This window comes from Bacillus salitolerans (genome assembly GCF_042680805.1).
In the GTDB taxonomy this organism is placed as follows: Bacteria; Bacillota; Bacilli; order Bacillales; family SA4; genus Bacillus_CJ; species Bacillus_CJ salitolerans.
In genome coordinates, this window is record NZ_JBHUEM010000003.1 from 115,343 (window position 1) to 230,685 (window position 115,343).

Genomic DNA, 115,343 nt, shown 5'->3' on the forward strand with positions numbered 1-115,343 from the left:
AGGTACAATATGTTGAACGGAAAAATAATGATCAGGAAGAAAAGAAGGAAAAATCAAGAGATATTGTATTTGAAAGATTATTTAATAAAGGTACAGAACAGGAAGAACAGCATGGTGAACAAGTAGAGGAACAATTGCAAGAAGTAGAGGAGTATCAAGGTCGTAAATCCTTTAAGCAAATGAACGTAGTAGAAAAACTGGATTTCCTGTTAAATAGACCTCATTATATTCCTGAAGTGGTATGTGCTATTTATGCAAACGATACTGAATATGTAGGATATGTTAAAAGCTTTGAAGATGGCGTCGTCACAGTAAAGCAGCTCAATCAACTTGTGACTTTATCAATTGATGTTAAAGACATAGAACAAATTCGATTAAATCCATATTGATAAACGAGAAAAATCGGTAAGGTCCTTGCTTACCGACTTTTCTTCAAAGTATGCTTACTAAACTCCTGGAATGAAAGTATCATCTAAACATTGGATAGCACAGAAGCATCTTAAGTCTACTGTAATACAAGAGCAAGTTCTTCTTAGGTTATCAGTATCGGCAATTTGTGGACAATTGCTGTGCAGGCAATCTGGCTCTAGAACACGAAGTACTGCGCAGCATCCATCTACACTTTCTACTCTAAAGAAGATAGACTTACAGTAGAAGTCAAGCTTCTTACCATGATGCTCTTCACCACATGGACATTCATCAGTTTCCGGCTTGAAGAATGCTTCAAATGGCTTACCATCCTCCGTGTAAAGGATGAAAGGACGAGTGTTGGCTTTGTGCTTATTCTCGAATGCACCCAATACTGGTCTTAAACAATTAGTAGGGCAATCAAGATCATCTTCAACTGCATCTTGAAGGTCAGCGATAAAGTTTACTACATCACATACACAATCAGTCGCACCTAAGATGTCATCTCTTTTTTTATTGCATCCCATTGATAGTTCCTCCTTATATTTTGTAATATTCATTACACTTATAGAATATTGATGAGGGCTTATATTTGTTACGGATGTCCGATAATTTTTTGAAAAATAGGCCCTAGCTTATGATGGGGTTTATGTAAAAAAGGAGACCGTTACAATTGGTCTCCACATTTGTGATTAGATTAAAACCACCGAAATCTAGGACGTTCCTCATTTCCGGCTTCTGAAAGAGATTCAACATCTACTTTTTCTTCAGCTACAGACTCCACATCCATATTTCTTTTATCATCGTCTACATCCACTTCTCTCACTCTACCAATCCATGGGTCTCGATGATAGCGACGCTTATTTTCATCGATGATAATCACTTCATCTGCTTTAATAATTAGTTTATCTACGTGGATTTCTTTCCGTTTTGACATTTGTTGTCCCTCCTTGATTTAATTTCACTAGGTATAAAACCATTTTTACTTTCCGTCTATTCTATGAGATAACCGGAGTTTTCGGGATAGGATATTGACCCATTTTTTTGCTGAAATTATTTTTCACTTCAAGAAATAAGTGAAAAGCGAACAAATATCGATATGTGCGTTTGAATATTCGGTTTTTCTGTGATAAAATAATTGATAATAATAAAGACCGTTCACAGTAACTGACGACATTGTGGAAGAGACCACAAGGGAGCTGTGAAATTATATGAGCCGGTCGTCTGGGCAAGGATACTGAAGACAGGATCCTCAAAGTTCAAGGAGGGCATGGTGTTGGAAAAGTTAATTTTGGATGGTATTGCAGTGGCCAATACAGTAAAGGAACATGTAAAAGAGCGAGTTGAGTATTTAAAGAGCAAAGACATTCGACCTTGTTTAGCCACAATACTTGTTGGAAATGATCCATCTTCAGCGACATACGTAAAAATGAAGGGGAATGAGTGCGAGAGGCTTGGTATTCTTTCTAAACGAATCCATCTACCAGAAGAAACAACAACAGAGGAATTAGTTGCTTGTATAATCGAATTAAATCATTCAACAGACATTGATGGCATCTTATTGCAACATCCAGTACCTAGCCACATTGATGAGCGTGCTGCTTTCGAAGCCATCTCCATTGAAAAAGATGTAGATGGTGTAACAAGTCAAGGATTTGGACAATTAGCCTTCGGTTTTAGTGATTATCCTTGTTGTACGCCAGCAGCAATTATGCAAATCATTGAACACTACAAAATCCCAGTAGAAGGTAAGCATGCTGTTGTAATTGGGAGAAGTCCAATTTTAGGTAAACCTGTTTCGTTAATGCTTTTAAACAAAAATGCTACCGTAACGACTTGTCATTCTAAGACCGTGGATTTGCCAAGTATCGTAAAACAAGCGGATATCGTTGTAGCTGCAGTTGGTAAGCCAAACTTTGTCAAGGGTGATTGGATTAAAGACGGTGCTGTTATTTTAGACGCAGGTTATAATAAAGGAAATATTGGTGATGTTGACTATGAAGAATGCTTCAATAAGGCAAGAGCCATAACTCCTGTACCTGGTGGAGTAGGACCGGTAACGATTTCCATGCTACTAAAACATACAGTTGATTCAGCTGAAAAACGAGAAAAATAAGAGTTTTTCCTTTTCAAATACTATGTAACACTAGTCTAAGGGCTGGAGCTGCATAGTTTTTCTTTATTTCATGCGTAAAATAGAGACTTTTTTTACCGAAAAATCATACAGTAGAAGGGTAGGATGAATAGTAAAGGAACCTCAGACGTTCTCTAAAAAGGAGATAAAACCGTGACTTGGCTAGAATTAATAATGTTATCGCTCGGAAGCTTTCGTTTAACTCGCCTAGTGGTTTTCGATGAAATTACAAGCTTTATTCGAAGCCCATTTCATGAAGAGATTGAAGAGATGGATGAAGATGGGACGACTTCAACTTACATTAAAATAAAGGGATCTGGTATAAGAGGCTGGTTTGGTGAGTTATTAAGTTGTCATTGGTGTACTGGTGTATGGTCCGCTCTACTCCTTTATACATTATGGATGTACTGGCCGTTAGTTGGTCAGCCACTTGTTCTCGTACTTGCGATTGCGGGATGTGCTGCCATTATAGAGACAATCATTTCAAAACTAACCACATAAGGTGATTAGTAAAAGCCTGTTTTCTTCATCTTTCGTAACTCCTTCTCTTTGTAAGCATATGATGTAACAAGGTTGTATTATTAGGATAGGGGGAATACACAAATGAAACTGAAGAAGCAGTTACCCTCCGTTAATGAAGAGGTAAAGGAACATACTCCTAAAAAAAAGAAAAAAAGTGGCTGTGGATGTGGGCAAAAAACTAAAAAAGCAAAATAAATATATTCAGACAGAACAGTCTATAAAAGCCTGTTTTTTATATATATGTTAAGAAAGTTTCTGGTGTTTCGTAACGGCTAAATCCAGCTTCAGCGCTCAGCCAAGATGAAATGGAGACGATCTTTGCCATTTCATCGTGCTCGAGGTCAAATAACCCTAAATGCGAAAAAGGGGAAAAGCACCCTTTTCTCATTTAGGAACATTTGCTCTGCCTTAGGCTAAACGGGGCGTATGCGCCTTTTGTCCTACCTAGTATACACAAGTGTGAGTTACAGTATGAATCGATCTTATAAAAACCCTAATAATGGAAATAATATGCACTCATATTCCTTTTGAAACAACACATTCTATTTAATGCCAAGTATATAAGGAATAGGATGATTATTTATGAAAATAATGTGGCTGTTGACTATTGTTTGTTTAATGCTTACTGGATGTAATGGAACAAACAATGAATCAAAAGATACGGCAAATAAAGGTCCCACGAATGTTTCCACTAAAACTGGTGATCAAATCAGCATAACTGATAATGCAGTTGCGAAAAATGCTAAAGAAAAAGTTCTTAAGTATGATGAAGTAACAGAGGTAATTGCTGTTCACCACGATTTAGAACTTATTTTAGCTTTTAATATAAAAAAGATGCAAGAATTTAATGTAAAAAAAATAGAGAAGCGAGTAAAGAAAGAGTTAGAAAAAGAATTTCCAAATGAATTAATTACGGTCTCTCATGACAAAAAAATAATGATGGAATTAAGTAAGTTAAAAAAGGAACAGGAGAAGCTTTCTCCAATGGAAATAAAAAAGCGTATGTCCAAAATTAAAAAGCTATCACAAGAGAAGACCTAATTGAAAAGGGGAGCGTCCTTATGTCAAATGAGAATCGGAAAAATTTAACAAAGTCTCAGCAAGATTATCAACAATTTCAAAAAGAGAGAGAGCTGAAACGACCAGTTGTAAAAAACTGTTTAAAGGCTTTCTTAGTTGGTGGCATCATTTGTAGTATTGGACAAGCTGTTTCCCTTTTTTATATTACCTTTTTCGATTTTACCGAAATGACTGTGGGGAATCCAACCGTTGCCACGATGATCTTTTTCTCGATGTTATTGACTGGCTTTGGTGTATACGATCGAATCGCTCAATTTGGAGGTGCTGGTAGCGCGGTACCTGTAACTGGTTTTGGAAATGCTGTAATCTCAGCTTGTATTGAGCACCGTACAGAAGGCTTTGTTCTTGGTGTTGGTGGAAACATGTTTAAGCTTGCAGGATCGGTCATTCTCTTCGGTACGTTCTCCGCATTTATTGTTGCACTGATTAAAACGATATTAAAAACTTGGGGTGGATTTTAATGACACAAATGCATCGAACGTGGATATTTGAAAATCAGCCTGTTATCGTTGGATCATCTGCTGTTGGAGGTCCGTTTGAGGGAAATGGAAATTTAGCAGAGGATTTTGATATATTACATGATGACTTATGGTTAGGTGAAGATTCCTATGAAAAAGCACACAAAGTGTTACTTGAGGAATCTATTTTTAAGTCTATCGAGAAAGCAAATTTAGCAAAAGAAGATATTCAGTTTCTGTTAGCTGGAGACTTAATCAATCAAATTACTCCGTCTAGCTTTGCTGCTCGTACATTTGCGACCCCTTACCTAGGATTGTTTGGTGCTTGTTCAACCTCGATGGAGGGCTTGGCATTAGGTGCTTTTATCGTCAATCATGGAGGGGCTAACTATGTTGTGACAGCAGCCTCAAGTCATAATTCCGCAGTTGAGAAGCAATTCCGTTATCCAACGGAATATGGTGGACAAAAACCACCAACTGCTCAGTGGACTGTTACTGGTTCTGGAGCTTGTGTACTTGGATCAGAAGGAAAGGGTCCGAAGGTTACTTCTGCAACGATTGGTAAGGTAATTGATATGGGATTGTCTGATCCATTTAATATGGGAGGAGCCATGGCCCCAGCTGCTGTTGATACCATTGAGGCACACCTTAAGGAACGAAAGGTGGACCCATCATACTATGATTTAATTATTACAGGCGACCTAGGGAAAATTGGACATGAAGTAGCGTTAGATTTAATGACAAAGCATGAAATAGGAATCTCTCCTGAGCAATTCAAAGACTGCGGAATGCTCATTTATCGTGATGGTCAACCCGTATTAGCTGGGGCAAGTGGTCCTGGTTGTTCGGCTACCGTTTTATATGGTCACCTATTAAATCGCATGAGAAAAGGTGAGTTAAAACGAATTTTAGTTGTGGCAACAGGTGCTCTCTTATCACCGTTAACATTTCAACAAAACGAGTCCATACCTTGTATTGCCCATGCTGTTTCCATTGAATACGGAGGTGATAACTAATGTTTGCTACATTCTTTTGGGCCTTTGTAATAGGCGGGTTCATATGTGTCATTGGACAAATTATGTTTGACGTTTTCAAGCTCACTCCGGCCCACACATTAAGTACATTAGTGGTGATTGGTGCTATATTGGATGGTTTTGGTTTATATGAACCATTGATTGCATTTGCTGGCGCAGGAGCAACTATTCCAATTACCAGCTTTGGTAATTCGTTAGTGCACGGAGCGATGGAGGAAGCTGCTCAGCACGGGTTAGTTGGAGTATTAACAGGGATGTTTGAGGTCACAAGCTCAGGTATTTCTGCTGCGATCATTTTTGGTTTTATTGGTGCTATTTTCTTTAAACCGAAAGGATAAGGAGGGTCTACTATGACCGTTGCTTCACAGGTAAAACAAAGTCTTGCAACACTGGAGAGTATGCATGCAGGATTTCAAACATTTGCTCTAAAGTCGCAAGATGACGTAGCAAAACGTGATTTTCATGAGGCTATGCTTTTGACGGAAGAAATGATACAGGATTTGAAAAAGCGTGTTGGAGAATTGGAGCGGGAAGAGCCTCAATATCAAGGATTTTAATTAAAGGAGTCTTTAAAATGCCTGAATGGTTACTTGTCATCATTAGATCCGTTTCGATTTTAATCGGATTATTTTTTATATTAAAGTTATTAGGAAAAAAGCAGCTTTCGGAGTTGTCATTTTTTGAAACAATCGTAGGTATTACAATTGGTGATATTGCGGGTACATTGTCAATGGACTTAGCTGTATCCCTACCACAAGGGCTCACAGCTATTGCTATCTGGGCACTAGCCCCCTTCATACTTGATGTTTTCTCAGTAAATAATAAAAAGTTTCGAGATTTCGTCCAAGGAAAATCCGCTGTTTTCATAAAAAATGGAAAAATCATGGAAGATAATTTAAAGAAAGAAAAAATAACAAGTGATGAATTACTAGAAATGCTTAGAAATAAAAACGTTTTTCGAGTGGCAGACGTAGAATTTGCAACCTATGAGCCGACAGGTGACTTAAGTGTATTATTAAAAAAGGAAAACAGGCCTATTACTCTAGGTGATTTAAATCCAAATCAACCGAGTGAGAGAGAAGCTCAAACCGTGATTATGGATGGGAAAATATTAAATGAATCGTTAGGAACAATGGGACTCGGAAGAGGATGGCTGAAAAACGAATTGGACAAATTAGGCGTTACCATTGAAAATGTTTACCTTGGTCAAGTGGATTCATACGGTCAGTTAACGGTTGACTTATATGATGATAAAATTCAAGTGCCAGAGCCAGTTGAAACGAAGCTATTATTTGCATCCATGAAAAAATGTGTAGCTGATTTTGAATTATTTAGCCTACAAACAGAAAATAGTAGTGCTAAGTCAATGTATGAAAAAAATGCAACAAAAATGGAACATTTAATCGAAAAGGTAGGCAAGTACTTACATTGATCAGGAGCTTCGTACGAAAATCCACATTTGTCCCTGTACACTTGTCCATACAAAGTAGTAGGAAGTTGAATATAGTGATAAGGAGTGGGTAGCTCTGGCCAAAACAAAGGGCCATTTTAGGTGAATGTTGGGTCTACTTAATGGCTGTTAACAACATGCTAATTTTGAAGGGGTCATGCATAAAAGTGATCCCCTTTTTTTATTATATTATCGATGAACCAGCCCTTTAGGATTGGAAATTATTGACGATAGTAATAGTAAGATCGTTATGATCTGTTCTCCATTGAAGTGGTACGACATACAATACTGTAAGTCATTTGGTTTATTGATGGAATGAAAAGGGTATTTAAATATGAAAGGAGGCATTCTTATGGGGTATATCTTGCCTATCGATCATCATCAATATGCACAATACGCTAATCGTACAGTAAAGGACATCACATCTCCATTTGAACTACTACCTGTATTTGAAGCCAGCCTAGAAAAGCGATTAAAAAAAGAGAAAAAAGGAAGCAATCAAGATTTTACGGAAAATAAAGAAAGAGATGACATAAGTAGAAAAGAGAGAAGCGCCTATGACGACAAGAAGATTCCTGAAGCTTTAATCTCTGAAATTACAGGAAAAGGCCAGCTTTTTAATCAGTCGATATGAATATTGAAAGGAAACTTGAAACATGCTGAAACGATATGAATGAATGAGCTTTTTACTTTAATTAAAGTGAAAAGCTCATTTTTTGTATTCACTTGAAAAGAGAAACGTTATCGCTACCGTGATGGAATTTGAAGTGTCTTCCAATAATTGATAAAATAAATGAAATGTAAATCGACAAGGAGAGAATTAAATGGCTACAATTGAAGATCTTCATAAGCTTGATATTAGAGTAGGTACCGTCATCACCGCAGAGCCTTTTCCAGAGGCAAAGGTTCCAGCCATAAAAATGGTCATTGATTTTGGTGAGGAGATTGGCATCAAGCAGTCTAGTGCTCAGATTACGAAACGGTATACCCCAAGTCAAATGCTGAATAAACAAGTTATTGCCATTGTGAATTTTCCGCCAAGAAGAGTAGCGGGATTTAAATCAGAGGTACTAGTCATCGGAGGGGTTCCAGAAGAGGGGGATGTCGTGCTTTTAAACATTGATGAGAAGGTCCCAAATGGAACACCAATCGCATAGAAAAAAGAGAAGCGCTAGTATTTGACTACATGAAGTGCTTCTCCTTCTGTCCATTCTGCATATAAACAGTCTTTTATACGATTGCAGCCGTGTACTTGAAGTTGTCCCCTTAACCATTTCTCGTCAAAACCTGATTCGTTTAGATTATCCCAAACAATTTCTCCGTCTGTCACAATAGCTAAAGGTAGGTTCACTTGTATCTCATTTAAATTTAAATCATTTCTTGTCGGTGGAGCAAAGTAGGATTTTTTTAATACACTGATCGTTCCATCTGTTTCCAAAATGGCATATTCAACTTCCTTTAATGAGAAGACATCCTTTTTTCTAATTAAATTTTGAAGCTGATTAATATCTAGCTTATTTTTCTTAAGACCCTCATAATTGATTTTTCCTTTGTGAATGACAATTGATGGCTTTCCTTCCAGGAATGCCCTTGTATTTTTGAACTTTTGTGTAATCAATTCGGTTACATATATAAGAACGGCCCAAATAAACACGACATATATGATCTTGATAGCGCCAACGTCTTTGTCATGTATGGCACTTCCCACTAACTCTCCAAGAACTAAAGCAGAGATAAAATCAAAAGGGGTAAGCTGGGTGATTTGTGTTTTACCAAGTAATTTAGTCGTAATCAACAATACGAAAAAGCCAATTATTACCTCGGTACCACTAATGAGAAAATCCATACATTACACCTCGCAATTCATTCTATAGTAGTGTGTACGAAATGAAGGTCATTTATGAAAAGTTTGAACAGAAAAAGCTACAACGATAATCGTTGTAGCCTTGTACTTAAATATGTTTTACCATCGTAACATGTGGTATCCCCGCATCCATAAAAATGTCAGATATTGTCTCATACCCTATCTTCGAATAAAAACCTTCTGCATGTGTTTGAGCATTTAATTTTAACGTCGAATAGCCTCTTTCTTTTGAAAGTTCCTCTAGCTTATTCATAACAAGAACGCCAAGATTTTGACCACGGTAGGAGGATAATACACATATTCGTTCCATTTTTCCGACGTTATGATCGTACTCACGAAGTCTTCCAGCTGCGACTGGTTTATCTCCATCATAGACGACAACGTGTGTGCAAATATCTTCAAACTGATCGATTTCTTCTTCCTCAGGAACTTGCTGTTCTTCGATAAATACTTCTCTTCTCACAGTTAAAGCATCCTTGAATTGTTCATCATTATTAACAACGACTATCTTCAACACTTAACATTCCTTTCCTAAATGGAATGTTTCGTAAACTGTCCAGGAACCATTCTCTAGTTGGTATAATAACTGAAAGCGATCAACTGTTTCTTGATGATTGATATTCAACATTTTTAGAGAGCTAAGGACATCCGAATGTTCATCATCAGATAACTGCTGTCCAATTGTAATATGAGGAACAAACGCATACTCTTTTTCACTTGGGAAAGCACCAGTATGCATTTTATTATGAAGGTTCTCTAATGCAGGAGTTGATTCAACCGCTAGATAAATAACGTTGTTCACTGGATGAAAAGAGCTTACTTTGTAAACATTTAAGGTGAATGGTTTTACTTCAGAAGCAACTTTATGTAATTCTTGTACTAAGTCCTTAATGTCATCATCAGATGTATCGAAGGAATTTTTCAATGTCACATGAGGCGGGATTAAAGCATAGTTTGGATCATATCTTTTTCGATATGAGTTCGCTAAATCTTGAAGTTTTTTTGACGGAAACAAAGCAATACCGTATTTCATAGTTTGTTACCTCCCAAGAATATCTTATATAAGAACATGTATGCTATAAACTATTATACCAAATTTTCAAATTTTACAGAACTAATCTTTTAGAATGATTTGTAACGCTTGCTTTAGATCTGGCTGCCAGTACGTCCAAGTGTGATCTCCATCAAATTCATGAAATGAGGAGTCAAATTTTTTACTTTTCATGAGTGTGGCTAACTCACGATTAGGATTTACAAAATCCTTTGTTTCCCCTTTAGTTGTTTCAACAGCTGTTTCTTTTGTACCGACTGAATGATACAGCTGTAGTAAATGCGGTGAAGGAAAATGTTGGATTTGTTTTTTTACAAAGGAATTAACGAATGGCGACTGCAAAACAATTTTCCCAAATGTATTTGGATATTTTAATCCAGCTAGCAAAGAGACTGTTCCACCTAGTGAATCACCTACAAGTACTCGACCTCTACCCATTTGATACGTGGGATATTTTTCATCCAAATAGGGTACTAGCTCGTGAGCTAAGAACCGTATGTAGCTTTCATGATTTTGACCATTTGGATGATATTTACTATATCGATCATTTACATCCATATAAGGGATACCAATAATCAGGATATTAGGAATCGCTCCATCTTCTAATAATTCCTCTGTGACACGAGCAATTCTTCCGAGGTTAAAATAATCCTGTCCATCTTGTGCAATAACAAGATGATATTTGTAAAGAGGCGTAAAATTAGCCGGCTTATAGAGCATAAGAGTTAATTCTTCTCCTAGAGCTTTACTCATAAAACTGATTTCTTCAATTGTTCCTTTCTTTTGTACCATGTTTATGTATACCTCCAATGATAGTAGCTTTTGCAGTTGGAAAAAAAATACGCAAGTGATATCACAATAATAATATTGTAGCATAAAGTTCTAAAATACTTCTTAATTTGCGCCCTGAATAAGCTCTTACTTTGAAAAAATAAGGAATATGAATGAGGGAGAGATTTTGTATATCCAACCTAACGAAAATCTCCACAACCAAGAGGTATTACTTTACTCATTTGAGGTAAAGAATCGATGATGTATGGAAAAATTGTGATGGCTGATGTTTAATATGCCATAAGAGAAATGAGATTGACGCCTTTTATCAGTTGGTGAACCTGGATTAAAGAGTGTAATACCATTAGCCGTTTCGTTTATTGGAATGTGAGAGTGACCGAATAAGATGATGTTAACATTTTGGTATTTGAAGGTATTCAAAGCCCGAATTGGTGTAGACCTTCCCTTACCTAAATGTCCATGTGTTAAGCCTATGTTAATCCCGTTCAAAGAAATGATTTTTTCAAACCCTAGAATTCTAACGATTTCATCGTTATCAACATTCCCAGCTACTCCTTCAACAGGAGCATATCTATTGAGTTCATAATATAACTCAGCTGTTTGCCAGTCGCCAAGATGAATAATTAAGTCAGCATGTTCAAGTTCAAAATTAAGTTTTCCAGGTAGTTTTTTCGATTTGTTGGGCATATGGGTATCGGATAAGATAATGACTTTTTGTTCATCCACTTTTATTTATAATCTCCTTAAGACTAGATTTTTCAGCTTGCTCTATTAATGTTATACCTTCCTGTGACAGAGGAGTTAATATAAGCTGGTAATGCTCGTCATCTTGTTCCTCAAGAAACATTTTTATATGCTGGTCCCCACCTAAAAACCAACAATCACCATTTAAGGAGGACTTATCATATAAAACATCAAGATGTAAATCAGCACCGACATCATGAACAAAACGATCAAATAGTAAACCTTCTGCCGCACTATCTAATTCACTACTTAGTTTATCCGCATAAAGACTATGTTGAAAATAGCTTTTTGGAATTACATATTGTTTTTGATTCAAATTCATAACCTCCAAGTATTGTACCTGAATGTAGTGTGACAGAAAATAAGGGAAGTTATGTACGAGGTTATTACGGATCTGCAGGGATTGTCGATTTCCTAGATAAGTAATGTTCTTCCGTTCCAAGCTCTCTGTTTATTAGTAACTCCATTAATGCCAAATGTTCTCTTGTGACAATGGGATCCTTCTCTGACCAGTTGATTATATAGACGAAGTAATATTCATTAATGGGTCTAAAAATAACTGATGAGAATGGACAGTAATCATACCGTGCCTTAATGTTATATCTTTTTGTATAGCTCCAATTTAGTAATTTCATTTATATCACCCATACCAACTATAAAATGAAAATTGTTTTCTTTGAAGATATTTTTCTATGGAAAGAATTCACAACACAAATCCAAAAGTTGTTATACATACAAGGTAAACAAATAGAATCAGTACCTTGATTGAAAGATAAAATTATAGAAGAAACATAGTACTAAAAGGCTAATCATAAAAAAGACGCTTGCTTTCTTTTTGTTTTGTTGATATAGAAAGAATATTTTGAAGGGAAAAGGTCCTAGTCGTTTTTCGAAGTAAGCAATACCCTTGTATAAAGGTAGGCGTCATTTTACGAATCATAATAGTACGATGTGTCATTTCTCCTGATATGGATTGATAGATGAGTTCAACAGGTTGTTGATCAAGAAAACAACGGTTTAACGCAGAGTAAAATGGATTCAAGAAGATCACCTCTAAAAACATTATAAACGAACATTTGTTCCGTTTTCGAGTGGGAACATGGACCAAATGTTATAGTTTTTTGGGATATTGACAATGACCAAAATATTCGCTATATTATTGTAAACTACTATATGATTATGACTTGTTAGCTCAGTGGGAGAGCACTTCCTTGACAGGGAAGGGGTCGGGGGTTCAAGTCCCTCACAGGTCATCTTACTCAGAAAGCTGAAAATCCTTTAGTATCAAGGATTTTCAGCTTTTTAATTTTACGATTAAATTGTTGTTTCTTCGCCATAGTCATTATTTGCTAACATTTTGCTAACATTATCTTTTTTTAGACTGTTGTATTGCATTATGGAAAATATCCGCTACTTCATTAAAATCGTTTGGGATTAGATGTGCATATGTTTCTAATGTGATTTTTGGATTTGCATGTCCTAAACGAGCTGAAACTTTTACTAGATCAACTCCTGATGAAATAAGAATCGATGCATGGGTATGTCTGATGTCGTGGAATCTAATAGGTTTTAAATTGGCCGCTTTACAAATACGTTTCATAACACGCAAAACATTACGAGGGTCAAGAAATGAACCTGTTTCTGTGCATATAACTAAGTCGTTATCAAAATATTGGTTATTTAATTTGTATTTCCATTTATTTTGATTCTTTTTATGAATTAGTAATTCATCGATGATAATTTCTGGAATAGGTACTTTTCTTTTTGAATTTAAAGTTTTTAAAGTTGTTAACAAATACCCTTTCTTAGGAATATAAGAAAGGGAACGTTCCACTTGAATGAATCTTTTATCAATATTTATATCCCTCCATTTTAGACCTAATAACTCTCCTCGTCTCATACCTGTATAGAAAGCAAGGAGGAATAATAGATAATATTGTTCCTTTTTACAAACGTTTAGGAAAGAATGTATCTCTTCAAAAGACCATATCTTTATTTCGTCTTTTTTAGCAGATGGTGGATCAGAATCTATAACTGGATTAAAAGCTAGGAGTTGCCATTTAACAGCCTGACTTAAAGATTGATTTAAAATTTGATGCATTTTACGTATATAATTAGTACTAAAATTTTCTGCAATTTTTTTGTTGTAAAAATCATCAATATCTTTGGTCGTTATACTTGAGAGTTTTTTTTCAGAAAAAGGATTTTCATTGATTAGATGTTTCTCTATCATATACCACCTGGCTGATACTGTTGAATCTTTAATTCTTTTTTGATAATGCTCAAAGAACCATCTGCTGATATATGAAGCGAAAGACTCTTTACTTGGTTCGTGATAACGATTTTCATCTAGTTCAATGATTACTTTTCTAAGAGCAGCTTCTGCATCTTTTTTTCGTTGGAATCCACCTTTAGTTTTTTGCTTGCGTTTGCCTGTTTGTGGATCTTTTCCAATATCTACAATATATGAATAGGTGTTACCTCTTTTTAAAATTGTTCCTTTCATTATTACGCCTCCATTTTAGATTTGTTATTAGATAATTAGAATTTCTCCTTTTATAAGTTTTGACAATAAAATATTATTTTATAATCTATTATTCTAATAATTATTAAAATAGAGAGTGATATAATAGGTTTAAGAAAAAGGATAATTTTGTAAATAGGAGGATGCAATAGATGAAAGCAATAGAGATATTGGAGCTGAGTAAATTAAACCTGTGTTGTTCATTGGAAGGAAGTTTTTGTAACCAAAGGAATTCAACTTTAAATTATGAAGAAGTAGATGATCCATTTTTTTCAATTATGGAAAAAGATACTATGTATCAGGAAAGTCGTATAATAATTAAGGAATTGGCAAAGAAACATAATATTAAACTTCCTGAATTTATTAAAGGAAGTAGGGCAATTAGCGAAGCTGTGGATTATTTAACTTCAGATATGGGGATGAATGAAAATCAATTTACTCTACAAAGTTATGTTAGAACTGTTTTCAATAGATTTATAGATTATCTAGAGGATGAGCAAATTGACGTTCAAATAGTCCATGTGAATAGTCGAATTCCTGATCGATTAACATTTTCACATATTAAAGAAGACCTGGTTAAATGTGAAAAGAGGTTTAATGAAGAGGATTATTCTGGAGCAATTACTAGTGCTCGATCATTAGTAGAAGGAGTATGTAACGAGAAATTAGTAAATTTAAATGGTGAACAATTAAAAGATCAGCCTGATTTACCTGCCTTATTTAAACAAGTTAGAATGCACTTAAACTTAGATACAAAAAATCCAAAATTGGAGCAACCATTGAAACAAGTTCTTAACGGTTTAGTGAATATTGTTAATGGGATAGCACAAATTCGTAACGAAAATGGAGATGCACATCACCGAAGATATGAAGTAAACAAGCATCATGCACTAGTAGTTATAAATTCAGCCAAAACAGTTGTAACGTTTCTTTTTAATACTTATGAATATCAGCTTGATAAAGGAATTTTAATTAAAGCTAAATAACGAAGTGATATTAATAAAACTTAAGTATTTAAGTTTTATTTTAAGCATCTTATTGCTTGCCTAATCTTGGATTAGATAAGTACTTCTACAATAAATCTTTAAATTGTCTATAAACTAAATCATTCTCAGGAATCTTAATATAATAATTCCTAATGTAGTATGGCTGTACATAATGTTCTGTAGAAGAAATACTCTTATGGTTTAGCAATTGCATTATTGTTGTAATTGCAGCTCCATTTTCATACATAAGGGTAGCAAAACTATGTCTAAGTGAATGTAGCTTTACCATGGGTAATTTTGCATTTAGTAGATAATATTTCATTAAATAATATACTTTTTCATTAGTGAGTGGTTTGCCACTATCTTGAAATATTTTATCCTTTGATTGTATTGAATTCTCAAGGCAAAATTTATTGATTGATTGTGCTAATCCATTTCTTAAAGGGATTACATGGGAAGTTTTGTTTTTTGTTTTTTGTATATAAATCATCTCATGTTCAATATTAATGTCTTCTATAGTAATAGAAAGTAATTCAGATATTCTACAACCTGTAGAGCAAAGTAAGCTAAATAGTAACAAGTCACGATCTAGGTGGTTACTATTAATAGTTATACTTTGAAAGAATTTAATTAACTCATGGCGGTTTAAAATTCTTGGAAATTTCTTTTGTGGCTTATAGTTAACTAATTTAAAAGTAAGTTGTTGGGTTAATAAAGGAAAATCATAATTTCTATAAAGGTATTTAAAAAAAGATCCCAACGCATTTCTGCAGGTTGAAAGCCAACTAAAATTACTTTGGGCATTTTTAAAGAGGAACTCGTCAATTAGACCAGAATCAAGAGGTTTATAACTTATTGCTATTCCATTATAGTCGAGTTGGTATACTCTTAAAAGGTGTACCTCATTTAAAATAACGTCCATCTTTTCTGCCAAAAATTCTCCAAATTGTATGAGTGGCTTAGAGTAAATTGCTTTAGATTTATCTGAAAGATTAGCAACTGCTAAGAATTTTTCTAATTCTTTTACAAAATAATCCATAATTAATCAATTAACTCCTTTATCAATTTTTCAAATTGTAGGGGGTATTTATTTAATACTTCATCTCTTAAGTCTAAGGGTAATAACTGTACATAAATTCTAGTTGTTTCAGGATTCGTATGACCAAGGATTTGTGTTAGATAAGCAAGATTCATCCCCGATCTTAAACAATTAACTGCAAAAGTATGCCTAAAAGAATGTGGGGAGAATCCCTGGTCTATTAATCCGGAATCGGATAAAATATTTTTCACTTGATATCTAATGGTTCTGGTTAATATAGGTTTCTTACGCAACTCTCCTTCGTCATGGCAAAATAGCAAACCTTCATGATTTCTTGTCCATTCCGTACCTGACATTTCAAGATATTTTAGAATAACACGTTTCACTTCCGGGAACAAAGGAACGATTCTTTCTTTTTTTCCTTTACCCATTATTCTAATAATATTATTTTCAATATCGAAATCTTTCACCTTAACTGTTACAATCTCTTCGGATCTACATCCAGTCGACAAAAGAAAACATACCATCGCTCTCCACCTATATCCATAGGTCCTGTTTAAAGAGACTTTCAGAATATTTTTTGCTTGTTTACTAGTAAAATATCTAGGGAATATTTCTGTTTTATGATTTTCAAATTTGTAAGTTAAATCCTTTTCTATATAATCAGTGTAGTATGCATACTTAAGCAATGCTTTAATTATCCCAGTATATTTATTAAGGGTATAGGGGGATAATGAACTGTTTTTTCTAGGTTCAAGCGTAGAGATAAATGAATATAATAACTGTTCATTGAGTGTATAAATTGATGACATAGTTTCTATGGATGTATCTTTCTGTGATAAGTATTTCTTAAATCTAATAAGAAAATTGCTATATGTCTCAAAAGTAGATTCACTTCTCTTCCCTATGTTTACTAATTGATTTAAATGAATTAGGAAATTGTCAATAATTTCATCAATTTTTGGTTCTTTTATTTTAGGGACTTTGGCTGTACTTAAAGAAAATAATTGCTCTTTTGTAATACCTAATTCACTACATACTAAATCATAATCAACAGTTGATTGAATTTTTATTGCCACCTTTACTCCTCCTTAAATAAGTATTCATACGGATCGTGGGGTAAGGAATTGGAAAGCAAGCGTTTAGTGCTTCTTTCAAGGTAAATTAATGTTGAAACAAAGTGTTTATGTCCAACAGCTTTTGAAACTTGTTCGAAACTATTATTGTTGTCCAGGGCATTAGTGATATAACTATGTCTTAGAGCCTTAGGGGAATATTTTGAGGCTTTATATAGTCTAAGATTAGCTTTATAAAAAATGGAATTTATTGCATTAATATTCAAAGGTTTATTATATTTATTTAAGAAAAGTGCACTATGTTGACCTATAATTCTAGAACGTTGTTTAAAATATTCATATAAATAACTAAATGCAAAAGGATTAATTTTAAGTTTTCTTTGACCAGACTTTTTACTTTTTAATAAAACGCATCTCTCTGAAATTAGTACACTTTCCATTTCCATGTTGATTATTTCTATAGGGCGACATCCAGTATCTATAACCAACAATGCAATTGAAATATCCCTTAATGGATACTTTGAGTGATTTGAAATATTTTGGAGAATTCTAACTATTTCTTGAGAAGGGACATATTCATTACTTCTATTTGCTTTAACTCTAAATCGTTCTGGTATAGTATAAGATTCTTTGTACACCTTACCTCGATTTACATATTCAATGTATAACTTAATAGCTCTTAAGTATAAAAGAGCGGAACTTCTTTCAAGATTCTCCAGATTTACTTTATGATCAAGGTAGTAATGGAACCTTTCTAGATTCTCTGAAGCTATATAGTCAGTATTAAAATCAGAAAGATAGTTATTTTGTAACAAAAATTTATAATAATAAAGTAATCTCTTTTGATAATAATTAACATTGCTATAGTTTCTATTTTCAAGGTCTTTAAGAAATTCTATTATTTTTGAAGGTACATTCTTATTTTCAAATCTCCTCATATTTTTATCTTTAGCGTTAATTGGTATATTGTGTTGGTATATAAAACTGATTTTGTTTTGAGTAGATAAAAACTTCAAAAAGCTCTGGACCCTCCTAATTCTACTTATACCTATTCTTCTAGTAATTTTATTTGTATCTATAGCTTGTTTAATAACTTGCTCAAAGCTCGTGATAAATTCCAACTTGAAATCATTAATTTCTGTAATATTAAATTGTTCTTTAATAAAGCTAAAAAGTTTTTTTAATTCATAGAAATATAACCGATAGGTCCCTACTTTTAAATTTGAGATTGAATCAAGAAAATCCAAATATTCAACTGGAAATTCATGAAAATTATTTAATTTAATTTCTGGTTGAGAAAAATCATCATAATAACCTTGTTTATTAATTAAGTTTGTTTCCATGAAACACCTCAATTGTTATTGTTTAAATACTAGAAATATGATATTGTTTAATCATTAAGTTTTTGTTTTGCTCATGTTAGAGCCTGATTTTGAAGTTTATAAACCCTAAGGGTGGCATGTATTCATTTGAGGAATACGTCTACTTTTAGGGTTTTTTGTTTTTTCTTATTACCATTATGGGTAAGGAATCGCAATTCCATTCCTTATTTTTCCAAAAATTTTCCTGGAATTTTTGTTCTAGGTGAAAATCCTTTATTTAATTAAAGGATACATTGGTCAATTTTTAAATAAAATTAATTCTTATAAGTAGGAATACATTAATAAGCCTAATGATCTTTATAAAAAATTGTTAAAAAATATGAATAGGGGGTGTTTGCCTGTATGATTCTTGGATTAATTAAACTTTATATTAGTAATATTCAAACTCGTAGGGCTTCTTAAATGAACATTCTTAATTTGTCTATAAAACATTTTGTAAAGAATCTACTTTTTTCATTAGGCTGTACTTTTAAAAGTACAAAGCTGATATAAATCAAATATAAGGTTATCTTTTTCTTAGGTGATTAAATTGACCAAAGCAAAAAGAGAAAAGATCTTATTTGATTATTTAAAAAACTATAGGGAAGTAATAGCCTTTTTGCAGAATAGAATTACAGAGGAAGAGTACATAAAAATTCATTTAGATTCTAATGGAAAAAATATTTATCCTTGGGATGAATTGTACATTTTATATAATAAAATTGAAGTCTATAGAAAGTTATTATTAAAACTTTCATTAAAGTCCAGAAGAAGGTTATTACTAAATAAGGAAGTAATGGGTTTTGCAATTAGGGAATTTTTTATAAGGTACAATGTTTCATCTGATATGATTTCAAGGTTTATTGGAATCAAGAAAGAGAAACGGAGTACCAGAATTATGGAAGAAAAACAGAAAATTTCTAACCCACAGTTAGTAAGAACACTTATACAAAAAGAAACTTTTCCTAAGGAACTAGTATGTTTTCTAGCAATTCTTACAAGAGTACCAGTTGATTGGCTTGAAGAAGAAAAACCAGGTGGGAGGTGGACTACGCATCATTTTAACTTTGAAGGAGTATTTAAAGTTAAAGAGGATCAGTTTATTGATTTTATAAATTCTCATAATGTAGAAGAACATGATGTGAAGGGTGTAATTATTGAATTTCCTGATGAAATTACTCTTTTTTTACGCTTTGAATGGATAAAAGGAGCTTTTATTATTGATTTATTTAATGAGAAAGCTACCTTAATTGAATTCACTAAATTAAAAAACCTACTTCAAGGTTTTTATATGGAGATTGGTTACACCAAAACTGTGATTCCATCTCAGTATAATTTTATCTTTGTTTGTAAAAATAAGTCTAGCAAACTAGTTTGCTTACCTTTTCCTTTATTAAACTTTTAAAAGTACAGTGATATATAAATTTCATAAATAGAACAATCTTCTTTTATAAGGAGGTTGTTTTTTTATGAATAGTATTTACTCTGATGATAGTAGGAATGACCAAAAAAGGAACATAGTTCTGAAAATTTTAGATGAATGGATAATAGAGTATGAAAAAAGTAATAAAGAAATGTTAGAACAAAATATGGGTGATAAAAATGACAGATAAAACTGAAATTGGTTATCCTTTAGTACTAACTGCTAATGAGATAAGTGAACTACTGCAGATCTCTAAACCAACAGCATATGAAATCATGAATAGAAGCGATTTTCCACTAATAAAATTCGGAAGAACAAAACGAGTAATGAGACAAGACTTTTTATTATGGTTGGAACATAAAAAAAACAAAGAAAAAGCACAAAACTAAACTGTGCTTTTCTTTGTTTTTTTATGTTAAAGTAATTAAAATCTCCCTAAATTCTTAATTGCATAAGACAATTTCTCAAAAAAAGTGGGGGATTTTAAATCTTTAAGCTGATTTTCCATAAGAAAAAATTCCGAAATATGTTCTGGAACAGGTTTTCCTTGATTCTGATATTTCCAAAGCCTTGTCCTTTCCAAAGCTAAATGAACACTCATCCTTACCCATCTAGGGTTATAAAATCGACTATAATCTTCTTCTCTCCAATACTCTTGACCTTCATGATTGTTTCTAATAAGAAAGCTATTATAGAATATTTCTTCATTATGGTTAATATTTCTAACCCAAATTTTTGCATCCTTATGTAGATAAGCAATATTTATTTTATGATTTTTTTTCATTGCCATTGAACCAATATCAGTAAACAATTGCTTATCGTATTCCTCAAGATGACAAAAACAACCTGACCAATTCCAATCATTTTCAGCAGGTTTATGCAATTTTGACTTTTCGAATGTCTTACTTATATCTAATAGATCAGTGATCTCATTATTAATAAATTCAAATGAATGATGAAAACCTCTTAATTTTGGATTATTAATGAAGGAATTTGATGTATATGGTTTACAGTTGAAACCGTAATCATCTATTCGAATTATCTTCACATATTCCTTTAGCATTAAATCACTCCTTCTAAAGTAATACAAACCATTTAAACCAAACATACATATACCAGCATAGACTAAGTTTTCAGAAGCGTCTAGAATCCATTGTGCTATTGGAATTTTGTATATTTTTAGTTTTGTAGAAGAACTAATTGAAAGCTATATAAACGCTATGACCGTTTTGAAGGTGAATCTAAGGGTAAAGAAGTACGAATCCTACAGGTAGGCAGGGGCTATTATTTTGTAAATTTTCCAATCGAATTTGATGGAGAAAGAACCTTTTAGGACGGAACGTTAACCATTACTAGGGATGGTAACAAGCAAGAGTATTCAGCAGTAAAACTAACAGGCAAAGACTTGCTAGGATTTTACTCACCTGAAATTGATAACTTATTATGGCTGATGGGATTATACTTTGGTTTAGTCATCGTCTCGTCCTTTTTTCAATATTGGCAAAGAGTGTATTTACAAATATCCTCAAACCGTATTATCCAACGAATGAGGAAGGACGTGTTTAGACACATTCAACGATTATCCATGAACTATTTCGATAACCTTCCAGCTGATAAGGTTGTTTCGAGAGTTACGAATGATACGGAAGCAATTAGAGATTTATTCGTTACCGTTTTGTCAACATTCTTTACGGGTGTCATCTATATAACAGGAATCTATATCGCACTCTTTTTACTAGACTTAAGACTTGCGGCAATTTGTTTAATTCTAGTGCCAATCTTAATTGTTTGGATGATCATTTATCGTAAATATGCTTCAAAATATAATCATGTTATTCGTTCAACGCTAAGTGATATTAACGGAATGATTAATGAAAGTATTCAAGGTATGACGATTATTCAAGCGTTCAAACGTCAAAAGGAAACAACAAAAGGGTTTGAAGTGATGAATGAAAAGTATTTTACTTATCAAAATAAGCTTCTAAACTTAAACTCAATGACTTCACATAACTTAGTTTTCGTTCTTAGAAACTTAGCATTCGTTGCACTCATTTGGTATTTTGGAGGAGCATCTCTACAAATTGGAACCGTGATTTCAATTGGAGTTCTTTATGCCTTTGTTGACTATCTGAATCGTTTGTTCCAACCGATAACAGAAATTGTGAATCAGCTAGCTTTACTAGAACAAGCATTAGTTGCTTCAGAGCGTGTTTTTGAACTGTTGGATGAAGAGGGCATAGAAGTTTCAGATGAAGGTACACCTAGATATAAAGGTAACGTTACATTTGATAATGTCTCTTTTGGTTATAAAGAAGGCGAATACGTGTTAAAAGATATTAATATAGAAGCAAAGCAAGGCGAAACTGTTGCCCTTGTCGGTCATACAGGATCAAGGAAAAGTTCGATCATGAACCTATTATTCCGTTTCTATGATACGGTAGAAGGAAAAATTTTAATTGATGGAAAGGATATCCAGGACCTAACGAAGCAGCAGGTTCGAAAGCATATGGGAATTGTGCTGCAGGATCCATTCTTATTCACAGGTACGATTGCTTCCAACGTAAGCTTAGATGACCCTCAGAAACTTTAGTAAGAAAAAGATTTCCCTACAAGGTTTTTAATAAAGAACTAAAAGAGGTCATAGATGAAATCTTAGATGAGTTATCAAATAAGAATCTAACTATTCGAAAATAAATGTATTTTTGAGATTTTGTCATAATGCAAGATTTATATTTACTTTGATTAGTAGAAGGAGAAATTACAAGAATTGAATGATGGAGTCCAAAGAGAAAAAACAATTAATTTTGAAGTTATGTAAGAAATACAAATGAGAGATGTCAACTGAACTTAAACTGGTTTATGATGTTCGTAATAATAAATTAAGTCCTGATTATAAATATGATTTGATACACACAAATGACCCTGTAAAAACACCATACTATAATGCAAAAGAGTGGTTTAAACAAATTAAGAAGATAGCTAGATAGTAATTAGTGTTAATTTAGAGGATAACGCTATTTTGGTGGAACTTATTGTAAAAAACGGGGAAGGTTAGTTTAATAAGAGAGTATCAGTTTACTGCATTAATTAGAATAAGCAGGATAAGTTTTTTAATATGGAGAAAATATTAATACCTTTGCTTCTTAGAGGAAGTAAAGCTATTAATTTTTTTATTACTATAGAGGTAGGTATACATGAATAACAAATTTCTAGATTTATTCGGTGAGATATTAATGCACAAAGTCCGGGATGAAGCTATTGAACAATGGGAAATGACTATTGAACGGAAAATGAGGAGTGAGGATTGCCAAAGAATATTTAATCTTGTAGCTGAAAGTGGTCAAACAGAATTAATTAATGAATTAATTCCTCAAATTGTAGATACAACCTTACATCATCAACTTTTGACGTTAGAACAAGAAAATTCTATAGATATTTCAGTTAGTAATGACGATAAAAAGGTAAGTCTTAAAGCTTTGAGTGACGGTCTACCAGGTGAACTTTATACAGAAGATGGTTGGATCTTGCGCTTTAGTAATAAATAAAAGCTTATTAAGGTTAAAGGGAAGCATTCCTGTAATGAATAAAAATGGAATTTGAACAAAAAAATAACCTCTTGGTATGATATGAGTGTCCGTGCTTGGCGGCAAAAAGGACAAATCATATATTCCAGGAGGTTTTCAAAATGAATTATAACCAAAATAATAAGATTGCTCAAATTACTTCTCAAACACTAATTATAGGTGTTGATATTGCGAAATTCAAACACGTAGCTCGTGCGCAGGACTTCAGAGGTTTGGAGTTTGGTAAACCTCTACACTTCGAAAATACTAGATATAGTTTTGATATATTTGTTGAATGGATTAAAGAGATTCAGGACCAACAAAACATGAATATGGTAATCATCGGTGTTGAACCTACGGGACACTACTGGCTTAATTTAGCCCATTATCTTAAGGAAACTGATCTTAAGTTAGTGGTTGTTAATCCAGCTCATGTTAAGAAGACAAAGGAATTAGATGATAATTCCCCTACGAAAAATGATGTGAAAGATGCAAAGGTCATTGCCCAATTAGTGAAAGACGGAAGATACTCTGAACCTAATATTCCAGAAGGAATATATGCTGATCTCAGAATCGCTGGAAAAATACGCGATCAATTATCCATTGATCTTCAAGCTGTACAAGGACAAATTCACAATTGGATTGATCGTTATTTTCCAGAATTCCTTACGGTATTCAAGGATTGGGAAGGGCTGTCAGCTCTGCAAATATTAAAACTGAATCTACTTCCACATGAGTTAGTTGAACTCCCTGATCAAGAGTTATTAGCTCATATTAGAAAAGCAGCAAAACGTGCAGTAGGTATAGGTAGAATAGAAGAATTAAAGAAGGCGGCCAGTGTTTCTATTGGAATCAGTGAGGGTTCAGATTTCGCCAAGTTAGAGTTAAGCACATTGTTAGATAAGTATGAACTCATTACAAAAAAGTTTGAACAACTAGAGGTTAAAAGGGACGAGTTATTAGCACAAATACCAGGAGTACACCAAATGCTAGCGATAACTGGTATAGGAAAAGACACGATAGCTGGGTTCTTTGCGGAGGTTGGAGATCTACGTTATTACTCACATCCTCGTCAAATTATTAAACTTGCAGGATTAAGTTTGATGGAGCACACGTCAGGCAAACATAAGGGGCAAACTAGAACTACAAAGAGAGGCAGGAAGAACTTACGAGCCCTCTTGTTTAGAGTTGTCATGCCCCTTGTAGCTAAGAATTCTGCTTTTAAAGCTTTACATGAATACTATACCAAACGTCCTGACAATCCATTGAAAAAGATGCAGTCACTGATTGCTTTATGTAATAAATTGATTCGAGTTTTATTTGCGATAGGTAAGAAGCATTTTGTGTTTAGTGAAGAAAGAATGTTGAAGGATATTCCTCATATGGCTGTAGTGCAAAAGGTAGCTTAGTAATCTCGATAGAACGTATAGAACATGATTATATAGTAGTTTATCTCATTAATTGATAGACATTTGAAGCACGGATTAGTCAGTAAAACAACTAAAATACGGACATAGATCCTGTCGGGAAGCATAACTGACATCTACCTCATGGAAAGGTTGGACGAAGGAATTTTGGAGCATAGACTCTGCGAGATATGGGAGGGTTGACCCCCATGAGAAATGTAGACATCCACCAGTGCGACCATACTTTAACTGAGTTTCCACCTTTTGGATAGAGGTGGTTTGGATACCTACAGTCGTTTTTGCTTCTCAACTCCAAAATATGCCTATATTACAACTTTACACCATGTTATCAATGTCGACTAAAAATGGATCGATATAAAATCATGAGAAAACACGAGAAATCGAGAGATTTACCTTTCTATATAGGGGGGAGTTTAGTTGAAAAAGAGGAACGGCAATTGACTAATGAAGTCTAACGCGGGAACAAAATTTGAGAATTCTAATATTAGGGGCAACTGGGTTTCTAGGCTCCACTTTATTTGGTTTAGCTGAAGATTTAAATTACACCGTATTGGGCACTTCAAGATATGTACATGAAAAATCAAATATAATAAAATTGGACGTAACTGATAAAAATGAAGTAGGACAAATTATACAAGAGTATCTACCAGATGTGGTTATATGGACAGTATTAAACATGAATGAAGAGGATTTACTTATAAACGCTGGCCTGACAAACCTAATGTCAGCAATAAGTGAAGAAATGAAACTTATATTTCTCTCTACAGATGGCGTTTTTTCAGAAGGAATAGGAGGGTATACAGAATCTGATAAAACGATACCAATAGCTGAAGAAGCACCTTTAGCTACTTATTTTAATTCAAAAATAATAGGTGAAAAGAAGGTTCGAGATAATCACCCAAACCACATAATTCTTCGTACAGGTCCACTTTATGGAAAGGATCTAAATCAGAATATTGAACAGAGAACCCAAAAGATGATTAGTGAAGTTGAGGAAAAAGGTTTCTTTCATGCGGCTTCAAATATGTATCGTACATTTGTACATATTGATGATTTATCAAAAGCCATCTTAGAGCTTTCAAATATGGACTTTAATGGGACGTTACATGTAGGGCCATTACAAAAAGAAAGTTATTTTACATTTTACCAAAAGCGACTTCGAAATTTGGGTTATGATGAAATTGTAATAAAACCTTCCTTGTTAGATCCAAATGAGAATCCGTTTATACCACTAGATACATCATTAAATACACAAAGAGTAAATGGTTTATTTAAATCACTATTTAGAAGTTTAAAATGAATCATAACTTTAGATATTGAATTTCCGGTGTACGATGATTCATGAAGGTATTGACGGTTTTTTTAGGGGATTATTGAGCTAAAGGGTAAGGATAGGTTGAACAAAACAACAAAAAAAGCTCGGATGTTCTACCGAGCTTACTCTATTTATTCACTTAATACAAGAAAAAATCAATACAACTGGTATTCTTTGTCTTCTTTCAAACTCTTCTTGACTACTAAAATGCTCACGTTTCGGAGCACCTTCTCGTAAGTCAACTATCGTAAAGCCTGATAAAGTAAGAGACTTAAAGTATTGTTCTATGGAACGATGATATTTAACCACTGTTTGTTCAATCCAAGGCTCTCTTCTTTCACCTTCAATAAAATAATCATCTACTATCCAATTTCCACGTTTATCTCCTGTATCTTTACTTATGAAGGAAGATGTAGTAAGAGGATGTTGAACACTGAATATAAATTTCCCTTTATGTTTTAGTGTTTTATATACATTATCAAACAGTTCATTGATATTAGACACATAATGAAATGCAAAACGAGAAGTTACTATATCAAATTCATTATTAGGATAACTATAAGACTCCATAGTACCGTGTTGAATTCTTCCGTTTTCTCCAATAATATTTCTATTGGCGGAATCCGCCATTTGCTTAGACCCTTCAATTCCTGTATAAGAACCCACTCCTTGATCTAAAAGTTCTTTACCAAAGGAGGCATCCTCACAACCTAGGTCTAAGATGATTTTATCCTGATAGTCTCCAATGAGTTCATAAATAATTGGTCCTTCAATAGCGTTAAAGTTCTATTGATTTTATATCCTCTTCCTTCGGCACCTCAACTTCATTTACTTTGTTTAAATGTGGTTCTCTATCCATCAAAATAGCCCCCTCACAAGAACCTTTTTAAACTATTTTTAGGTATTAATCGTATTTTAGGTATTTCTAGCTTTTTAGCTATCTCCTGTAAACTCATATCATGATAGTAGAATAAGAAAATGCTGTTCTGATACTTATCTGGCAATTTTCCAATTGCTGCTAGAGATCTAGATTTTCCTCAGTTTTCACACCTGGGAAAACTGTTATATTATTTCTGAAGCAATTCCATTTTTCCTCTTTCTTTTGGACATGAATAGCACGGTTAATAAATATTTTCATTAACCAAGTTAGGAAATATTGCTCGTTTCTTAACTGGTTAATGGAGGAAAATGCTGTATAGGCAGTTCTTGTACCACATCCAAAGCATCCTCACGATTTCTGACATACAAATATGCCGTTCTGTATAGGCGATCACTATGCTCAATAAGCAATTTTTTAGAAACATCTGAATCACCCCGGATGGCTTTTCTAACTAAATTTATTTCACCCAACTCTTTTACCTACCTTTACTCATTAGAGCAGGATCGATAAGGAAAATATTTAAATTACACTATTAGAAAAACTAAGAAATATATTTCCTGAAAATAAAAAAATGTAAAAATATGTTGAACTTTGGATATATATGGTGTTTAATATTATTTGAATATAGAAAATAAGTTAATTATTAGAATTATTATGATTATTAGAAATGTATAGAAAAATGGATATAATAATCAACGCAGTTTACACAAAAAAGCAAAAATAGATGAAAACAGAGTTTTATCAAACTGAAAGGCGTGTATGTATGCATATTTGTTTAGTGAATGAAGAGTACCCTAAAGAAACAAGTTTTGGAGGAATAGCAACATATCAACATATATTGGCAAGAGAACTTGTTAAAAGGGGTAATAGAGTAACTGTTATATGTAAGTCGAATGTAAGAAGTCAAAGATATATTGAAGAAGGAGTAGAAGTAGTAAGAATATTTTCAAAAGATTTAAATAACATCGACTCCCTAATTAATTATAGAATGAAAGTAAAAGAAGAGTTGGAAAATCTTGAGAAACAAGGATTGGATATAATTGAAACACCAGAGTGGGGTGCTGATACAATATTTTATCTTTCAAAAGGCAAAGTACCCATTGTTACTAAACTACATACACCTTTAAAAGTATGGCTTAAGTATAATAAAAGTCATATGTCACTGGAAATAAAAGAACAGCTTTTAAAATGGGAAGAAGAACTAATTAATAGAAGCGAAAAAGTAATTTCATGCACAGAATCTTTAAAAAATATTGTGTTAAGAGAAATGGACATAACGAGAAACGATGATATAGAAATTATTCCTAACCCTGCTATTCTGAATGAATTAGGGATGAAGAAGATTAAATCTTATAATCAAATATTATTTTGTGGAAGCTTAGAAGAAAGAAAAGGAGTCTTAAACTTAGCAAGAGTTTTACCAAGTATTTTTAAGAAGCATTCCAATTATAAGGTTGTTTTTATCGGAAAAGATACGAATAGAAATAATCTAAATATATCAACCCAAGAGTTAATAAAATCATATGTTGGAGAGGAATACGTAGACTTTTTAGAATTTAAAGGACACATAAATAACAATATTATTCAAGAGGAGTATGCTAAATCAGCTGTATGTGTTTTCCCTTCTCTATATGAAAATTTCCCTTATGTTGTTTTAGAGGCAATGTCTAATGGGGCTGCCATTATTGGTAGTATAAATGGTGGAATGACTGAAATGATAAATGATGGGGTTTCTGGGTTACTGATTGATCCTTATAATTTACAGGCCTTAGAGAAAGCAATACTCAATGTAATTGAGGATAGTGAGTGTTCTGAGATTATGAGAAATAATGCAAGAAGAGAAGTAGAGCGTTTTAGTTCAAGTAAAATTGTTGAACAGAACTTAAGAGTATACCAAGAGGCCATTCAAGAAAGAAGGGGAAAAATTGAACAAAGAGTCTTGGCATAGACATATTGGAGTCTATGGAGTGTGTTTATCCGGCAAAAAACTAATGGTAGTAAAAAAAAATGGTGGGCCATACAGTTATAGATTCGATTTACCTGGTGGTTCTATTGAGGATAGAGAGAGTCTTTATGATGCATTAGTTAGAGAGATGAAAGAAGAAACAGGATTCAATGTAAGAGTGAATGAACAACTAGGAACATTTGATTTTTTAGTACGGGCACCATATGAAAAATCAAAATATACTCATCATATTGCAATTATATATTCAGTAACAGTAAATGGATCAGACGCTGAGTACATAGAAACGAATATAGATAAAGGTAATAGCAAAGAATTAAATGACTCTTTGGGAGTGGAATTCATCTCTTTAAATTATGATCTAGAGGAGTGTTCCCCACTAGTTATTAAAATAATAGAAATGTTGAAATTAAAAGAGAGTAGTTTATTCATAAAAGAATATAAAGATTGGGAAAGAAGAGAGTGTAACAAATGGTAGGATTAACAGATAAAGGATATGTATTTTCTGGAAGTAAAGTTTTTCTAAAAGGCTATGCTAGAGAAGTGTACTCTGAATTAGAGAAATTATTCTACAAACTTGCTGAAAATATGTATTCTGAACAAGTTCTAGTACCAGCATTGATTAGTACTGATTTTTTGGAAAAAACTGATTATATCGAAAAGTTCCCACATAATTATGGAGCTGTATCGGTAGTATCTTCTGACTCTAACACATTACACAATGTAGCCAATAAAAGTGTAGATATAACAAAGGTACTTGAGCTTGAGTCTCATTTATCTGAACCTCCAACAGTGTGTTGTCATATACTTGAACAACTTGAAAATAAAGTTATAGTAGACTCGAAGGTTTTTTATGCAAAAGGTTATTGTTTTAGAAATGAGAGCGAGCATAGTATAAGTAAATCTAGACCAAAAACTTTTTCTATGCAAGAAATCGTTTATTTTGGAACACAACAAGAAGTAAAAAGTCTTAGAGACCAAACAATTGCTGAAACCAAAAATATTGCCGAACAGCTTAAGTTAAATTGTGTGATAAAACCAGCAAATGACCTGTTTTATATTACACCGGCTATGCAAAAATTATTAAAACTTCAAAAAAATGAAGAGCAAAAGTTTGAATTGGTGTTTTATGGGGATTCTGATTCATTTTCTGTATCATCTTTTAATCTTCATAATCAATTTTACTCAAAAAAACTAAATATTAAATTACAGGATAATTCACCTATTTACTCAGGGTGTACTGGTTTTGGTTTAGAACGGTGGACTTTAGCTTTTATCCTTACTCATGGAAACAAAGGAAAGTTCCCACGAGATTTTATTAATTGTTAGCATATCAGATCATATCAGATATTTTAAACGAAATATGTTGCGAGGGAAATATGAATGAACACTCAGATTATTGAAAAGAAAATAAAAGAAATACTTAACAACAATGAAATTGGCATACATGAAAATTTAGAAGGTTATGGTTTGGATTCGTTGGCAATAGTTGAATTAATAATGTATTTAGAAGAAGAATTTAAAATAGAAATTTTAGATGAAGACATAAAAAAAGAGAATTTTAATAGTATAACGAAAATAAATTATTTTGTTTCTGAAAGAGTGATTTAATGTTATTTTATCAAAATGTAACTTTTCAAGTAATAGTTGAAATAATAAAAGATTATGAACACAATAACAATAAAAAAAATATTGAAAAGTTGTTAAAAGATAGTCTTTTCAATCCACCGTTATTTATTAAGTTATGTTCTGAACATAAATTGATGGGGCTAGTTTATGAAGTGCTAAACAGACATGATATTTTTTATTTGCTGCATGACAAATGGTCAGACATTTTTCTTCATTATTCAAATGGTAATCAAAAAAAAAATGAGATTTACCAGAGTGAGTTAAAGATTATCGTAGCAAAATTTAATGAGAATAATATAAAGTACGCTACTTTAAAAGGAGCAATTTTGTGCTCTGAGGTTTATAATATTGGATCAAGATTTTGTAAAGATATCGACATATTAATAGATGAAGACCAATTGACAAAAGCTTCAGTTATCTTAAATGAGTTAGGTTATGTACAAGGTGAGAAGTGGTCTAATAATATTAGAGAATATTCAAAGCAAGAAAAACTTTTTAAAAGATTAGGGCATCATGTACTCTCATCGTTCACAAAAAAGTTTGAAAATACTGAAATTTATGTAAATGTTGAGCTGGCATTTGATATTTTTAATAATAAAAACTCATCACCTGTAAAGAAACAATTGGTGAGAGAATCGTTAAATTCAAGTGAAGTTAATAAGGATATGATTAATAAACTGAATACCGAAATAATGTTGCTTCAACTTTGCTTTAGTATTTATAAGGATTCTACTAGTGTTCATTCAATTAGACACGGTAAGGATATTGAACTTATTAAATACGTTGATTTATATAGATTTATCTTAAAAAATTTCAGTCAAATAAACTGGGAATATTTTATTTTTAACATTAACATTCTATCACAAGATGGTAAAAAAGCTGTATTTTACACTTTTTACCATCTGGAATTAATTTTTGGGGATATAATTCCAGTTGAAATAATGAGCTGCTTGAGACCAGAGGATATAACATTCCTTAACGATTATGGGTTAGATGAAGAAAAAGTATTCCGTTGGGAAAAAAGTTTTGATGAAAGGATTTTTTGGAGTGATCGAAAATTCCAGATTATTAATAATATAGATGAATTGAAGAAATTTAAAGAATATGAAGAAAGAGTAAAAAAATTCCAGAATATAGGTGAGTGAAGATATATGAAAAAAGTACCAGAATTAATTTGGAGTCTCAAAGAAGAATCAAAGAAAATAGAGGGAAATACACCTGTCTTTATTAAAACTCAACAAATATACGATGATAATGAAAGAAATCATATTGTTTTTCAAGGAGATAATTTAGAGGTAATAAAAGGGATGGCAAATGATTATTCAGAGAAGATAAAGATTATATATTTAGATCCTCCTTATAATACAGGAAATGAATTTATTTATTCGGGTGGTAATTTAGAAGAAAAATATTCAAACTTCAAACAGAGTAGGGATGCAGGAAATGCTAAGGAAAATCGACATTTTGATTGGTTAAACATGATATACCCAAGATTATTATTGTCAAAAGAACTCTTGAATGAAAATGGAGTAATAATAGTTTCAATTGATGATAATGAATATGCTAATTTAAGATTAATACTTGATGAAATTTATGGTGAAGAAAAATATATTGGCACTTTTGTATGGCATCGGAGAAATTATGATGAAAGTAATGAAGGTATAATAAGTCATCAACATGAGTATATAGTAGTCTATGGCAACCCTAAATTTGATAGTGAAAAAACTAAGAGAATTTCTTCATGGATTTATAAGGAATATGAACAGAATGATACAACAACAGAAGCAATGAAATTAGATTATCAATATACTGGAAAACAGGATTTGGTCGATATATTAGAACAGGATATCGGAATGAATTATCCTAAGCCAGTAAAGATGCTTAAACAATTAGTTAACTATTTTAGTGAACCTAATGATGTAATATTGGATTTATTTGCTGGGTCTGGAACTACTGGTCAAGCGATCGTAGAGTTAAATAAAGAATCTAATTCTTTCAGAAAATGCATTTTGGTTCAAATACCCAAAAAAACGAAAAAGGGTGGGTATGATGATATATCAAAAATTACAATTGATAGAATAACAAGAGCTATTATGAAAAATGGAGAAAATGAAAGTATTAGTGTTTATCAAATTAGGAAGTAGAGAAATGAAATGATTGTTGAAAAGTTTGAATATGGTATTTCAAATGATACATATAAGATAAACTTAAACAATTCTAATATTGTTTTAAAGATTATAAACAGAGAAAACACACATATTACAAGACTCTATAAGCACTTAATTAGAAAAAATTTTATTAATAGTAAGTATAATTTTATTGAAGAAAAAAATTATACAATTCAGATAATGGAGGAAATTAAAGGGCAACATAAATTAGATATCAGTAAGAGAGAATTCAATGAAATTACAAAATATATAAAAAAACTCCATAAGTCGTTACCTAAAAATTTTAAAGGGATTCCCAAATTGGTTGAGTCAATAACTTTTTACAAGAATAATTCTAAGATAATTCCTTTTGAGCAGAGAAACATTGATCAGCATTTAACGAACTTATTTAATAAACATAAATATGTTTTATATGAATCTATTAATCAGGTAGTACATGGTGATATAAGTCCAACTAACATTTTCTGGAGTGACAATAAAATTGTATCCATAATAGATTTTGATGAAGCTGTTATTGCACCTCCTTTATTTGATATAGCTGTCACTTTAATTAAATTTTCTTTGGATTCTAACAATCAAATAAATTTAGAAAAAATTGAGTTTTTTCTAAATGAATTAAGTTTTGGAGAAAAAGAGAGAGTTTATAGTTTATGCATAATTTATATATTAAAAGTTATATATCAAAAAATCTATTTAGAAACAATCGGTGAAATCGACTTAAATGATCCAAAACAAATAAAAGATTCCTGGGAGTTATGGTATATGAATCTTAATAAATTTCTGAATAGAAAGGAAAGTAGATATGACAGGAATATTAATAGCTATAGAAGGGAACGATGGAGCAGGAAAAACAAGTCTTTGTTCTAAACTTGTAGATTATTTTAATAAAGGGGAAATTCAAGCACGAAATATTAAATTTAACATGTCTGAGGTTACTTTAGATGCAATAAAGAAAGGGAAGGAAAAAAAATATAGTCCTGCACTTAATCATTATCTCCATCTTTCCAGTCTAATAGATCAAGTGGATACTTACGCTAGTGAAGAATTGCAAAAGGGATCTATAGTAGTATGTGATAGATATGCTTATACATTAATAGCTAGAGGATTAGCAAGAGGGCTCAATCAAACTGTATTGGAGAAGAGCGTGTCGATTTTGCCCAAGCCTGACTTGACTTTTTTACTAGATATTAGCCCGGAAAGAGGGTTAGAAAGGCGGAAATTGAAAGAAAATGAACCTCTAACATATTGGGAAGCCGGTGTTGACATTACAAAAAATACTAAATATGAAGAAAGTTTTTTGACATTTCAAGGTGATGTACGGAGAAACTTCTTAAATTATAGAAACGATCCTAATTTTTTTGTAATAGATGCAGATGATTCATTTGAAACAGTATTTAACAATGTTATATCAAAAGTTAAGGACAAGTTAAAATGATTATTGTATTTGAAGGATTAAATAACTGTGGAAAGTCTACCCAAATAGATAGTTTAAAAAATGATATCTTACTTAATTCAAATTATAATTGCATTTTTACTAGTTGGAATTCATATCCAGATACACATGCTTTTATAGAAGATCAAAAACTAAAGGATAACTTTTCACCTCGAACTTATTCTTTAGCTCATGCTTTAGATTTCACCTATAGATATGAAGATATAATTAAAAATCTAAAAACAAAGTTAGATCTTGCATTTTTTGATAGATATTACTTTACATCTTTTGTGAGAGATAATCTGAGAGGTATTCCTTTAGAATCTTTATATAATTTATATTCATTTGCTAGGATACCAGATTTAATATTTTATTTTGATATAGAACCAGAAACGGTTTGGGAGCGTGCAAAAGGGAATGTTTATGACCGCTCAAAATATATTTTAGGTGAGGATATTAGTTATTCAAATGATAAATATATGAACTATTATAAATATCTTTCTGAACAACGAAGGTTATATCTAAAAGTCTTAAGTAAAGAGGAATATTCTAGTAAGACAATTCTTATTAATGCGAAAAACAGTAAAGAAAGTATTAATCAGGAAATAAAGTATCATATTCAAAATAAACTGCGTATGGGAGGAAAAAATGATTGAAATTTATGAAGATGAATTGAATCTTTTGATTTATAAACCGGACTTAATAGAAAGAAATCTTGTTCAAGAAATCACAAATACTATAATACAAAACTCTTTTTCTATTATTCAACTTGATATTCAAGTTGTTACGCATGAACGGATAGTCGAACATTATAGAAATAACATAACCAGTGAGAAAATAGAAGAGTGGATTACAAACTACTTTGTAAATAAAAATGTATTATTATTGGTCATTCAAGGTGAAAATGCTATTAAACGTAGTAGAGAATTAATAGGTGCTTCTGATCCTTCAAAGGCAAAGAAATATTCAATTAGAGGTAAATTTGGCCAAGATTCTTACCAATTAGCAGAATCACAAGACCGTAGTTGTGCAAATCTAATTCATGCCAGTGATTCCATTGGTGAGTTTATAAGAGAAGTTAATCTATGGATTCCTGACTTTTTTAAGAAATATAAACTAATAAAGAGGTAGAGAAATTGTGTGGTAAAAAGAAATTTATTATTGCAATAACTGGTGCTCCTGGTACTGGCAAAACAAGACTAACTAATTTTATCAATGATGAATATAGTATACCTAGTCCTAGACATATTACTACCAGAAAACCTAGAGAAGACGATAAAAATGGCTTCTATAAATATATCTCAAAAGCGGAATTTATGAGTAATTTGAAAAGATATTATATTTGTTCTGGAGATGGTATAAGGTATTATGGCATTGAAAAAAAAGAAATAATAAAACAGTTAGAATTTAATGACATAATAGTGATTAATTGTTCGTTAAAAGACTTAGAGCAATTAAGAAAGAAGAGTGAAAATATTTTTATTGTTTACCTAACATTCTCTAACCTAAGACATTATATTCAAAAGAATACATATAGCAGAAAATGGGATGCTACTGAACTGGATAGTAGAATAACAGAGGCAATTAAGGATAGTAATCAATACAATGACTTATTTAAAAATTTGACTATTAATGTGGATCAGAATAGTTTTTCTGAAATAAAGGATAAATTCAGTGAAACATTCTTTGCTTTTTTGAAAGAGCTTAATTTTACGACACCAATTCATAATTAACTCATTATTTTAAAATATTTGGAGGGAAATATGGATAATGTAGAATTAGTTGTTTTTGATTTGGATGGAACTCTAACCGAAGAAAAAGCACAGCCATCCCATAATACTATGAAATTATTAAAAAGACTTGCAGGGAAAAATATTCCATTTACTATTGCCAGTGGCAAACATTTTGATGATATGAAAATGATTATTAAAAGTTTAGATTTAAACATACCGGTTATTTCATCAAATGGGTGTGAGATTTGGAATAAAGATAATACTTTATTAAAGAGGAATACTCTTGATACAGAAGATGTGCAGACTGTTGTGTTAAGAGCAAAACTAATGGGGGTTCATTTTAGATTAAGTTCTGAAAAAAAGACATTTTTATGGGATGAAGAACCAATTTGTTACCACCATTATCATTGGTTGAGAATTGTTTGTAAATCTAAAACTAAAAGTATAAATAATTTTTTCGAGAGTTTCAACGACAATAGTAATTTCGAATTAGATTTTACTGAGTGGGATAGAGTTGATATACATCCTTTTAATACAGATAAAGGAACTGCAATTGAATATATTATTAATAAAAAAAATATTAATCCTGAAAAAGTGGTTGTAGTCGGAGATAATTATAATGACTTATCAATGTTTAATAGATTTCAATACAGTTTTGTAATGAACCATGCTCCAAATGACGTAAAAGCTAAAGCGAAAATAGTGTTAAGTAGTAAGAATAGAGAGGAGCAAATAGAAGAAGTAATTGATTTTATTATAAAAAGAGTTGAATAAATAAAAAAAATCTTAATTGGAGATGTATTAGATTGGAAAATATCATTTTGGACCAGAAAGAAATACATAGATTCGTGAGTCCTTTAATTTCTAGTTGTAAAACAGCATACATGGCAGGGTCAAAAATGGAAGGATTCGGTAATAAAACTTCAGATATTGATGTATTTGTTGTTTGTGAAAAAGTTCCAACAGCTGAACATTTAATTAAACTAATGGAACATAATAAAGAAGGTATTAATTTTGGGGTATCTTTCGAAGAAAACTCAGTTGTTTTAAATTTTATTGAAAAGAATCAACGATATGATATTTCTTATATTTCTTATGAGCTTTTAATGGTAACTATAAAGAAACTTAATGAAATACAATTTAGCAGTAATGATAGAATTACTGGAATAAGTAAATATGATGTTGATTTATTACATAGATTACGTTATGCAAAACCTATAGTAAATGATCACGATTTTTGGGAAATTAAATCACAAATTATTTTTTCTAACTTAGAATATTTCTTAGCAACTTATCATTCTAACAGATATTCAGCGGTTTTAGAAGATTTACAAGGTGCATACCAATCTAAAGATTACGGAACTGCATTTTTTCTAATTAGACAAATATGTGAGATTGCCATAACTGCTAACTTGGCACTAAATGGAGAAACAAATCCAGGGAACAAGTGGATTTATAGAAAAATTGAGAGATATCAAAGAAGCCATAAAAATGAAGACATATTAAACAGATATATGCAAATCCATAATCAACCTTTCAATGTAGAAAACTTTAGGAAGCATTTAGTTGAAAGTCTAAAATTTTGTCAGGAATTGAATGAGAAAACTCAGACTTTAATTAAAAGTAGACAAGAAAAGGAGTCAAAATAATGCTAGTATCAAAAAATATTTTTTCAGAAATAAGATCAATAAATGGAAGGATATACGTTAGTTTAAACAATGATGTATTTCTTCTAGATGAAACCGGATATGAAATTTGGAAGATAATTACTGATGATATAGATCTAAAAGATCTTATTTTGGAAGTATCAAAAATCTACAATGTAGATTATGATTTTATATCTGAAGATATAAAAGGGTTTATATCTAGTTTATCTGAATTAAATTTAGTAGAGATAAAGTAAATATAAAAAGGGGGTATCTAAATTAAAGGAGGTGAGTTCATGAAAAAGTATAAAAAGCCATCTGTTAAGCTAGTTGCTGTACCTGCAGCTGTGATTAAAGGGTAAATACTTTGAATTATAACAATACATAGATACTCCTTTTATTTTCGTGCTATTTCAGGGGTATAAATGAAAGAGGTGAGTTCATGAAAAAGTATAAAAAGCCATCTGTTAAACTAGTTGCTGTACCGGCAGCTGTGATTAAAGGGTAAATATATTATGCACATAATAAGCGCTAATTAATAAGTAAATAAGTAAATAAGTAAATAACTTATTTACTTATTTACATCCTTGGTACCCCCTTTTTATATACACTTTTTGAGTTCTTACTTTATTAGTAGGATAATAACTTATTTCGAGGTGTCCAAATGATAACTCAATTTCTAATTGTTCTTCTTATTTTCTTTACGGCATTTTACTTATCACAATTGATTAGGTCAAAAATCAGAGACTTTCGATTTGCATCATTAATTAGAAACTCTCTCTTTTTTATTCCTTTTCTTCTACCACTATTATTAACGGGAGCTCCTTCTATATCTTTTGAATTTGAAAAAACCTTTTTTTTGTCACTTTTATTAGTTATTTTAATTTCCCTTTTAGGATTTGGTATTCTTTTCAAAGAGTACGAAGTCTATTTAAATACCGATGTATATTATCTTATTAAACCTTTGCCTTTACATAAGCTAATAGTTATGGAGTTTTCACTAATAGGAAGCGCCATAGTAGAAGAAATATTTTATAGGTATGCACTTTTCGAAATGATGAACAAATGGAATGCTATTTTTAGTATTTTGGTTATTTCGTTATTATTTGCAGGGGTACATTACTTACAAAAAGACACTCGTAAAAGTTTTACACTAAAAACCTATTTAATTTTGTTCTTTATAAGTTTAGGATGGTCAATTTCATATATCATCACTGGAAATATTTTAATACCAATTATAGGGCACTTATTTTTTAATTTACCAAATATTGTGATTACGTTCTTACAATATTTTGTGCCTAAAAAAATTCAACAAAAGTTAGAGGTTTAGAATATGAACACAATAATTGCTACATATAAGAGAAATTATCGTTCTATGAAACAAGCTGTTCCCATTTCCTCTATATTAGGTAATATTTTAAGTGGATTATATATGGTTATTTTTTCATATTTAATCTTTAAGTTTATGTTTGGTGGGAAATTAGACGAGAGTTTCTACGAATATACACAATCATATGATTATATTACATATATAATCCTTGGTAATTCAGTATATGTATTGGCTGTATCATTACTAATGATTGTTAGCAGATCATTAGTAAGCGAATTAAGACAAGGCTCTTTAGAGGCAATTTTATTGACACCAAGTAATAGGATTAACTATTTTTTAGGATGTTTCCTTCATGGATTATTTATAGTTTTAATTGAGTTTGTTGGAATCTTATTGGGGGGGCTGTTTTTTGGGTTAGATTTAAGTAATATAAATATTTTTGGTTTAATTATAGTATTAGTCCTGATACTCTTCTCATTTTTTTCCCAAGCAATTTTATTAGGTGCAATAATGGTGTGGTTTAGGGAGACTTACATTATACAGAATACTCTTTTTGTATCAATGGCATTTTTATCTGGTGTATCATTTCCAATAGAATACCTTCCGTATCCTATACAAATTATTAGTAATATATTGCCTTTAACCCATAGTTTAAATGCCTTTAGAGATGTTGTAATACATGGGCATAGTATTTCTAGTAGTATTAGTAATTTGGGAAGTTTACTAATAATTGGTTTCCTATACTTATCATTAGGAATGCTTTTATTGAAAAAAGTAGAAAATAAAATTATAGAATTAATTGGAGAGTAGAAATCAATATGTTAAAAGCTACTAATTTACAAAAAAAATTTATAAATAAATCAAGAAAAGGCTTACTAGCTAAAAAAAACATTTCACATAAAATAGCAGTAGAAGATTTTAGTATAACAGTTTCACCTGGAGAAATAGTAGGATTACTTGGTTTGAATGGTGCCGGAAAAACTACAACTATAAAAATGTTATCAACATTATTAACTCCAACAAAAGGAGAAATTACAATAAATGGATTTAATCCTGTTACTGATCCACTTAAAGTAAAGTCTATAATTAATATGATAGCTGGTGGAGAAAGAATGTTGTACTATCGGTTAACTGGTTATCAGAATTTGGAGTATTTCGGTAATTTGTACGGGTTGAAAGGGGATGAATTACGGAATAGAATTAATATTTTGTTAAAAAAGGTTGAGTTAAATGATGTTAAAGACATGGTAGTAGAAAAATACTCTAAAGGTATGAAGCAACGTCTTTCAATTGCGAGAGGATTAATAAATGATCCAAAATATCTGTTCTTAGATGAACCTACACTTGGATTAGATGTTAAAGTGGCGAAAAAATTAAGAAATTACATTCAGGAATTAGCGCTAGAAGAAAAGAAAGGAATCATACTAACCAGTCATTATATATCAGAAATTGAAGAACTGTGTGACAGAGTTTACATAATGGAAAAGGGAAAGATATTATTAGAAGATACAATTGAAAATATTATATATAATTATGCAGATGGTATAAAAATTGAGATTATTATTAATAACCTTTCATCTACATTACACAGCAAATTGGAAAGATTAGCGCAAAAGTACCAAGGGTCACTAGAAATAACTGATTCTGAAGGGGATTTGAATACAAAAAAGCTGTTATTCGTAAGTAAAGTGGATATTTCTGCTGATATTATACAAAGTATTTTTGATTCAGGAGAAAAAATAAAAACCATTAATGTTGAAAGGCCGAATCTTGAGGAAGTAATAAGTAACCTGGAAGGTGTAAAATAATTATGAAATATCAATCTTTAAATATATTTTTTTATGAAATTAAAAAAAGTCATTTAATAAATTTTCATAATAAGATGATTTATTTTTCGTTATTAATATGGCCAGTTATAATGTTTTTTTCTGCGTATTTTTCCTATAAGCCTTTTGAAATTGAAGATAACGAATTATTATTAAATTTTTTAAGTAAGGAAGAACTTCCACTTTTTTTATTAATAGGGTATTTAGGATTTATGTTTTATTTTGTAATGGTACAGTCTGCTTTTCAGATGTCCCATGAGAGAACAAGAGGTACTCTTGAGATAATTTTCCTTTCTCCAGTATCACGTATGGCAATGATATACGGGAGAGCGTTAGGAAATTTAATTGAAGGAGTCTGGTTATTCTTGATTTTTACAGTACTTGGATTCTTTTATTATGGAAATACTATATCAATTAACCTGTGGGCAATTTTCCTCTCTTTATTACTACTATCATTATCTGCAGTTATTTGGGGCGGGTTACTAAATACAGTTTTATTATTTTCAAGAGATGCAGGAATTTTTTTCGAAATAGTGTTGGAACCTATGAATTTCTTTTCAGGTGTTAGACTACCAATATTAATGTTACCTTTATGGGGACAAATAATCAGTAGTATATTTCCTTTGTCATTTGTTCTAAAGATTTCTAGGGATACTGTAATTAGGGGGCAAAGTCTTACCACGGTGATAGACGATGTTGGATATTTGTTAATAAATTTAATAATTTATGTATTAATAACTAAATTTATAATGGCAAAAGCAGAACAAAACTCACAGGAGACAGGTTCTATGACCTTATTCTAGTATAACCAACACTTAGTTAACCCACTAAATGATGATATTAATAGTTAAATAAGTTTTGTCTAATTAATTTGTGTTATCTTTATCTAAAAACTCCCGTAAAATAGGAAGTAATCATTGGAATATCAACCCAAACTGAACAGTTTTATAAGGTCTGTTCTCTTAAATTCTTTTGGCGGTGAGCGTCCTAGTGTATTTGCAATATAATAAAGTTGCAACGATGTCACCACTTACTACTAAGCATTGATGAAGTATTAGAAAGTCTATAGTTACCACTGCTTTTATTTTTATTGAATTGATAGTTCTTATAGTCTTGGCTACTATTTCCTTGTACCATTGAAGTTCACATTGTGGACACTTCAGGAGACCGCTAAGTGGGTAGGATCCAGGATATACTTTCTCGGGAATAAAACTTCTTATACCCATGACCTTTATCTTTTCTTCCCACAGCGACGTTTCAATAATTGGGATATGTTTACCTTTACTTATCTTACCTCGCCATTTTGTGTTCCCAATGTACATCTCATTCTCAAAGATTGTTTTAACAGTGTTTAAGTCCATCCTTTTCCATTTTTTGTCTTAATACTTGTGTATTAAGGCTAGATGCTATTTTTCTATACACCCACAATTCATTAGCATATTTCTCAAAGATATATTTTACTACTTTGGCTTCTTCAGGGATCAATTTCAGTTTTTTATTCTTACTTTCATATTTAAGAAGACCAATAGAATACAAGGTGTAGACTTTTCTAAGAGATTAAAGAAGTTAGTCGATCATTACAATGAAAGAAAAGACTTCCAAGCCATGCAAAGTGATGAGTGAATGTCTGAACCTAACGTTAATCTCTATTCTGTAATTAAAAAATAGAGGACTTGACCAACGGGGCTAGAATTATCCTGCTGGGGTAGGCTGGATTTGTCAGTTGACAATCATAAAAATGGATTTTCAGCTAATAGTAGATAATAGTTAAGATAAGGTTAGGATATCTATAATATAAAGGGATGAAAAAAGTGAGTTTTATGACTCTTACAAATCAGGAATTAAATAAAAAAGCGAAAGAGATTGTGATAGAAAAATTTAAAGAGTTTGGTTGTCAAAGTATTGAGAAGGAAAGAAATCTTTATGTAAAAACAAAAGAAGGTAAAGCATTGAAGTCTTAGTGAAATCTATTAGAAGACCTACGGAGTATGTATTGATTTTAAAAAAGCATATGGATGCACAACAGAGAAACTTATTTGTTTCACTAGTAATATTTTCTGGAGATAGAGAACCTGAACTTTTCCTAATCCCTTCTAACGCATTCTTAAAACCAAATGATTTATTTAGAGATAGACCCAATTATAAAGAACCTGAATTCGGGATGAATGTATCGAATAAGAATATGCCATTGTTAAATATCTACAAATTTGACTCTTGCATAAACAACTTTTAATGATGGTTTTAACTAAATCGTCTAAAGCTTTACTTGGAGATATAGTTGCTCAACAACTTGATACGCTAACGCCCATTACCCTAACAATTCACAAAGGGTACATTTAACGTAGAGGGATGAAAATGAAATATGATTTTCAGGTAAACACTACTACATCTTTATGTCTGCGATCACCATCCAAGCCTTGTGGAGTGCGGAAACAAAAATCATATCAAAAAGCGATGCTTATTAGTTAGGCATCGCTTTTTAAATTTATTCCAAGAGTCTATGCAAACGCACTAAAGTAATTAACGTTAATAACCGTTAAAGTATTACACTTTCGTTTAGCCCCTGATTTTATGCGTTTTTGTAATAAAACTTTAAAGATATTATACCTTTTATCTTTATGGGAAGCATAAGTCCTAACTTCAACCACTTTTAAAAGACAGTAGTTCTCATCAGAATTGATGGCTTAATACTAAACCAACATCGGTTGGAAGGATTAGAAAAAAGTCAAAGGGCTTGATAAGATATACCTCGAATTTCTAGAAATAACAAAACGAATCATATTTTTGCCTAAAGTTTGTTATCGAACCATATCCTTGCCTAAAGTAGAGGAAGTTAGTGTTTAAACGGTGTCAAAAAGTTAATTTGAACAAGAAATGCAGGGGGAATTTTCAAAGAGGATTGATGAAAAGACTGTAATACCAAGGATTGGCGAAAATATGGTTCAATATTTGGCAAAAGTATGGTCCAAGTCACATTTTGTGACTTAAAGCATAAAAATGTCACCATTACATCATTATGCTTGAAAATGATTGTGACAATATTATGCTTGAATCAACAGGTTGAGTCATTTATATAATAAAAAATGTAGGTCCTCTGGGATCTACATTTTTTATTATTCTTAAGGAGAAGAAGCTGATTCGTTACTAGTTACACTTATACATACTCATAATCGACGCCGCTCTCGATTTCATATATTTGATATTTCTCTATTAATATACAAATTAATTTCTATTAAATCATATGGATTCTCAACTAAAACAAGACTGTTTCAATGCCAATTTTCATAAGAATCCAATAAATTTTTATACCGCTTCAGCTACAGAAGTTGTAACTAATCTATGTCCATAATTAGATGCAACATATCTTAAAAGAAAAAATTCAATAAAAATGATTAATATTTGATTTATACTTCCAGAAAATAAAATTACATTAATGATAGAAGCAATAAAAAATATTAAGCAAATTGCTGTTAAATCTCTTGTCATTAAGAAATTACGATGCGCATCTCTAATTTTTTCTTTATCTTGATTGATTTTATATATTTTTTGATACCAATATGCATTTTGCTTAATCGGATCAATTGGTATTTCACCGAACTTTTCTATAACTTGTTCTATTTCAAATCTTGAATCTTTTTTAATAACTTTTAATAATCTTGAAGCGGGAAGAGGGTTTTTCCACTTAAAGAATACAATTCTGAATTTCATTTCACTGGTGAGTAATCCATTAACTACATACGCAGATAATACAGCAATTGATGGCATAGATACTATCCTTACAATTGCCGGTTTATCTATATTCTTAATATCAATTGATAAAAAATTATCAATTCCAATTATTAATAAATTAATAATTATAAAAGCAAATATATGAGGTTGATAGTTCTTTAAATTTTCCATTTGTCCCCCTTAAATGTCTACTTGTAAATAGGATTTTCCGGTGTTTTGATTGTGTCCGGCATTAACTGTAATAACTCCATCGTTATATGTTGAAAGCGTAAATCGTCTCACTTCTACATTATCTTTATATACATCCCAGCCACGTGAATACTTTCTGTATCTATCAATATTACTATTCTCATGATATTTAGAATCAGAAACAATAGTAAGTCTTGGATTAATCAGTTTCATAACATCTTGATGGTATCCACTTTGTCTTCCATGATGTGACGCTAAATAAATATCAGCATCGGCTACTTTTTTTGTGAAATTACAATCCCTAAGAAGTTCATTCCAAGAAGGAGCTTCATTATCTCCTGGAATAACAATTTTTATTTTTGCGTATTCCAATACTGTAACAATACTTTGATTGTTTAAGTTTGATGTTGAACATTCTAGTGGATGAAAATGTGTAATTACTAAACCACCCCAAAACTCAGGATCAGCTGGATTGTCATAACTACCATTAATTATTTCACGGTTATATTTTTTATTTATTCTTAAATACTCCTTTATTTTAGGTAATTCAGATAATCTTACTCCATTTAACAAATCTCTTTCAGGTATGTGATTTGGCCTTGTTAATACTTTAGGAGACAACTTATTTAGATTAAGAATATCATCAATATGATCCAAGTGTGGATGGGTTATTATACAGTAATCTAACTGCTCTACCCCATAATGGTTTTTCAAATGTAATAAAGGACTAAACTTCTCATTCCCAAATAGTTCACCATTTCCTAGATCAATTACTATGTGTCGACCATTTGGGCTTCTTATATAAGTTGCGTGACCATGGTTCACATCCCAAAACTTCACTAATAAATTCCCCATTTAAACACTCCCTAATTTTTAAACAAATTCATTAGTTCTCCTATTCAATATTTTATATTTTGTTAAATTCTAATTCGCGAAAAGTCTGGATATAAAAATAATTAATACTTCTCTAAGTTGAATTATACAAGAGCTTTTTATTGATACTTTAAAAGTAATACTAATATCCTGTTCTTAAGTAAACAATCAGTATAGTTTAAAAAGAGAGTACATTTGGTACATTAATTTCCATGGATAAAAAAGAACCACCTTAAATAGATGGTTACCCTATGATGCTATGGAACATTTGAAGTAATTGAGTACCCAAAGTAATTACATTTGTTCCTGCTCCAGCAACTTCATTTATCGTTCTTATTTGATCCATTGCTGTTCTTACTATTACTTTTTTGGGCTTCTCACTCTCAACTTCTTGGACTGCAGCTTCAACTAGTTCCACTGTGTCCACTTTATCTTGGTCAGGAATAGAAGTATCTTCCATTAATGCTTGAGCAAACTTTTGAGCAATATCTTTTAATTCTTCAACTTTGTTCTCATTGTAAGTCTGGTTAGCACTTATTGAGGCTTGTCCTTCTGCATGGTTCAGTTGTCCTCTAAAATCACCTATGTTGAATTGAGTGGTTGATCTTTTATCTAATTCCATATCAATTGCCATCTCCCCTAAATAAGATACAATGTGATCGACAAGAGGTTTTACAGTTTGATTATGAAAGTTTTCACATGACTCTTGAAATTTTCTTCCATAACCAGCTACCAACCCATGATAATTAATATTATTTATAGATATATAGTTGAGCATCTGAAATATAAATGCAATTTCTTCAGAGGTTCGTATTGGTAACTTTATGTAGTCATTGTAATCTCGGTTTCTCAAAATTTCTTCAATATCAAAAGTCATATTATTATTGTTTAGGATAAATTTTTTAATAGTTGGACATTCCTCTATAAAAATCAAAAACCTATCCAAGTTATCTTTTGCTTCATTAATGTCAGAGTTTAAAAACCTACTTGCAACTTTTCTGAAGTTGAGTGAAAGTTTTTTATATTCTTTCTCTGAAAGTTGAATCTCTTGACTCATTAATTCACCCCACAAAATGGACAATAAACGTTAGAAACTATTTGATCCATATTGACTTTAATTATTTTATCGCAACAATGTAACTCAATTTGTTCTAATTTTTCATCTTCTGTTAATAACTTTGGTGTTTCTTCCCTTGGTCTTTTCACATCTAAGGACATTCCAGACCCCTTCATTTTCCTACTAGTTTTTTTTAGAGATTTATATATTTCTTGTTGCATGTAATTTAGAGCTAGTGTTTCAGCATGTTCAATAACTTCACTTGGAATAAAACTTGAACTTTTCCCTACCAACCCACAAGAAGGGCAGAATAACTCTAATGTATTATCTGCGTCAATATCGCCTGCAGATGCTTTAAATCGCCCCTTACAATGAGGACATCGTAGAGAGTAAAAACCATCACTATCTGTTGGTATATCAATTTTAAAATCCATAGCTACACCCCCATGTTCTACTACCAATATAACACATAATTGTAATAATTCGGAGTATTATGGCGGAAAGAATTAATATAGTAACTAAACTGTCCTGTATGATCATTAAACTGAGAAAGTAGCTTACATTTGACTAACGAGGAAGGTTAGCATTCCTGTAGATCGTTAAATATCAGGTTTGAAATAAAAAGAGTCCCTCAGTAAGATATGAGTATAGAAACCACTCTAACTCAGAGTCTTAAGGAGGAAGCCCTACTATGAATTTTAAAATGGAAGACAAACAAAATCAACTATTAGAAAGAATTTCCGATAAACATTTAATTATTGGAGTAGATATTGCCCAACAGTTTCATGTTGCACGAGCTATAAATTACCGTGGAATTATTGTCGGAGATCCTCTTACATTTGAAAATAGTGAAGTTGGTTTCAAAAGATTATTAAATTGGATTCGTAGTCTACAAGAAATGAAGAATTTAAATGCAGCCATTGTTGGGATGGAACCAACTGGTCACTATTGGAAGAATATATCGAAATGGCTAGCTGAACAAGCTATTGAAGTAGTAACTGTAAATCCACATCTAGTAAAAAGGAATAAAGAAAATCGCGATAATACCCAATCAAAGAGTGATAAGAAAGATGCACTCGTGATCGCTGACATGGTGAAAAACGGCTATTATTCATATATTAGTCCATCCTCAGAGTCCTTCGAAAAGCTCAGAGTTCTAATCTCCAATAGAGATGTGGTTGTAAAACGAATTGTAAGCTCAACCAATCAGATTCATTGATGGGTAGATATTGTCTTCCCAGAACTTAGACAAGTGTTTAAAGATATAACGTGTAAAGGGGCAATCGCAACACTTCGATTGTTTCCAACACCTTCTGAACTAGCTTTATTAGAACCTCTAGATGTCATGAGGGGATGGAAGTCACTAATGCAGCGACAACCTGGTCCAAAAAAAGCTCAACTACTCATTCAATTGGCAAAATCATCAATAGGAACAGCTCAAGCACTAGATGCTTATAAGTTTCATTTAGAACAATTACTAGAAGAATACGACCTAACTATTAAACAACTCGATAGAGTTGAACAACAAATTAGAGAAGTTCTCTACAAAATACCCTTCGCAAAGAAACTACTTATGATTAAAGGAATTAGTGAGATTTCATTAGGTGGAATTTTAGGAGAAGCTGGGGATCTAAGTGGTTTCTCACACGAGAACTCTCTTTTACGTCATGCAGGTTTACATTTAGCGGATGCAAGCTCAGGAAAATGGAAAGGACAGATTGTGATCTCCAAACGAGGGAGGTCTAGACTACTGCGTTTCCTCTTCCTAGCAACAGTTAGCCTTGTGATTAACAATCCAGAGTTTAAAGCCATTCATGCACATAATGTGAAGGTCAAAAAGATGAAGAAAATGAAATCTATTATGAAGTTGATTGGTAAATTAGCAAGAATTTTTGTAGGTATAGCTAAGCGCAATGAAGCTTACAACCCAAGTAAATTGCAAGAAACTATGCCTCTAGCAGCATAGAAGTATAATCAAAAAGTCTTTATAAAAGTAGTAATAAATATTGAATTTTGTCTTATTCGTAGGATTTCAAATATGTACGGAGTACCAGATTTATTCAACAAAAGGGCAATGTGACCCATCAGGTTAGCATAACTGGCCTCCACCCCTTGGATAGGCATGACGAAGGAATGAAAGGGCGATTGACCCGTTGAGACATGGGAGGGAAAGCCTCCAGGGGCGGCGTGGAGAAGTACATTATATGGTAGAATATGGAGGATTAAACGACTCCTTTATTTAACTATGCCTTCACGAAGCCAAAAGGATCTAAAATCATTCCGTACAATCGTTGACGTAATTTCAAAGGGGATGAAATCCTGCGAATAAGTGAGCATTTAAGAGATAATTGTATCAAACTGAGGGAGTTGAATAATGTATCATATCCAAAGTCAGAGTTTTCTATTGGCTTTTTAATTTTTGCCTTATAGGGGTTTATTGTAGAAGTAGGATCATAATTATTTTTTATATAGCTGTAAAAGGTATATATCCTTTCTTGTCGAATATTAGGTAAAAAAACCGACAAAAGGAGAGGCAAATGAGTTACTTAATCTTTATAGATACTAATGTTGTACATAACGATTATTTCTTTAAAAGTAGCGCTATAAAAAAATTACTGAAGTTCACTAATCATGAACCAGTTAAACTTTGTATTACTGAATTTAACTATAACGAAATCATAAAAAAATATAGAGATAACGTCAGACCAGCAATAAAAGAAGTGCGACAGGTTAGAAATAGTGTAAGTAAAAAAATTGAGGAATTAGGAATTGTCGATTTGTTTGATATGGAGAAACTAAAGGCAGAAAAGTATGTTGAGAATTATAAACAATTTCTAGATGAGACGATTGAAAATAATAATATACAAATAGTTGGTTATCCAACTGGAGAACATGTTACTACTCAAATATCAGAGAGATACTTTAAAGGAATTAAACCTTTCGGAGAAAGTAAATCCTCCTTTCAAGATGCCATCATTTGGCAAAGTATTGTTGAATATTGTGAAAATGAAAATCCGGAGACTGTAGTGTTCATTTCAAACAATACTTCAGATTTTGCCGATAAGAGTAAAAATAAAATACACAATGATATAGTAGATGATATTTGCGGCCTGCTTTTTTACAATTCAGTGGGTGCATTTCTTGAACATGAAGAAGATAACTTACATGATTACTTCATTGATAATTACGAGTATGATAACGAACTATTGGAAAGCGAATTAAGGATCTTTTTCGATGGAAATTCTTTTTTAGATTATACAATCCAAGATCTCTTAATGAATTCAGAGTTTGAAGGAGAATATTTTAGTGGATGGGGTACCGACGGTTACATTGAAGATATGGACTTCGAGATACTTGAAGTTACTTTTGATATCGAAGAGAATGAATTATTAATCTCATTTGGGGTAGAGTTAAGTGTTAGTTTTAGTATAGAAACGATAGACCCATCTTTCGAAAGAGGTGATTCTGGAGACGGGATGATGTCGGAAAGCAGCAGTACAAATATATATCTACAGGGTGATATAACATATTCTCTTAATGAAGAAAAAATGTCTGACTATGTAGAGAAAGAAATAGAATTTCTATAAGTATCTTTATGAAGTACGACAATTACAGTTTAGTAAAAGTTCTTTCCAATGAAACCTAATTAAAATAGAAAACGTATCAATGTAAATAAGAAAGTACAATTAAAGGTATGTGATTGTTGTTTGATTACGTACTAAAAAAATATTAAGGGGAACAAAATGGAAGATAAAAAATTTGCAAAAGAGAGATTTATAGATGGATTCCTAGGCGGAGTGGAAGATTGGGATAACCATTTGGCAGAAGCAATAAACAAGGACGAAAATCCTTATCTTAAAGATAAATTGCTTAAAATACTAAAAGAACAAGAGGATTTTGGAAATGCAATAAATTCAGGTTTAGGACGAGAAATGTGGTACAGTAATGACTTTTTTATTAATAGTCTAATTCTAGATTTTATTACAGGTGCAGAAGACGACCTCGTTAATGAGCTAAAACAAATTTGGGTTGGAATGCTTGGCAAACCGGGAGTCAATGTAGAAGCAATAAACATGAATGATGAATTTGAAGGTTATTTAATTAAAATGCATTTTGAAATGGAATTAAATATTCATCTAATTTCTGATCTGGTTGCATACTATGTTTATGGTATGCAAATTAGTTCTGAGAGAGAAAGAGTTAAGTTGTTTCCAGAAATGGCTGAATTATTATTGTATTTGATAGACAAGAAAGCACTATTGAAAAAAGCTACAGAAGTTGCACAGAATGATCAGGAGAATCAGGAGGATCATAATTCTCCTAGATTAAATATAGCATCAGAATTGTATGAAGCAGGTATGAAATTTGTATTAGGTCATGAAATTGGTCATCATTTCTTAAAACATACAGAGTCGACTGGAAGAAACATTGTATCAAAATTCGTACCTGCAGATGTTACTTCTAATCAATTGCATTTAGATGAATTTGCTGCAGATAATTTTGCCCTTGATCTATTAATTAGTGGGATGAAAGAAAGAAACGACAATAATTTATTAGCTCCCTTAATAGTATTATTAATGCTGGCTATATATGATAAAACTCCTGAAGAGCCTAATCAAAGTCATCCTTCATTTAGGGATAGGTATCTAAACCTATTAAGTAGGGTTTCTGAACACGATGAAAAAGTAGCATCTGGACTTCAACAAATCTTTAATAATGTAGCTACTTGGATTAATTATTCCTTGAGTGAGAGTGGATACTGGAAAACAGAATGGTGGAAATAGAAAAAGAAGGGGAATATCCCACTTCAAACTACCAATTGCTTTCACTAAAAAGTATGTTATAGCCGGCCGAGGACTTTAATTCAAAAAGTAATAATCCAAAAGTAATCCATCTTTTTAATCAATCTCATTTCAAAAAGATGTTACTTAATTGTTATTGTAAATGGAGAGAAGAGAGTATATATATCAATCTATATTCTAAAGGAGCACAACGGATAATTAGAATGGATTAAAGAAGATCAATAATTCGATTCTATTGTGAAGAAATGTACTTAAGCTAAATCTCCTCCTATATTTGCGTATTTGCCGGTAACCCCTAAATCCTTCTTATAGTGTCATAGCTTCGCTTGTTATACGAGATCATTGTCCCAACCAGCCTCAAACATGTTTCTATAAGTAGGGGGCGAACTGTTTAGTTGACGGGATCGAATCCCACGGGGGCTTACGTTCTACCCCGGCTACCGTAATCATATCTCGATATAAAAAATGGTCAACCAGAAATATTTTCTGGCTGACCTTATAATACGAACGGGGGCTTTAGTTAAAGAAGAAGTATTAGATATAAGGGTGTACAATATTACTCAAAAATGAAAATAGAGGCTAGTTGGAGTAATTCAACCAGCCTCTCAAGAACTCCAAAAATTAGACCACTTGCAAACATATTTGCTAACATAATTAATTTATTGAATTTTACTTATTTAACAGAGTTGAATCAAAAACCTTCCAAAACCTTATTAAATCAGACTTGATTAAACATATTTAACTCAGCTAAATTCAGATTATTACTAGTAACTAAATTGACAGGGTAGAGGTCATGTTATTACGAGTGATTAGCTCAGTGGGAGAGCACTTGCTTGACAGGCAAGGGGTCGTGGGTTCGAATCCCTCATCGCTCATAGGTTTGAACCACTTTCCAATATTTTGGAAGGTGGTTCTTTTCATTTTTTTGAACATTACTTTCTTGTTAAAATTACCTCACTGGTACCATTTTGGTACCAAAGCATTTTAATTTGTTTTGGAAAGTAAAGAGTCAATCTTATTGGCTGCCTCTTCTTGCATATTTGGAAGAACATGAGAATATATGTCTAGTGTTGTTTTAAAATTGCTATGCCCTAGACGTTCAGAAATTACTTTTACCTGTATTCCTCCTGCTAGAAGCATTGTTGCATGAGTATGACGTAAATCATGGAAACGAATCATAGGAACATTTGCTTCTTTAATCAATCTTTGAAATGTTCTCTTTAAATTAGCGGGATTAACAGGTGTTCCTTTTGATGTACAAATGACTAGATCATAATCAACATATTCAGGTCCACAACTTAGTTTCTCTCTCGCAATGTTTGTCTTATGCTTTTTTAGAACTGAAATTGTTTCATTTGAAAGCTTTATACTTCGTACACTCGACTCCGTTTTAGCTCCGCTAAGAAACTGTTTTCCATCCTTAGTCAATGTCTGACGAACATATAACATTCCATTCTCAAGGTCAATATCTTTCCACCTTGCTCCTAAGATTTCGCCTCTTCTCATTCCAGTACTGATTGCCAAGTGAAAAGCAGGATAAAGCCTCTCTTTACTAGCAATTTTAAGAAAAGCATTTATTTCACTGACTTCCCACACAGTCATTTCTTTCTTCATATCCTTTGGTAGTTGAAGCTTTTTAATAGGATTAGAGGGTAATAGCTCCATGTTTACTGCATAATCAAGCGAGCCTTTGATTATGTTGTATATTTTCTTAATGGTGGCGCTTGCTAGACCTTCTTCTTTTAGTTCATTAACATAATTCTGTAGCATTACAGGAGTTAATGAAGAAAGCTTTATATGACCAATACAAGGAATAATTCTGTTCGTAATGTAAGTCTGATAGGTATCAGCTGTTTGGATATTGATACTGGTTTTCTTACTCTTAAACCAGTCTTGTAGATGGTCTTTAAATTGAATAGAAGAAGGCTCAAAATAACTTCCTTTGTGAACTTCTGCCTCTATCATTGCTAGAGCTCTTTCAGCTTCCTTCTTTGTTTTAAATCCCCGCTTTTTCTTTCTTCTTCGTTTACCTGTTATAGGATTGGGTTCTAATTCGGTCATGAAATACCAACTAGAACCATCTTTTTTTACAAAACCCATAAGTGACATCCCCTCTCGATTAGATGTCCTCTAAAGGTATGACAAGCTTCTATATACATAATGTAGCAAATAACATTATTTTTCACAATAATTTCCATAGTAAATACCCCCAGCATTTATAAAATCGAGCTCTTAAACTAGATACGCTTGTTTGGGGGGGAGAGTTAAGTGAATATGATAATAAAAATTTGTATCTATATAAACGAATGCTCCTAAACACCTAAACTACTTCTAATTTTATTCATTACCAAGATTTAGAGCTCATGTGGTGTTTGGTCAGTACAATGTTAATTTGACAGGAGTACATAATACTAAATCTTTTACTAATTGTAACAATTTTCCTATTTCGAGGTAAAAATTGTGATAGTTTCTCGTACGGAAGGTTCACTAAATAATTGTCAATGCTAAATAGAATCAAATTTTATTTTATTAAAGAAAAAATATGTCATATTTTATTGGAAATCCCCCCCAGTGCCTAGAAAAAAGGGTTTATATAACTTTTCAACGGGGGTGATGTTTTACCTATAAGGAATTTTTACTGAAGGGTGGTGCATTTTCTCTTAACTAATTAGATTGGTACCCGTATATAGAAATTAGGCCAGAGGAATACCCCTCTACGGTCAAAATTTATGTATATGGAGGAAAAACCTATGAATAACTTAACACTTAGTAACAAGAGTTGGAAAGCACAATCAATAACAGACAAATTAACAGATATAGCACTTGAACAAAATAAGATGCTAGCTGCAAATAAAGGATATGTCATTTCTCCGCAAAAAATAATAAGGTGTTCAAGGGTATCAGACTTGGAAATTAGATTGTTGCAAGAATTAATGTCGCTTATGGGTGGAATAAACTACGCTTTTCCTGGTCATAAACGACTTGCTTACAAGTTGCGAAAGAAAAGCACAACTTCAATAAAGAAGGCCTTAACAGCATTAAGGGACAAAGGGTTTATTGAATGGCAAATCGGTGGAGGAGATTTAGGAACAAACCATTATCGAGTAAAGAACCTGTTTTATAATCCTTATTTAATAATGAGTGAGGCTACTGATTACTGTGTAGAGATAATTCTAGAAAAGTATAGGGGGGTAATACAATATGAAGAGCTATATGGTGCTATTATGGATTTTATGGAACCTCGAAAAGATATAATAGATACAGAAGCTGACATATATGGATTATATATAAAACATTTATTTGATTTCCCTGAGGATAGAGATTGTCCCAATTTATATATCACATATTGTGACCGTCTATCTGATCATATTGAGAGTAGAACTGGTATCCCTATAGATATTTTATGGGATTCGCACTTTATCGAAATATTTAAAAGTAGGTTGAATCAAATGAATATTGAGGAAGACAAAGCATTTGATACCTTTTTTAGTGAAGCTACTTTAATTAGAACACAGGTAATTGAAGAGAAGTTCGGATATCCTTTATTTGATGAGATACCATTAACTTATAAAATGGAGGAACAAACAGATCTTCTAGGATACCAAAATACCCAAATATTTATAGATGCAGAATATCATGTTAATGAACTGGGTAATAGAGTTACTAATGATCAAAAATGTTTTGCTAGAGGGAAATATATAACCAGTAAGATATTTGAACTAATCGAGAAGCACAGTCTATAGATTATAATATTGCCAACTCTCCAATTATTAGGAGGGTTTTTTATTAGGCATTTTTGACACTGGTCTCCTATATTTTTTTGATATCCCCCTATACAAAAAATATACCTAGGGTGAGGTACTATCCAAATACGGTGGAGAGTTAAGAATGCCTACAAATAATATAAGTATAATAATATAAGTATCTTTAATAAAAGCCATATTCTAAGACTACGTGCTCCTAATGGAGCACGACATATTGGAATGATAAATACTAAGAAATTATTTTGATTTTAAAATATCTATTATCATATTAAAATTGAGGTTCTCCCTTAAGAGGATTTTGATATTTATAACAAATTACTTAGCTTCACTTTCTTTCCTTAAATTTTAGAGTGGTGCGTGGTGCAATTAAACCTCATACGCACTAATCCGCTACATAATACCCCCCTGGTGCACTTATAAGAAATAGTTGAAAAAGAAACCGCACATAATATCTATTATGTGCGGAATTGGCCACAGCACACAGCAAACATTATTGTATTTGGCAATTAAAAAATGCAAATAATGGCTGTATTTTTTATGACTGTAAAAGGAGCAAAATACGCAAGTAGTGCATAAAGACTTGCATATTTTAGGCTCTTTAATTTTAATACTTATTGTGTTAAAGCTCTAAGTGTAACAACAACAATTTCTATCTTTCTCAACAAATATACCGAAAATATCCAGTGGAAAATGGGACAGAAGAACACCGTGAGGGTTTTCCTCTTCATTTCCTTATATTAAGAAATATGGACATTTCTTATTGAATATTATAAAAAGAACTATTTAGATTCCAAAGGGGGCATAAAATGAAGAGGCGACTTGAATTTACTGTCTTTGAAAAAAAGGCAGAGGAGTTAATAAGAAAATACAAAGTGCCAGGGGTGGCAATAGCTCTATCACAAAATAGGGAACCTATATATGAAAAAGTATATGGATTCCGAAATGTAGAACATCAATTGCCAGTAACTATGGACACAGTTTTTGGGATAGCCTCAGTGACGAAATCATTTACATGTATTGCAATTTTACAGTTACAAGAAGAAGGAAAATTATCCATCCATGATCCCGTTATAAGATACCTTCCTGAATTTTCTTTACCTGAATGTGCAGCAAGCAAAATGACATTACACCATTTTATGACCCATTCAACTGGGCTTCCCCCTTTACCATCAATTTTACTTGCAAATAAAAAAACGATAGATTCTGATCCAACTGCTCATGAATTTTCGAGCAAACTTTCCAAGAAGGATTCAATAGATACTTACGAACATCTTATTGAATTTATCTCAAAACAGGATACTAAATTATTGGGTTCACCTGGTGAGGAATTTAGTTATTCAAACGATTGTTTTTCTCTATTAGGAGCAATTATAGAAAGAGTAAGCGGAAAACACTTTGAGAATTACATTGAAGAGAAGATATTTAAACCTGTTGGTATGGATAAATCTTGCTTTTTAGTGAGAGACCTAGAAAGTTATGATAATGTTACCTCACTATATGCTTCTAGAAAGACTGAAAAAGGAGAAGAAATCTTTGAATCTCCTGTATGGTGGGATGCTCCAGCAATGAGAGGAGCTGGTTACTTAAAATCTAATGTTACAGAGATGATAAAATATGGAGAGATTTTTTGGAATAATGGAAAAGTAGGTGAAAACCAGATATTATCACCAGAGAGTGTTCAGTTAATGGTTAAGCCGCATATTGAAGTTTTTCCAGGAAAGTATTATGGCTATGGCTTATTTGTAACACCTAATCATTATGGGGAAACTTTAATTGAGCATGATGGAAATCATAAAGGAATTTCTTCACATTTTTGTGTAATCCCAGAAAGACGATTAACAGGGGTAATTTTAACCAATCTAGCTGGTGTTCCTTCACCAACCATATTAAATGGAGCAATCAATGTAATAAAAAACCTAGAATTTGAGTATAGTCCTTTAAAAAACAGTACAAAATGGAATCCGAATGAATTAAAAGATTATGTTGGGATTTATACATCAATTGGGGGAGAACGTTTAAAAGTAACTCTAAATGACGAAAATCTTCAATTCGGGAACATTCCTGTTGATTGTATTGGGGAAGATACATTTCTAGCATTAATCAGAGACCAAAGTAAAGTAGTCAGATTTATCCGTAATGATGATAGACAAATTGTCCGACTGCAATTTCATTACAGGCAGTTTTTTAAGAAAATAAATGATTAAAAAAATATTAATTTACTTTATTATAGCCCCATCTTAAGCTCTAACAACCTTACTTTATTAATAAAATGGAGTTGTCACAAATCGACAACTCCATATTTTTACTCTTGCTCTCCTTTAATTCAACAAGGTTTTTTATTTAATTGATTGCCATACTCCTCCTGAACCAGTTGTAAATCCACATTTTTTATAAAAGTTAGTATTATTTTCCTCGAATGTCACCGTTACAATTTCTAATCCGAATCGTTCGGATTCTCGTAATAATCCTTTTACCAACTCTACTCCAATTCCCTGTCCTTGATATTGTGGATGAACGATTATATCTTCCATATAACCATGTTCTAAGCCCATTCCACAAACATACCCAAAGGCAATCAGTTTATTTTCTTCATCTCTAATCCCACCCCAAAAATTGCAACGTTCTAACAATAATGGGTAATCATCATCTCTTCTTCCCCAACCAACAAGTTCTCTTAATTGAGGAACTTCATTATGAGTTACTGGAATGTTTATTATTACTTTATAGTTCATTTTTTTCCCCCTTCCACTCCTTACTCATATAAATATGCTATTTTATTTATATGAAGTCTTGATCCTAATTCAACAATCCTGCCTCTGTTAAATCAATTTGCACTGCTGGATAATTATGTATAAATATAAGCGACTATACAGTTCTGTTTTGAGTATGATTGAAGAAATTGTAAACATACTGCCGAAACATATTTCTATTTATTTCCAGAAACACATATTTATGGAATTGACCTAAAGTTTAAAGTAAAAGGGCACCTCAATATCATTTTTTAATATTGAGACACCCTTCATTTTATAGTTTGTATTCATTAACGAAATTTCTGTATAAATTGGAAAAAGATAAGTTAACTGCAAGCTCATGACGTAATTTTTTCATAAATAGGTCTTCACTTTTTTTGCTTCGAATCCAGTTTCCTACATTTGCTGTTCCAGCAGATTCATTTTTAATAATTTCAATTGTTTTTGATAGGAAGAGCTGAGAGAAACTTTCAATCAAACTTTGTTTGAAATGAGTATTTCTATCATAGTATGCTGAGTAGTTAAATACTTTACTATTATCATCATCGAATTGAGTTTTAAACTCATAGTACAGTGCTATGCAATAAAAGAAACAAATGTTATTTATGGCTATTTGAGTTTTATAGTTAATAATAAAATCGTTAATGTTTTGTTGTTCATCTTCATCTGCATTCTTCAACATGGCATATTGCTTGTCCAACCTTTGTTCATATTCTTTTTTTAGATATTTCTTACTCTCTTTATAAAGATATGCAACAAATAACAATTCATCAATTTCTGATTTAGTTTTCTTAAAAAGAATACCACACTTATCGTTTTCATCATGAAAGTTAAAAATTTTATGATAGTCCTCATTTATAGTAAACTCTTCTTTTGAATAATCATTATTAAATAATGTTCGCTTCTTATCTTTAGCTGTATAAGGTTCTCTATAAAACGATGCAAAGGCTAATTGTGCTAACGTTTCATTTGTAGTTATTTGATGTTTGTGTAAATTTAAATGTGATGGTGGGTTAGAACCACGTCTGATCTCGACATGGATATTAGGTCTATCACCACTAATTAACCATTCATACAACTTTTTTTGTTCTGGACGATTTGAAACCATATCACGGCTGGTGATAGGATTTTGCATGTTATTATAGATCGATATATTGTTTTTTAACTCAGTTTTGTTAATTACCAATATACGTGTTAAGACATAAACATTTTTTAATTTGTTAATCTTGTCATCATCACGATTTATTTCTGCTTCTTTCAAATAAATCCCCAATGAACTTGTTGTTTGTGCACCATTAATTATAGAGAAATTTTCGAGAGTTACAGAATCAATTTTTTTGTTTGATTGTTCATTACCTTCTATACGAACTAAAGGAACTGCATCCGCATTAAAACCCTCTGCAATTATTGTTATTCCATTATTATAAAACCAAAATTTTTCAGGTTCAGTATCAATGGTTTGTTTCATTGAATCATATGTCTTAGATTTATTTTCTAATGAATCACGAAGGTTTTGACCAAATAATATATTCTTTCCTAATTCTGTACTTGTATATTTATTATTTAATTTTGCTAAATCATAGCCGTTTAAGTTACATAGATATGCTTGTTCTGTGTTTTCTATATTATTATGGTTATAGGAAATGAAATTGTTGAAACCATCTGATTTTAATATCTCTTCTGGCACAGAGTCAGTATCAAGACTTTGTTGTAATATTTTTAATTCATTTGAGGTAACAATCCTCTCAAATTTTTTTAATCCAGATGCGAAATTAAGCTCTCCATTATGAACAACATAATATGTACAGTTATTTTTGTATGTATTATCAAAGTTGGAACGACTTATTACTTCTCTTAGATTTTTATGAACAGACTGCGGATCTTTTAAGAAGTCTTTAATAGTACGTTGAATCATTGCAAAACATTGCTTGATATCTTGTTGACCTAATGTAGTGTATTTAACTTGAATTATGTCGTAGTAATAATCATCTCTTATCTTCATATTCAATGAAAATATCGATCCCACCATCTGGTGGAGCTACAATATATTTAGAAATACTTTCCACATTTGATGCATTGAAATCTAAATTGAGTATTTTTTTATACATAATTTCAAGAACAGCAATTGTAAATGCATCCTCTTTAATATTGTTCCTTACTATAGGTCTATAATTCGGTAAACCTTGATACATCTCATAATATTCTTGTATTAATCCATCCATATACTCAGCCTCCTTAAAACATTTTTTGGAAAATATGTTAATTAAGGTTAATTATATAATAATAATAAAATAATAGTAATAAATTATGGTTGATTTTTTGAGGAGTTTTAGGTGAATAAAAAGTATCAGAGGGGCTTTGGAAATTCAGTATAAAAATTCATAGTACTACCTAAATCTTTTTAAGATAAATTTTGAAGTTTATTTACTTTGTTATCTATAAAATTGGTGTTTTTTACCGCTCATAACAGCAGTTATGAGCGGTTTTCTTATAAATATTTTAAGAAGGGAATTTATGTTATACATAAAAAAAATATACCAAATGTGTATTTCTTAGGTGGGTTATATGAATATCAGAGAAATGAAAAAGATAGACTTACATGCACATCTAAACGGAACAGTATCAACTCAGATTTTTATCGAACTATGCAATAAATTTGATATTGACATTCCTAATGGCTTTGACTTGAACAGTGATTTACAAGTGCTTAATAAAGTTGGTTCATTAATAGAGTATTTTAAACCATGGGATATTTTTAAAAAATTACCGATTGGGTACGAATGCTTAACTGTTATGGTTAAAAGTGCTTTCGAAAATCTAAAAAAAGATAATGTTAGTTATATAGAGTTCAGAAATTCTCCTTTTTATATAAGCAAAATAAATGGGATTTCACTTGAAGAAGCACTAGTCTGGTTGATTGAATCAATAAAAGAACAGTCATACCTATATGATATCAATGCAAGGTTAATATTATCTTTGACAAGGCACGAATTATTAGAAGTGAATGTCAATCAGTTGTTAGAGGCTATAAGAAAGGTAAACACTGATAATGTGATTGTTGGTGTTGACATGTCGGGAAATGAAGACACAAAGTTACCATACTCAATTGAAAAATTCTTTTTGAGAGCAAAAGAAGATTTAGGCTTAGGTATTACTATTCACGCTGGTGAAACAGGTAACCATGAAAATGTAGAATGGGCAATTAAAAATTGTGGTGCCATGAGAATAGGCCATGGTAGTGCAGCAGTTAAGTCAGAAAATTTACTAAACCTAATTATAGAGAAGGATATATGCCTTGAAGTTTGCCTAATTAGTAATCTTAGAACTGGGTATGTACAAGGCATTGAGGAGCATCCTTTGAAAGTATTTTTAGAGTGGGATATACCATTTGTTTTATGTACGGATAACCCATCTGTTCATGGAGCTTCTTTATCTGATGAATATACATTATTCCTAAATCATTTTAAAAGGGCAGATATCTTAGAAAAAATGTATGAAAGAAACAATAAGTATTCTTTTTGGCGGGGGTGAGATTCATATTGGATATTAGATTTTTATCTGGGAATAAGTTTAAGATCATCGAGGCAAACAAGATTCTAAATAATATTGGTGTTAATATTGTTCCAATAAATATAAAAATAGATGAAATTCAAACAGAAGATCCTATAAAGCTTTTAAAAGATAATTCTCTTAAAGCCTTTGAAATACTTGGAAGACCACTGTTTGTCGAACACACTGGTTTGTATTTGAATTATCTAAATGAATTGCCAGGGGGCTTAACCCAAATATTTTGGGATAGGCTAGAAGCAGACAAATTTTGTGATTTATTTGGTAAAACAACAGATACTTCAGCTGTGGCAAGAACATTAATAGGCTATGTAAACGGTAAAAAAATACAGATATTTGATGGAGAAATAAAAGGGAACATTTCTGTTGAACCAAGAGGAAATAGAGATTTTCAATGGGATTGTGTATTCATTCCAGAAGGTTATAGTCAAACATTCGCTGAACTAGGTGAGGAAAAAAATGAAATATCAATGAGAAGAAGAGCTCTGGATAAATTTGCAACGTTCCTAAAGGGAGTAGAGTAATGAAGGATTTAATAAAAGCAATACAAGATAAGAATGTAATTTTGTTTGTGGGTTCTGGAGTCTCTGCTAATCTTGGTTTACCAACCTTTAGGGGTTTAATAAATCATATGGCAGAAGAACTTGGGTATGATCCTGATATCTTCAATACTCTTGGGGATGGAGATTACTTGTCCTTAGCCGAGTACTATGCAATAGAAAAAGGGGCTATTGGAGAACTAAGAAGTTGGATGGATATTAATTGGCATAACCATAATATTAAAATTGAAGAATCTGATATTCATCGTTTAATTGTTGAACTGGACTTCCCAATAATTTATACCACTAATTATGATCGGTGGCTTGAAAGGGCGTATGATTATTATAATGTAAAGTATACAAAAATTATGAACGTAGGTAATATTAGCGATATAAAGCCTTCTAAAACGCAGATAATCAAATTTCATGGGGATTTTAACGATGATACCTCTATTGTACTAACCGAATCGAGTTATTTTGAAAGGTTAAATTTTGAAGGCCCATTAGATATTAAACTAAGATCTGATATCCTAGGAAAGTCGATATTATTCATTGGATACAGCCTAAATGATATAAATATAAAATATTTGTTATTTAAAGTTAACCAACTTTGGGAGAGATCACCGCATTCTAGCCTTCAACCAAAATCGTATGTTTTTTTACAAAAACCAAATCCAATAAAAGAAAAAATATTAGAGAGAAGGGGAATACAGACTATATCCTCAAATGAGGATAATCCCAAAGAAGCTCTTACAACGTTTTTAAGTGATCTTTTGAAGAATTTAAATTAAAAATTGCGTTGATTTATGATTATGAATTACGGGAAGAAACTTCACCGCTCTAGTGATTTAATATAAATATTTATTTAACTGCTTAATGAAAACTTTAACAATTGAGAAACCTACCCAAGCTTGTCTTGCAGGGGTAGGTTTCTTTTTATATTAACTCTTATTTAGCTCTTATTGGAAGGGGCTCTAGTTTTTGCGTTTATATTTCTTTTTAGGCCAGCTTGTGGTTAAATACCGTTCATATTTTCTTTGGAGAAGATAGGTTGTGTCATACCTATAAACCCAATCTAATAATTGTTTTGACTTTAAACCACTGAGAGAAAAGCCAGGATATTTTTTACTAACATATGTTTTTTTTACCCTCCAATTGAACTGTGTGTTTAGGAAAGCAATACTCCCATCCATAAAGTCGTTTGATCCACAATAAATTCTAACCCCGCCATCTTTTCTTATGTTACCATCTCCATCAATTACGCCTCTAAAAAACATACTTGCACACTTATCATTGAAAAAATAATTTGGGAATCTTAAAGTCTTTGTTTTAGCGTTCGTAATGTTAAAGTGATTATTTAGTTCATTAACCAACTTTTGAGAAGTAATGGTTAAATCATAACTCTTTTTATATAACCTAATTTGCCCTGTAAATTCGAAATAGTTTGCTAACATTCTAAATAATTGTTCTGAACATTTGTCATTAGATCTTAATGAAACCCTTGGAGTTGTACCTATATCAATATATCCATCTGTTGCTACATAGCCAGCAAAGTAGCAAAAAATTGGATTTTTATAGTTAAACATTGATTCATTACACGTATTTTTGAAAGTTTTTAAACCATAAAAACCATGATTACAAATCCATCTATCAACACGACCATATTTAACATCAAGTTCTCTAGCTATTTGGTAAGCTGATTTTCGTTTTATCAGGTATTCATTTTGCATCCATTCTTTATTACTTAGAAATTGTTCCGTTATATGTTTATTAGGGTCTGGTTTAATTAGAGATTTATAAATGCCATGTTTTTTATTTAAGTATTCTCTTGCAGTCCATTCACTAACATCTAGGATCTTTGCGATATCCCTAATAGAAAAATCATCAGTAATATATAATTTATATAATTCATCTCGGTCTAATAAAATTTTCTTAACCTCTTCTTCCATAATTAACTTCTCCTTAGGTTGATAAAATGATTTAGAAGCTTGCCATATCAACCAAAAGAGGATTAGTATTTGGTGCCTAATTTGGTACCCAAATGGTACCGCTTGATTTACTCGGAACAACCTATCAAATTTCATTTTAGAAAGAACCTTGATATAACAACGTTTTTTAAACACTATTGGTGATACCTATAAAAAATAAATATATTTAACACCCATAATTCGCTTTGACAGGGAAGGGGTCGGGGGTTCAAGTCCCTCACAGGTCATCTTTCGGAAGTCAAAAGCAGGAGCTTTTGGCTTTTTATTTTTTAATAATGCTTGTTCAGTTATAAGAGATTTCCTCCTTTACCCTAGAGCACCACAGGACTGTAAGTTTCATATATTACATTAACTAGAAAGGAGGAAAAAAATGTATTTAAAAAAAGAAATAAAGACTAACTATGCTATAAACAGTCTAGATACTGCAAGTTTCAAGTTTTTCCAAGAAGATCAAAAACTTACTGCTCTAACAAATTTAGAGGGGAAAATAGATCAGATCGGTATCGATTATGTAAATTTACTGCTTGATAATAACCAAGTTGTAACTATACTAACTGATAAAATTTCAAAGATTACATGGGTAGATCCAAAGTGTGAGCGGATTTGTAAGAAGTGTCATCATCATACATGCCGTTGTGTGCAATTTATGAGGGATCATGACGATTTTGACAAGGACAATCACCGTCATTTAAGTCGTGAAGAATTTTGTAGACGATGTAGGAAAAAGCCATGCGATTGTAAAAAGGACGATAAGTTCCAAAACAACCAACATAAACGAAAACATTCAAAATTTGTAGATCCAAAACTCTATATTAACAAACACGAGCAAATACTTTGTGAAAAATGTGGACCTCTTCACCACCATGATAACGATTGTCTTCCAAAATTCACTTGTTTTTGTGACTTCGCCATCCCTTTTTGCGATGACAGAATTGAATTAAGACTAGCTGGCTTAGATGATGGTGTGAACTTAGAGCTATTCCGTCATAGAGGTTGTAGAGTCAAGCTTGAATTAGCGTTTGAATAATAAGCGTTTTAAAAAGGAATCCTTCATTAATAAAGGATTCCTTTTGTGTAATGATTTATTATGTGACAATCAAACAATCTAGTAGTCAGGGCTTCCTGTTCAATTTCAATTGTGCATACTTCATCAAAATCAATTCCTCGTTTTTCACCTTCAACACTTAACTCTAATTTTCCCTTATCGGTCAAAAGCAAAGTTCCTTCTATTTCATTTTCCTCATCTTTTTCTTTTACATAAAGTAAACAGCCAATATAGCTTTCCAGAAATAATGACAATTCTATACCGAAGAAGAGATTAAGTAAAAATGGACTTTTTGGCACAATCTCACTGAAGTGAAGAGTAATAGCCCGTCTTAGGCATTGATTAATATCAAGTAATTCTTGATCTTCAATCATTGGAATTTGATTATCTAAATGTTTAATTTGAACAATATTTTCAAACGGAATCAAGAGCAAATTCCCAACATCTGTTTGTAAAATGAGAAAATTAACTCCTGCATCTACAATAGTTCCTGTCCGTTTCAAAGGTTGTTTTTCTTCCTGACAGGCAACTGTTACACTTATACACTGTTTTCTTAATCCTCTAAGACTATCCTGAAAAGCTCTTAAGTTTTCCTCATCTCTTTCCAAGCCTAAAGCTAATAATAATCGATTTGCCTTTTCAATACATTCATTTAATTCCTCTAATTCCTCTGGTGGCAAGGAACTATTTGGAGAAGGAAATTCTGGTTGGGGAATTCTCTCTGGACATGTAAAAGGGGAACAAAAGAGACTCTCATCCTCGTCTTGTGGAACACAGTCAGGGCATAAAATACTATTGTCTCTTTTCTCTTTCCATTCTACATGATGACGACTTATTTGCAATTTGGAACGTCTAATCTTCGCCACACTCCTTCACTAGTTCATACACCTAGTATATGGAAGCATTCCTTTTTGGAATGGGCATCTATAACGACTGTAATAATTTAGAAAAAAATTATTGGTTCCTCAACTAACAATGAGTTTCAATATATGAAAAGACATAGGATATGAGAATATGACAAGCCCTTGCTACATAATTGTTAAAACAGAGGTCTGTTCATGTCAAGAGGTGGATAGTTGGTGATACTACATTTAGGTTTTCTATTATACGGAAATATTTTGATTACGTTGTTGGTCTACTTGTACGTATATAGGTTCAGGAAATTGATTGGTTTTCAGCTTGGAATGAACATCTCAACGATGGTTGGAGGATTCTTGGCCATTATGACAGGTGTCATCTTCATTTATCAATTTCCATTAAAGTATGTACTCATCACCATTGTAACCACCTTTATAGGCATGACTTTTGGTGCTCTTATCGGAGGTTTATTTGATTACCAAACATTGTTAACAGGTTATGTAAATGGAATGATGATGGGAATTATGGCTCCTATGATAGGAGCTGCAGCAAAGGGAGATCCAATTTTTCTTTTGTTTTTAGAAGTGATTTTTATTTTTTCATTATTTTTACTCCTCTTATCAGTTAGACAAACATAATGTGAAGAGGGATCCTATGAAGTTAGTGCTGATTGTCATGTTAGTAATTAATTGTTTAATAGGCTTAACAATCTTTATCATTATGTCCCGAAAAAGAAAGCTGTTTAGTGATCGATTTGGAATGATTATGGCTATGAGCTGTAGCGGAATTCTAAGTTTAGTGATCGCCATGATTTTACATTTTTTATTACCCGTTCCGCTCTCATTCATTATTTTTTTTTCAGCTTTAGTAGGGGGAGCTATTGGAATATTTTTTGGGGCACTTGTTACCTTTCAATCCCTCCTTTCAGGATTTACTCACGGGGTTATTGGAAGCATAATGGGAACGATGCTAAGTGCTGTTGTTCAAAATCCTTCATTATGTAGTCTACCACCTTCGTATTTTATGAGTCTTGAGCAAAGTATGGTCACGTTTAGCCTCTTTGGAACATGCCTTGTTGTTATAACGATAAGTATAGTGTATTACTCACTTACTGTATAAGGAGAACTTATGCACAAAAGGAGGGAGAGATGTGGAGGAAACAAAACAAGACAAGAAAAGAAAGAGATTCCTAGAAGAGTATAAAAAGGATTTGTTGAAAAAACGCAAACAAGAAATGATAAAAGAGGATATCATTAATGAATTTAATGATAAAAACGGCCAAGGGATTACTTCTCCAACAACTGGGAAAACAACTGAAGAAACACGTCTTTTAATGGAGTATATTGATCGAGCAAACATGTTTAATATTTCAAATCATGATGAAACAAGAGGAAAAACATTGAAATATCGAAAGTTTTTTAAATCAAAAAGGAATCAGCAAGTAGAAGTGTATCTGAAATGCGGTACAAAATCGTTATATAAAGAGGGGAAGGTTAGTACAATTGGACGTGACTTTGTCATGCTTACCAATTTAAGAGAAAGAATGTGGATTCCGTATACATCGATAAATTCAGCTAATATCCCTTATGGAATCCCAAATTACTCAAATACTCACCAGCATTTTATTTTTGATAATAATTTGAGAAACAAACTGATACATCAATTTGGTGAAACGGTCTCAAAGCGTGACCTGCTCAAGCAACAATTTTTTGAAGAAACCTTAAAAACCAATTTACAAACTTGGAGTGAAACGTGGGCAGTTGTTTATATAAATGAAGAAATGAAAAAGTTCGGGAAAATGAAAGGATTAATAGATAACCATTTGGTTATGGAGGTTATGGGAAAAAGGATAGAGATCCCATTACTTGAAGTGAAATATATCGAGACAATGCGAGTAATAAGTATATTGTCAGAAGTCATAAAAGGCTTTGTACATGAAAAATAATCGAACTCTTGAAAAAGGGAGGGGACAACATGTCTCGTGCAAAGGAATATAAAGTTCATGAAAAGAAGGATGAGTTGATGCAAGATCATGATAAGAAACAAGTAAGAGAGGATCGGTTGATTAGGGAGCTAAAAGAAATCGTAGGAGAAAATATTCTCATTGTTACCGAGTCTGATCAATTAAACTTGTTTGGGCAGACGTTTAGGCCTATTTTTACCGGCACTCTGTTTGATGTACAGCAAGGTCATATCACACTATATCCCGTTATTATTAAGATTATTAATGCTCCATTTTTTGAATTCCCAACCCCATTAAGTATTCCTTTAGAAAAAATTGCCCACTTCACTCCAGACTTTGATCCGAATACCCGATTCCCGTTAACATAATGAAATTATACAAGTAGGGAGGAATTGTTATGACCCAAGAAAGTAGTTACAACCGATTTAATCGGCCATCTATTAATGATATACACGATGAGTCCTTGATTCAGGAATTTATCAATGGAATAGGTAAAAATGCACTGATTTTAACGCCTTCCTTTCCATTTGTTTTTATTGGAAAAATTGTTGAGGTTATAGAAGATTATGTGGTATTAGACACAAGAGTTACAACAATAGCAGAATTAGAGAATCGTCAGTGGGATATTCATGTCCATAATATTGAAGTATTTTATATTGAAACAAAAGGCTTACCTAGAATTCCCCAATTAATTGAAGACTAATAACAGAGGGAGGGAAAGCATGTGAAACGGTTTTATCACGTCGTTGCTATCCCAATACGAATTGTGTTAAATAACTTTGGGGATTATGCTCCAGATGGTATGATGTATGTTTTAAAAGAAAATGAAGATAGGTTAAAGGAATTAGTGAAAAAAAATCCCTTTACCCCCATAGATTTGGTAGAGCCATTATGTATTCGAGCGAATAAAGGCGATACGGTAGAGATTCTATTTGAAAATCAAATTCATTATGCAACTGGAATGCACTTTTTGGAAGCTGATTACAATGTATTAGATTCGGATGGAGCGAATGTTGGATTTAATCCAAACACACTAGTAGACCCAGGTCAAAAAATACTCTACCAAATACACGTTAACCATGAAGGAATTTATTTTTTCCATGATCTAGGTAACCCAGACAGTAGCGATGAAGGTACGAATATAAATGGCTTATTCGGATGTTTATTTGTTCAACGTAGAGGGTCCTGGTGGACAGATCCTGTTACTGGAGGTCCGATTAATAGTGGTTTATTTGCAGATGTTCATCATCCTTTTGCTCCCTCTTTCAGAGAATATGGTTTAATTTTTCATGATGAAATGTCAACAAAAGATATGACTGGAAACAAGCCACTAGACCCCGAGACGAATCAAGAGAGAGAATCCACACATGCTATCAATTATCGCTATGAACCGATTCAGAATCGGGTGAAGTTGATAGAAGAGGGAGTCGTGTGCCCAGATTGTGTAGGAGAAGAGGTCCACCATGATTCATGGGTGTTTGGTGACCCCGCCACAACTATTTTAAGAGGGTATAAGGGTGATCCAGTAAGGATTCGCTTAGTTCACGGAGGGGTAAAGGAAACGCACGTATTCCATTATCATGTTCATCAGTGGTTTAAAGACACTCACAATACGGATTCTGATGTCATTGATTCCATTTCAGTTAGTCCTCAAACCTGGTATACAATAGAGCCATTGTATGGATTAGGGTCATTACAAGAAGCGATAGGCGATGTCATTATCCATTGTCACTTATATCCACATTTCGGTGTCGGTATGTGGACATTATGTAGGATTTTTGACACCCTACAGGATGGTAGTCAGTGTTATCCAAACGGGGTACCTATAAAGCCTCTTCAGCCTCTACCAGATCGACCTTGTCCTCCAAAGCCAACGAAGGAACGTCCTGGTTTTCCAAATTTCATTCCAGGAAAAGTTGGCTGCAAGGCACCTAGGCCACCACTTGGTATTGTAGGTGGAAGAGAAATGACAGAGTTAGAACGGAATGCCGCTGTACCTTTTGCTAGACCAGGAGCTGTGTTTGCTGACCCGTGTGCCATTGTGGAAAATCCAGTTGTAGAAGAGTTTAATATTTCTCTTATTGAATTGCCAATAGTTTATAACCGTCAAGGATGGCACGATCCGAAGGGGAGAATGTATGTTCTCGATGAAGACATAGACGATGTATTAGCAGGTAGAAAAGAGTCAGAACCATTAATCATTCACATGAATGCTGGTTCGTGTATACGTATTAATTTTACGAATCGACTTCCAGAAGTGGCGGGTGGAGATGCCTTTCAATTAGTAACAAGGACATACGAAGCATCGACACACGTCCACTTTGTTAAGTTTGATGTACTTGTAAGCGATGGGGGAAATGTAGGTTGGAATTATGATTCAAGTGTTCTACCTGGTGAAACGATTCGTTATGAGTATTTTGCAGATGTTGAATTAAAAGCATGGTTCTTCCATGATCACTTATTTGCTAGCTATCATCAGCAACATGGTGTGTTTGGAGCCGGTGTAGTTCACGCAAGATTCTCAGAGGTTTTTAACTCTAAAACAGGTAGAGAGGTAAATGGCGGTGCTCAAGTAACAGTCACTCACCCTTTAATTCCTGATTATCGAGATTTTGCCTTAATGGTCCATGATTTTTCGTTGTTGTTTGATAAAAATGGGTGTCCATTAAATCCACCTGATTTCCCAGGTTCTCAAGATGACCCAGGGTTATTTGGAGTAAACTATAAAAACGAACCACTACAATTCCGATTAGGCAAAGACTGTGATCCTGCTTACTCATTTAGCTCCTTTGTTAATGGAGATCCTATTACACCGATTCTTCATTGTTATGAAGGTGACCCAATACGAGTAAGATTGCTTCAAGGAGCACACGAGGAATCCCACAGCTTTAATATTCATGGCCTTCGATGGCAATCAGAACGTCCTGATGTTGAAACGAGTGTAAGGTCTCAACAGCATATCGGAATTTCAGAATCATTTACATTTGAATTGGATGTTCCAAGGTCAGGGGATTACTTATGGACGTTTGAAACAGAAGAAGATTTATGGAATGGTTTGTGGGGATTAATACGTGCTTTTGATGAAAAAGTTGATTTCCTTATCCCATTGCCAGATCGAAGGAATCCACCAGAACGAACAAAACCATTACCGGTTTGTGACGGCAAACCACCATGTCCTCCTGAGATTGTGGAGGCGCTAGGTCCAAAAGATGCACCAGTAAAAAAGTTTGATGTTGTAGCCTTCCATACACCGATTTTATATAGTAAGTGGGGAGAAAAAGATCCTTTTGGTATCGTGTTTGCTCTTCGAGAAGATATGGATGATATTTTGTGTGGAAGAAAAAAGCCAATTCCATTAATTTTAAGGGCAAATCAAGGAGATGCAGTAGAAGTTAAATTAACGAGTTTTCTAGAGTTTGACCAATTCCCATTTCCAGATGGAATATGGCCATATCCGCCTGTAAAGGAACAGGCATTCTATCCGCCATCAGTAAGGATATCGCTACATCCTCAGTTAATTCAATATGATGTCAAAACATCGTCTGGGGAAACAGTTGGTTTTAATCCTGATCAAACAGTTGGACCAGGGGAAACAATTACGTACAAATGGTATGTTGATGTGCCAGTAGGGTCTTGTGGCATGTGGGATATGGCGGATATACGAAATCACCGCTCGTTAGGAACTTTTGGCGCATTTATTGCAGAGCCAAGAGGAACACAATATTTACATCCGAAGACATTAAAACCTGTTATTACAAATGATAATGTTGTCTTAAGAAATCCTTTCTTGCCTGAGATTAGAGAATTCGTCTTAGTGATGTATGATGGAGCTCGATTGGTCGATAAAAAAGGAGACCTTATTGTTGACCCTGTTGAGGGTATCTTAGGGTTTGTTGATCCAGAGGATCGACAGGATTTAGTTGATACGTATGATAATGGATCAAGAGGCTTTAATTATCGAACAGAAAGGTTAATTAATCGATTAAGACATCACCCTGTATTAAAGGATATATTCAGTTCAAAGGTTCACGGTGATCCATCAACACCAGTATTTGAGGCATACCCGGGAGAACCTATTACCATTCGATTAGTTAATCCATCTGAACGAAGACGGGCACATGGCTTTCATTTACATGGACACTACTGGAATTCAGATGATAAGGATCTTACATCTGAGGTTCGGTCAATAGAAGGTGAAATAGTTGCTGGCCATACAGATGACTTACAAATTAATTATGGGGCAGGAAGTCTATATAATTTCCCAGGGGACTATATGTACCGTTCAGGGAATATACGCTGGGATATAGAACAAGGCATGTGGGGAATTCTTCGTGTTCATAAAGATAGGCAGAAACAATTGCCACCGTTAAAGAAGATTAGTAGAAAAAAACCTTAAGGTGTGGGAAAAGTGAATAAGAGAGTATTAAGAATATATTTTCTCATTAGCATAGTAGGGTTGCTAGCTGTCTATTTCTTTTGGCCAAAGTATGAAAAGCTGCCCATCTTAGAAACTGTTTCAAGTTTTCAATTAGAAAATGTCCATGGTGGTACGTATAGTTTAAATAATGAAAAAATAAAGTTAGTTACCTTTTTCTATACGCATTGTCCTGACATTTGTCCAATGACAATGATGGATTTAATGAAGCTACAAGCCCAGCTTCAAAAAGAAGGGATTTTCGGGAACAAGGTAGAGCTCGTCGCCATTTCTCTTGACCCTGAAAATGATACACCCAAAGTAATTAAAAGGTACTCAGAAGGTTTTAGTGCTGATCCTCTTGGCTGGAAGTGGCTGAGAGGCTCCGAAGGGGATACAAAGGAAATTGCAAACAGTTTAAAAATGCAATACCAAAAGCTTGAAGGTGATTTCTTTTCCCATTCGACTACCATGTTTTTATTGGATGATGAGAATAATATTCGTGCTCTTTACGACATGGCTATTTCGGATAACCCTATTGATACAACAAAAATATTAGAGGATATTTCTATATTGATTGAGGGCTATTAAACTAGAGGCATTACTGCTTAGGCAGTAGTGTCCTTTTTTCTGTAAGGAATAGTTTATTACCCATTTTCTGGAATGCGGTAATCAAATAGTCGAAACTCTTCATATTATACACTGTTTACCATACTAAGGCAGAGGTGTATATAATGGTGCAGGTACTAATGAGGAAGGGAAATTTGATTACCAATAGTGGAATGCAGGATAAAGACGATTTTATCATCTATTTATCAAATAAATTTTTGCAAACACATAATATTAATTCAGATACAATTTTATTGAAGTTTGGGTCTTGGTCCAAACTGTTTACTATTATAAAGCAAAACTCACTACCCCAGCATACAATAAGCCTTCCGGAACGATCTATCCCATTCTCAATCCCCAGCACACTTGATCTTGAAGTCAAGCTAAAAGGGAATACACTTCACCTTGGTCCAGTTATCGGATTTATCGCCAAAAAGAATAAAAAGAGCCTAAATATGAGAGCTCTTGAATCCTACGAAAATCGCTTTGAACATTACAACAAAATCAAGGGTCTACTGTTTATTTGTTCAAGCGATAGTATTGATACCGCCAATCAAACCATCCAAGGATATTATTATAACCCAGAAGGGAAAACGGTAAATACTCGGTGGAGAAAAGGGACTTTTCCCTATCCTGATTCTATGTTCAAGAAAATTAGAATTCCAACTAAATTAGAGCGTGATTTAAGAATAAAGCTAGGAAACAAGCTCTTTAATACAAACTTCTTTAATAAACTCCAGTTTTGGGAAATCTGTGAATCTACTGAAAGGATAAAACATTTTGTCCCCCAAACGAATCAATATAAACAAAAACGAGATCTGCAAGACATGCTATCCATGTTTGACAGGGTCTATTTAAAGCCAATCCGAGGTAAAAAAGGTGAAGGTATTTATATGATCAATAAGGAAGCCAATTTTGTTACCATAACGAATTACCTAAAGGAAAAACAAACTTTTAGAACACTTTATGAACTAGAAACTTATCTTGAAAAACATATCCGATATGAAGACTATATCTTGCAACAAGGAATACCTACGATCTACAAAAATAAACACGTTGACTTCAGGCTCTACATGCAAAAAAACATGGATGGTACATGGGTTTGTCAAGGTTCTGTAGGAAGAGTAGCGCAAGAGGAAAGCATTGTGACGAACTTAAAACAAATCGCTCACATGTCTACAGGAGAAAAGGCTATTCGAATTGTATTTCAAGTAGATTCAGAGATCGCAAAGCAGATTATGAATAATGCAATTATAGCCTGTAGAGAAGTATGTAATGTACTAGATCAGAAATTAGGTCATTTTGGCGATGTGGCGATTGATTTGATTATTGATAACGATTATAAACCTTGGATTCTTGAGGTGAATAATTTGTATGGTGTAAAGAGTTTGGAGATATTGAAGGATTGGGAGACATTGTCGGTTTTGAGGAGTAATCCGTTTTTTTATGCGAAGGGGCTAGGGGGATTTTAATTTAAAACATAAGAATTGGTGTTGTTTCATACTCTATTCGAATTTAGTCCTATTAAAAAACCTTGTAAATACGTCAATTTTTTGACATTATTTACAAGCTCTAAATAATTGTTAAACTATATTTTTTTCTCTAGAATAACTCTTTGCTAACGATTTAGCTTTGTTGATTGCATCATTTATAATATTTTCAGCTTCCTCAGGTACAAAAGCGTGCCCTTCTGCAACAATAGTTTCTACTTCCATACCAATAAATCCAAGAATTGATTTTAAGTATCGATCACCAAACTCCAACTCTTTCATAGGTCCTTCTGAAAAGATTCCTCCACGAGCATGGATGTGAATAGCCTTTTTGCCGGAAAGCAATCCTTGTGGCCCATTTTCAGTATATTTGAAAGTTTTACCAGCTATGACAATAGTGTCAATATATGCTTTTAATTTAGCAGGAATACTTAGATTCCATAGAGGAGTAATGAAAACATATTTGTCTGCCTCGATAAACTGACTTGTTAATTCATTAATACGAGCGATTTTTGACCTTTGGCTTTCTGATAGGACTGAAAAATCCACTCCTGCATTTAGCTTTTCCCAACCTTCTAATACATCTTTATCAATATCTGGAACATATTCATCAAAAAGGTTTAACTCAATTACATCATCATCAGGTGAAATATCCTTATAGGATTTAAGAAATTCTTTTCCTATTTTTTGTGAGACGGATAGATTCTCATTTAAGGGGTGTGCAATTATATATAATAATGTTGACATTGTTTAATCCTCCTCAATAGTAGTTTTTATCATATAATAGTGGTTATCACATGAAACTTGTTGATCATGAAGGGATCTTGTAGATCCCGAAAAAGATTGGTTCGTCTACACAATCTTTACGCCTTATAAATAACCTCATTATTAAATTTCATATTCCGTAAAATAATAGAGGATTGTCACCGAGACCTTCTCATCACAATGATAAAATAAATACGGGTTAAAGTTTTAATGAGTATCCCATATAATACCACCTTTGGGTAATTTTGTAATAACAGAATAAATCATACATTATTTCTCATTATTTTTATATAGAGAATTTATACTTATTTTTCCAAATTTCGAACGTAAAGTATGGCTTGAATGATCTCTATAACAAAACAAAAATCCACTCAACTTAAGAAAAAATTATATAGCTTTGTTACTTTTCACGGACATTGCTGTAGTTGCAACAATCGCTAAAAAAAAAACCTTTATTCTTTGCTTGTACAACTATTTGGAGTAAAGGTAAGGAGAAAGTAGCATTTTTTACTAACTGGTTTGCTAACCACGAAGCTAACTCGGTGGATTCGGGAGATGAAACAGGTAGTGAATATTGATTTTTCTGAATATTGACGAACGGACTATTGAGTTTTCATTCTTCGTACCTTACAATATGAATTACATGTAGTATAAGGACAAAGGGACCTCTAATAGAGGGATTTTTTTTAAGGGTTATGAAATATAATTTCATTATATATAAATTTTATATGAAATAATATGTTGTTAAGGAGGGATACATGTGTATATTATCGGTATAGATGGCGGAGGAACAAAGACGATGGGTGTCATTTGTGATCTTCAAGGAAGAGTTCTTGCAAAAGCAAAAGTAGGCCCCACTAATCCTAATAGTCTTGGATATGAGTTAGTAGAAAAAGAGCTGAAAAAATTACTAGAAGAACTATACATTCAAGATCCAAATACATTTAATAGAGTTACTAGTTCTTTTGCAGGAATGTCTGGGGTTGATCAGGAAATCGACAAGGAAAAGATGGTGAACATTTATCGGAGGCTCTTACCTCCATTATGTGATATTCAGGTTGATAATGATGCGATAACAGCCTTGTACTCTGGGACGATTGGAAATCCAGGAGTCGTAAATATATCAGGTACAGGTTCCATTACCTTTGGAATAAACGATGAGAATGACAGAGCGAGAGTAGGGGGATGGGGTTTTATGCTTGATGACCAAGGGAGTGGTTTTTCAATAGGGAAACGAGCAATTAAAGCCGTATTTGAAGAATTTGATGGGTATGGAAGTAACACTAGTCTAACACCAGGAATATTACAATCTCTAAACCTACAATCACCACCAGAAATGCTTCCCATTATTTATGATTTTACGAAATCAAGAGAAACGATTGCTTCGTTAAGTAAATTAGTTATAAAAATAGCAGACGATGGTGATCCCGTTGCTGCTGAAATTCTCCATCAGGCAGCTAAAGAAATGGGATTAAATATTCGAAGATTAATATTGAAATTATTTAAGGATCAAGAAAGGGAAAATCCTATTCCAGTCGTTTTAGCAGGGGGAGTGTATCAAAAGGCAAATTGGTTTATACCAGCTATTAAAGAAAAGTTAGTGTTCAACCATTTGAAAACTATGGTTCTATTACCAGATCTACCTCCTGTCGGTGGCTCAGCTATAGCAGCTATTACAAATAGTAAGTTGAACATAGATCGTGGTTTCGTCAATCAGTTTATACAAACAATGGGTGGTGAAAAAAATTGATGTTGTTCCCCATGAATGAAGAATACATAGGTGGAATTGTAAAGCTATGGAATAAGGAGCTTGGTGATTCTTTTCCAATGAGAGCAGCATTGTTTAAGCAAAATAGTCTTGATGATGTTAATGTTCTGAAAAATGGTTCTTTAGTAGCGTTAAATCAAAGCGGTGAGGTTATCGGATTCGTTATAGTTAAAATATGGAGTGAAGAAATAGGGATTGAACTGAACAAAGAGATAGGGTGGATTCAGGCATTATTAGTAGATTCCAATTATCGTAATAGGGGAATTGGATCTACCTTATTAGAACGAGCCGAAAAAGAGCTAGTCAGTAAGCAAATAAAAATAATCAGGATAGGCTCTGATCCTTGGCATTATTTCCCTGGAATTCCGAGTCATTGTGACGAAGCAATGAGTTGGTTCGAAAAAAAAGGCTATAAAAATGACGGCAAAGAATATGATCTAGTTTGTCAATATAATGAAGCACGCATCGATCCAGTACCACAATTCGTACATGTAACATTTGGATTGTTAAAGATAGAGGAAAAAATCCCCTTTCTTTCGTTTATGAACAGATGTTTTCCAGGTAGATGGGAATATGAAGCGATATCATACTTTGAAAGAGGCGGAACTGGACGAGAGTTTGTCATCTTAAAACGTGAAAATGAACTCATAGGCTTTTGCCGAATAAATGACGATGATTCACCGTTTATTGCACAAAATGTGTATTGGTCACCAGCCTTTGAAACACCGTTAGGTGGTATTGGTCCTTTAGGGATTGATCCAGAAGAACGGAAAAAAGGCTATGGAATCGCGATTGTAGAAGCGGGTATCGCCTATTTAAGAAAGAGGAATATCCATCAAATTATCATTGATTGGACGGGCTTAGTTGACTTTTACGGTAAGCTTGGATATGAAGTTCGGACGACATATTTGAAATATTCAAAGCGAATGGGAGGTAGTGATCGATGAAACCTAGGGTGCTCGAATTTTTAAACAAAGAAGTTGAACATAAACATATCCCTGGTGCGGTCATCCATGTTTCATACAAGAGAGAAGTCATTATGCACGAGGCAATAGGAAAGAGAGTGGTATATCCGAAAAGCGAGGCTATGAAACTAGATACTATTTTTGACCTTGCCTCACTTACGAAAGTAGTAGCAACTCTTCCCGCTATCTTAAAGTTAATTGATGGTGGTTTTATGAGTCTACATGACCCGATTTCTAATTTTATTCCTGAATTTTCTAGGAATGGAAAAGATAGAGTAACCGTTAAACATTTGCTCACTCACACCTCTGGCCTTCCTTCGCATAAACAGTATTATATTGAAGGTTTAAATAAAGAGCAGATTTATGAACGTATATATCAACAAGAACTAGAAGTACCAATGGGAAAAAAAGTGATCTATAGTGATTTAGGACTCATAGTGCTCTATAACCTTATTGAGCGTATTACAGGTGAAACGTTTGAAAGGTTTTCGAAAAGGGAGATATTTGATCCGCTTGACATGACGGAAACGTGTTTTAATCCCAGGTTTGCAAAAGACAGATTTGCTGCGACCGAATATAGTGAGAAGTTAACTGATTATAAGCATGGAATTGTACACGATGAAAATACGGAAAGTATGGGGGGAATAAGTGGACATGCCGGTCTTTTCTCGTCAGTTAGAGATATTGCAAACTTTGCAGAAATGGTTGAGAACAATGGTATTTTTCGAGGAAGAAGAATTTTATCTGGACCGTCACTAGAAATAGCAAGGCTCAATTACACAGAGTTTGACGTTGAAGGTCGTGGGTTAGGGTGGCAGTTGAAAGGAAAGGGTAGAGCTGCTTGTGGAGATTTATTTTCTGAAGACTCCTATGGACATACAGGCTTTACAGGGACGAGTATTTGGTTTGACCCTACTGTCAAACTACATGTTATTTTACTTACCAATCGTGTTCATTTTGGTCGGAATGAGGAAATTCTTCGAATTCGTCCACGTTTGCATAACTTAATTAGAGCTAGCCTATAGAGGAAAAGAAAAGAAATACAGCTTATCATCTAAAAGGGTGATAAGCTGTATTTTATGTTATATGTTAAGAAAGCTTCTGGTGTTAGTTTATACAAGGTTACGGCTAAATCCAACTCCAGCGCCCAGCCACTCTAGGTCAATACCTGAAGGGAATAAAGTGAAATTCCCCTTTTTCTTCCCCTACAGAACAAACCAAGGCACTTGCACCTTTTGTTCCACAAAAGGAGTTTCTATTGTTGATAGTCAATGATTAATTGAATAAATTGTTGAATTTGCTGCTGATCCGTTTCGGAAATATGCTCGTTAGACATATCCTTCACAAACTGAAGGGCTTTTTCAAGCTTCTCATGGCGTTTTTCGGCTGTTTTTGCACGTTCTGCTTGATGCAAATGGGCTAAAAGAGCTGTTTTTTGACCATGATGAATATCAGCTTCGTCTACAATCATGTATAGATTTTCGAAGGTGACAGATATAATCGTAATATCATATGAAGAATAATCTTCTATATTACCTTGGCGGTCAATGGATCGATAATCCACGCGAGTGCTGCCATCTGTTTCAATAATAATCGGATTGGAGTATGGGAGCCATTCCCCCTCGTTAAGTCGGTACTCTGTCTTTTCTACACCAGATCGGTTATCCTCTGCTTCTAAGGTTACTGTTGCTTTTTGAATCATTGAGTGGTCAGTCCATTCTTCACCAGTAATCTGTGCTGAAGTTGTAGGTGGTGTTGTATCCATAATGGGTTCCTTTAGTACCTCATATAGCGAACTCAGTAAATCATTTCCATGATCTTGGCTAAGCTCCCATATCATCGCTCCACCTAGTTCATGATCTCTAATGTACTGTGCTTTTAAGGCTATAGATTGCTCATCATCATAACTGATAAATATAGACTCCGTTTCATTGTATAAATAAGGTACCATCGAGCCTTCATCAAAGAAACGTTGATATCCATTTGACAGTAAATCATCCTTCACAATTCGATTGTACGTAATGGAGCCACTACCATTAAATGGCTGCCTAAGGCCATTATTATCGTTTGAAGTAACGTTATACCTATAACCGTAGAAAGGTACACCCATAACTAGTTTGTCAGCTGGAACACCGGCTGTTAAGTAAGCCTGTATGCCTTTATCAACACTATAAGTTTTCCCATTGTCATCAAAAAGAGGTGCATTAAAGTCAGCTAAGCTTTCCCATGTTCCATGAATATCATATGTCATAATTTGAACATAGTCTAAATATTGCTGGGAAAGACCTAATTGTGTATTGTTGGCGAAACCAGCAGTAGCTCCTCCTGCAATAGTAAGTAAATAATGAGTATGATCCTTTTCGCCTTGTTCATCAAGTTTTTCACGTAGTTTTTCAAGCAATAGCGGGTAGTTATCCCGGTCCGCTGGATTTGGATAGGTTCCCGGTCCCCCGCCAGTAACAGGGTATTCCCAGTCGAGGTCTACGCCATCAAAGCCGTGTTCGACCATGAATTGTACAGCACTATTGGCAAAAATTTCTCTAGATTCTTCCGTTGCTGCTGCTTCAATAAAGTTTGCTGAACCACCCCATCCCCCAATAGCAATAATCGTTTTTAAATGAGGATAGGTTTCTTTAACGGTTGAAAGGGCTTGAAAGTTCTTTGGATCCTGAACGGGATCACTCATGACGACGTTTAAATTCGTATCAATTAATGCGAATGCATAATTCAGGTGAGTAAGTCTACTCGCATCCAAATCCCTTACAATATCATAAGCTCCATATGTGGACCATCCTGCTAAATAGCCAACAATTCTATTGGCTGGTGGTGACTCAGCTGGTTCCCAAGTAGGATCCGTTGTTCCACCATCAGATACATTATCAATGAGGAATACGCTTGTTACAGTTTTAGATTGTCCTGCCGAATCAAAGGCAATTGCTTTTATGATCGCATGCCCCTCAGGCGTATACGTGGTAGACCAATTAACAGAGTAAGTATCATTGTGTTTTCTTGTCGTAGGAAATTTCCAATAATCCTCCTCAGGTGCCCCTAATACTTTGACATAAAATTCAACTTTTTCAACTTGATTATTGTCAGTTGCTAATACAGATAGTGAAACATCACCAGAATAGCCATTTCCTCCAGGAGTTACTCCGCTATTGCCTTCGGCTTGAATTTGACTGATGGAAGGAAGTGGATCAGTGTCCCCGGTTTCATAAGGCATTAATACGTTTATACTATTATCGTCTATGGATTGGTTATTATATATATCTCTCGCTTTCACTCTAAAGCTATAATACTCGCCCGGAACGAGACCATCTACCGTAAAGCTTGTAGTAGTCGTTTCCGCAAGTTGAATTCCATTTTGGTAGATGACATAATCAAAAATCTTCTCTGAACTTGATGGTGTCCATGAAAGGGTCACATTATGACTAGTTCTATCGGTTAGGAATAAATCCTTAGGCGACTCAGGAGCGTTTGGTTCACTTTCGTTTTTAGCAACTATATCCCTAGTAAGGATCTCCGTCTCTCCCGCTGAATAAATAATTTCCATCATAAGTGTATATTCTCCATCTGGCACCCAAGGTGCACCTGTTGGCCAGTTCCAAGAATATGGTGCTTGATAGTCTGGTGCATATCCATAATAGTTAGCATCAGGTTCATTCTTTGCTTTTGCATAAAATGTGACTTTTTCAACTGAAGAACCCTGCTTCAAAACAGCAGTTACGATTGGACTACCGGCTACACTACCATCTTCTCCAATAGGAGAAACATCGATATAAGAGGTATCACTTGCCTGGGCTGAAGTACTAGATAGTAAGGAATGATTCACAAAAACGGATCCCAAAAGAAGCATCAAAATCATAGAAAATACATAACCTTTTTTCATAATTTCTTCATCTCCTGTTCCTGTTCAGTTTTTTATCCCGCTCCAACTGGCGCTAAGACCCCCACTTCAAAACTTTAGATGAATCGAGAAGTTTAAGTGGGGGATAAGCACCAGTAAGAACCCGATTGGTTCAACTAACAATCAGTGGGGGGATAAGGAAAACCCCACTGATTGAAGTTTCACTTTATCAATCCATAAAAAAGAATAAATTTTCACTCCTTTCTACAATATGAAATTAAATTTCAATTAAATTATAAATCAATTAAAATATTAGTCCATAAATATTTTGAAAATTCTGTAATATAGTTAATATTTCCTATGAGATAGGTAGATTACTTCCCGAAAATGAAATAAAAATTTAAATATTTATTTAAAAATATAAATTTTTATTTTACTTTTATCAGATTTTTTGTATAATTAAGACAATTAAGGGATGTAAGGAACAAAAATGAATGGGTAGACTAATTTTTTTACCTTGAATTAAATTTACGTTCAGAAAGGCGGACATCAATGAGAATCAACCTTTCCACATTAACAACTGAGCAATTAAATAGTCGCACAACAAATGTTGATCAGCTACCAACTATCGATGTTATACAATTAATGAATTTTGAAGATAGAACAGTGGCAGACGCAGTTCATGATGTGTTACCTGATATTGCAAAAGCTGTTGATGCGGTCTATCAAACATTAAAAAATTCTGGTCGTCTATTTTATATAGGCGCAGGAACCAGTGGGAGAATTGGAATCCTAGATGCTTCCGAATGTCCACCAACCTTTTGCACAGATCCAAGCCAAATTCAAGCCATTATTGCGGGGGGAGAAAAAGCTGTATTTACCGCGATTGAAGGGGCAGAAGATGATGCTCAGGATGGCGTGGATGACCTATCCCAACGAAACTTAACAAAGTCAGACATTGTAGTAGGAATTACCGCTAGTGGACGAACACCATATGTAGTAGGTGCATTGGAATACGCAAAAAAAATAGGGGCAACAACCATAGGTATTTCATGTAATAAGAATTCAGTCATTAGTGAACTAGTAGATTTTAAGATTGAAATTATTGTTGGTCCAGAAATTTTAGCAGGCTCTACAAGATTGAAGGCTGCAACTGCACAAAAAATGGTACTTAATATGTTAACAACCACTTCAATGATTAAGCTTGGTAAGGTGTATGGGAATTTAATGGTAGATTTACACGCTAGTAATAACAAGTTATTGGAAAGAGCGAGACGCATTGTGATGAATATAACGGGTGTTTCCTATGAGATAGCTGAGAAAGTACTAAATGAAACGAACCAAAAGGTTAAACCAGCCATCTTAATGATTCAAAGCGGAGTATCATTCGAACGAGCTGAACAGTTGCTGAATGAAACAGAGGGCTTTGTAAGAGAAGCTATTTTACGCTCAAACGATGAAACGGTTAGTTGATTTGAGGAGGAATATTTATCCAGTTAGATTATATGTAAATATTTGTTACTATAAATATAATTACCAATTTTAGGAGGATTGTATATGCGTTTAGTGGTTTTAGGTGCACATTGTGGAGATGCTGAAATACAAGCGGGGGCAATAGCTCATAAATATGCAAAGGCAGGACATGAGGTTACATTTGTTCATTTAACAGCTGGTGAAAAAGGAAATCCTCCTGGGGTATCTGTTGAAGACTACAGAGAACAGAAAATAAAAGAATCCGAAAAGGTAGCTAGTATTTTAGGAGTAAATACGATGACACTGGATTACAAGGATGCTGAACTTACTTTCAATGATGAAATTATTACTCGCATTGCAACATTAATGCGTAAATTAAAGCCTAACGTAGTGATTACACATTGGGAAAAAAGTATCCACCCTGATCATGCTCTTTGTCCTCGAATTGTTCAAGCTGCTCAATTGAAAGCGGGTTTACCTGGCTTTGACTTAGATGGTCTTCCGGCTCATTACTATAGTTATTACCATAGTGAGAATTGGGAAGATATGGAGGAATATGTACCTGATCTGTTTGTAGATGTCTCAGATGAGTATGAAACATATTTAGAGGCGCTATCACATTATTGGTTTATCATGAATTCAAAGTCATTCCGCTATTATGACTACTATAAGGCTTTAGGAACCGTTAGAGGTTGCGTAAATCGTACAAAATATGCCCAAACCTTGAAATTCCCAACAGGTACGAATGTTAGAAAAGGTGGGTTCATACCAGGTTATGAACTATAAGATATACTTTATCTTTCTAAAATAAGGGGGGATTGATTGGATGGATCTCAAAAAAAAGATTGGTCAAATGATGGTAATTGGTTTCGAGGGGAAAACGATGCCAAACTCGGTAAAAGAATTAATCCATGAGTATCACATTGGATCGATAATCTTGTTCGGTAGAAACATTGGGACACCGGAAGAAGTACTGGCTTTAACATCCGAGCTTCAGTTAGAGGCGAAAAAAGCTGGCTATCTCTATCCTTTACTAATATGTACTGATCAGGAAAATGGAGTTGTCCGTAGACTAGGAGAAGGTGCAACCATGTTTCCAGGTGCAATGGCACTCGGAGCGACCGGCATACCAGAGTATGCGTACGATATTGGCTATGCATCAGCTTTGGAGTTAAAGGCACTAGGGATAAATTGGAATCTAGCTCCAGTCCTAGATGTGAATAACAATCCAGATAACCCTGTAATAGGTGTCCGGAGTTTTGGGGAATTACCAGAAGCTGTTTCAGAATTCGGAAGAGCCTCTATGAAAGGAATGCAAGCAGCGGGGGTTGTAACAACCTTAAAGCATTTCCCAGGTCATGGAGATACAAATATAGATTCTCATTATAATTTACCTACTATCTCACATGGAATAGAGAGATTACATGAAGTAGAATTGAGGCCGTTTCGAGATGCAATAAGAGACGGTGCCGATACTGTGATGACGGCTCATATATATTTTCCAACGATTGAGTATGAATATGGTGTTCCTGCAACTCTATCAAAAAGAATTATTACAGGTTTATTACGTGAAGAGCTAGGTTTTGATGGAGTAGTTACGACAGACTGTATGGAAATGAACGCAATCTCTCAAACGATTGGAGTAGAAAGAGGTAGTGTCGAAGCAATAAAAGCAGGTGTTGATTTAATTATGGTATCTCATCGCTTTAACTGGCAAGTTCGTACAATGAACGAAATTATTAAATCTGTTCATAATGGAGAGATAGCTGAAGAGCATATCGATCAAGCACTAGCACGAATTATGAAGTTAAAAGAAAAATATGTACATTGGGATGATTTGTCTATAACACATCAACACAACCAACTAGAAATAGTGGGCTGTAAGGAGCATGCTGACCTTGCTTATAAGGTATATCAACAGGCAGTCACACTTGTTACGGATAATGGAATTCTCCCATTGCCTAGAAGTCAACGCCATCGTATATTCGTTGTTTATCCAAAAAAGAATACGACAATGGCAGTCGAGGATCAGAGATATTCAAGCTTTAATTTAGGAAGTGTAATCCGAGAATTTAATCAGTCAACAGACAGTTATCAATTTAACAATGAGTTAGAAGCTTGGGAAATCGATGAAATCGTAAATAAAGCTCTTCAATACGATTCCGTTATTGTTGGGACTCTAACTGCATTGCCAGGAAGTAGTCAAATTCACTTAATCAATAAAATGAGAGAAAAGGGATGTTCTTTAATCATCATTGCAATGAGGAGCCCTTATGATTTGGCCAATATGCCTAAAATCGATGCGTACCTTAGTACGTATGATTTCTCTTATCCTGCTTTAAAAACGGCAGCAGGTGCTATATTTGGGGAAGGAACGATAAGAGGAAAACTTCCAGTTACGATAGAGGCAAAGATTAGTGAACTATAAGTATAGTTTCTCTCACATCGAGTAATGCTTGGTACATTTAGACAATATTTTTTGAAAGCACTTTCATTACTTCTTATTAATACACAATGTTCTTCACTTATGTTAGAAAGGGGTTGCCAACTAGATGGAGAGCCCAAAAGCTACTAGCAATAGTCAAACTAAAAATCTACGTGTATCGAATTCTATTGATCCATCCCTTCAAGTAACGATACGCCATACAAAGCTAAAAAAAATGAGAAAACATTGGCAACTTTATGTGTTGTTAACACCTGCATTAATCTATTTTCTTGTTTTTAAGTATTACCCGATGTATGGGGTACAAATTGCATTTAAGAATTTTGTTGCGACGAAAGGAATATGGGGAAGTGAGTGGATTGGGTTTGATCATTTCATAAGGTTTTTTAACTCCTATTATTTCTGGGACCTGATGTGGAATACGCTATCGATAAATTTATATCAACTTGCCTTATTTCCAATTTCAATAATCGTTGCTTTATCTTTAAATGAGCTTAAAGATAGTAAATTTAAGAAACTAGCACAAACCATTACTTATGCCCCTCATTTTATTTCCGGTGTTGTTTTCGTCGGGATGATCATTGCCTTCGTAGATCCGATGACAGGTATCATTAATCATTTTATCCAGTTATTGGGTTTTGAGCCAATCGATTTTATGACAGATCCAGCATGGTTTAAGACGATTTATGTATTTTCAGGTGAATGGCAGAATCTTGGGTGGGGAGCAATTATATACTTAGCTGCTTTATCAGGGATTGATCCTCAGCTTCATGAAGCTGCAAAAGTTGATGGAGCTAGTAGATTGCAACGTATTATCCATATTAATTTACCTGGTATCCTACCAACGATTATCATTCTACTAATCTTAAACATGGGAAATTTTATGTCTGTAGGATTTGAAAAAATATTACTGATGCAAAATCCATTGAACCTAGAAGCTTCTCAAGTCATTCAAACGTATGTATATGATATAGGAATCTTAACTGGACAGTTTAGCTATTCAACTGCAGTAGGTTTGTTTAATTCTATTATTAATCTCATTATCCTTGTTTTCTTTAATCGACTATCTAGAAGAACAGGCACGAGCTTATGGTAAAGGAGTATCTTCAATGAATGAGACGAAATCCGATAAGATATTCGATATTTGTAACAAGCTGTTAGTATGGTTCTTTATCATTATTATTACATATCCATTAATCTATATTATTAGTGCTTCTATTAGTGACCCTAGCTATGTAAACTCTGGAAAAATGTGGCTTTTGCCAAAGGATATTACCTTTGAAGGGTTTAAAAGGGTCTTCCAAAGTAAGGATATATGGATTGGATACAGGAATACGATTTTCTATACATTACTTGGTACGTTTATTAATCTAGCCGTTACGTTACCTTGTGCCTATGCCCTTGCAAGACAGGAATTAGTAGGAAAAGGCTTCATCATGGGTTTACTAATTTTTACGATGTTTTTCGATGGAGGATTAATTCCTACGTATCTATTAGTTAGAGATTTAGGGATGATAAATACGATTTGGGCAATGGTTATCCCAAGTGCAGCATCTGTTTGGAACATCATCGTGACGATGACCTTCTTTAAGGTTACGATTCCACGAGGTTTAGAGGAAGCTGCCGAGGTAGACGGTGCCTCTGTATTTAGAACTTTTTTTCAGATTGTTCTACCACTATCAGCCCCTATTATCGCAGTAATGTCGTTGTTTTATGGGGTAGGTCACTGGAACTCTTATTTTAATGGGTTAATCTTTCTTTCCGACCGAGAACTGTTTCCACTACAGCTTTTTTTACGAGATATATTAATTCAACAGCAAATGACAACTGAGCTGATGATGCAAGGAACAGATATTCAGGCAATCGGAGAACAAGCTAGAATTGCCAGTATTGTGAAATATGCTGTCATGATTGTATCTGCAGCCCCTTTACTAATCATCTATCCATTTTTACAACGGTTCTTCTTGAAGGGAGTTATGATTGGCTCTATTAAAGAATAGATAATATCCTCGTGAGGGGAGTGATAAAAGACGGAATGAATGTTGCGAATTGCACAACTGTTTTCCAAAAATAAAGCATGAATAGGAGAGATTGGCCATGAAAAAAACGACTGGGATTTTATTATCGTCCATTCTTACAATGTCTTTACTTGCAGGTTGTACTGAAAAAGAGGATGTTTCAAAGGAACAAAATCAACCGCCTGAGAATTTTAATAAAACCAATTATCCAATTGTAAACGAACCCATCACGTTAAAAATGATGGGGCAAGCATCTCCTCTTCAACCAGCGTGGGGGGAAATGGGCTTCTTTAAAGAAATGAATACCCTTACAAATATTGATTTCGAATTCATTACAGCCACTTCAGATCAGTTTAAGCAGAAAAAGCAATTAGCTTTTTCTAGCTTAGAGCTACCTGATTTATTTTTCGGAGGTCAATTTACTGCAAATGAAGAAGTTGACTATGGATCACAAGGCTTGTTAATTCCATTGGAGGATTTGATTGAAAAGTATGCACCAAATTTACAAAAAGTGATGGAAAAATACCCTGATCTAAAGGCATCTATTACAGCTCCAGATGGACACATCTACACTTTGCCAGGTATTGATAATTTAAGTCACTCCCAAGCACCATTAATCTGGATGAATGGGTATTGGCTAGAAAATCTAGGAGCCGATAGACCAGAAACAACTGAAGAATTGTATCAATTATTTAAAGATTTTAAAGCTAAGGATGCAAATCAAAATGGTGTTGACGATGAAATTCCACTTTCGGCATCTAGTATTAAAGAGCTACGATTTAATTTGTTACCTGCCTTTGGTATTAATCAATCAAGCGGTATCACTGAAGTAGATGGAGAGGTTAAGTTTGCATTTATTCAAGATGAATATAAGGCATATTTACAGTTTTTAAACCGACTGTATAATGAAAAGCTGTTAGATCAACAAATATTTTCACATACTTGGGAGCAATACGTTGCGAAGGGGGCTGAAAATAAGGTTGGTGTTTTCCCAACATGGCCGATCGTAATGATAGGTTTTGCTGATGTTACGGAAGCTGCAAAATATCCTTTACTTCCTGCATTAACAAGTCCAGTTAATGATAAGAAAATCGTCACGAAAATATCAGAAATTAAAAGAGGCCGCTTTGCTATTACAAATGAAAATGAACACCCTGAAGCAACAATGCGTTGGATTGATCATCTGTACTCAGAGGAAGGATCCATTCTTGCAAGATTAGGGGTGGAGGGGAAAAACTGGGAGTGGACGGATAGCTCAAAATCCGCTTGGAGACTATTGGCTCCAGAAGGGATGAATACGACTCAAGCAAATGCACAAGACGCCCCAGGTGCTGGTACACCAATTCCGATGGTAATTGATAATGACTTCTTCTTAAAAGAGGATAATCCAACCATTCATAAAATTGCAGGTTGGGTAGAGGAAGAGTATTTGCCTCACGTGGAAGTTCCGTTCCCGCAAGTTTATTTAACAATGGATGAGCAGAATACTGTAAATACTTTACGACCAGATATTGATAGCTATATCGAGCAAATGGAAGCGAAATTTGTCTCTGGTGGTGCTTCATTCGATGAGTGGGATAAATATGTGAACACTCTTAAAGGGTTAGGTGTAGAAGAACTAGTTTCTATTCATCAAGCAGCGTATGATCGCTTTGCGGATGCAAAATAAAGAATCATTCATGTAATAAAATTATATGACAGCCCCAACTTATTTAAGTGTTGGGGCTGATATCCTTATTAGAAATACAATCAAAGAGGAGAACGGCAATGGGAGTAGAAGGGTTGATAAGAAAATTGTATGAAGTAGCTGAATTTGTAACAAGGTTAATGTTTATAAATCTATTATGGATTCTATTTATACTAGTCGGATTCGGGATTGCTGGTTTCTTCCCTTCCACTGCAGCTATGTTTACTGTTATAAGGGAATGGCTCAATGGTAAAGAGGATACTCCTTTATTTAACATGTTTTGGGGAAACTATAAACGATATTTTTTGCAAGCCAATTATATCGGTTTCCTCTTACTTATTCTAGGTCTTATTTTATATATTGACCTTCGTTTTTTTCAGTCCTCTGACCAACTTTTGTTCCAATTACTTTCATTTTTGTTCTTTTTTCTTCTCATTGTCTATTTTGCTACATTACTTTACATATTTCCTGTATTTGTACATTTTGACTATAAAACAATCGATTACATTAAACATTCATTTATCATGGCGCTTGGCAGACCACTTACGACTCTTGTCATGATAATTGGTAGCATACTTATACTTATAGTACTGTACTACTTTCATATATTAATCTTATTTATTGGCGGGGCATTCATGAGTTATGTGTTAATATGGATAGCCCAAAAATCATTTCCGTTAGATAATAGCACGGAAAACTAACTATACTATTTTTCAATCCTACTTGATTTATATAGAAGGGGTGGTGACGTAATGAGACTTGGAATCGATTTATTTTTAACCAAACATTATAAGCCTTTTATAGGAAAGAAGATTGGTTTAGTAACGAATTTAACAGGGGTAAATGAGAGTTTAGTCCCTACCATTGATCTATTTCATGAACATCCCGAAATTGACCTAGTGGCATTATATGGACCAGAGCATGGAATTCGCGGGGATGCCAATGAGGGCGAAAAAGTAGAATCCTCTATTGATCCGTATACGGGGTTACCTGTTTATAGCTTATATGGAAATTCAAAAAAACCAAGTGAAGCTATGCTACAACATGTGGATGTTATCGTATTTGATCTACAGGATATTGGTTCTCGCTACTATACCTTTATTTATACAATGGCATATGTGATGGAAGCTTGTGCTGAATTTGGAAAAACATTTGTGGTGTTAGATCGACCTAATCCTATTTCCGGCAATCACGTAGAGGGAAATTTGTTGAAAGAATCGTTTCGCTCCTTTGTAGGTCTTTATCCGATTCCGAATCGACATGGAATGACTGTTGGAGAGTTGGCTCTATTTTTTAAGCATGAAATGGGTATAAATTGTGAAGTAATTGTTGTAGAAATGGAGGACTGGAGCCGTGATATGTATTATGATCAAACAGGCTTGTATTGGGTTCCTCCTTCTCCGAATACAACGGGAATGGATATGTGTATTTTATATCCTGGCACTTGCTTAGTAGAAGGAACCAATTTATCAGAAGGTAGAGGTACAACAAAACCATTTGAGTACATTGGGGCACCTTTTATCGATGGATATAAGCTAGCTAGACGATTAAATACCGTTACTATAAATGGAGTAATTGCACGACCTACCTCCTTTAAACCAGTCTATCAAAAATATAAGGATCAAGTATGTGCAGGGGTACAGCTTCATGTCGTGAAACGAGATGAGGTCGATTCGTTAAGAACAGGGCTTCTCCTTTTAGAAACAATAGCAGAGATGTATCCGAACGAGTTTGAGTTTGTCCAACATGGTGACAGATATTTTTTTGATTTACTAGCAGGAACAGATGAACTTAGAAAAGACATTTTGCAAGGAAGAACTGACGAATTCTTGAACACCTGTGATCAAGATGTTGAATTCTTTCAAAAGCAGAAAAAATCGTATTTACTATATAGGTAGAAATGGAGAGGTGTTGTAGGATGATCGCATATCGAACGTATCAATCAGGGGATGAAAAGAAACTTGTCGCACTTTGGAATGAATGTTTACCAAATGATCCCATCACTTCAAAAAGGTTTCGAAACTTAGTTTTATTAGATGCAAACTTTGACCCTATGGGGTTACGTTTAGCCTATGAAGATGACATGCTAGTAGGGTGTGTATATAGCGTAAGACGACTATTACCAATGTTTGGAACTGAATTAGAGACTGAAAACGGCTGGATACCTTTCTTTTTTGTTCATCCAACGTATCAAAAGGCTGGTATTGGTAGCCAATTAATCTGTGAAGCTATTGAATTTTTACGAGAACAAGGTAGGGCTAATGTATTCTTTGCTTCTTATGCTCCTAATTATATCCTACCTGGTATTGATGAACATACGTATCCAGAAGCGTATGCTTTTTTGCAAAAGCACGGCTTTCAAACGCTGTATTCACCCGTTGCAATGGATCGAAATATAGTTGGATTCAACATTCCACAGTCTGTGAAAGAACTGAAGAAGCAGAGACTAGAAGAGGGCTATACGTTTGAAATGGCAATGGATAAGGATCTTTATGAAGTCATTCAATTCGCCAATGTCACATTTAATCCTGATTGGGGCAGAGCGATTCGGGAAGGTATACTACAAGGTCTTCCTTTAGAAAGGATATTAGTAGCAAGGGAAAAGGATAAGGTAGTAGGTTTTTGTATATACGGTGGGTATGAAGGAGTCCCTGATCGATTTGGACCATTTGGAGTGGATCCAGGTCAACAAGGAAAAGGATTGGGGAAAATCCTTCTTAACGAATGCTTGCATCATATGAGAGCAGAAGGATTACATGGTGCTTGGTTTTTATGGACAGGTGAGAAGACTTCCGCTGGGTATTTGTATCAAAAAACAGGTTTTGAAATTACAAGAAAATTCCATGTTATGAAAAAAAGTATATAAACTTGTATGGTTAGTATACAAGTTCATTTCAGTACCACTAGCCTTAAAATGAATCAATTGTTATAAAAATGAAAATCCTGTATGATTTTAGTAACTATATATAGCAAATAGAAAGATGTGGTGCTCATGTCAGTCATGAATGGTGGACTTATCATGCTCTCGGAAATGCTTTCGAAGCTTCCACCCTCTGAAAGTAAAATCGCTTCATATATCCTCCAACATCCCCAAGAGGCCATTTCCCTAACTGCAAATGAATTAGGGAGGCGGAGTAATACGAGTGGAGCAGCGGTCATAAGACTATGTAAATCATTAGACTTAAAAAGTTTTCAAGATTTAAAGCTTCGGATTGCTGGTGATTTACATAAAACAGAGGAACACGGGTTTAGAGACATTGAACCAAAGGAATCCATTAGTTCTATAATCGAAAAAATGACGAATAATAGTATTCATACGATTCGCGAAACGTCAGAGCTTTTAAGTAATGATGAGTTGACTAAAGCAGTAAATGCTATACAACGAGCAAAGACGATACACTTTTTTGGTGTTGGAGCTTCAAATATCATCGCCAAGGATGCCCAGCAAAAGTTTCTCCGAATCAATAAATATGCCAATGCGTTCTCTGATTTACATTTGGCTGCGACTGCTATTGCAAATACTGGCAGTGATGACGTTGTTGTTGGGATTTCCTTTTCAGGGCAAACACAAGAAGTAGCCAAACTACTTGAACTTGCAAAGCATAAAGGTGCTGTTACGATTAGCCTAACGAAATATGGATCATCCATTGTTTCTAACCAGGCTGATTATCGCCTATATACTTCTGCAACAAAGGAGCCTACCTTCCGAAGTGGTGCAACGTCTTCAAGGATTGCACAATTACACGTCATCGATATTTTATTTATGTGTGTAGCCTCACAAGAGTATGAAGAGACTGTAAAGCATTTGGACGAGACTAGGGAAGCAATCGATTTTATAGCGAAAAATCACAATTCACGAACTAAAGGATGATACGTAAAAAATCCACCGCTCCCATTGTATGAAGGAGCGGTGGATTTTTTTATCCCGCTCCAACTGGCGCTAAGACCCCCCACTTCAAAACTTTAGATGAAATCGAGAAGTTTAAGTGGGGGATAAGCGCCAGTAAGAACCCGATAATATGAACACATCCTGTGGCAACGTCTGTGTGACCCACATCATGCGGGCCTCATCTAACAATCAGTGAGGGATGAGGAAACCCTCCACTGATTGAAGTTTCACTTTATTATCTTTATTTTGAGGAGGTACGATATTGGTGACGGTAAAATGGGTTCATGTGAATGAGTGCTGGTCACTTCGACTCATTCAATTCCTCAAATAATGTACTTATGAGAAACGTATCAATAACATATGCTGATACGCCTAAAGCAGAAGAGTAGATGGATAGTTCAGAGAAACTAATATCTAAATCCTCAAGGCTATGCGTTAGCGTATGGTTATTAATAAAGTGGCGAAGCGGATGATATAATAAGTCTTTTGCCATCGCGAGACGGTTACCAATAATAATTTGCTGAGGATTGAAGGTATTCACGATATTATTAACGCCAATACCAAGATATTTTCCTATCGTATCAAAGACATTTTTAATACCCTTGTCAGTTCTAGCAAGCTCAATTAAATCTTCAAGTGAGAGGTCCTTTTTGGAATTTAGGTGAAGCTTTGCAGCCTTTATTAAGGCTTGTTCTGATGCATATAACTCAAAGCAACCTCTACTTCCACAGCTACAAGCTGTTCCATTTTCTTCGACAATCATGTGGCCCATTTCTCCTGCGAGTCCGCTCGAACCACGGTATAGCTCATTGTGTAAGATGAAACCTACCCCAATCCCAATCCCAGCACTAATGTAGATAAGATTCTCATATCTCTTTCCTGCTCCAAATTGCTTTTCTGCATACGCTCCTGCATTGGCTTCATTTTCAACGATTATAGGAAGATTAAATTCTTTCTCTAACTCATCTTTAATGCTTATATTTTTCCAACCTAAATTTGGTGCAAGTAATATTTGACCGTCTTTGTTCACAATGCCAGGAACACCGATTCCAATTCCAATAACACCATATGGACTGTTTGGTGCTGATTGGAGTAGAAGGTGGACCATTTCCTTTACGAGCTTCACTGAATGATTAAATTCTACATCTTTTAACCAAGTTTTTTGTTCTTCGATGATTTCCCCATTTAAATTTGTAAGTACTCCGAGGATATAATTGACACCAAGATCAATTCCAATTGTAAAACCAGCATGCTCGTTGAACAATAACATCACGGGGCGTCTGCCACCACTAGATTCACCTGGACCAATTTCGTAACAAAGATGAGCTTCTAGCAATTCATTGATAAGAGAGGACACCGTTCCTTTTGTTAACCCTAATTTACTAGCAATCTCTGCACGAGAAATAGGTGCATCATTCTTAATGATGGTTAATATTTGTTGTTTATTATTTGCTTTTCCAACTTGTTGATCCCATTTCATATCATAAGCCCCTTAACTATAAGAAAAAATATAATCGTTCTTTTCTTTTATACCACAAAATTAAAGATTTTAAAAACTTAGTTTGTTCACTCGACAAACTAAGTTTGCGTTGTTATAATTCAATGTAATGGAACCGATTTCAAAAACGTATTCTAGGGGGTTTTATGATGAGTTATTTCAGTAATGTCAAACAAGTAACGTATGAAGGCCCAAATTCTACAAATCCATTTTCATTTAAATATTACAATCCTGATGAATTAATTAATGGAGAGAAGATGGAGGAACTATTCCGATTTGCTGTTTCATATTGGCACACCTTTACTGGAGAAGGAACAGATCCGTTTGGACAAAGTACGATGGTAAGGCCATACAATAAATTTTCCGGTATGGATTTGGCGAAAGCACGTGTAGAGGCTTCTTTCGAATTTTTTGAGAAGATGAATGTACCCTACTTCTGCTTTCATGATTCTGATATAGCTCCAGAGTCTAATAGTTTAAGAGAAACCTTCCAAAATGTAGATGAAATCGTCGGAATCATAAAAGAGAACTTAAAAACGAGTAAAACGAAATTGCTTTGGAATACGGCTAATATGTTTTCTCATCCTAGATGGCTAAACGGAGCAGCAACATCACCAAATGCAGAAGTATTTGCTTACGCTGCCGCTAAGGTGAAGAAGGGACTAGAGATTGGGAAAGAATTAGGGGCTCAAAATTATGTATTCTGGGGTGGACGTGAGGGATACGAAACCTTACTTAATACAGATATGAAGCTTGAACTTGATAATCTAGCTCGATTTTTTCATATGGCTGTTGATTATGCAAAGGAAATTGGCTTTGATGGTCAATTTCTAATCGAACCAAAGCCAAAAGAACCAACGAAGCATCAGTATGACTTTGATGTGGCAACAGGTCTCTCTTTCTTACAAAACTACGGGTTAAAGGATTACTTCAAGTTTAATATTGAGGCTAACCATGCAACGCTGGCAGGTCATACATTTGAACATGAATTACGCGTAGCTCGTATTCACGGTATGCTAGGCTCGGTTGATGCAAATCAAGGTGATACTTTATTAGGATGGGATACAGATGAATTCCCAACAGATTTGTATTCTACCACATTAGCGATGTATGAGATTTTAAAAAATGATGGTCTCGGTCGAGGTGGATTAAACTTTGATGCTAAAGTTAGAAGAGGTTCTTTTGATCCAGAGGATCTGTTTTTAGCTCACATTGCCGGTATGGATAGTTTTGCAGTCGGTGCGAAAGTTGCACAAAGATTAATAGATGATAAGGTATTTGATCACTTTATCGAAGATCGTTATAGCAGTTATAAAGAAGGTATTGGACTTGATATTATGGAAGGAAAGACAAACTTCCATCAATTAGAACAATATGCCCTTGGAATTGATAAGATTGAAAATAAGTCAGGTAGACAAGAAAACTTAAAGGCTATTCTAAATAAATACTTAATAGATGCTTATCGCGGATAATAACGTTAATGCTGGACTACATAAAAGTGATCCAGCATTTTTCCTAGAATGATAGACTTTCAGATATACGTTCCGTGAAGAACTGTGGACAACATCTTTTCAAACAATGATAAGGGGTGTGGGTATGAAATATGTAATTGGAATTGACCTTGGTACGAGTGCTGTAAAAATAGTCTTACTTACTAAATCAGGGGAAATTTGCTTGGAGGTATCTAAAGACTATCCTCTAATTCAGGAAAAGGACGGGTATAGTGAGCAGGATCCAAGGGAATGGATTGAACGGACGATTGAGGGTTTACAAGAGCTTGTTGGTCAATTTCAAGGTGATGTTAACTCAATAGAAGGAATAAGCTTTTCTGGTCAGATGCATGGACTTGTCTTACTTGATAAAGAACATAATGTATTGCGAAATGCCATTCTTTGGAATGATACAAGAACAACTGAACAATGTAAGGAAATCAACAAATTAGTTGGAGAGGAGCAGCTGTTACAAATAACGAAAAATCCAGCATTAGAAGGCTTTACTTTACCTAAGCTATTATGGGTGAAGCAGCATGAACCGGATGTACTAAAGGAAACTTCTGTTTTTATGCTGCCCAAAGATTACTTGCGGTTTATAATGACCGGACATATACATAGTGAATATTCAGATGCTGCAGGAACACTATTATTGCACGTTGCTGAAAAAAAATGGAGTGAGGAAATTTGTCATCTAGTTGGGCTTAATATAGCAATATGTCCTCCTCTTGTTGAGTCACATGATTGTGTAGGAGAACTTACAATGACATTTGCAGAGAGGACTGGGTTATCCCCATTAACTAAAGTATTTGCTGGTGGAGCTGATAATGCTTGTGGAGCAATAGGGGCATCGATTTTGTCAGAGGGTAAGACTCTCTGTAGTATCGGAACTTCAGGGGTCGTTCTTTCCTATGAGGAAAAGAAAGATCGAGATTTTAATGGGAAGGTCCACTATTTTAACCATGGTAAGGAAAATGCTTTTTATACGATGGGGGTCACTTTAGCCGCAGGGTATAGTTTGAGTTGGTTTAAAGAAACTTTTGCCAAAGACAATGATTACAACACGCTACTAAATGGAGTTGCTCATGCTCCAATTGGAGCTAATGGACTTCTTTTTACTCCTTATTTAGTAGGTGAAAGGACACCACATGCCGACTCGCTTATTAGAGGAAGTTTTATCGGGATTGATGCTTCTCATAGAAGAGATGATTTTACACGAGCGGTAATTGAAGGAATTACATTCTCACTTATGGAATCGATTGAAATTCTCCGTCTACACGGTAAAACGATTGATACGATTATATCTATAGGTGGGGGAGCCAAAAGTGAAACATGGCTCCAAATTCAGGCAGATGTCTTTAATGCGAAAGTGGTTGTATTGAATAATGAACAAGGTTCAGCAATCGGTGCAGCAATGTTAGCAGCGTTCGGTTGTAACTGGTTTACCACATTAGAAGAAGGAGTAGAACAACTCATACAACCTTACAAAATATATGAACCAATTTCCGAAAATGTTGAGAAATATAAACAGTTATATTCACTTTATAAGGAAGTTTACAAGCAAACACAGAAGTTAAGTGGACATTTAAAGAGTTTTCGAAGCCGAGAAGAGTAAAAGTAACGATATACATATCTGAAATGAGGGTGATCTATGAAGGTTATAGAAAGCATTTGCGGCACTATTAACGGAAAGCCAGTTAAGTCCTATTCTATTTTAACTGATCGTGGATTTAAATTAACATGTATCGAGTATGGTTGTATTATTACGGAAATTTTGGCACCAGATCAATATGGAAAAGTAGAAAACATAGTATTGGGATTTGATTCGTTGGAGGAGTATATTCCCCAATCAAGTTATTTTGGTTGCGTTATAGGTAGAGTCGCGGGAAGAATTCGAGGTGCAAGCCTTATGATAGATGATGTATTGTACGGTTTACCTAAGAACCATGGAGAGCATAATCTGCATGGGGGACCAAAAGGTTTTGACCAAGTAATATGGGATTCAACCATACAATGCGATACAGATGAGGTGAGCATTAAGTTCTCCTACAATAGTCCGAATGGAGAAAATGGTTTTCCAGGTAACTTATATACAAACGTCACGTATACGGTTACGAATAGCTCTGAATTAATCATCTCATATCGAGCTATATCTAATCAAAAAACAGTTGTAAATTTAACAAACCACTCATACTTCAACCTAAGTGGAGATTTGAAACGAACAATCCTAGACCATGAATTAACTTTAAAAAGTGAGCGATATCTAGAGCTTGATGAAGACCTCATTCCAACTGGAAATTCATTGTTTGTTAAAGGGACTGTATTTGATTTTCGGCAAGGGCAAACATTATCCACTGGAATCGAATCAAATGATCCTCAAATGAGAGTGGCTAAAGGAGGGTATGATCATCCTTTCCTACTGAGTACGAATAATCAAAAGGAGATTATCTTAATGGATAAAGAAAGTGGAAGAAGATTAGTAATGGAAACAGATGAACCATCAGTCGTCCTATATACTGGAAATAGTCTTGGTGGGGTTCATTTCATAAGAGGAACGAAGTCTAAAAAATACCTTGGATTATGTCTCGAAACTCAAAAGCCGCCGAATATGATTAATCATCCAGATTTCCCTTCCTATCTATTAGATAGAAATAAGGAGTACACATCAAAAACTAAAATTAGATTTGAAACTATATAATATAACGTATGTTCTCAGTCGACAAGCAGGAGTCTTAGGATAAAGCTTGAATTTTTAATAAAGCAATATAGTCTAGCGAAGAAAAGCTGTTTTGATGCAGCCAAGATTCTATTAATTGCCTATACAGAGGTTTGCTTCCTGAGAGGATGAGAGCATTGAAGACGATTTTGAATAGACACAATACCTTACGGAATCAAATTCTAATTGTCTACCTATTTGCAATGGTGACTGTCCTTTTTGTTGTAGGAGCAATGACATATGTGATTGTTTTAGATTTAATAACTGATAAAGCTGAGAAACAAATGCAGCAAACAGCGATTGAAGCAACCGGTAGAATGGAATCGTTATATCAGCAAATCAATCTGTTTACAATCCAAGTCGCAACGAACTCGAAGATACAACAAATGTTATCAAGTAACCCCATGAAGGATGCTCCCTCATTCAATGAAAGACAATCCTTAATGGATGAGATTAATAAGTTTCAAATTTATTCGAATGGGATTACGTCTCTGGAGCTATATTCAAAAGATTTATCTAAAGTTATTCCTTTAGATGATGTTAACCTAAAGAATCGATTAGCTATGGAATGGATTAAGCTAGCTGAAGAAGAAAAAGGGGGACTCGTGTGGGTTGGGAAAGATCTGAACTACCCTAATCATTTCTTGACAATTAGGAGAGTAAGTTTGATTGATCATTCTTATTCTACAGGGGGATATTTAGTTGCACATATTAATCCATCTTATTTTCAGCCACTAGGCTCGAATCAAGACTCCGAGCATCATGACTATATGATTTTGTTAGATAAAGATCATGTACCTATTACGACTAACTTTCCAGGGGAAATACAAAAGATTGTCAACGAAACACAATCCATCATAACGATAAATGAAACCGATTACATGGTTGTCAAGCAGCATTCTAATAAAACTGGGTGGACACTTGTTATTCTAACTCCTGTGAAAAAGCTAATGGAGGGTGTATCCGTCCTACGCACAGCAACATTTTTGACAGGTATCTTTGGATTTTTATTATTTATTATCCTTTCCTATTTTCTCTCTACAATCATTACAAGGCCAATTTTCAAACTAACTCAGGCAATGAAAGATAGTGGAAAGAAGGAGCTGAGATTAAATAGAGGCGTCTCATCTACCATTGAGATCAACGAGCTTAATCGTACGTATAATCAAATGGCAGAGGAAATCAATCATCTCATACAGGTAGTGTATGAAAAAGAACTCATTAGAAGTAAAACAGAGCTAAAAGCGTTACAATCACAAATTAATCCTCACTTTTTATTTAATACATTAAATGCTCTTTACTGGTCCTTAGTGGAGAAAGAAGAGGAACAATTGGCAGATTTGATAATATCTATGTCAGACCTTTTCAGATATACAATCGATCACAATATGAAAGACGAGTGGGTCACAATTAAACAAGAAATCAATCATATTGAAAAGTACATGCATATCATGAAATTTAGACTCGACCGTTTTTCTTGGACCATTCATGTTCCAGAAGAATATGAGCTTGTCCAAATTCCGAAACTCTTAATTCAGCCATTGGTTGAAAATGCCATCGTCCATGGTATCGGTAATAAATCTGAGGAGACAATGATTACGATCTCCATCACTCGTTCATTCACATCTAATAACCTCGTATGTAAAGTAATAGATGATGGCCAAGGAATGGACGAAATAACGTTAAATAGAGTAAGTAATCTGATGGAATCAGGTAGTGGTAGCGTTTCGAAGGGGAAGGGAATAGCATTAGCCAATGTATACAAGAGGCTTCAGCTTTATTATCCTAACGAGGATATCGAGCTTCTCCAAATAGAAAGTGAAGTGAATAAAGGGACGTGCTTTACTTTTGAAATACCATTAACTGGAGGTATTGTTCATGCAAAAGACAATTTTAATTGTTGATGATGAACCGGTAACAAGACAGGGCCTAAAAAAAACATTAGAGTCATGGGCATTATCAAAGTATAAAATTGTTTCAACAGATCATGCAAATTCCGCTCTAGAAGTTTTAAATAATGAAAAAGTTCATTTAATTATAACCGATATTTGTATGCCAGGAACTACAGGTTTAGAAATGCTCAAACTATTAAAAGAAAAACATCAATTTCCGGTTGTCATTATTATTTCAGCTCACTCCGATTTTAATTATGCGAAGGAAGCTATTGAGATTGGAGTTGTTAATTATTTGTTGAAACCGATAGATAAGCAAAAATTAATTATAGAGGTTGAAAAGGCTTTAGAAATTGAACAAAAGCGCGAAAGAGTTGATATGATTGAAAGAGTAGTGGATGACCAATTAGTGAATATAAAAATGGAAGATCAGATAGATAGCCAAGTAAAAAGAGCAATTAAATTTGTGGAAGATAATATGAGTAATCATGAAAAGTTATGCCTAACAGAAGTGGCAAAGCAAGTTCATTTAAATGCAAGTTATTTTAGTGTACTTTTTAAAGAGCATACGAACATGACTTTTAGTGAGTATGTGACAAGATGTCGAATTCAAAAAGCAAAAAATTTACTATTAACATCATGTTTATCAATTAGTGAAATTGCTGAATTAGTGGGCTACCGGACACCTAAGTATTTTAATAAAATTTTTAAGGAATATGAAGGGCTTACTCCAAGTCAGTATAAAAAGAAATAACATTCTGAAGAATCCAAAAATTTTATACTTTTTCCTAATGGTTGTTACCTTACTCCCTTAAATTGTCAGTGGTAAGATTAAATGGTAAAGGATCTGACTTAAAAAGGGGGATATTATTTTGGAGAAAAAGAAAGCGTTTTCAATACTCGCTCTGCTAGCTCTTGTACTATCACTTATGCTAGCTGGGTGCTCTGGCTCAGAAGAAAGTAGTACTTCTTCAAGTGGGGAAAAAGTAACGATAAAATTAATGCACTTATGGCCATCAGGGAGTTCAAAACAACACCATATGATTGTCGAAGATATTATTGAAGAGTATGTGAAAGAGAACTCGAACGTTACGATTGAAACGGAGATTTTATCAAACGAGCAATATAAAGAAAAACTAAAAGTATTGGCAGCGTCTAACGAACTTCCAGATGTAGGGATGACATGGGCTGCTGGATTCCTAGAACCGTATGTTGACGGGGATATGTTTGCGTCATTAGATGATCTATTGGATGGAGGATTAGGTGATTCGTTTATTTCAGGAACAACTGAAGCATATGCTATAGATGGTACAACATATGGTCTTCCACTTGAATTAAATATTGCACCAATCTACTATAATAAGAAAATATTTGATGAGTACAGTTTAGATGCACCACAGACGTACGATGATTTTGTGAAGGTGGTCAAGACCCTAGTAGAAAATGATGTTGCACCAATTGCATTAGGAAATAAGGACCGATGGACGGGCTCAATGTGGTATATGTATTTAGCAGATCGATTTGGTGGTCCACAAACATTAACAAATGCGATTAATCGCACAGGAACGTTTGAAGACCCAGCTTTAGTAAAGGCAGCTGAAGAAATTCAGAAGTTAGTAGATATGAATGCCTTTGTTAAAGGGTTTAATGGACTTTCGAATGATGAAGCAAAAGGCCCATTTATGAATGAGCAAGCAGCGATGTATTTAATGGGGTCATGGGAATTACCGAACTATACGACAAATGAGGACGTTCCACAAGAATTTAGAGATTCCATTGGTTTCTTTAAGTTTCCAACCGTTTCAGGTGGAAAGGGTGACATCAATAGCTTTGTTGGTGGCCCAGGAGTTGGATTGTTCGTAGCAGAGAATTCAAAGGTAAAAAAGGAAGCAAAAGAATTTGTCAAATTCTTTGTAGAAAAATGGGGTGAAAGATCTGTTACAGATGCAGGTGTAATCCCTGCTACAAAGGTTGATACCTCATCCATTGACTTACCACAAATGTACATTGATGTATTAAATGAGCTAAGTAATGCAAGTAATATCACTTTATATGCTGACGTTCAAATGAGCCCATCTGTTGCACAAGAGCACTTAAACATGATTCAATCCTTATTTGGTCAGCAAATAACTCCAGAGGATTTTGCTAAAAAACATGAAGAAGCTCTTGAAAACGATCAATAATAAAAAGAGATGTTTAAAAAAGGACATATCGATTTTTCTTGATATGTCCTTTCCTCATATTGTTCAAGAGGAATCTATCAATCTGTTATAGATAAGGGGATGAAACGATGAATAAGGTCATGTCCAATAAATTCATCATTGCAATGTACGTATTACCTGCCCTTTTATTAATCATGCTATTAATCTACATCCCGATTTTATTAACAGGGTATTACGGATTGATGAAGTGGAATGGTATTGGGGATATGTCATTTATTGGGCTAGATAATTATATCAAGCTATTAAAAGATAAATTATTTTGGAATAGTGCTTTCCACTCCTTTTTATTAGCTGCTTTTTCAGCCATTAGTTTGATAGGCTATCTGGCTATTTCACTGATTCTAGCTGGAAAAATAAAAGGTGCTAACCTTCTCAGGAAAATCTATTTGCTTCCAATGTTATTATCTTCAGTGGCAATCGCTCAGCTTTGGCTAAAGATTTACCATCCATCGAATGGATTGTTGAATAGTTTACTTTCATCGCTTGGAGTGGATGATCCACCATCATGGTTAGCTGAGCCTAAGCTCGTCTTACTCGCTATATTTGTCCCGATTATTTGGCAATATGCCGGATTTTATATATTGATCTATTATGCCGCCCTCAAAAATATACCGGAAACCATCATTGAAGCAGCTAAGATTGATGGTGCATCGCCTTTTCAAATTGCCTATAAAATTAAACTCCCACTTATCTCAGGCGTGATTAAAGTAACAATTGTTTTGGCCATAGTGGGTTCATTAAAATATTTTGACTTAATTTATGTGATGACTGGCGGAGGACCCAATGGATCTAGTGAAGTAATGGCATCCTATATGTATCAAAAAGCGTTTGCTAGCTATGATTTTGGTTATGGTAGTGCAATTGGATTTTTCTTATTAGTAATTTGTCTAATTGTCACTTGGCTGATTAGAAAGCTAACTGAAACAAAAGATGAAATTCAATATTAGGGGGGAATGATGAAATTGGAAACAGCTAAGCAAAAGGTAAATATAAGACCTGTACAAGAAACACACACACCTATTGTAAATGTACTATCCAAAATCGGATTTGGGATCCTGTATTTCGTGTTAGGGATTATTGCTTTCCTTCAAATCTATCCATTAATTTGGCTCATTTTCTTCTCACTTAAAGATAACCAAGAGGTGTTTAACGCTTCTCCATTTTCATTACCTGCAAATCCAAAATGGGAAAACTATGTAACTGTATGGACAGAAGGAAATATTAGTCTATACTTCTTCAATAGTGTATGGATTACAGCTGTGTCGGTCATACTTACTGTTATTTCGGCTAGTTTAGTAACGTTTGCCATTACCCGTATGCAGTGGAAGTTTAATAAGCTTGTACTTGGCTTATTTATGGTAGGAATTATGATACCTGTTCATTCAACCCTTATCCCATTATTTAATTTCTTCTTAACCATAAATTTAATTGATCATCCCTTAGCGGTTATTCTGACGTATACTGCGTTTAATCTTCCATTAACCATCATGATACTGCTAGGTTTTTATTATACGTTGCCCAGAGAGATAGAAGAAGCTGCTGTCATGGACGGTTGTTCTGTACACAGAATCTTTTTCCAAATCACCTTGCCTATGACGATGCCCGTTATATCAACTACAGTCATCATTAATATGATTTATAACTGGAATGAATTTGTGTTTATTAATACGTTTATTAGTTCTGATAAGCTGAAAACATTGACTGTAGGAATACAGAATTTTATCGGCCAATATGCGACCGATTGGGGCGCTATCGGAGCTACATTAGTTATTAGTATTCTACCAATCTTAATCGCCTTCCTATTTTTAAGTAATAAAATTGTTGAAGGCATTGCATCTGGGGCAGTGAAGGGATAAATTTTAAAAGAAAGTAGGGGGATAACATGAGTAAGAATATGTTTTTTAATGCACATCACTCACCAATCGGAGCATTCTCTAGTTTTACTCTTGGGTTTCCGGGTAGTGGTGGAGGTCTTGACTTGGAATTAGGGCGTTCCCCACGTAAAAATATTTTTATCGGTGTCGAATCACTCGAGAAAAATGGAGTATATGAAGCACTACCTTTTTTTGATTTTGGGGAGGATGAAAGTAAACGATATAATATTGAAAATCCAGACCCAACCCCTAATAAACCTAAAATCATTTTTCCTTTTTCAAGAGAAGAGGTAAAGCGAGATTTCAGGTTAGGAACAGATACTTGGTCTGCTGGTGATCTAAGCTTTACCATTTTTTCACAAGCAAGCTCTGTTCCCGAACCTGGAGTAGGTAGTGATGAGGAACTTAAGTTAACCATTGTTCCTGCTGTCATTGCACAATTAACCATTGATAATACAAAAGGGAATAAAACGAGAAGGGCATTTTTTGGTTACGAAGGAAGTGACCCATATAGTTCGATGAGACGAATCGATGATACGTGTGATGGAATTTCTGGTGTTGGGCAAGGGCGTCTGACAGCGATTGTTTCATCGGACAAAGAAGTTAAGTCTGCTATGCACTTTAGCTTAGAGAATATCTTAACGACTCCATTTGAAGAAAATTGGACATTTGGACTTGGCCCAATTGGAGCATTAGTCATGGATGTTCCTGCAGGAGTAAAAAGGACGTATACGTTTGCTATTTGTTTTTATCGCTCTGGGTATGTAACTGCAGGTATGGATGCCACTTATTTTTATACTCGATTTTTTCACAACATTGAAGAAGTAGCAGAGTATTCACTTACCCATAAAGAAATGATCATAAAACGTGCAGAAGATTCGAATCAACTTGTGCAACAAGCGGATCACTTATCAGATGATCAACAGTTTATGATGTCACATTCGATAAGGAGTTATTATGGTTGTACTCAATTACTGGATTTAGAGGGAGAACCTTTTTGGGTTGTGAATGAAGGTGAATATCGTATGATGAACACATTTGATTTAACGGTCGATCAATTATTCTTTGAATTAAAGATGAACCCATGGACTGTTAAAAATGAATTAGATATGTTTGTCAAACGATTTAGCTATGAAGATAACGTGCGTTTCCCAAATGATGAATTGGAGTATCCTGGAGGCATTAGCTTTACCCATGATATGGGTGTGGCAGGCACGATCTCAAGACCCAGATATTCTTCCTATGAATTATATGGATTAGATGGTTGCTTCTCCCATATGACCCATGAACAATTGGTTAACTGGATACTATGCGGAGCTGTTTATATTGAACAAACAGGTGATAAAGAATGGTTAAATAATAATATGGTAATCTTTGAGAAATGCCTGGAGAGCTTATTAAATAGAGATCATCCAGTACCGGAAAATCGAAATGGTATCATGGGATTAGATTCATCTAGGGTAATGGGTGGTGCAGAAATCACAACTTACGATAGTTTAGATGTCTCTTTAGGTCAGGCAAGAAATAATATATATATGGCTGGGAAGTGCTGGGCATCATATATAGCTCTTGAAAAGCTTTTTGCTGAACATGGTAAAGATTCTCTTGCACATGTTGCAGGTAATCAGGCCGAAAAGTGTGCTGAATCAATCGTTAGCTTTGTTACAGAAGCTGGATACATACCGGCGGTTGTCGGAGAGGAGAACGATTCAAAAATTATACCTGCCATTGAAGGGCTAGTCTTTCCATATTACATGAACTGTAAGGAAGCCCTTAGCACAAATGGACGATTTGGATCTTATATCAGAGCTTTAAAGAGGCACTTAGAAACAGTATTAGTGAAAGGTGTTTGCTTATTTGAAAACGGAGGCTGGAAAATTTCATCGACTAGTAATAATTCATGGCTAAGTAAAATCTATTTATCTCAGTTTATTGCTCGTGAAATCCTTGGACTAAAGTGGGATGAAAAAGGCGAAAAATCTGATCATACTCATGTTGAATGGTTAACTCATCCAACGTTATCTGTTTGGAGTTGGAGTGATCAAATTATTTCCGGTGAAATAAGTGGAAGTAAATATTATCCAAGAGGCGTCACTAGTATTCTATGGCTGGATGAGAAAAGAAGTAACTTTAATAGGTAGGAGGGCTATTTGTATAAATATATTTATAGAGAGAGCATTACCAACTGTTAAAACCCCTAGTCCAAAGGATTAGGGGTTAATCGTCTCTTTATATTTTTCTTTCTTACGATCAATGGCTAGAAAGCTTTGATAACAGCACCACATGATCCAACATGCAGTAGCACTTCCGCCAAAAAAAAGTAATAGAGGCGGGAGTATCCTCACAACATAGTAAATCAACATAAGTCCAAGGATCATGATAAAGGTTGGAATGGGACTAATAAGCATGATAAAAAGTGAATTCTTAAACACATGTGGCAGCTTAAGATGAAAATGTACGTCGATTGGAAAAATATATAAGCAAACTAAGCAAAAAATGATAGCTAGCACTAAAAGAGGATATTTACTATACTGTAAGATTCCTTGTGTATGTATTTGTAGGATTGAAAACTCTAAGTAAATGATATACCCAATCATGATAAGGATTCCACCTATTACATTGCTTCTAAACCATTCTTGTTTAAAGATGGTCCAATATGTCTTAAAAAGAGGAAAATCTTCTTGTTTGAGCAACCATTTTCGGATAATCGAGAACATCGCCATTGTCGATGGGAAAAATCCAAGTATAATCATGCCTACAAAAGTAAAGATAATCCAAAGAAAATTAACAAATGCCAATCTCATGATCCATTCACATATTCTATATAAAAAATCACCGATTTTATTCATCAATGCCACTCCTACATTTATCAATACCTTATTCCTATATTATATAGTACTTTATGTATAAAAACATAGAATGATATAGTCATAGTCTATCGAGGTATAAAACATTAAATTCTATATTTGCTATATATTGACAGTTTGATGTGGGTTCGTATATGATTTTTTTTATGATTTTCATTCGAAGGTGGTCGAACAATAGATATGTATTCGATAAACTATGAGTTAGTTACTAGTTTTTACACGTACATAGCTTTTAGAAATTTAAAGGGATTGCACCTTAAGGATGAATGATATACCGAGACAAAATCCAAGTTGCCTGCTAGAATTGCTGCCAATTTCGAAGATGTAAAATGGGTAGCTACTTCATAGAATGGTATTTCTTATTTCTAAATGCCCTAGTAATCAAACAGTGGAAGGGTTTCTACAGTGGTTTTCAAAATTGCCAGCAGGTGAAATATATGAAATCTTATCTCCATGGGTTGAAGCAATTCCAATGAATTTAACGGAAATTAGGGATAAAAGTGTTAGCTTGCTTTCCGATTGGGATAAGCATTATTTTCAATTTATAGAACGTAGTTCTTGAAGGCCAAAAAGGAGCACAAGGATTCAGTGAATTCGGCAGTTTTCTTGGTCCATGGATTGGAGGAATGATCTGCTGCAAGTAGGTGGTACGGTAATGTTTCTCTCGATGGGACTCATAGCACTTTTCAGCTTATTCTTCTATTACATAGGCTTGAAGAAACATCGATTATCAAAAGCAAAGCATGCATTCAGTAGGCCTGAAAAACTTAGAGTATACGAATTAGTCAGTATAATAGATATATTAATACAAAGAAAAAAGTATAGGTGATCATATGAAAAATAAACTCAAACAAGCAGAGGAATTAGAGAAAAAATTAATACAAGTCATAAACAAATCCTATCATGAGTGGGATACAAATACATTGTGTCTAGCAGGATATGGTGTTGAGAATGCGGTGTTTAAAATTGAGAATATGGAAAAGAGGTTATTTGCTATTCGTGTCCCTTGGAATAAGAGAGTGTTAAATGATAATGAAGGGGAGTTTGACAGTAGAATCCAGCTGCAAAAAGAGGCAGAAATCGCCTCTCATTGTTTTAAATACGGGTTGCCAGTTCCGGAAGTGATTCATCTTCACTTAGATGAAGATATCGATTTTCTTGTTTCACACTTTATACGAGGAGATCAAAATCCGACTTCTTCCTATGAGATTGGGTTGCTAACTTCCAAACTTCATCAACTTCCAATTAACAAGCTACGAACTATTGATTCAAGAAAGATGAGTAAAATCCTTTCCGAAAGAATCACGAATCGATTTGAAGTATTCAAGCGGATAACCTCGGTACCGATAGAATTTATAAGTCAAAAAGAACTAGAAACGATCTTACAGCATGACGATGATCAAACTTGTCTCTTGCATATGGATATACGGCCAGCAAATTTAATTAGCGAAAATGGGCAAATCAAAGCAATCGTAGACTGGAATAATGCCCTTATTGGAAATCCAGTTCTTGATGTAATGCGTACAGTTGAAACCAATGAGGTTGATGAAACTGAGTTTTTGAAGGGATATGGTAAAGATGAAATGATTGACATTACACCGCGTATCATCCGCCTCATTTATCGATTGGATACAGCCGTTATGCTTGCAGTTCTATTCCTTTCTTATTTACAAGATAAAGAAAAGGGGGAATATTACACCACACGGGTTCAATCATTATGCAAGAGTATTATAATGGATTTTAGATAGGTAGATAAATAGTTGCTTATCCGTAGGTAAGCAACTATTCTATCATCATTCTTAATATACGATTTGTAACATTTTCGCTTCTTTCAAAATTGAACTCTTTTGGATCAGCTGTAAGAACAATGGCAATGTCCTTATCAGGAATAATGAGAATTTGCTGTCCTCCTGTTCCAATAGCGCGGTATAGATGGTGGTTTTTAAAGGAACTTGTCCAAAAGCCATATCCATAATTCCCATAAGGAAGAGTAGTAGATATCTGTGTTGAGGCAGCTAGGCGTAGCCATTCAGCTGGTAAAATTTCCATATCTAAATAAGTACCATTTTGTAACAGCAATTTAGATAATTTCACTAAACCATCAAATGGAAGCTTAAGGCTAGTGCTTCCAACATTATAGCCATCGGGGTCAGTGCTCCATTTAAAATCGTTAATTTCTAACGGTGAAAATAAAAATTCCTCAGCAAATTCAAGCGCACTTACGCCCGTAGCTTTCGTTAAGATGGCAGATAATAAATGGTAATCCACTCCTTTGTATTTGAAAGATGGAGCCTCCGTTGGTAATTTTAAAATATCATCGACCCAGTGTGTACTGCCACTAATTAAATGATTTAGCTGATGGTCATCGATATCAAATCCTGAACACATAAGAAGAAGATCTCGAATGGTAAGAGAAGAAGGTGCATTTGGTAAATAATCTTGTATTCGTGTGTCAGTAGATTTTATATAGTTTTTCGAGATGGATATTCCAACTAATAGGGACATGATACTTTTTGTCATGGAACGAATATCCCTCGGTCCATCATAACATAGCGTTTGTAGAAGAGAGTTAGTAGAATTTATAACGCTAATATTAATATTCTTTTCATCCTCAAGTATTGAATATAGGTTTTCGTTCATTTATAGTCCTCCGATAAAAATACCGATGTTTTCACCGGTAATCATTCATTTTTTTTTAGTGGATAGAAATGTAATGATTGCTTTATTAAAAAACGGTAAATCATCTGGGAGAAGGGACGTAATTAAATGTTGATCTGTGACAACCTTTTCATTATTATAGGTGCCACCAGCATTTATGAGAATATAAAAGAATTAACGAACATGCTTATACACAACCCATTGGATAAACGTTTACAGGTAGAATTACAGTGGGATCTTGCTGTTCATTTTTTATCCATTCATAATGGATCACATGCAGATAAATTTATCAAAGCAAAGTATAAAACGTTATATCGACCGATACATGGAGCCATTGATTTTTTGCATGAAAATTTTAAGCTAGAAATAGACTTGAACGACTTAGCCAACGTATCAGGTGTGAGTAAATCACACCTATTTAAGTTCCTAACTGGCTTTACACCTCATCAATATTTATTAATGCTGCGACTTAACTATGCTCAAAAACTGTTAATAGAAACAGATTTATCTGTTACGACCATCGCGTTTAAGGCTGGTTTTGGTAGCTTGAGTACATTTGAAAGAGTATTTAAAAAAAAATATAAAATCACTGCATCCTCATTCCGAACAAGTATTTAATCTCATGTAGTATTTGAAAGGTGAGTTTTGAATGGAAATTCGATTTTTAACTGATTGTCGTGAATTCATTCCAGCCATTGCGTGTTTACAACAGATGGAAATGTATAAAATTCCAAGTAATCGAAACCTATTAAAGGCTATAAAAAAATTTGAAATTCGAAGTAAAAAAAGAGATGGACTTCCACTTACACTCGTTGCTTTTATGGACACATTACCTGTTGGTAGTATTTGTCTAATCGATAGGGAATTAGATTCTCATACTCATTTGTCACCTTGGATTGCACCCTTATTTGTTTCATCACATTATCGTAATAGAGGAATAGGGAAGAGTTTAATGGAAGAGGCGGAGAGACTGGCTTCTTCTCTTGGTCACAAGGAAATTTTTCTGTTTACTGATGCTGCGAGGGAGTATTATGAAAAATTGAATTGGGAAACAATCGAAACTGTATATCCAACCGGTAAACCAACTTCCTTTTTAATGAAAAAGATAGTATAACACTACCTATATCTAGAACTTAAATCGGGAGTTTTTGTGAAATGAGAACAATCCTTAATAGAATATTATTAGTGAGGTGATTGGATGAACAATTTAAATATGATTAAGTTAGAAGAAATTGAACAAGAAAACAGATATAAGTATTTACACTTTTTACTGTTAGCAGATGAGAGTGAAGAGGTCGTTCGTACATATATGAATGAAGGTGATCTATTTGCCATTTACTTCAATCAGCAAATAGTTGGAACGGTATTATTTACGCATCATCAGAACAAGGTTGTTGAGCTAAAGAATATTGCAATAACCGAAAATGATAGAAACAAAGGCTTCGGAAAAGTCGTGATTGAACAGTCATGTAACCTATATAAACAAAATGGTTTTACTTCGATGATTGTAGGTACTGCTAATTCAAGTATAGGTAACTTAGCATTTTATCAAAAGGCTGGGTTTAGAATGGTACACATAAAAAAAGATTTTTTTCTGAAATATGAATCACCTATTTATGAAAATGGGATAAGAGCTCTCGATATGGTCATGTTTGAGAAAAATTTATCATGATAATTTTGTCGTCATGACTGATTTCGATAAAAAGAAACGTCTATATGGTAGAAAGGAGGACATGAGGTGGGAGTACAAGATAGCGAGCTCGTGAAAAAATCATTAAATGGCCATTATGATGCGTACTCTGAATTAGTAAGGAAATATTCGAACCTCGTATTTGCTGTGGCGTTAAGCAAAACGCGAGACTCAAGCTTTTCAGAGGATATAGCTCAAGAGGTGTTCGTAAAAGCTTGGCGAAAGCTTTCACTTTTAAAGGAAGGGGAGAAGTTCTCAAGCTGGCTCATAACGATCACAAAAAATGTATGTATTGACATGCTTCGAAAAAATACTCGTTTACAAGAAGAAGTCTTAGTCGATAACATCTTCTTAACAGAAAAGCCCTCCCAAACAGATGAAATAAAAGAAGCAGTGTGGGATGCGTTACATCAATTAGAAGACAAATATAAGATTGTTACGGTTATGCACTATATTTCTGGTTACACGGCTAAGGAAATTAGTCATTTATTAGAGCTTTCCCAAAGTGCAATCGAGAGCAGATTACGAAGAGCAAAAGAGAAATTAAAAAAGGAGCTGTTAGTGTCCATGGTCGAGGAAACATTTAATAAACAACGTGTAGGCGAAAAATTTGAAGAGGACGTCATGTGGAGAATTGTACCAAGAATTGCAACAATCGAAATTCCTGTTTCTAATATCGAACAATCGAGTAATTGGTATCATAAGGTTTTAGGGACAAAAGCGGTTCACCAAGATAACCATCAGGCAATGCTTCACCTTCAAGGTGGAAATCGGATAGGGGTACCGACTCTTTACCTTGTCCAAACAGACGATAAGAGCAGATTATCATTTAAAAATTCAAATACTGGAGTTGTTCATAGTATTATTGATTTTTTCATTGAAGATTTAGAACGGTTTCATGCCTTCTTAAAGCAAGAAGGAGTGAAAGTAACCGGTTTGAATTTTTTCCCTGGAACAACGAAAGGCGGATTTGGATTTGAAGATCCAGATGGCAACTTGCTTTCAGCAACAAATGTAACACATACAGGGCAAGTGTAAAATAGTACTGATATAAAGAAAACCTCTCTTTTATAAAAGAGAGGTTTTTTTCAGTCCATAATCTACATTATATAATTTCTATAAATATAAGTCTATATCTTCTAAAAAAATCCATTTATAGTTACTGGTAGAAATACTATTACATAAAAAAGAGGGTGCTTGTATGGTTTTTGATCAAACTCCTTACTCATGTAGAGTGGAATGGGGTAGACGAGGTGCTAGAGAAGCTGCCGAAAGAGGGGATATTGTTATCATTGTTGATGTATTAAGTTTTTCCTCAACTGTTATCTCTGCTTTAGAAATGGGAGCAGTTATTTTCCCATATCCGCCTCACCTTGACGGGGAAGAGTATGCAAATATTGTGAAGGCTGAATACATCTTAGGTAGAGCGGAGGCTTCTAAACGAGGAAAAGCAACACTCTCTCCGGTATCGTTTTCCCATGAGCATGCTAATAAGAAATTTGTTTTATCTTCTATGAATGGATCGTTTTGTACTTGGATTGCAAAAAAGACACAAGCAGTATTAGTTGGAGGTATTCTAAACGCGGAAGCAGTCGCTTCTGTTGCCAATCAAATAAGCAAGCAAAGAAAAGCGAGTATTACGATCATTCCTTGCGGAGAACAATGGAATGAAACTAGGGAATATGAAGATACACTTCGTCCTGCTGTTGAAGATTACCTAGGGGCTGGTGCTATCCTATCTTATCTGGGAGGTGATAAATCCCCTGAAGCTAAAATTTGTATGGCAGGATTTCTTTCAGTAAGAGAAAAAATTGAGGATGTCATCTGGGAGTGTGGTAGTGGTCGTGAACTGAGAGAAAGAGGATTTGACGCGGATGTAAAACATTGTATACGTTTAAATACATATAAAACAGTACCGATGTTACAGGACGGCTACTTTGTAGATGTACGTAAGTATTTTACTTAAAAAAACGAATAAAACCCATCTTATCTTTGAGATGGGTTTTATATAAAAAGTTCCTTTAATTGTTGAGAAAGCTGATGAATCGTTTCATTGTTTTGCAAGAACTCTAAATTCCAATGTTCAGCCTCCTGTTCATCTTCTTTACTCATTATTTCTAAATATTTCATAATCTCTTGTTGTACCATTGATTGGTATTTGTCTGGTAGTAATAATCGTGAAGGAGAATACCATTTCTCCATCCAGGCTACATCTAGCATGTCTCCTCTTGATCTCTTTTTCAACACATTCATCATTACATGGTCACCCTTATAATGATGTGTGATGTAGCTGATAATATTTTCTCCTGGGATTGGAATTTTAGAAAGATAATATTGAGCTTCATTAATTTTAAAGAGCTCATCTAATTCTGAATTTGAAATAAAATGACCTTTTAATGTCTTTTCTAATAATCCTCTTCTGAAGCATTTCCAACAATTATGGCAGGATTCCTTAAGTGTTCCACGGATGCAAGATCTAGCAAGATGAGCATACGGTGAGTTCATGACGATGAGGGAAGTGCCAACATCACAAATTCCGCCTGTTACTTGATGAAATGGCATACCAACGATCTCGAACAGCTTACCCCACCTTCTAAAATGAAGTCGTTTCATGTAGTCTTCATATTTAACCTCACCAACTCGGTAGGTAGATTGCATGGTCGTTCCCCAGCTAATACTATCTAATCCACGTTCGTCTGCGTATAAAAGGGCAGGGATGGCATTGGCAACATCTACCGGAAAACCAACTGGATCTCTTATATATTCTAGGTCCGTTTTGATCATGAAGACATACTTACCTTCTTTTTTAAGAGATTCGCATGCAAATACTGCAGCCTCTTTCTTATAGAGATCTGAAATATTTATATCTTTTGGTTTTATTCGGTCTAGAAAGAAGTGATTTGTTTCAGATGGGAGTAAAAGTAGGGCAGCGGTTGAATCCACTCCTCCACTAAAAGCAAGTGAGGGAGTGGATTCAATTGGAGCTATTCTTGGTTTGAGAGCTTCATCTATTGGTAGGATATCTTTCTTTGTTGTCTGTTTAAAAAGATCATGAAATTGCCTGCTAATTCCGAAAGGTAAGGTTA

The 115,343-nt window shown here is 33.9% G+C and carries 116 protein-coding genes, 2 tRNA genes, 2 pseudogenes and 1 riboswitch (2 of these 121 running past the window's edge); of the genes and pseudogenes, 85 read left to right on the forward strand and 35 right to left on the reverse strand.

Annotated elements, in window-relative coordinates; translation table 11 throughout:
• Positions 1-389: the 3' portion of a CotO family spore coat protein gene (locus ACFSCX_RS02115; RefSeq protein WP_377926449.1), read on the forward strand. It extends 199 nt beyond the left edge of the window; only the last 389 of its 588 coding nucleotides appear in the window; the start codon falls outside the window, past its left edge; the stop codon is at positions 387-389.
• A 57-nt stretch (positions 390-446) separates the two neighbouring features.
• On the opposite strand, the gene ACFSCX_RS02120 is transcribed toward ACFSCX_RS02115, so the two are convergent.
• Together ACFSCX_RS02120 and ACFSCX_RS02125 are read right to left on the reverse strand one after the other, a co-directional pair.
• Positions 447-935 (reverse strand): CotY/CotZ family spore coat protein, encoded by a 489-nt coding sequence (locus ACFSCX_RS02120; RefSeq protein ID WP_377926450.1) that lies wholly within the window; start codon positions 933-935, stop codon positions 447-449.
• A 170-nt stretch (positions 936-1,105) separates the two neighbouring features.
• The gene (locus ACFSCX_RS02125) at positions 1,106-1,345 is read right to left on the reverse strand and encodes a hypothetical protein (protein ID WP_377926451.1); all 240 of its coding nucleotides are present in this window, start codon (positions 1,343-1,345) and stop codon (positions 1,106-1,108) included.
• 216 nt (positions 1,346-1,561) lie between these two features.
• A riboswitch (ZMP/ZTP riboswitch) is annotated at positions 1,562-1,645 on the forward strand.
• Between the two features lie 33 nt (positions 1,646-1,678).
• On the opposite strand from ACFSCX_RS02125, the gene ACFSCX_RS02130 reads away from it, so the two are divergent.
• The 10 genes from ACFSCX_RS02130 to csaA all read left to right on the forward strand — a co-directional run bounded on the left by ACFSCX_RS02130 (position 1,679) and on the right by csaA (position 8,243).
• Positions 1,679-2,524 carry a bifunctional 5,10-methylenetetrahydrofolate dehydrogenase/5,10-methenyltetrahydrofolate cyclohydrolase gene (locus ACFSCX_RS02130; protein WP_377926452.1) on the forward strand — a complete coding sequence of 282 codons (846 nt, stop codon included), beginning with the start codon at positions 1,679-1,681 and terminating at the stop codon, positions 2,522-2,524.
• 192 nt (positions 2,525-2,716) lie between these two features.
• Positions 2,717-3,043 carry a DUF1360 domain-containing protein gene (locus ACFSCX_RS02135; RefSeq protein WP_377927054.1) on the forward strand — a complete coding sequence of 109 codons (327 nt, stop codon included), beginning with the start codon at positions 2,717-2,719 and terminating at the stop codon, positions 3,041-3,043.
• Between the two features lie 603 nt (positions 3,044-3,646).
• Positions 3,647-4,105 carry a YhcN/YlaJ family sporulation lipoprotein gene (locus ACFSCX_RS02140; protein ID WP_377926453.1) on the forward strand — a complete coding sequence of 153 codons (459 nt, stop codon included), beginning with the start codon at positions 3,647-3,649 and terminating at the stop codon, positions 4,103-4,105.
• A 20-nt stretch (positions 4,106-4,125) separates the two neighbouring features.
• Complete coding sequence (spoVAC, locus tag ACFSCX_RS02145; RefSeq protein WP_377926454.1) at positions 4,126-4,605, forward strand: stage V sporulation protein AC; 480 nt, start codon at positions 4,126-4,128, stop codon at positions 4,603-4,605.
• On the forward strand, positions 4,605-5,618 hold the full coding sequence (gene spoVAD / locus ACFSCX_RS02150; protein WP_377926455.1) for a stage V sporulation protein AD: 1,014 nt from the start codon (positions 4,605-4,607) through the stop codon (positions 5,616-5,618). Before spoVAC ends, spoVAD begins: the two co-directional genes overlap by 1 nt.
• Positions 5,618-5,974, forward strand: coding sequence for a stage V sporulation protein AE (spoVAE, locus tag ACFSCX_RS02155; protein WP_377926456.1), 357 nt, complete (start codon positions 5,618-5,620; stop codon positions 5,972-5,974). The genes spoVAD and spoVAE overlap by 1 nt, the downstream gene beginning before the upstream one ends.
• 12 nt (positions 5,975-5,986) lie before the next feature.
• On the forward strand, positions 5,987-6,193 hold the full coding sequence (locus tag ACFSCX_RS02160; RefSeq protein WP_377926457.1) for a DUF1657 domain-containing protein: 207 nt from the start codon (positions 5,987-5,989) through the stop codon (positions 6,191-6,193).
• Between the two features lie 17 nt (positions 6,194-6,210).
• Entirely contained in the window at positions 6,211-7,068 is an 858-nt protein-coding gene (locus ACFSCX_RS02165) for a DUF421 domain-containing protein (RefSeq protein ID WP_377926458.1), read from the forward strand.
• Positions 7,069-7,438: 370 nt separating this feature from the next.
• Positions 7,439-7,720 carry a hypothetical protein gene (locus tag ACFSCX_RS02170; protein ID WP_377926459.1) on the forward strand — a complete coding sequence of 94 codons (282 nt, stop codon included), beginning with the start codon at positions 7,439-7,441 and terminating at the stop codon, positions 7,718-7,720.
• Between the two features lie 190 nt (positions 7,721-7,910).
• Positions 7,911-8,243: a chaperone CsaA gene (gene csaA / locus ACFSCX_RS02175; RefSeq protein ID WP_377926460.1), complete on the forward strand. Its 333-nt coding sequence runs from the start codon at positions 7,911-7,913 to the stop codon at positions 8,241-8,243.
• A 14-nt stretch (positions 8,244-8,257) separates the two neighbouring features.
• On the opposite strand, the gene ACFSCX_RS02180 is transcribed toward csaA, so the two are convergent.
• From ACFSCX_RS02180 to ACFSCX_RS02215, 8 genes are all read right to left on the reverse strand, one after another.
• The gene (locus ACFSCX_RS02180; protein WP_377926461.1) at positions 8,258-8,932 is read right to left on the reverse strand and encodes a DUF421 domain-containing protein; all 675 of its coding nucleotides are present in this window, start codon (positions 8,930-8,932) and stop codon (positions 8,258-8,260) included.
• Positions 8,933-9,038: 106 nt separating this feature from the next.
• Positions 9,039-9,464, reverse strand: a complete 426-nt coding sequence (locus tag ACFSCX_RS02185; protein WP_377926462.1) for a GNAT family N-acetyltransferase — start codon at positions 9,462-9,464, stop codon at positions 9,039-9,041.
• A 3-nt stretch (positions 9,465-9,467) separates the two neighbouring features.
• Positions 9,468-9,983 carry a YjcG family protein gene (locus ACFSCX_RS02190; RefSeq protein WP_377926463.1) on the reverse strand — a complete coding sequence of 172 codons (516 nt, stop codon included), beginning with the start codon at positions 9,981-9,983 and terminating at the stop codon, positions 9,468-9,470.
• A gap of 81 nt (positions 9,984-10,064) precedes the next feature.
• Positions 10,065-10,793, reverse strand: coding sequence for an alpha/beta hydrolase (locus tag ACFSCX_RS02195; RefSeq protein ID WP_377926464.1), 729 nt, complete (start codon positions 10,791-10,793; stop codon positions 10,065-10,067).
• Between the two features lie 213 nt (positions 10,794-11,006).
• Positions 11,007-11,519 carry a YfcE family phosphodiesterase gene (locus tag ACFSCX_RS02200; RefSeq protein WP_377926465.1) on the reverse strand — a complete coding sequence of 171 codons (513 nt, stop codon included), beginning with the start codon at positions 11,517-11,519 and terminating at the stop codon, positions 11,007-11,009.
• The gene (locus ACFSCX_RS02205; protein ID WP_377926466.1) at positions 11,512-11,853 is read right to left on the reverse strand and encodes a hypothetical protein; all 342 of its coding nucleotides are present in this window, start codon (positions 11,851-11,853) and stop codon (positions 11,512-11,514) included. Before ACFSCX_RS02205 ends, ACFSCX_RS02200 begins: the two co-directional genes overlap by 8 nt.
• A 70-nt stretch (positions 11,854-11,923) precedes the next feature.
• Positions 11,924-12,172 (reverse strand): hypothetical protein, encoded by a 249-nt coding sequence (locus ACFSCX_RS02210; protein ID WP_377926467.1) that lies wholly within the window; start codon positions 12,170-12,172, stop codon positions 11,924-11,926.
• Between the two features lie 170 nt (positions 12,173-12,342).
• Complete coding sequence (locus ACFSCX_RS02215) at positions 12,343-12,579, reverse strand: WYL domain-containing protein (protein ID WP_377926469.1); 237 nt, start codon at positions 12,577-12,579, stop codon at positions 12,343-12,345.
• Between the two features lie 139 nt (positions 12,580-12,718).
• On the opposite strand from ACFSCX_RS02215, the gene ACFSCX_RS02220 reads away from it, so the two are divergent.
• Positions 12,719-12,790: transfer RNA gene (locus ACFSCX_RS02220), tRNA-Val, on the forward strand.
• Between the two features lie 113 nt (positions 12,791-12,903).
• Here the strand turns inward: ACFSCX_RS02220 and ACFSCX_RS02225 are convergent.
• Positions 12,904-14,043 carry a site-specific integrase gene (locus ACFSCX_RS02225; RefSeq protein ID WP_377926470.1) on the reverse strand — a complete coding sequence of 380 codons (1,140 nt, stop codon included), beginning with the start codon at positions 14,041-14,043 and terminating at the stop codon, positions 12,904-12,906.
• A 170-nt stretch (positions 14,044-14,213) separates the two neighbouring features.
• On the opposite strand from ACFSCX_RS02225, the gene ACFSCX_RS02230 reads away from it, so the two are divergent.
• Positions 14,214-15,047, forward strand: a complete 834-nt coding sequence (locus ACFSCX_RS02230) for an abortive infection family protein (RefSeq protein WP_377926471.1) — start codon at positions 14,214-14,216, stop codon at positions 15,045-15,047.
• An 85-nt stretch (positions 15,048-15,132) separates the two neighbouring features.
• On the opposite strand, the gene ACFSCX_RS02235 is transcribed toward ACFSCX_RS02230, so the two are convergent.
• Genes ACFSCX_RS02235 through ACFSCX_RS02245 form a run of 3 tightly spaced genes read right to left on the reverse strand, consistent with a single transcriptional unit; the run spans position 15,133 to position 18,505 of the window.
• Complete coding sequence (locus ACFSCX_RS02235) at positions 15,133-16,086, reverse strand: tyrosine-type recombinase/integrase (RefSeq protein ID WP_377926472.1); 954 nt, start codon at positions 16,084-16,086, stop codon at positions 15,133-15,135.
• Positions 16,087-16,088: 2 nt separating this feature from the next.
• The gene (locus ACFSCX_RS02240; protein WP_377926473.1) at positions 16,089-17,165 is read right to left on the reverse strand and encodes a tyrosine-type recombinase/integrase; all 1,077 of its coding nucleotides are present in this window, start codon (positions 17,163-17,165) and stop codon (positions 16,089-16,091) included.
• A 2-nt stretch (positions 17,166-17,167) separates the two neighbouring features.
• A complete protein-coding gene (locus tag ACFSCX_RS02245; protein ID WP_377926474.1) occupies positions 17,168-18,505 on the reverse strand; it encodes a tyrosine-type recombinase/integrase in 1,338 nt (445 codons plus the stop codon).
• Positions 18,506-19,073: 568 nt separating this feature from the next.
• Here ACFSCX_RS02245 and ACFSCX_RS02250 point away from each other — a divergent pair.
• From ACFSCX_RS02250 to ACFSCX_RS02260, 3 genes are all read left to right on the forward strand, one after another.
• Positions 19,074-19,928, forward strand: a complete 855-nt coding sequence (locus ACFSCX_RS02250) for a hypothetical protein (RefSeq protein WP_377926475.1) — start codon at positions 19,074-19,076, stop codon at positions 19,926-19,928.
• 64 nt (positions 19,929-19,992) lie between these two features.
• Positions 19,993-20,136, forward strand: a complete 144-nt coding sequence (locus ACFSCX_RS02255; protein ID WP_377926476.1) for a hypothetical protein — start codon at positions 19,993-19,995, stop codon at positions 20,134-20,136.
• Entirely contained in the window at positions 20,126-20,335 is a 210-nt protein-coding gene (locus ACFSCX_RS02260; protein WP_377926478.1) for a helix-turn-helix domain-containing protein, read from the forward strand. The genes ACFSCX_RS02255 and ACFSCX_RS02260 overlap by 11 nt, the downstream gene beginning before the upstream one ends.
• Before the next feature lie 35 nt (positions 20,336-20,370).
• Here ACFSCX_RS02260 and ACFSCX_RS02265 read toward each other — a convergent pair whose 3' ends face one another.
• Entirely contained in the window at positions 20,371-21,054 is a 684-nt protein-coding gene (locus ACFSCX_RS02265) for a hypothetical protein (protein ID WP_377926480.1), read from the reverse strand.
• 102 nt (positions 21,055-21,156) lie between these two features.
• On the opposite strand from ACFSCX_RS02265, the pseudogene ACFSCX_RS02270 reads away from it, so the two are divergent.
• The 4 genes and pseudogenes from ACFSCX_RS02270 to ACFSCX_RS02285 all read left to right on the forward strand — a co-directional run.
• Positions 21,157-22,524: pseudogene (locus tag ACFSCX_RS02270) on the forward strand (ABC transporter ATP-binding protein); the annotation flags it as partial.
• Positions 22,525-23,179: 655 nt separating this feature from the next.
• On the forward strand, positions 23,180-23,491 hold the full coding sequence (locus ACFSCX_RS02275) for an epimerase (protein WP_377926481.1): 312 nt from the start codon (positions 23,180-23,182) through the stop codon (positions 23,489-23,491).
• Positions 23,492-23,631: 140 nt separating this feature from the next.
• Complete coding sequence (locus tag ACFSCX_RS02280; protein WP_377926482.1) at positions 23,632-24,918, forward strand: IS110 family RNA-guided transposase; 1,287 nt, start codon at positions 23,632-23,634, stop codon at positions 24,916-24,918.
• A 487-nt stretch (positions 24,919-25,405) separates the two neighbouring features.
• Positions 25,406-26,236 (forward strand): sugar nucleotide-binding protein, encoded by an 831-nt coding sequence (locus tag ACFSCX_RS02285; protein ID WP_377926483.1) that lies wholly within the window; start codon positions 25,406-25,408, stop codon positions 26,234-26,236.
• Between the two features lie 150 nt (positions 26,237-26,386).
• On the opposite strand, the gene ACFSCX_RS02290 is transcribed toward ACFSCX_RS02285, so the two are convergent.
• Positions 26,387-27,025, reverse strand: a complete 639-nt coding sequence (locus ACFSCX_RS02290) for a class I SAM-dependent methyltransferase (RefSeq protein ID WP_377927055.1) — start codon at positions 27,023-27,025, stop codon at positions 26,387-26,389.
• 98 nt (positions 27,026-27,123) lie between these two features.
• Positions 27,124-27,264, reverse strand: coding sequence for a sigma factor-like helix-turn-helix DNA-binding protein (locus ACFSCX_RS02295; RefSeq protein WP_377927056.1), 141 nt, complete (start codon positions 27,262-27,264; stop codon positions 27,124-27,126).
• A 591-nt stretch (positions 27,265-27,855) separates the two neighbouring features.
• Here ACFSCX_RS02295 and ACFSCX_RS02300 point away from each other — a divergent pair.
• From ACFSCX_RS02300 to ACFSCX_RS02385, 18 genes are all read left to right on the forward strand, one after another.
• Complete coding sequence (locus ACFSCX_RS02300; protein WP_377926484.1) at positions 27,856-29,079, forward strand: glycosyltransferase family 4 protein; 1,224 nt, start codon at positions 27,856-27,858, stop codon at positions 29,077-29,079.
• Complete coding sequence (locus ACFSCX_RS02305) at positions 29,057-29,572, forward strand: NUDIX hydrolase (RefSeq protein WP_377926485.1); 516 nt, start codon at positions 29,057-29,059, stop codon at positions 29,570-29,572. Before ACFSCX_RS02300 ends, ACFSCX_RS02305 begins: the two co-directional genes overlap by 23 nt.
• Positions 29,566-30,423, forward strand: coding sequence for a class-II aminoacyl-tRNA synthetase family protein (locus ACFSCX_RS02310; protein WP_377926486.1), 858 nt, complete (start codon positions 29,566-29,568; stop codon positions 30,421-30,423). Before ACFSCX_RS02305 ends, ACFSCX_RS02310 begins: the two co-directional genes overlap by 7 nt.
• A gap of 54 nt (positions 30,424-30,477) precedes the next feature.
• A complete protein-coding gene (locus ACFSCX_RS02315; RefSeq protein WP_377926487.1) occupies positions 30,478-30,705 on the forward strand; it encodes an acyl carrier protein in 228 nt (75 codons plus the stop codon).
• Entirely contained in the window at positions 30,705-31,868 is a 1,164-nt protein-coding gene (locus ACFSCX_RS02320; protein ID WP_377926488.1) for a nucleotidyltransferase family protein, read from the forward strand. Before ACFSCX_RS02315 ends, ACFSCX_RS02320 begins: the two co-directional genes overlap by 1 nt.
• Positions 31,869-31,874: 6 nt before the next feature.
• Entirely contained in the window at positions 31,875-32,867 is a 993-nt protein-coding gene (locus tag ACFSCX_RS02325; protein ID WP_377926489.1) for a DNA methyltransferase, read from the forward strand.
• Positions 32,868-32,876: 9 nt separating this feature from the next.
• Positions 32,877-33,758 carry a phosphotransferase gene (locus tag ACFSCX_RS02330; protein WP_377926490.1) on the forward strand — a complete coding sequence of 294 codons (882 nt, stop codon included), beginning with the start codon at positions 32,877-32,879 and terminating at the stop codon, positions 33,756-33,758.
• Positions 33,694-34,326 (forward strand): dTMP kinase, encoded by a 633-nt coding sequence (locus tag ACFSCX_RS02335; protein ID WP_377926491.1) that lies wholly within the window; start codon positions 33,694-33,696, stop codon positions 34,324-34,326. The genes ACFSCX_RS02330 and ACFSCX_RS02335 overlap by 65 nt, the downstream gene beginning before the upstream one ends.
• Positions 34,323-34,979 carry a dTMP kinase gene (locus tag ACFSCX_RS02340; RefSeq protein ID WP_377926492.1) on the forward strand — a complete coding sequence of 219 codons (657 nt, stop codon included), beginning with the start codon at positions 34,323-34,325 and terminating at the stop codon, positions 34,977-34,979. Before ACFSCX_RS02335 ends, ACFSCX_RS02340 begins: the two co-directional genes overlap by 4 nt.
• Positions 34,972-35,454 carry a nucleoside-diphosphate kinase gene (locus tag ACFSCX_RS02345; protein ID WP_377926493.1) on the forward strand — a complete coding sequence of 161 codons (483 nt, stop codon included), beginning with the start codon at positions 34,972-34,974 and terminating at the stop codon, positions 35,452-35,454. Before ACFSCX_RS02340 ends, ACFSCX_RS02345 begins: the two co-directional genes overlap by 8 nt.
• 5 nt (positions 35,455-35,459) lie before the next feature.
• Positions 35,460-36,056, forward strand: a complete 597-nt coding sequence (locus ACFSCX_RS02350; protein ID WP_377926494.1) for a hypothetical protein — start codon at positions 35,460-35,462, stop codon at positions 36,054-36,056.
• Positions 36,057-36,086: 30 nt separating this feature from the next.
• Positions 36,087-36,830, forward strand: a complete 744-nt coding sequence (locus ACFSCX_RS02355) for an HAD family hydrolase (RefSeq protein ID WP_377926495.1) — start codon at positions 36,087-36,089, stop codon at positions 36,828-36,830.
• Positions 36,831-36,862: 32 nt separating this feature from the next.
• Positions 36,863-37,705 (forward strand): hypothetical protein, encoded by an 843-nt coding sequence (locus ACFSCX_RS02360; protein WP_377926496.1) that lies wholly within the window; start codon positions 36,863-36,865, stop codon positions 37,703-37,705.
• Positions 37,705-37,959: a PqqD family protein gene (locus tag ACFSCX_RS02365; protein WP_377926497.1), complete on the forward strand. Its 255-nt coding sequence runs from the start codon at positions 37,705-37,707 to the stop codon at positions 37,957-37,959. Before ACFSCX_RS02360 ends, ACFSCX_RS02365 begins: the two co-directional genes overlap by 1 nt.
• Positions 37,960-38,366: 407 nt before the next feature.
• Positions 38,367-39,032: a CPBP family intramembrane glutamic endopeptidase gene (locus ACFSCX_RS02370; protein WP_377926498.1), complete on the forward strand. Its 666-nt coding sequence runs from the start codon at positions 38,367-38,369 to the stop codon at positions 39,030-39,032.
• Between the two features lie 3 nt (positions 39,033-39,035).
• Complete coding sequence (locus ACFSCX_RS02375) at positions 39,036-39,842, forward strand: ABC transporter permease (RefSeq protein ID WP_377926499.1); 807 nt, start codon at positions 39,036-39,038, stop codon at positions 39,840-39,842.
• A gap of 8 nt (positions 39,843-39,850) precedes the next feature.
• Positions 39,851-40,840 (forward strand): ABC transporter ATP-binding protein, encoded by a 990-nt coding sequence (locus tag ACFSCX_RS02380; protein ID WP_377926500.1) that lies wholly within the window; start codon positions 39,851-39,853, stop codon positions 40,838-40,840.
• A gap of 2 nt (positions 40,841-40,842) precedes the next feature.
• The gene (locus tag ACFSCX_RS02385) at positions 40,843-41,661 is read left to right on the forward strand and encodes an ABC transporter permease (protein WP_377926501.1); all 819 of its coding nucleotides are present in this window, start codon (positions 40,843-40,845) and stop codon (positions 41,659-41,661) included.
• Positions 41,662-41,820: 159 nt separating this feature from the next.
• On the opposite strand, the gene ACFSCX_RS02390 is transcribed toward ACFSCX_RS02385, so the two are convergent.
• Positions 41,821-42,219 carry a recombinase family protein gene (locus ACFSCX_RS02390; protein ID WP_377926503.1) on the reverse strand — a complete coding sequence of 133 codons (399 nt, stop codon included), beginning with the start codon at positions 42,217-42,219 and terminating at the stop codon, positions 41,821-41,823.
• Positions 42,200-42,394, reverse strand: coding sequence for a recombinase family protein (locus ACFSCX_RS02395; RefSeq protein ID WP_377926504.1), 195 nt, complete (start codon positions 42,392-42,394; stop codon positions 42,200-42,202). Before ACFSCX_RS02395 ends, ACFSCX_RS02390 begins: the two co-directional genes overlap by 20 nt.
• A 275-nt stretch (positions 42,395-42,669) precedes the next feature.
• Here ACFSCX_RS02395 and ACFSCX_RS02400 point away from each other — a divergent pair, with 275 nt between their 5' ends.
• On the forward strand, positions 42,670-42,819 hold the full coding sequence (locus ACFSCX_RS02400; RefSeq protein ID WP_377926505.1) for a hypothetical protein: 150 nt from the start codon (positions 42,670-42,672) through the stop codon (positions 42,817-42,819).
• Between the two features lie 1,342 nt (positions 42,820-44,161).
• On the opposite strand, the gene ACFSCX_RS02405 is transcribed toward ACFSCX_RS02400, so the two are convergent.
• The 4 genes from ACFSCX_RS02405 to ACFSCX_RS02420 all read right to left on the reverse strand — a co-directional run bounded on the left by ACFSCX_RS02405 (position 44,162) and on the right by ACFSCX_RS02420 (position 47,140).
• Entirely contained in the window at positions 44,162-44,758 is a 597-nt protein-coding gene (locus ACFSCX_RS02405; RefSeq protein ID WP_377926506.1) for a hypothetical protein, read from the reverse strand.
• Between the two features lie 9 nt (positions 44,759-44,767).
• Complete coding sequence (locus tag ACFSCX_RS02410) at positions 44,768-45,631, reverse strand: ComEC/Rec2 family competence protein (RefSeq protein WP_377926507.1); 864 nt, start codon at positions 45,629-45,631, stop codon at positions 44,768-44,770.
• A gap of 262 nt (positions 45,632-45,893) precedes the next feature.
• Positions 45,894-46,706, reverse strand: coding sequence for a hypothetical protein (locus ACFSCX_RS02415; RefSeq protein WP_377926508.1), 813 nt, complete (start codon positions 46,704-46,706; stop codon positions 45,894-45,896).
• Entirely contained in the window at positions 46,706-47,140 is a 435-nt protein-coding gene (locus ACFSCX_RS02420) for a hypothetical protein (protein WP_377926509.1), read from the reverse strand. Before ACFSCX_RS02420 ends, ACFSCX_RS02415 begins: the two co-directional genes overlap by 1 nt.
• Before the next feature lie 257 nt (positions 47,141-47,397).
• Between ACFSCX_RS02420 and ACFSCX_RS02425 the strand changes: the two are divergent.
• The 4 genes and pseudogenes from ACFSCX_RS02425 (at position 47,398) to ACFSCX_RS02440 (ending at position 52,383) form a co-directional block, all read left to right on the forward strand.
• Positions 47,398-48,672 (forward strand): annotated as a pseudogene (locus tag ACFSCX_RS02425) (IS110 family RNA-guided transposase).
• Between the two features lie 571 nt (positions 48,673-49,243).
• A complete protein-coding gene (locus tag ACFSCX_RS02430) occupies positions 49,244-50,293 on the forward strand; it encodes a PIN domain-containing protein (RefSeq protein ID WP_377926510.1) in 1,050 nt (349 codons plus the stop codon).
• Positions 50,294-50,449: 156 nt separating this feature from the next.
• Positions 50,450-51,490, forward strand: coding sequence for an exocyst complex component Sec10 (locus ACFSCX_RS02435; protein WP_377926511.1), 1,041 nt, complete (start codon positions 50,450-50,452; stop codon positions 51,488-51,490).
• A gap of 821 nt (positions 51,491-52,311) precedes the next feature.
• Positions 52,312-52,383: transfer RNA gene (locus ACFSCX_RS02440), tRNA-Val, on the forward strand.
• A 109-nt stretch (positions 52,384-52,492) separates the two neighbouring features.
• Here ACFSCX_RS02440 and ACFSCX_RS02445 read toward each other — a convergent pair.
• Positions 52,493-53,608, reverse strand: coding sequence for a tyrosine-type recombinase/integrase (locus ACFSCX_RS02445; RefSeq protein ID WP_377926512.1), 1,116 nt, complete (start codon positions 53,606-53,608; stop codon positions 52,493-52,495).
• A gap of 650 nt (positions 53,609-54,258) precedes the next feature.
• On the opposite strand from ACFSCX_RS02445, the gene ACFSCX_RS02450 reads away from it, so the two are divergent.
• Both ACFSCX_RS02450 and ACFSCX_RS02455 read left to right on the forward strand, forming a co-directional pair.
• Positions 54,259-55,251 carry a hypothetical protein gene (locus tag ACFSCX_RS02450; RefSeq protein ID WP_377926513.1) on the forward strand — a complete coding sequence of 331 codons (993 nt, stop codon included), beginning with the start codon at positions 54,259-54,261 and terminating at the stop codon, positions 55,249-55,251.
• Positions 55,252-56,078: 827 nt separating this feature from the next.
• The gene (locus tag ACFSCX_RS02455) at positions 56,079-57,476 is read left to right on the forward strand and encodes a serine hydrolase (protein ID WP_377926514.1); all 1,398 of its coding nucleotides are present in this window, start codon (positions 56,079-56,081) and stop codon (positions 57,474-57,476) included.
• A gap of 132 nt (positions 57,477-57,608) precedes the next feature.
• Here ACFSCX_RS02455 and ACFSCX_RS02460 read toward each other — a convergent pair whose 3' ends face one another.
• The 3 genes from ACFSCX_RS02460 to ACFSCX_RS02470 all read right to left on the reverse strand — a co-directional run bounded on the left by ACFSCX_RS02460 (position 57,609) and on the right by ACFSCX_RS02470 (position 60,244).
• Entirely contained in the window at positions 57,609-58,004 is a 396-nt protein-coding gene (locus tag ACFSCX_RS02460) for a GNAT family N-acetyltransferase (protein WP_377926515.1), read from the reverse strand.
• Between the two features lie 292 nt (positions 58,005-58,296).
• Positions 58,297-60,024 (reverse strand): AIPR family protein, encoded by a 1,728-nt coding sequence (locus ACFSCX_RS02465; protein ID WP_377927057.1) that lies wholly within the window; start codon positions 60,022-60,024, stop codon positions 58,297-58,299.
• Positions 60,008-60,244 (reverse strand): hypothetical protein, encoded by a 237-nt coding sequence (locus ACFSCX_RS02470; RefSeq protein ID WP_377926516.1) that lies wholly within the window; start codon positions 60,242-60,244, stop codon positions 60,008-60,010. The genes ACFSCX_RS02465 and ACFSCX_RS02470 overlap by 17 nt, the downstream gene beginning before the upstream one ends.
• A 343-nt stretch (positions 60,245-60,587) precedes the next feature.
• Here ACFSCX_RS02470 and ACFSCX_RS02475 point away from each other — a divergent pair, with 343 nt between their 5' ends.
• Genes ACFSCX_RS02475 through ACFSCX_RS02485 form a run of 3 tightly spaced genes read left to right on the forward strand, consistent with a single transcriptional unit; the run spans position 60,588 to position 62,919 of the window.
• Positions 60,588-61,553: an amidohydrolase family protein gene (locus ACFSCX_RS02475; protein WP_377926517.1), complete on the forward strand. Its 966-nt coding sequence runs from the start codon at positions 60,588-60,590 to the stop codon at positions 61,551-61,553.
• Positions 61,554-61,561: 8 nt separating this feature from the next.
• The gene (locus ACFSCX_RS02480) at positions 61,562-62,113 is read left to right on the forward strand and encodes a non-canonical purine NTP pyrophosphatase (RefSeq protein WP_377926518.1); all 552 of its coding nucleotides are present in this window, start codon (positions 61,562-61,564) and stop codon (positions 62,111-62,113) included.
• Positions 62,113-62,919 (forward strand): SIR2 family protein, encoded by an 807-nt coding sequence (locus ACFSCX_RS02485; RefSeq protein ID WP_377926519.1) that lies wholly within the window; start codon positions 62,113-62,115, stop codon positions 62,917-62,919. Before ACFSCX_RS02480 ends, ACFSCX_RS02485 begins: the two co-directional genes overlap by 1 nt.
• A gap of 183 nt (positions 62,920-63,102) precedes the next feature.
• On the opposite strand, the gene ACFSCX_RS02490 is transcribed toward ACFSCX_RS02485, so the two are convergent.
• Positions 63,103-64,077 carry a hypothetical protein gene (locus ACFSCX_RS02490; RefSeq protein WP_377926520.1) on the reverse strand — a complete coding sequence of 325 codons (975 nt, stop codon included), beginning with the start codon at positions 64,075-64,077 and terminating at the stop codon, positions 63,103-63,105.
• A 409-nt stretch (positions 64,078-64,486) separates the two neighbouring features.
• Between ACFSCX_RS02490 and ACFSCX_RS02495 the strand changes: the two genes are divergently transcribed.
• Entirely contained in the window at positions 64,487-65,143 is a 657-nt protein-coding gene (locus ACFSCX_RS02495) for a hypothetical protein (protein WP_377926521.1), read from the forward strand.
• A gap of 26 nt (positions 65,144-65,169) precedes the next feature.
• Here the strand turns inward: ACFSCX_RS02495 and ACFSCX_RS02500 are convergent, their stop codons facing one another.
• On the reverse strand, positions 65,170-66,027 hold the full coding sequence (locus ACFSCX_RS02500; protein ID WP_377926522.1) for a hypothetical protein: 858 nt from the start codon (positions 66,025-66,027) through the stop codon (positions 65,170-65,172).
• A gap of 213 nt (positions 66,028-66,240) precedes the next feature.
• On the opposite strand from ACFSCX_RS02500, the gene ACFSCX_RS02505 reads away from it, so the two are divergent.
• The 8 genes from ACFSCX_RS02505 (at position 66,241) to ACFSCX_RS02540 (ending at position 74,477) form a co-directional block, all read left to right on the forward strand.
• Positions 66,241-66,657 carry a hypothetical protein gene (locus ACFSCX_RS02505; protein ID WP_377926523.1) on the forward strand — a complete coding sequence of 139 codons (417 nt, stop codon included), beginning with the start codon at positions 66,241-66,243 and terminating at the stop codon, positions 66,655-66,657.
• Positions 66,658-66,673: 16 nt separating this feature from the next.
• Complete coding sequence (locus ACFSCX_RS02510) at positions 66,674-67,138, forward strand: hypothetical protein (protein WP_377926524.1); 465 nt, start codon at positions 66,674-66,676, stop codon at positions 67,136-67,138.
• A 31-nt stretch (positions 67,139-67,169) separates the two neighbouring features.
• Positions 67,170-67,964, forward strand: a complete 795-nt coding sequence (locus ACFSCX_RS02515; RefSeq protein ID WP_377926525.1) for a hypothetical protein — start codon at positions 67,170-67,172, stop codon at positions 67,962-67,964.
• Between the two features lie 29 nt (positions 67,965-67,993).
• A complete protein-coding gene (locus tag ACFSCX_RS02520; RefSeq protein WP_377926526.1) occupies positions 67,994-68,350 on the forward strand; it encodes a hypothetical protein in 357 nt (118 codons plus the stop codon).
• A 29-nt stretch (positions 68,351-68,379) separates the two neighbouring features.
• Positions 68,380-68,685 (forward strand): hypothetical protein, encoded by a 306-nt coding sequence (locus ACFSCX_RS02525; protein WP_377926527.1) that lies wholly within the window; start codon positions 68,380-68,382, stop codon positions 68,683-68,685.
• A 21-nt stretch (positions 68,686-68,706) separates the two neighbouring features.
• Positions 68,707-72,378, forward strand: a complete 3,672-nt coding sequence (locus ACFSCX_RS02530) for a multicopper oxidase domain-containing protein (RefSeq protein ID WP_377926528.1) — start codon at positions 68,707-68,709, stop codon at positions 72,376-72,378.
• A 12-nt stretch (positions 72,379-72,390) separates the two neighbouring features.
• Entirely contained in the window at positions 72,391-72,987 is a 597-nt protein-coding gene (locus tag ACFSCX_RS02535) for an SCO family protein (protein ID WP_377926529.1), read from the forward strand.
• 158 nt (positions 72,988-73,145) lie between these two features.
• Entirely contained in the window at positions 73,146-74,477 is a 1,332-nt protein-coding gene (locus tag ACFSCX_RS02540; protein ID WP_377926530.1) for a YheC/YheD family endospore coat-associated protein, read from the forward strand.
• A 111-nt stretch (positions 74,478-74,588) separates the two neighbouring features.
• On the opposite strand, the gene ACFSCX_RS02545 is transcribed toward ACFSCX_RS02540, so the two are convergent.
• Entirely contained in the window at positions 74,589-75,242 is a 654-nt protein-coding gene (locus ACFSCX_RS02545; protein WP_377926531.1) for an FMN-dependent NADH-azoreductase, read from the reverse strand.
• A 778-nt stretch (positions 75,243-76,020) separates the two neighbouring features.
• On the opposite strand from ACFSCX_RS02545, the gene ACFSCX_RS02550 reads away from it, so the two are divergent.
• Genes ACFSCX_RS02550 through ACFSCX_RS02560 form a run of 3 tightly spaced genes read left to right on the forward strand, consistent with a single transcriptional unit; the run spans position 76,021 to position 79,018 of the window.
• Positions 76,021-77,010, forward strand: a complete 990-nt coding sequence (locus ACFSCX_RS02550; RefSeq protein ID WP_377926532.1) for an N-acetylglucosamine kinase — start codon at positions 76,021-76,023, stop codon at positions 77,008-77,010.
• On the forward strand, positions 77,010-77,975 hold the full coding sequence (locus ACFSCX_RS02555) for a GNAT family N-acetyltransferase (protein WP_377926533.1): 966 nt from the start codon (positions 77,010-77,012) through the stop codon (positions 77,973-77,975). The genes ACFSCX_RS02550 and ACFSCX_RS02555 overlap by 1 nt, the downstream gene beginning before the upstream one ends.
• Complete coding sequence (locus ACFSCX_RS02560) at positions 77,972-79,018, forward strand: serine hydrolase domain-containing protein (protein WP_377926534.1); 1,047 nt, start codon at positions 77,972-77,974, stop codon at positions 79,016-79,018. Before ACFSCX_RS02555 ends, ACFSCX_RS02560 begins: the two co-directional genes overlap by 4 nt.
• A 230-nt stretch (positions 79,019-79,248) precedes the next feature.
• Here ACFSCX_RS02560 and ACFSCX_RS02565 read toward each other — a convergent pair whose 3' ends face one another.
• A complete protein-coding gene (locus tag ACFSCX_RS02565) occupies positions 79,249-81,882 on the reverse strand; it encodes a glycosyl hydrolase family 18 protein (protein ID WP_377926535.1) in 2,634 nt (877 codons plus the stop codon).
• A gap of 510 nt (positions 81,883-82,392) precedes the next feature.
• On the opposite strand from ACFSCX_RS02565, the gene murQ reads away from it, so the two are divergent.
• The 10 genes from murQ to ACFSCX_RS02615 all read left to right on the forward strand — a co-directional run bounded on the left by murQ (position 82,393) and on the right by ACFSCX_RS02615 (position 93,332).
• On the forward strand, positions 82,393-83,313 hold the full coding sequence (murQ, locus tag ACFSCX_RS02570) for an N-acetylmuramic acid 6-phosphate etherase (protein WP_377926536.1): 921 nt from the start codon (positions 82,393-82,395) through the stop codon (positions 83,311-83,313).
• A gap of 84 nt (positions 83,314-83,397) precedes the next feature.
• On the forward strand, positions 83,398-84,099 hold the full coding sequence (locus ACFSCX_RS02575) for a PIG-L deacetylase family protein (protein WP_377926537.1): 702 nt from the start codon (positions 83,398-83,400) through the stop codon (positions 84,097-84,099).
• Between the two features lie 40 nt (positions 84,100-84,139).
• On the forward strand, positions 84,140-85,741 hold the full coding sequence (locus ACFSCX_RS02580) for a glycoside hydrolase family 3 protein (protein WP_377926538.1): 1,602 nt from the start codon (positions 84,140-84,142) through the stop codon (positions 85,739-85,741).
• Between the two features lie 124 nt (positions 85,742-85,865).
• A complete protein-coding gene (locus ACFSCX_RS02585; RefSeq protein WP_377926539.1) occupies positions 85,866-86,852 on the forward strand; it encodes an ABC transporter permease in 987 nt (328 codons plus the stop codon).
• Between the two features lie 13 nt (positions 86,853-86,865).
• Positions 86,866-87,756, forward strand: a complete 891-nt coding sequence (locus ACFSCX_RS02590; protein WP_377926540.1) for a carbohydrate ABC transporter permease — start codon at positions 86,866-86,868, stop codon at positions 87,754-87,756.
• 97 nt (positions 87,757-87,853) lie between these two features.
• Entirely contained in the window at positions 87,854-89,443 is a 1,590-nt protein-coding gene (locus ACFSCX_RS02595; protein WP_377926541.1) for an extracellular solute-binding protein, read from the forward strand.
• Positions 89,444-89,541: 98 nt separating this feature from the next.
• Positions 89,542-90,162, forward strand: coding sequence for a YesL family protein (locus ACFSCX_RS02600; RefSeq protein ID WP_377926542.1), 621 nt, complete (start codon positions 89,542-89,544; stop codon positions 90,160-90,162).
• A gap of 51 nt (positions 90,163-90,213) precedes the next feature.
• Complete coding sequence (locus ACFSCX_RS02605; RefSeq protein ID WP_377926543.1) at positions 90,214-91,359, forward strand: exo-beta-N-acetylmuramidase NamZ family protein; 1,146 nt, start codon at positions 90,214-90,216, stop codon at positions 91,357-91,359.
• A gap of 20 nt (positions 91,360-91,379) precedes the next feature.
• Positions 91,380-92,327, forward strand: coding sequence for a GNAT family N-acetyltransferase (locus tag ACFSCX_RS02610; RefSeq protein WP_377926545.1), 948 nt, complete (start codon positions 91,380-91,382; stop codon positions 92,325-92,327).
• A gap of 126 nt (positions 92,328-92,453) precedes the next feature.
• Entirely contained in the window at positions 92,454-93,332 is an 879-nt protein-coding gene (locus ACFSCX_RS02615; protein ID WP_377926546.1) for a MurR/RpiR family transcriptional regulator, read from the forward strand.
• Between the two features lie 319 nt (positions 93,333-93,651).
• Here the strand turns inward: ACFSCX_RS02615 and ACFSCX_RS02620 are convergent, their stop codons facing one another.
• A complete protein-coding gene (locus ACFSCX_RS02620) occupies positions 93,652-94,830 on the reverse strand; it encodes an ROK family protein (RefSeq protein ID WP_377926547.1) in 1,179 nt (392 codons plus the stop codon).
• A 167-nt stretch (positions 94,831-94,997) separates the two neighbouring features.
• On the opposite strand from ACFSCX_RS02620, the gene xylA reads away from it, so the two are divergent.
• The 9 genes from xylA to ACFSCX_RS02665 all read left to right on the forward strand — a co-directional run bounded on the left by xylA (position 94,998) and on the right by ACFSCX_RS02665 (position 107,183).
• Complete coding sequence (gene xylA / locus ACFSCX_RS02625) at positions 94,998-96,320, forward strand: xylose isomerase (protein WP_377926548.1); 1,323 nt, start codon at positions 94,998-95,000, stop codon at positions 96,318-96,320.
• Positions 96,321-96,444: 124 nt separating this feature from the next.
• Positions 96,445-97,953: a xylulokinase gene (gene xylB / locus ACFSCX_RS02630; RefSeq protein ID WP_377926549.1), complete on the forward strand. Its 1,509-nt coding sequence runs from the start codon at positions 96,445-96,447 to the stop codon at positions 97,951-97,953.
• 36 nt (positions 97,954-97,989) lie between these two features.
• Positions 97,990-99,036, forward strand: coding sequence for an aldose epimerase family protein (locus tag ACFSCX_RS02635; protein WP_377926550.1), 1,047 nt, complete (start codon positions 97,990-97,992; stop codon positions 99,034-99,036).
• A 155-nt stretch (positions 99,037-99,191) separates the two neighbouring features.
• Positions 99,192-100,958, forward strand: coding sequence for a cache domain-containing sensor histidine kinase (locus ACFSCX_RS02640; protein WP_377926551.1), 1,767 nt, complete (start codon positions 99,192-99,194; stop codon positions 100,956-100,958).
• On the forward strand, positions 100,933-101,700 hold the full coding sequence (locus tag ACFSCX_RS02645; RefSeq protein ID WP_377926552.1) for a response regulator transcription factor: 768 nt from the start codon (positions 100,933-100,935) through the stop codon (positions 101,698-101,700). The genes ACFSCX_RS02640 and ACFSCX_RS02645 overlap by 26 nt, the downstream gene beginning before the upstream one ends.
• A 175-nt stretch (positions 101,701-101,875) precedes the next feature.
• Positions 101,876-103,129 (forward strand): extracellular solute-binding protein, encoded by a 1,254-nt coding sequence (locus tag ACFSCX_RS02650; protein WP_377927058.1) that lies wholly within the window; start codon positions 101,876-101,878, stop codon positions 103,127-103,129.
• Between the two features lie 107 nt (positions 103,130-103,236).
• Positions 103,237-104,115 (forward strand): carbohydrate ABC transporter permease, encoded by an 879-nt coding sequence (locus tag ACFSCX_RS02655; RefSeq protein ID WP_377926553.1) that lies wholly within the window; start codon positions 103,237-103,239, stop codon positions 104,113-104,115.
• 9 nt (positions 104,116-104,124) lie between these two features.
• The gene (locus ACFSCX_RS02660) at positions 104,125-105,024 is read left to right on the forward strand and encodes a carbohydrate ABC transporter permease (protein WP_377926554.1); all 900 of its coding nucleotides are present in this window, start codon (positions 104,125-104,127) and stop codon (positions 105,022-105,024) included.
• Between the two features lie 26 nt (positions 105,025-105,050).
• A complete protein-coding gene (locus ACFSCX_RS02665; protein ID WP_377926555.1) occupies positions 105,051-107,183 on the forward strand; it encodes a glycoside hydrolase family 52 protein in 2,133 nt (710 codons plus the stop codon).
• 69 nt (positions 107,184-107,252) lie between these two features.
• Here ACFSCX_RS02665 and ACFSCX_RS02670 read toward each other — a convergent pair whose 3' ends face one another.
• On the reverse strand, positions 107,253-107,891 hold the full coding sequence (locus ACFSCX_RS02670; protein ID WP_377926556.1) for a YesL family protein: 639 nt from the start codon (positions 107,889-107,891) through the stop codon (positions 107,253-107,255).
• Positions 107,892-108,742: 851 nt separating this feature from the next.
• Here ACFSCX_RS02670 and ACFSCX_RS02675 point away from each other — a divergent pair.
• Complete coding sequence (locus ACFSCX_RS02675) at positions 108,743-109,657, forward strand: phosphotransferase family protein (RefSeq protein WP_377926557.1); 915 nt, start codon at positions 108,743-108,745, stop codon at positions 109,655-109,657.
• A 34-nt stretch (positions 109,658-109,691) separates the two neighbouring features.
• On the opposite strand, the gene ACFSCX_RS02680 is transcribed toward ACFSCX_RS02675, so the two are convergent.
• Entirely contained in the window at positions 109,692-110,549 is an 858-nt protein-coding gene (locus tag ACFSCX_RS02680; protein WP_377926558.1) for a serine hydrolase domain-containing protein, read from the reverse strand.
• A 126-nt stretch (positions 110,550-110,675) separates the two neighbouring features.
• Here ACFSCX_RS02680 and ACFSCX_RS02685 point away from each other — a divergent pair, with 126 nt between their 5' ends.
• From ACFSCX_RS02685 to ACFSCX_RS02705, 5 genes are all read left to right on the forward strand, one after another.
• Complete coding sequence (locus ACFSCX_RS02685) at positions 110,676-111,185, forward strand: helix-turn-helix transcriptional regulator (RefSeq protein WP_377926559.1); 510 nt, start codon at positions 110,676-110,678, stop codon at positions 111,183-111,185.
• A gap of 31 nt (positions 111,186-111,216) precedes the next feature.
• The gene (locus ACFSCX_RS02690; RefSeq protein WP_377926560.1) at positions 111,217-111,681 is read left to right on the forward strand and encodes a GNAT family N-acetyltransferase; all 465 of its coding nucleotides are present in this window, start codon (positions 111,217-111,219) and stop codon (positions 111,679-111,681) included.
• 84 nt (positions 111,682-111,765) lie between these two features.
• A complete protein-coding gene (locus ACFSCX_RS02695; protein WP_377926561.1) occupies positions 111,766-112,239 on the forward strand; it encodes a GNAT family N-acetyltransferase in 474 nt (157 codons plus the stop codon).
• Between the two features lie 66 nt (positions 112,240-112,305).
• Positions 112,306-113,295 (forward strand): sigma-70 family RNA polymerase sigma factor, encoded by a 990-nt coding sequence (locus tag ACFSCX_RS02700; protein ID WP_377926562.1) that lies wholly within the window; start codon positions 112,306-112,308, stop codon positions 113,293-113,295.
• A gap of 163 nt (positions 113,296-113,458) precedes the next feature.
• A complete protein-coding gene (locus ACFSCX_RS02705) occupies positions 113,459-114,223 on the forward strand; it encodes a 2-phosphosulfolactate phosphatase (RefSeq protein WP_377926563.1) in 765 nt (254 codons plus the stop codon).
• Between the two features lie 38 nt (positions 114,224-114,261).
• Here the strand turns inward: ACFSCX_RS02705 and ACFSCX_RS02710 are convergent, their stop codons facing one another.
• Positions 114,262-115,343, reverse strand: the 3' portion of a protein-coding gene (locus ACFSCX_RS02710; RefSeq protein ID WP_377926564.1) for a DUF6395 domain-containing protein. It continues 211 nt past the right edge of the window; only the last 1,082 of its 1,293 coding nucleotides appear in the window; its start codon lies beyond the right edge, outside the window — the gene reads right to left on this strand; it ends in the stop codon at positions 114,262-114,264.

Coding starts and splice junctions, on each gene's coding strand:
- ACFSCX_RS02615 (WP_377926546.1), top strand. CDS start 92,454: ATGTCAGTCATGAATGGTGGACTTATCATGCTCTCGGAAATGCTTTCG.
- ACFSCX_RS02490 (WP_377926520.1), bottom strand. CDS start 64,077: ATGGAAGAAGAGGTTAAGAAAATTTTATTAGACCGAGATGAATTATAT.
- ACFSCX_RS02690 (WP_377926560.1), top strand. CDS start 111,217: ATGGAAATTCGATTTTTAACTGATTGTCGTGAATTCATTCCAGCCATT.
- ACFSCX_RS02580 (WP_377926538.1), top strand. CDS start 84,140: ATGGATCTCAAAAAAAAGATTGGTCAAATGATGGTAATTGGTTTCGAG.
- ACFSCX_RS02275 (WP_377926481.1), top strand. CDS start 23,180: ATGCACAAAGTCCGGGATGAAGCTATTGAACAATGGGAAATGACTATT.
- ACFSCX_RS02210 (WP_377926467.1), bottom strand. CDS start 12,172: ATGAAATTACTAAATTGGAGCTATACAAAAAGATATAACATTAAGGCA.
- ACFSCX_RS02620 (WP_377926547.1), bottom strand. CDS start 94,830: ATGAAATGGGATCAACAAGTTGGAAAAGCAAATAATAAACAACAAATA.
- ACFSCX_RS02260 (WP_377926478.1), top strand. CDS start 20,126: ATGACAGATAAAACTGAAATTGGTTATCCTTTAGTACTAACTGCTAAT.
- ACFSCX_RS02300 (WP_377926484.1), top strand. CDS start 27,856: ATGAAAACAGAGTTTTATCAAACTGAAAGGCGTGTATGTATGCATATT.
- ACFSCX_RS02190 (WP_377926463.1), bottom strand. CDS start 9,983: ATGAAATACGGTATTGCTTTGTTTCCGTCAAAAAAACTTCAAGATTTA.
- ACFSCX_RS02120 (WP_377926450.1), bottom strand. CDS start 935: ATGGGATGCAATAAAAAAAGAGATGACATCTTAGGTGCGACTGATTGT.
- ACFSCX_RS02385 (WP_377926501.1), top strand. CDS start 40,843: ATGAAATATCAATCTTTAAATATATTTTTTTATGAAATTAAAAAAAGT.
- ACFSCX_RS02420 (WP_377926509.1), bottom strand. CDS start 47,140: ATGGATTTTAAAATTGATATACCAACAGATAGTGATGGTTTTTACTCT.
- ACFSCX_RS02585 (WP_377926539.1), top strand. CDS start 85,866: ATGGAGAGCCCAAAAGCTACTAGCAATAGTCAAACTAAAAATCTACGT.
- ACFSCX_RS02695 (WP_377926561.1), top strand. CDS start 111,766: ATGAACAATTTAAATATGATTAAGTTAGAAGAAATTGAACAAGAAAAC.
- ACFSCX_RS02705 (WP_377926563.1), top strand. CDS start 113,459: ATGGTTTTTGATCAAACTCCTTACTCATGTAGAGTGGAATGGGGTAGA.
- ACFSCX_RS02600 (WP_377926542.1), top strand. CDS start 89,542: ATGGGAGTAGAAGGGTTGATAAGAAAATTGTATGAAGTAGCTGAATTT.
- ACFSCX_RS02675 (WP_377926557.1), top strand. CDS start 108,743: ATGAAAAATAAACTCAAACAAGCAGAGGAATTAGAGAAAAAATTAATA.
- ACFSCX_RS02445 (WP_377926512.1), bottom strand. CDS start 53,608: ATGGGTTTTGTAAAAAAAGATGGTTCTAGTTGGTATTTCATGACCGAA.
- ACFSCX_RS02605 (WP_377926543.1), top strand. CDS start 90,214: ATGAGACTTGGAATCGATTTATTTTTAACCAAACATTATAAGCCTTTT.
- ACFSCX_RS02660 (WP_377926554.1), top strand. CDS start 104,125: ATGAAATTGGAAACAGCTAAGCAAAAGGTAAATATAAGACCTGTACAA.
- csaA (WP_377926460.1), top strand. CDS start 7,911: ATGGCTACAATTGAAGATCTTCATAAGCTTGATATTAGAGTAGGTACC.
- ACFSCX_RS02235 (WP_377926472.1), bottom strand. CDS start 16,086: ATGGATTATTTTGTAAAAGAATTAGAAAAATTCTTAGCAGTTGCTAAT.
- ACFSCX_RS02320 (WP_377926488.1), top strand. CDS start 30,705: ATGTTATTTTATCAAAATGTAACTTTTCAAGTAATAGTTGAAATAATA.
- spoVAD (WP_377926455.1), top strand. CDS start 4,605: ATGACACAAATGCATCGAACGTGGATATTTGAAAATCAGCCTGTTATC.
- ACFSCX_RS02415 (WP_377926508.1), bottom strand. CDS start 46,706: ATGAGTCAAGAGATTCAACTTTCAGAGAAAGAATATAAAAAACTTTCA.
- ACFSCX_RS02130 (WP_377926452.1), top strand. CDS start 1,679: ATGGTGTTGGAAAAGTTAATTTTGGATGGTATTGCAGTGGCCAATACA.
- ACFSCX_RS02280 (WP_377926482.1), top strand. CDS start 23,632: ATGAATTATAACCAAAATAATAAGATTGCTCAAATTACTTCTCAAACA.
- ACFSCX_RS02555 (WP_377926533.1), top strand. CDS start 77,010: ATGTTGTTCCCCATGAATGAAGAATACATAGGTGGAATTGTAAAGCTA.
- ACFSCX_RS02330 (WP_377926490.1), top strand. CDS start 32,877: ATGATTGTTGAAAAGTTTGAATATGGTATTTCAAATGATACATATAAG.
- ACFSCX_RS02455 (WP_377926514.1), top strand. CDS start 56,079: ATGAAGAGGCGACTTGAATTTACTGTCTTTGAAAAAAAGGCAGAGGAG.
- ACFSCX_RS02410 (WP_377926507.1), bottom strand. CDS start 45,631: ATGGGGAATTTATTAGTGAAGTTTTGGGATGTGAACCATGGTCACGCA.
- ACFSCX_RS02495 (WP_377926521.1), top strand. CDS start 64,487: ATGTATTTAAAAAAAGAAATAAAGACTAACTATGCTATAAACAGTCTA.
- spoVAE (WP_377926456.1), top strand. CDS start 5,618: ATGTTTGCTACATTCTTTTGGGCCTTTGTAATAGGCGGGTTCATATGT.
- ACFSCX_RS02160 (WP_377926457.1), top strand. CDS start 5,987: ATGACCGTTGCTTCACAGGTAAAACAAAGTCTTGCAACACTGGAGAGT.
- ACFSCX_RS02520 (WP_377926526.1), top strand. CDS start 67,994: ATGTCTCGTGCAAAGGAATATAAAGTTCATGAAAAGAAGGATGAGTTG.
- ACFSCX_RS02545 (WP_377926531.1), bottom strand. CDS start 75,242: ATGTCAACATTATTATATATAATTGCACACCCCTTAAATGAGAATCTA.
- ACFSCX_RS02470 (WP_377926516.1), bottom strand. CDS start 60,244: ATGGATGGATTAATACAAGAATATTATGAGATGTATCAAGGTTTACCG.
- ACFSCX_RS02245 (WP_377926474.1), bottom strand. CDS start 18,505: ATGGAAACAAACTTAATTAATAAACAAGGTTATTATGATGATTTTTCT.
- ACFSCX_RS02560 (WP_377926534.1), top strand. CDS start 77,972: ATGAAACCTAGGGTGCTCGAATTTTTAAACAAAGAAGTTGAACATAAA.
- ACFSCX_RS02685 (WP_377926559.1), top strand. CDS start 110,676: ATGTTGATCTGTGACAACCTTTTCATTATTATAGGTGCCACCAGCATT.
- ACFSCX_RS02345 (WP_377926493.1), top strand. CDS start 34,972: ATGATTGAAATTTATGAAGATGAATTGAATCTTTTGATTTATAAACCG.
- ACFSCX_RS02680 (WP_377926558.1), bottom strand. CDS start 110,549: ATGAACGAAAACCTATATTCAATACTTGAGGATGAAAAGAATATTAAT.
- ACFSCX_RS02225 (WP_377926470.1), bottom strand. CDS start 14,043: ATGAAAGGAACAATTTTAAAAAGAGGTAACACCTATTCATATATTGTA.
- ACFSCX_RS02310 (WP_377926486.1), top strand. CDS start 29,566: ATGGTAGGATTAACAGATAAAGGATATGTATTTTCTGGAAGTAAAGTT.
- ACFSCX_RS02355 (WP_377926495.1), top strand. CDS start 36,087: ATGGATAATGTAGAATTAGTTGTTTTTGATTTGGATGGAACTCTAACC.
- ACFSCX_RS02430 (WP_377926510.1), top strand. CDS start 49,244: ATGAGTTACTTAATCTTTATAGATACTAATGTTGTACATAACGATTAT.
- ACFSCX_RS02435 (WP_377926511.1), top strand. CDS start 50,450: ATGGAAGATAAAAAATTTGCAAAAGAGAGATTTATAGATGGATTCCTA.
- ACFSCX_RS02125 (WP_377926451.1), bottom strand. CDS start 1,345: ATGTCAAAACGGAAAGAAATCCACGTAGATAAACTAATTATTAAAGCA.
- ACFSCX_RS02460 (WP_377926515.1), bottom strand. CDS start 58,004: ATGAACTATAAAGTAATAATAAACATTCCAGTAACTCATAATGAAGTT.
- ACFSCX_RS02540 (WP_377926530.1), top strand. CDS start 73,146: ATGAGGAAGGGAAATTTGATTACCAATAGTGGAATGCAGGATAAAGAC.
- ACFSCX_RS02335 (WP_377926491.1), top strand. CDS start 33,694: ATGACAGGAATATTAATAGCTATAGAAGGGAACGATGGAGCAGGAAAA.
- ACFSCX_RS02510 (WP_377926524.1), top strand. CDS start 66,674: ATGAAGTTAGTGCTGATTGTCATGTTAGTAATTAATTGTTTAATAGGC.
- ACFSCX_RS02465 (WP_377927057.1), bottom strand. CDS start 60,024: ATGAAGATAAGAGATGATTATTACTACGACATAATTCAAGTTAAATAC.
- ACFSCX_RS02665 (WP_377926555.1), top strand. CDS start 105,051: ATGAGTAAGAATATGTTTTTTAATGCACATCACTCACCAATCGGAGCA.
- ACFSCX_RS02230 (WP_377926471.1), top strand. CDS start 14,214: ATGAAAGCAATAGAGATATTGGAGCTGAGTAAATTAAACCTGTGTTGT.
- ACFSCX_RS02255 (WP_377926476.1), top strand. CDS start 19,993: ATGAATAGTATTTACTCTGATGATAGTAGGAATGACCAAAAAAGGAAC.
- ACFSCX_RS02370 (WP_377926498.1), top strand. CDS start 38,367: ATGATAACTCAATTTCTAATTGTTCTTCTTATTTTCTTTACGGCATTT.
- ACFSCX_RS02590 (WP_377926540.1), top strand. CDS start 86,866: ATGAATGAGACGAAATCCGATAAGATATTCGATATTTGTAACAAGCTG.
- ACFSCX_RS02575 (WP_377926537.1), top strand. CDS start 83,398: ATGCGTTTAGTGGTTTTAGGTGCACATTGTGGAGATGCTGAAATACAA.
- ACFSCX_RS02485 (WP_377926519.1), top strand. CDS start 62,113: ATGAAGGATTTAATAAAAGCAATACAAGATAAGAATGTAATTTTGTTT.
- ACFSCX_RS02365 (WP_377926497.1), top strand. CDS start 37,705: ATGCTAGTATCAAAAAATATTTTTTCAGAAATAAGATCAATAAATGGA.
- ACFSCX_RS02650 (WP_377927058.1), top strand. CDS start 101,876: ATGCTAGCTGGGTGCTCTGGCTCAGAAGAAAGTAGTACTTCTTCAAGT.
- ACFSCX_RS02170 (WP_377926459.1), top strand. CDS start 7,439: ATGGGGTATATCTTGCCTATCGATCATCATCAATATGCACAATACGCT.
- ACFSCX_RS02315 (WP_377926487.1), top strand. CDS start 30,478: ATGAACACTCAGATTATTGAAAAGAAAATAAAAGAAATACTTAACAAC.
- murQ (WP_377926536.1), top strand. CDS start 82,393: ATGAGAATCAACCTTTCCACATTAACAACTGAGCAATTAAATAGTCGC.
- ACFSCX_RS02195 (WP_377926464.1), bottom strand. CDS start 10,793: ATGGTACAAAAGAAAGGAACAATTGAAGAAATCAGTTTTATGAGTAAA.
- xylB (WP_377926549.1), top strand. CDS start 96,445: ATGAAATATGTAATTGGAATTGACCTTGGTACGAGTGCTGTAAAAATA.
- ACFSCX_RS02340 (WP_377926492.1), top strand. CDS start 34,323: ATGATTATTGTATTTGAAGGATTAAATAACTGTGGAAAGTCTACCCAA.
- ACFSCX_RS02475 (WP_377926517.1), top strand. CDS start 60,588: ATGAATATCAGAGAAATGAAAAAGATAGACTTACATGCACATCTAAAC.
- spoVAC (WP_377926454.1), top strand. CDS start 4,126: ATGTCAAATGAGAATCGGAAAAATTTAACAAAGTCTCAGCAAGATTAT.
- ACFSCX_RS02525 (WP_377926527.1), top strand. CDS start 68,380: ATGACCCAAGAAAGTAGTTACAACCGATTTAATCGGCCATCTATTAAT.
- ACFSCX_RS02595 (WP_377926541.1), top strand. CDS start 87,854: ATGAAAAAAACGACTGGGATTTTATTATCGTCCATTCTTACAATGTCT.
- ACFSCX_RS02565 (WP_377926535.1), bottom strand. CDS start 81,882: ATGAAAAAAGGTTATGTATTTTCTATGATTTTGATGCTTCTTTTGGGA.
- ACFSCX_RS02380 (WP_377926500.1), top strand. CDS start 39,851: ATGTTAAAAGCTACTAATTTACAAAAAAAATTTATAAATAAATCAAGA.
- ACFSCX_RS02610 (WP_377926545.1), top strand. CDS start 91,380: ATGATCGCATATCGAACGTATCAATCAGGGGATGAAAAGAAACTTGTC.
- ACFSCX_RS02375 (WP_377926499.1), top strand. CDS start 39,036: ATGAACACAATAATTGCTACATATAAGAGAAATTATCGTTCTATGAAA.
- ACFSCX_RS02405 (WP_377926506.1), bottom strand. CDS start 44,758: ATGGAAAATTTAAAGAACTATCAACCTCATATATTTGCTTTTATAATT.
- ACFSCX_RS02635 (WP_377926550.1), top strand. CDS start 97,990: ATGAAGGTTATAGAAAGCATTTGCGGCACTATTAACGGAAAGCCAGTT.
- ACFSCX_RS02450 (WP_377926513.1), top strand. CDS start 54,259: ATGAATAACTTAACACTTAGTAACAAGAGTTGGAAAGCACAATCAATA.
- xylA (WP_377926548.1), top strand. CDS start 94,998: ATGAGTTATTTCAGTAATGTCAAACAAGTAACGTATGAAGGCCCAAAT.
- ACFSCX_RS02180 (WP_377926461.1), bottom strand. CDS start 8,932: ATGGATTTTCTCATTAGTGGTACCGAGGTAATAATTGGCTTTTTCGTA.
- ACFSCX_RS02140 (WP_377926453.1), top strand. CDS start 3,647: ATGAAAATAATGTGGCTGTTGACTATTGTTTGTTTAATGCTTACTGGA.
- ACFSCX_RS02655 (WP_377926553.1), top strand. CDS start 103,237: ATGAATAAGGTCATGTCCAATAAATTCATCATTGCAATGTACGTATTA.
- ACFSCX_RS02670 (WP_377926556.1), bottom strand. CDS start 107,891: ATGAATAAAATCGGTGATTTTTTATATAGAATATGTGAATGGATCATG.
- ACFSCX_RS02135 (WP_377927054.1), top strand. CDS start 2,717: ATGTTATCGCTCGGAAGCTTTCGTTTAACTCGCCTAGTGGTTTTCGAT.
- ACFSCX_RS02325 (WP_377926489.1), top strand. CDS start 31,875: ATGAAAAAAGTACCAGAATTAATTTGGAGTCTCAAAGAAGAATCAAAG.
- ACFSCX_RS02390 (WP_377926503.1), bottom strand. CDS start 42,219: ATGGACTTAAACACTGTTAAAACAATCTTTGAGAATGAGATGTACATT.
- ACFSCX_RS02645 (WP_377926552.1), top strand. CDS start 100,933: ATGCAAAAGACAATTTTAATTGTTGATGATGAACCGGTAACAAGACAG.
- ACFSCX_RS02165 (WP_377926458.1), top strand. CDS start 6,211: ATGCCTGAATGGTTACTTGTCATCATTAGATCCGTTTCGATTTTAATC.
- ACFSCX_RS02265 (WP_377926480.1), bottom strand. CDS start 21,054: ATGTTTGGTTTAAATGGTTTGTATTACTTTAGAAGGAGTGATTTAATG.